The organism is Parapedobacter sp., assembly GCF_035556095.1.
GTDB lineage: Bacteria > Bacteroidota > Bacteroidia > Sphingobacteriales > Sphingobacteriaceae > Parapedobacter.
Map to the genome: position 1 here is coordinate 1 of NZ_DATMFT010000005.1, position 115,343 is coordinate 115,343.

89 protein-coding genes and 1 pseudogene (1 of these 90 running past the window's edge) are annotated in these 115,343 nt (G+C 47.7%); 53 read left to right on the top strand and 37 right to left on the bottom strand.

What is annotated here, in order from left to right; translation table 11 throughout:
- From VNQ80_RS02040 to VNQ80_RS02050, 3 genes are all read left to right on the top strand, one after another.
- On the top strand, window positions 1-2,445 hold a 2,445-nt coding region (locus VNQ80_RS02040; RefSeq protein WP_325635782.1), incomplete at its 5' end, for a DUF7507 domain-containing protein.
- Window positions 2,446-2,469: 24 nt separating this feature from the next.
- Window positions 2,470-3,477, top strand: a complete 1,008-nt coding sequence (locus VNQ80_RS02045; protein ID WP_325635783.1) for a type IX secretion system membrane protein PorP/SprF — start codon at window positions 2,470-2,472, stop codon at window positions 3,475-3,477.
- 28 nt (window positions 3,478-3,505) lie between these two features.
- Window positions 3,506-5,455 carry an OmpA family protein gene (locus VNQ80_RS02050; RefSeq protein ID WP_325635784.1) on the top strand — a complete coding sequence of 650 codons (1,950 nt, stop codon included), beginning with the start codon at window positions 3,506-3,508 and terminating at the stop codon, window positions 5,453-5,455.
- Between the two features lie 52 nt (window positions 5,456-5,507).
- Here the strand turns inward: VNQ80_RS02050 and VNQ80_RS02055 are convergent, their stop codons facing one another.
- Window positions 5,508-6,347, bottom strand: coding sequence for a prephenate dehydrogenase (locus tag VNQ80_RS02055; protein WP_325635785.1), 840 nt, complete (start codon window positions 6,345-6,347; stop codon window positions 5,508-5,510).
- Between the two features lie 18 nt (window positions 6,348-6,365).
- Window positions 6,366-7,547, bottom strand: a complete 1,182-nt coding sequence (locus tag VNQ80_RS02060) for a pyridoxal phosphate-dependent aminotransferase (RefSeq protein ID WP_325635786.1) — start codon at window positions 7,545-7,547, stop codon at window positions 6,366-6,368.
- 108 nt (window positions 7,548-7,655) lie between these two features.
- Between VNQ80_RS02060 and VNQ80_RS02065 the strand changes: the two genes are divergently transcribed.
- From VNQ80_RS02065 to VNQ80_RS02085, 5 genes are read left to right on the top strand one after another with little or no spacing between them, the layout of a single operon-like run.
- The gene (locus VNQ80_RS02065) at window positions 7,656-9,473 is read left to right on the top strand and encodes an ABC transporter ATP-binding protein (RefSeq protein WP_325635787.1); all 1,818 of its coding nucleotides are present in this window, start codon (window positions 7,656-7,658) and stop codon (window positions 9,471-9,473) included.
- A 59-nt stretch (window positions 9,474-9,532) separates the two neighbouring features.
- The gene (gene mqnE / locus VNQ80_RS02070; RefSeq protein ID WP_325635788.1) at window positions 9,533-10,741 is read left to right on the top strand and encodes an aminofutalosine synthase MqnE; all 1,209 of its coding nucleotides are present in this window, start codon (window positions 9,533-9,535) and stop codon (window positions 10,739-10,741) included.
- 10 nt (window positions 10,742-10,751) lie between these two features.
- The gene (locus VNQ80_RS02075) at window positions 10,752-11,372 is read left to right on the top strand and encodes a histidine phosphatase family protein (protein WP_325635789.1); all 621 of its coding nucleotides are present in this window, start codon (window positions 10,752-10,754) and stop codon (window positions 11,370-11,372) included.
- Window positions 11,373-11,379: 7 nt separating this feature from the next.
- Window positions 11,380-12,144 (top strand): menaquinone biosynthesis protein, encoded by a 765-nt coding sequence (locus tag VNQ80_RS02080; RefSeq protein WP_325635790.1) that lies wholly within the window; start codon window positions 11,380-11,382, stop codon window positions 12,142-12,144.
- Window positions 12,141-12,596, top strand: a complete 456-nt coding sequence (locus tag VNQ80_RS02085; RefSeq protein ID WP_325635791.1) for a MarR family winged helix-turn-helix transcriptional regulator — start codon at window positions 12,141-12,143, stop codon at window positions 12,594-12,596. The genes VNQ80_RS02080 and VNQ80_RS02085 overlap by 4 nt, the downstream gene beginning before the upstream one ends.
- Before the next feature lie 25 nt (window positions 12,597-12,621).
- Here the strand turns inward: VNQ80_RS02085 and VNQ80_RS02090 are convergent, their stop codons facing one another.
- Complete coding sequence (locus VNQ80_RS02090; RefSeq protein ID WP_325635792.1) at window positions 12,622-13,365, bottom strand: ZIP family metal transporter; 744 nt, start codon at window positions 13,363-13,365, stop codon at window positions 12,622-12,624.
- Window positions 13,362-13,946: a phosphatase PAP2 family protein gene (locus tag VNQ80_RS02095; protein ID WP_325635793.1), complete on the bottom strand. Its 585-nt coding sequence runs from the start codon at window positions 13,944-13,946 to the stop codon at window positions 13,362-13,364. Before VNQ80_RS02095 ends, VNQ80_RS02090 begins: the two co-directional genes overlap by 4 nt.
- A 118-nt stretch (window positions 13,947-14,064) precedes the next feature.
- Here VNQ80_RS02095 and glmM point away from each other — a divergent pair, with 118 nt between their 5' ends.
- Entirely contained in the window at window positions 14,065-15,453 is a 1,389-nt protein-coding gene (gene glmM, locus VNQ80_RS02100; RefSeq protein ID WP_325635794.1) for a phosphoglucosamine mutase, read from the top strand.
- On the opposite strand, the gene VNQ80_RS02105 is transcribed toward glmM, so the two are convergent.
- Window positions 15,450-16,088, bottom strand: coding sequence for a DUF6266 family protein (locus tag VNQ80_RS02105; protein ID WP_325635795.1), 639 nt, complete (start codon window positions 16,086-16,088; stop codon window positions 15,450-15,452). The genes glmM and VNQ80_RS02105 overlap by 4 nt on opposite strands.
- Window positions 16,089-16,338: 250 nt before the next feature.
- On the opposite strand from VNQ80_RS02105, the gene VNQ80_RS02110 reads away from it, so the two are divergent.
- From VNQ80_RS02110 to VNQ80_RS02120, 3 genes are all read left to right on the top strand, one after another.
- Complete coding sequence (locus tag VNQ80_RS02110; RefSeq protein WP_325635796.1) at window positions 16,339-17,778, top strand: arginine deiminase family protein; 1,440 nt, start codon at window positions 16,339-16,341, stop codon at window positions 17,776-17,778.
- Window positions 17,779-17,792: 14 nt separating this feature from the next.
- A complete protein-coding gene (gene ctlX, locus VNQ80_RS02115) occupies window positions 17,793-18,725 on the top strand; it encodes a citrulline utilization hydrolase CtlX (RefSeq protein WP_325635797.1) in 933 nt (310 codons plus the stop codon).
- A gap of 230 nt (window positions 18,726-18,955) precedes the next feature.
- Entirely contained in the window at window positions 18,956-19,519 is a 564-nt protein-coding gene (locus VNQ80_RS02120) for a DUF1543 domain-containing protein (RefSeq protein WP_325635798.1), read from the top strand.
- A 28-nt stretch (window positions 19,520-19,547) separates the two neighbouring features.
- Here VNQ80_RS02120 and VNQ80_RS02125 read toward each other — a convergent pair whose 3' ends face one another.
- Entirely contained in the window at window positions 19,548-20,543 is a 996-nt protein-coding gene (locus VNQ80_RS02125) for an acyl-ACP desaturase (RefSeq protein ID WP_325635799.1), read from the bottom strand.
- 137 nt (window positions 20,544-20,680) lie between these two features.
- Between VNQ80_RS02125 and VNQ80_RS02130 the strand changes: the two genes are divergently transcribed.
- Entirely contained in the window at window positions 20,681-21,148 is a 468-nt protein-coding gene (locus tag VNQ80_RS02130; protein ID WP_325635800.1) for an NUDIX domain-containing protein, read from the top strand.
- 73 nt (window positions 21,149-21,221) lie between these two features.
- Window positions 21,222-22,400, top strand: coding sequence for a glycosyltransferase family 2 protein (locus VNQ80_RS02135; RefSeq protein ID WP_325635801.1), 1,179 nt, complete (start codon window positions 21,222-21,224; stop codon window positions 22,398-22,400).
- A gap of 7 nt (window positions 22,401-22,407) precedes the next feature.
- Here VNQ80_RS02135 and VNQ80_RS02140 read toward each other — a convergent pair whose 3' ends face one another.
- Window positions 22,408-23,166, bottom strand: coding sequence for a 4'-phosphopantetheinyl transferase family protein (locus VNQ80_RS02140; RefSeq protein ID WP_325635802.1), 759 nt, complete (start codon window positions 23,164-23,166; stop codon window positions 22,408-22,410).
- Window positions 23,167-23,176: 10 nt separating this feature from the next.
- Window positions 23,177-24,430: an ROK family transcriptional regulator gene (locus VNQ80_RS02145; protein WP_325635803.1), complete on the bottom strand. Its 1,254-nt coding sequence runs from the start codon at window positions 24,428-24,430 to the stop codon at window positions 23,177-23,179.
- Window positions 24,431-24,602: 172 nt separating this feature from the next.
- Between VNQ80_RS02145 and VNQ80_RS02150 the strand changes: the two genes are divergently transcribed.
- The 19 genes from VNQ80_RS02150 to VNQ80_RS02240 all read left to right on the top strand — a co-directional run bounded on the left by VNQ80_RS02150 (window position 24,603) and on the right by VNQ80_RS02240 (window position 50,802).
- On the top strand, window positions 24,603-25,874 hold the full coding sequence (locus tag VNQ80_RS02150; protein ID WP_325635804.1) for a Gfo/Idh/MocA family oxidoreductase: 1,272 nt from the start codon (window positions 24,603-24,605) through the stop codon (window positions 25,872-25,874).
- Window positions 25,875-25,894: 20 nt separating this feature from the next.
- Window positions 25,895-29,302 (top strand): DUF1080 domain-containing protein, encoded by a 3,408-nt coding sequence (locus VNQ80_RS02155; protein WP_325635805.1) that lies wholly within the window; start codon window positions 25,895-25,897, stop codon window positions 29,300-29,302.
- Window positions 29,303-29,544: 242 nt separating this feature from the next.
- A complete protein-coding gene (locus VNQ80_RS02160) occupies window positions 29,545-31,371 on the top strand; it encodes an ABC transporter ATP-binding protein (protein WP_325635806.1) in 1,827 nt (608 codons plus the stop codon).
- Window positions 31,340-32,539 carry a glycosyltransferase family 4 protein gene (locus VNQ80_RS02165; RefSeq protein WP_325635807.1) on the top strand — a complete coding sequence of 400 codons (1,200 nt, stop codon included), beginning with the start codon at window positions 31,340-31,342 and terminating at the stop codon, window positions 32,537-32,539. The genes VNQ80_RS02160 and VNQ80_RS02165 overlap by 32 nt, the downstream gene beginning before the upstream one ends.
- Window positions 32,539-33,519, top strand: a complete 981-nt coding sequence (locus tag VNQ80_RS02170) for a glycosyltransferase family 2 protein (RefSeq protein WP_325636049.1) — start codon at window positions 32,539-32,541, stop codon at window positions 33,517-33,519. Before VNQ80_RS02165 ends, VNQ80_RS02170 begins: the two co-directional genes overlap by 1 nt.
- Window positions 33,516-34,580, top strand: coding sequence for a hypothetical protein (locus VNQ80_RS02175; protein ID WP_325635808.1), 1,065 nt, complete (start codon window positions 33,516-33,518; stop codon window positions 34,578-34,580). The genes VNQ80_RS02170 and VNQ80_RS02175 overlap by 4 nt, the downstream gene beginning before the upstream one ends.
- Window positions 34,555-35,565, top strand: coding sequence for a UbiA family prenyltransferase (locus VNQ80_RS02180; protein ID WP_325635809.1), 1,011 nt, complete (start codon window positions 34,555-34,557; stop codon window positions 35,563-35,565). Before VNQ80_RS02175 ends, VNQ80_RS02180 begins: the two co-directional genes overlap by 26 nt.
- A 150-nt stretch (window positions 35,566-35,715) precedes the next feature.
- Window positions 35,716-36,105 (top strand): response regulator, encoded by a 390-nt coding sequence (locus VNQ80_RS02185; RefSeq protein WP_325635810.1) that lies wholly within the window; start codon window positions 35,716-35,718, stop codon window positions 36,103-36,105.
- Window positions 36,089-37,171 (top strand): sugar transferase, encoded by a 1,083-nt coding sequence (locus VNQ80_RS02190; RefSeq protein WP_325635811.1) that lies wholly within the window; start codon window positions 36,089-36,091, stop codon window positions 37,169-37,171. The genes VNQ80_RS02185 and VNQ80_RS02190 overlap by 17 nt, the downstream gene beginning before the upstream one ends.
- 231 nt (window positions 37,172-37,402) lie before the next feature.
- The gene (locus VNQ80_RS02195; RefSeq protein WP_325635812.1) at window positions 37,403-38,164 is read left to right on the top strand and encodes a TolC family protein; all 762 of its coding nucleotides are present in this window, start codon (window positions 37,403-37,405) and stop codon (window positions 38,162-38,164) included.
- A gap of 9 nt (window positions 38,165-38,173) precedes the next feature.
- Entirely contained in the window at window positions 38,174-40,291 is a 2,118-nt protein-coding gene (locus VNQ80_RS02200; protein WP_325635813.1) for an exopolysaccharide transport family protein, read from the top strand.
- Window positions 40,284-41,768, top strand: a complete 1,485-nt coding sequence (locus tag VNQ80_RS02205) for an O-antigen ligase family protein (RefSeq protein WP_325635814.1) — start codon at window positions 40,284-40,286, stop codon at window positions 41,766-41,768. The genes VNQ80_RS02200 and VNQ80_RS02205 overlap by 8 nt, the downstream gene beginning before the upstream one ends.
- Window positions 41,769-41,863: 95 nt before the next feature.
- A complete protein-coding gene (locus VNQ80_RS02210) occupies window positions 41,864-42,466 on the top strand; it encodes an acyltransferase (RefSeq protein WP_325635815.1) in 603 nt (200 codons plus the stop codon).
- A 5-nt stretch (window positions 42,467-42,471) separates the two neighbouring features.
- Entirely contained in the window at window positions 42,472-43,671 is a 1,200-nt protein-coding gene (locus VNQ80_RS02215; protein ID WP_325635816.1) for a glycosyltransferase, read from the top strand.
- Between the two features lie 20 nt (window positions 43,672-43,691).
- On the top strand, window positions 43,692-45,497 hold the full coding sequence (locus VNQ80_RS02220) for an ABC transporter ATP-binding protein (protein ID WP_325635817.1): 1,806 nt from the start codon (window positions 43,692-43,694) through the stop codon (window positions 45,495-45,497).
- Complete coding sequence (locus tag VNQ80_RS02225) at window positions 45,494-46,690, top strand: glycosyltransferase family 1 protein (RefSeq protein ID WP_325635818.1); 1,197 nt, start codon at window positions 45,494-45,496, stop codon at window positions 46,688-46,690. Before VNQ80_RS02220 ends, VNQ80_RS02225 begins: the two co-directional genes overlap by 4 nt.
- A 258-nt stretch (window positions 46,691-46,948) precedes the next feature.
- On the top strand, window positions 46,949-48,496 hold the full coding sequence (locus tag VNQ80_RS02230) for a hypothetical protein (RefSeq protein WP_325635819.1): 1,548 nt from the start codon (window positions 46,949-46,951) through the stop codon (window positions 48,494-48,496).
- 104 nt (window positions 48,497-48,600) lie between these two features.
- Window positions 48,601-49,728, top strand: coding sequence for a hypothetical protein (locus VNQ80_RS02235; protein ID WP_325635820.1), 1,128 nt, complete (start codon window positions 48,601-48,603; stop codon window positions 49,726-49,728).
- 105 nt (window positions 49,729-49,833) lie between these two features.
- Window positions 49,834-50,802, top strand: coding sequence for a hypothetical protein (locus VNQ80_RS02240; protein WP_325635821.1), 969 nt, complete (start codon window positions 49,834-49,836; stop codon window positions 50,800-50,802).
- Between the two features lie 38 nt (window positions 50,803-50,840).
- Here the strand turns inward: VNQ80_RS02240 and VNQ80_RS02245 are convergent, their stop codons facing one another.
- The 6 genes from VNQ80_RS02245 to VNQ80_RS02270 all read right to left on the bottom strand — a co-directional run bounded on the left by VNQ80_RS02245 (window position 50,841) and on the right by VNQ80_RS02270 (window position 67,140).
- Window positions 50,841-51,518, bottom strand: coding sequence for a glycosyltransferase family 2 protein (locus tag VNQ80_RS02245; RefSeq protein ID WP_325635822.1), 678 nt, complete (start codon window positions 51,516-51,518; stop codon window positions 50,841-50,843).
- Between the two features lie 134 nt (window positions 51,519-51,652).
- The gene (locus VNQ80_RS02250; RefSeq protein ID WP_325635823.1) at window positions 51,653-52,777 is read right to left on the bottom strand and encodes a glycosyltransferase; all 1,125 of its coding nucleotides are present in this window, start codon (window positions 52,775-52,777) and stop codon (window positions 51,653-51,655) included.
- An 83-nt stretch (window positions 52,778-52,860) separates the two neighbouring features.
- A complete protein-coding gene (locus tag VNQ80_RS02255; protein WP_325635824.1) occupies window positions 52,861-53,856 on the bottom strand; it encodes a glycosyltransferase in 996 nt (331 codons plus the stop codon).
- A 5-nt stretch (window positions 53,857-53,861) separates the two neighbouring features.
- Complete coding sequence (locus VNQ80_RS02260; RefSeq protein WP_325635825.1) at window positions 53,862-59,117, bottom strand: non-ribosomal peptide synthetase; 5,256 nt, start codon at window positions 59,115-59,117, stop codon at window positions 53,862-53,864.
- A gap of 15 nt (window positions 59,118-59,132) precedes the next feature.
- On the bottom strand, window positions 59,133-65,687 hold the full coding sequence (locus VNQ80_RS02265; RefSeq protein ID WP_325635826.1) for a polyketide synthase: 6,555 nt from the start codon (window positions 65,685-65,687) through the stop codon (window positions 59,133-59,135).
- A 601-nt stretch (window positions 65,688-66,288) separates the two neighbouring features.
- Window positions 66,289-67,140, bottom strand: coding sequence for a glycosyltransferase family A protein (locus VNQ80_RS02270; RefSeq protein WP_325635827.1), 852 nt, complete (start codon window positions 67,138-67,140; stop codon window positions 66,289-66,291).
- Between the two features lie 181 nt (window positions 67,141-67,321).
- Here VNQ80_RS02270 and VNQ80_RS02275 point away from each other — a divergent pair, with 181 nt between their 5' ends.
- Window positions 67,322-68,242: a glycosyltransferase family 2 protein gene (locus tag VNQ80_RS02275; RefSeq protein ID WP_325635828.1), complete on the top strand. Its 921-nt coding sequence runs from the start codon at window positions 67,322-67,324 to the stop codon at window positions 68,240-68,242.
- A gap of 8 nt (window positions 68,243-68,250) precedes the next feature.
- Here the strand turns inward: VNQ80_RS02275 and dapA are convergent, their stop codons facing one another.
- The 5 genes from dapA to VNQ80_RS02300 all read right to left on the bottom strand — a co-directional run bounded on the left by dapA (window position 68,251) and on the right by VNQ80_RS02300 (window position 74,018).
- Window positions 68,251-69,135 carry a 4-hydroxy-tetrahydrodipicolinate synthase gene (gene dapA / locus VNQ80_RS02280; RefSeq protein ID WP_325635829.1) on the bottom strand — a complete coding sequence of 295 codons (885 nt, stop codon included), beginning with the start codon at window positions 69,133-69,135 and terminating at the stop codon, window positions 68,251-68,253.
- A gap of 126 nt (window positions 69,136-69,261) precedes the next feature.
- Window positions 69,262-71,283: an NAD-dependent DNA ligase LigA gene (gene ligA / locus VNQ80_RS02285; RefSeq protein ID WP_325635830.1), complete on the bottom strand. Its 2,022-nt coding sequence runs from the start codon at window positions 71,281-71,283 to the stop codon at window positions 69,262-69,264.
- A 21-nt stretch (window positions 71,284-71,304) separates the two neighbouring features.
- Entirely contained in the window at window positions 71,305-72,036 is a 732-nt protein-coding gene (locus VNQ80_RS02290) for a hypothetical protein (RefSeq protein WP_325635831.1), read from the bottom strand.
- Window positions 72,037-72,123: 87 nt separating this feature from the next.
- A complete protein-coding gene (locus tag VNQ80_RS02295) occupies window positions 72,124-73,158 on the bottom strand; it encodes a glycosyltransferase family 2 protein (protein WP_325635832.1) in 1,035 nt (344 codons plus the stop codon).
- Window positions 73,155-74,018, bottom strand: a complete 864-nt coding sequence (locus VNQ80_RS02300; protein ID WP_325635833.1) for a lysophospholipid acyltransferase family protein — start codon at window positions 74,016-74,018, stop codon at window positions 73,155-73,157. Before VNQ80_RS02300 ends, VNQ80_RS02295 begins: the two co-directional genes overlap by 4 nt.
- Before the next feature lie 243 nt (window positions 74,019-74,261).
- On the opposite strand from VNQ80_RS02300, the gene VNQ80_RS02305 reads away from it, so the two are divergent.
- Both VNQ80_RS02305 and VNQ80_RS02310 read left to right on the top strand, forming a co-directional pair.
- Entirely contained in the window at window positions 74,262-74,873 is a 612-nt protein-coding gene (locus tag VNQ80_RS02305; RefSeq protein WP_325635834.1) for a WbqC family protein, read from the top strand.
- A 107-nt stretch (window positions 74,874-74,980) separates the two neighbouring features.
- The gene (locus VNQ80_RS02310; protein ID WP_325635835.1) at window positions 74,981-75,580 is read left to right on the top strand and encodes a hypothetical protein; all 600 of its coding nucleotides are present in this window, start codon (window positions 74,981-74,983) and stop codon (window positions 75,578-75,580) included.
- A gap of 3 nt (window positions 75,581-75,583) precedes the next feature.
- On the opposite strand, the gene VNQ80_RS02315 is transcribed toward VNQ80_RS02310, so the two are convergent.
- Window positions 75,584-76,231: a hypothetical protein gene (locus VNQ80_RS02315; RefSeq protein ID WP_325635836.1), complete on the bottom strand. Its 648-nt coding sequence runs from the start codon at window positions 76,229-76,231 to the stop codon at window positions 75,584-75,586.
- A gap of 81 nt (window positions 76,232-76,312) precedes the next feature.
- Window positions 76,313-76,939 carry a C40 family peptidase gene (locus VNQ80_RS02320; protein ID WP_325635837.1) on the bottom strand — a complete coding sequence of 209 codons (627 nt, stop codon included), beginning with the start codon at window positions 76,937-76,939 and terminating at the stop codon, window positions 76,313-76,315.
- 131 nt (window positions 76,940-77,070) lie between these two features.
- On the opposite strand from VNQ80_RS02320, the gene yihA reads away from it, so the two are divergent.
- The 5 genes from yihA (at window position 77,071) to cmk (ending at window position 82,275) form a co-directional block, all read left to right on the top strand.
- Window positions 77,071-77,691, top strand: a complete 621-nt coding sequence (yihA, locus tag VNQ80_RS02325) for a ribosome biogenesis GTP-binding protein YihA/YsxC (RefSeq protein ID WP_325635838.1) — start codon at window positions 77,071-77,073, stop codon at window positions 77,689-77,691.
- A gap of 106 nt (window positions 77,692-77,797) precedes the next feature.
- Window positions 77,798-78,646, top strand: coding sequence for a UbiA-like polyprenyltransferase (locus VNQ80_RS02330; RefSeq protein ID WP_325635839.1), 849 nt, complete (start codon window positions 77,798-77,800; stop codon window positions 78,644-78,646).
- Window positions 78,647-78,813: 167 nt separating this feature from the next.
- Window positions 78,814-81,144 (top strand): type I DNA topoisomerase, encoded by a 2,331-nt coding sequence (topA, locus tag VNQ80_RS02335; RefSeq protein WP_325635840.1) that lies wholly within the window; start codon window positions 78,814-78,816, stop codon window positions 81,142-81,144.
- A gap of 50 nt (window positions 81,145-81,194) precedes the next feature.
- On the top strand, window positions 81,195-81,608 hold the full coding sequence (locus tag VNQ80_RS02340; RefSeq protein WP_325635841.1) for a hypothetical protein: 414 nt from the start codon (window positions 81,195-81,197) through the stop codon (window positions 81,606-81,608).
- Window positions 81,609-81,612: 4 nt separating this feature from the next.
- The gene (cmk, locus tag VNQ80_RS02345) at window positions 81,613-82,275 is read left to right on the top strand and encodes a (d)CMP kinase (protein WP_325635842.1); all 663 of its coding nucleotides are present in this window, start codon (window positions 81,613-81,615) and stop codon (window positions 82,273-82,275) included.
- Window positions 82,276-82,286: 11 nt separating this feature from the next.
- Here the strand turns inward: cmk and VNQ80_RS02350 are convergent, their stop codons facing one another.
- The 3 genes from VNQ80_RS02350 to VNQ80_RS02360 form a co-directional block, all read right to left on the bottom strand.
- Window positions 82,287-83,483, bottom strand: coding sequence for a pyridoxal phosphate-dependent aminotransferase (locus VNQ80_RS02350; protein ID WP_325635843.1), 1,197 nt, complete (start codon window positions 83,481-83,483; stop codon window positions 82,287-82,289).
- A 252-nt stretch (window positions 83,484-83,735) separates the two neighbouring features.
- The gene (locus tag VNQ80_RS02355; protein WP_325636050.1) at window positions 83,736-84,119 is read right to left on the bottom strand and encodes a DUF1573 domain-containing protein; all 384 of its coding nucleotides are present in this window, start codon (window positions 84,117-84,119) and stop codon (window positions 83,736-83,738) included.
- Window positions 84,120-84,301: 182 nt separating this feature from the next.
- The gene (locus tag VNQ80_RS02360) at window positions 84,302-84,925 is read right to left on the bottom strand and encodes a 7-carboxy-7-deazaguanine synthase QueE (protein WP_325635844.1); all 624 of its coding nucleotides are present in this window, start codon (window positions 84,923-84,925) and stop codon (window positions 84,302-84,304) included.
- 117 nt (window positions 84,926-85,042) lie between these two features.
- On the opposite strand from VNQ80_RS02360, the gene VNQ80_RS02365 reads away from it, so the two are divergent.
- From VNQ80_RS02365 to rplT, 6 genes are all read left to right on the top strand, one after another.
- The gene (locus tag VNQ80_RS02365) at window positions 85,043-86,290 is read left to right on the top strand and encodes a hypothetical protein (protein WP_325635845.1); all 1,248 of its coding nucleotides are present in this window, start codon (window positions 85,043-85,045) and stop codon (window positions 86,288-86,290) included.
- A gap of 7 nt (window positions 86,291-86,297) precedes the next feature.
- Entirely contained in the window at window positions 86,298-86,855 is a 558-nt protein-coding gene (locus VNQ80_RS02370) for a hypothetical protein (RefSeq protein WP_325635846.1), read from the top strand.
- A gap of 90 nt (window positions 86,856-86,945) precedes the next feature.
- Window positions 86,946-88,871: a threonine--tRNA ligase gene (thrS, locus tag VNQ80_RS02375; protein WP_325635847.1), complete on the top strand. Its 1,926-nt coding sequence runs from the start codon at window positions 86,946-86,948 to the stop codon at window positions 88,869-88,871.
- Window positions 88,872-88,884: 13 nt separating this feature from the next.
- Window positions 88,885-89,454: a translation initiation factor IF-3 gene (gene infC / locus VNQ80_RS02380; protein WP_325635848.1), complete on the top strand. Its 570-nt coding sequence runs from the start codon at window positions 88,885-88,887 to the stop codon at window positions 89,452-89,454.
- Between the two features lie 32 nt (window positions 89,455-89,486).
- The gene (gene rpmI, locus VNQ80_RS02385) at window positions 89,487-89,687 is read left to right on the top strand and encodes a 50S ribosomal protein L35 (RefSeq protein WP_262249005.1); all 201 of its coding nucleotides are present in this window, start codon (window positions 89,487-89,489) and stop codon (window positions 89,685-89,687) included.
- 133 nt (window positions 89,688-89,820) lie between these two features.
- A complete protein-coding gene (gene rplT, locus VNQ80_RS02390) occupies window positions 89,821-90,165 on the top strand; it encodes a 50S ribosomal protein L20 (protein ID WP_325635849.1) in 345 nt (114 codons plus the stop codon).
- A 79-nt stretch (window positions 90,166-90,244) separates the two neighbouring features.
- Here the strand turns inward: rplT and gap are convergent, their stop codons facing one another.
- Entirely contained in the window at window positions 90,245-91,252 is a 1,008-nt protein-coding gene (gene gap / locus VNQ80_RS02395) for a type I glyceraldehyde-3-phosphate dehydrogenase (protein WP_325635850.1), read from the bottom strand.
- A gap of 94 nt (window positions 91,253-91,346) precedes the next feature.
- Between gap and VNQ80_RS02400 the strand changes: the two genes are divergently transcribed.
- Window positions 91,347-91,526: a hypothetical protein gene (locus tag VNQ80_RS02400; protein WP_325635851.1), complete on the top strand. Its 180-nt coding sequence runs from the start codon at window positions 91,347-91,349 to the stop codon at window positions 91,524-91,526.
- Window positions 91,527-91,555: 29 nt separating this feature from the next.
- Here the strand turns inward: VNQ80_RS02400 and VNQ80_RS02405 are convergent, their stop codons facing one another.
- The 5 genes from VNQ80_RS02405 to VNQ80_RS02425 are packed head-to-tail and all read right to left on the bottom strand — an operon-like array spanning window position 91,556 to window position 95,447.
- Window positions 91,556-92,161 carry a peroxiredoxin family protein gene (locus VNQ80_RS02405; protein ID WP_325635852.1) on the bottom strand — a complete coding sequence of 202 codons (606 nt, stop codon included), beginning with the start codon at window positions 92,159-92,161 and terminating at the stop codon, window positions 91,556-91,558.
- A gap of 24 nt (window positions 92,162-92,185) precedes the next feature.
- A complete protein-coding gene (locus tag VNQ80_RS02410; protein WP_325635853.1) occupies window positions 92,186-93,448 on the bottom strand; it encodes an aspartate kinase in 1,263 nt (420 codons plus the stop codon).
- Complete coding sequence (locus VNQ80_RS02415) at window positions 93,448-94,260, bottom strand: DUF3298 and DUF4163 domain-containing protein (protein WP_325635854.1); 813 nt, start codon at window positions 94,258-94,260, stop codon at window positions 93,448-93,450. The genes VNQ80_RS02410 and VNQ80_RS02415 overlap by 1 nt, the downstream gene beginning before the upstream one ends.
- Before the next feature lie 12 nt (window positions 94,261-94,272).
- Window positions 94,273-94,740, bottom strand: coding sequence for a GNAT family N-acetyltransferase (locus tag VNQ80_RS02420; RefSeq protein WP_325635855.1), 468 nt, complete (start codon window positions 94,738-94,740; stop codon window positions 94,273-94,275).
- Between the two features lie 41 nt (window positions 94,741-94,781).
- On the bottom strand, window positions 94,782-95,447 hold the full coding sequence (locus VNQ80_RS02425; RefSeq protein WP_325636051.1) for a YggS family pyridoxal phosphate-dependent enzyme: 666 nt from the start codon (window positions 95,445-95,447) through the stop codon (window positions 94,782-94,784).
- A 306-nt stretch (window positions 95,448-95,753) separates the two neighbouring features.
- Between VNQ80_RS02425 and VNQ80_RS02430 the strand changes: the two genes are divergently transcribed.
- The 3 genes from VNQ80_RS02430 to VNQ80_RS02440 are packed head-to-tail and all read left to right on the top strand — an operon-like array spanning window position 95,754 to window position 99,447.
- Window positions 95,754-96,395, top strand: coding sequence for a DUF4296 domain-containing protein (locus tag VNQ80_RS02430; protein WP_325635856.1), 642 nt, complete (start codon window positions 95,754-95,756; stop codon window positions 96,393-96,395).
- Window positions 96,392-98,767: an endonuclease MutS2 gene (locus tag VNQ80_RS02435; RefSeq protein ID WP_325635857.1), complete on the top strand. Its 2,376-nt coding sequence runs from the start codon at window positions 96,392-96,394 to the stop codon at window positions 98,765-98,767. The genes VNQ80_RS02430 and VNQ80_RS02435 overlap by 4 nt, the downstream gene beginning before the upstream one ends.
- Window positions 98,768-98,802: 35 nt before the next feature.
- A complete protein-coding gene (locus VNQ80_RS02440) occupies window positions 98,803-99,447 on the top strand; it encodes an MgtC/SapB family protein (protein ID WP_325635858.1) in 645 nt (214 codons plus the stop codon).
- Window positions 99,448-99,507: 60 nt separating this feature from the next.
- Here VNQ80_RS02440 and VNQ80_RS02445 read toward each other — a convergent pair whose 3' ends face one another.
- Window positions 99,508-102,144: a TonB-dependent receptor gene (locus tag VNQ80_RS02445; RefSeq protein ID WP_325635859.1), complete on the bottom strand. Its 2,637-nt coding sequence runs from the start codon at window positions 102,142-102,144 to the stop codon at window positions 99,508-99,510.
- A gap of 274 nt (window positions 102,145-102,418) precedes the next feature.
- On the opposite strand from VNQ80_RS02445, the gene VNQ80_RS02450 reads away from it, so the two are divergent.
- On the top strand, window positions 102,419-103,807 hold the full coding sequence (locus VNQ80_RS02450) for a DNA/RNA non-specific endonuclease (protein ID WP_325635860.1): 1,389 nt from the start codon (window positions 102,419-102,421) through the stop codon (window positions 103,805-103,807).
- 76 nt (window positions 103,808-103,883) lie between these two features.
- Here the strand turns inward: VNQ80_RS02450 and VNQ80_RS02455 are convergent, their stop codons facing one another.
- Both VNQ80_RS02455 and VNQ80_RS02460 read right to left on the bottom strand, forming a co-directional pair.
- Entirely contained in the window at window positions 103,884-105,377 is a 1,494-nt protein-coding gene (locus VNQ80_RS02455) for an amino acid permease (RefSeq protein WP_325635861.1), read from the bottom strand.
- A 216-nt stretch (window positions 105,378-105,593) separates the two neighbouring features.
- Window positions 105,594-107,837 (bottom strand): sodium-translocating pyrophosphatase, encoded by a 2,244-nt coding sequence (locus VNQ80_RS02460; protein ID WP_325635862.1) that lies wholly within the window; start codon window positions 107,835-107,837, stop codon window positions 105,594-105,596.
- Between the two features lie 163 nt (window positions 107,838-108,000).
- Between VNQ80_RS02460 and VNQ80_RS02465 the strand changes: the two genes are divergently transcribed.
- Window positions 108,001-109,437, top strand: a complete 1,437-nt coding sequence (locus VNQ80_RS02465; RefSeq protein ID WP_325635863.1) for an APC family permease — start codon at window positions 108,001-108,003, stop codon at window positions 109,435-109,437.
- Window positions 109,438-109,575: 138 nt separating this feature from the next.
- Here the strand turns inward: VNQ80_RS02465 and VNQ80_RS02475 are convergent.
- The 4 genes and pseudogenes from VNQ80_RS02475 to VNQ80_RS02490 form a co-directional block, all read right to left on the bottom strand.
- Window positions 109,576-111,935 (bottom strand): annotated as a pseudogene (locus VNQ80_RS02475) (DPP IV N-terminal domain-containing protein); the annotation flags it as partial.
- Window positions 111,936-112,079: 144 nt separating this feature from the next.
- The gene (locus VNQ80_RS02480; protein ID WP_325635864.1) at window positions 112,080-112,607 is read right to left on the bottom strand and encodes a class I SAM-dependent methyltransferase; all 528 of its coding nucleotides are present in this window, start codon (window positions 112,605-112,607) and stop codon (window positions 112,080-112,082) included.
- 172 nt (window positions 112,608-112,779) lie between these two features.
- On the bottom strand, window positions 112,780-114,108 hold the full coding sequence (locus tag VNQ80_RS02485; protein ID WP_325635865.1) for an APC family permease: 1,329 nt from the start codon (window positions 114,106-114,108) through the stop codon (window positions 112,780-112,782).
- Between the two features lie 160 nt (window positions 114,109-114,268).
- Window positions 114,269-115,343, bottom strand: partial view of an ATP-dependent DNA helicase gene (locus VNQ80_RS02490; RefSeq protein WP_325635866.1) — the 3' portion only. 326 nt of this gene lie beyond the right edge of the window; 1,075 of the gene's 1,401 nt are visible here — the last part of the coding sequence; its start codon lies beyond the right edge, outside the window — the gene reads right to left on this strand; the stop codon is at window positions 114,269-114,271.

Here is a 115,343-nt window from a genome sequence, read left to right on the forward strand (position 1 = left end):
ACCAACACGGGCAACGTTACTGTCCGGGATCTTGTGATCAATGACGGCAAGCTGGGCATTGTTGACCTTGCGGTCACGCCATCCACGCTGGCACCGGGTGCCACGGGCACAGCCACGGCCACATACAGCATCACCGCGCCCGACATCGAGGCCGGTGTGGTAACGAACACGGCCATTGCCACGGGCACGAGCCCTGTGGGTCCTGTGCGTGATATCTCCGGTACTTCCGTCGACAACGACACGGAAACCGAGACGGAACTTCCGCAGGACGCAGACATAGAAATTAGCAAGAAAGCCGACAAGGAAACGGTCAGCACGGCGGGCGAAGTGATTACCTACACGATCACGGTGACCAACACGGGCAACGTGACGCTGGAGAACTACACGGTCACCGACATACTGTTCCCGGATTGGAATGCAAGCATCGATAAGCTGGCACCAACTGACACGCGCAGCTTCGAGCTGGAGTATACGGTTACCCAAACCGACATCGACAACGGCGGTGTGGTGAACGTGGCCAGCGCTACGGGCGAGAATCCAGGTGATCCGGAGGACGAGGACGAGGTGGAAGTGCCGAGCGACAAGCAACCAGGCATCGAGGTCAGCAAGAAAGCCGACAAGGCAACGGTCAGCACGGTGGGCGAAGTGATTACCTACACGATCACGGTGACCAACACGGGTAACGTGACGCTGGAGAACTACACGGTCACCGACATACTTTTCCCGGATTGGAATGCAAGCATCGATAAGCTGGCACCAACTGACACGCGCAGCTTCGAGCTGGAGTATACGGTTACCCAAACCGACATCGACAACGGCGGTGTGGTGAACGTGGCCAGCGCTAGGGGTAATGATCCCGATGATCCGGAGGACGAGGACGAGGTGGAAGTGCCGAGCGACAAGCAACCAGGCATCGAGGTCAGCAAGAAAGCCGACAAGGCAACGGTCAGCACGGTGGGCGAAGTGATTACCTACACGATCACGGTGACCAACACGGGCAACGTGACGCTGGAGAACTATACGGTTACCGATATACTTTTCCGGGATTGGAATGCAAGCATCGATAAGCTGGCACCAACTGCCACGCGCAGCTTCGAGCTGGAGTATACGGTTACCCAAACTGACATCGACAACGGCGGTGTGGTGAACGTGGCCAGCGCTAGGGGTAATGATCCCGATGATCCGGAGGACGAGGACGAGGTGGAAGTGCCCGTAGGTAAGGATGTAGGTATCAATATCACAAAAGTGGCCGACCGCCAATCATTCAGCAATGTCGGTGATGTTATCACGTATACGATTACGGTGACCAACACAGGTAACGTGACACTCTCCGACGTGTTGGTTACCGACGTGCTGTTCCCGGAATGGAAAGAAGAAATCACCACATTGGCACCGAAAACTGACCAGTCGTTCGAACTCAAGTATACCATTACGGAAGCCGATGTGGATGAAGGTACGGTAGTTAACGTTGCAAAAGTAATTGCCAAAGATCCCGACGGTGGAACACCTGGCGATGAAACCGAGGTCAAAGTGCCCGGCGTATTTGGTCCAGTGGCCAACGACGACGCCGTGAGCACCAACCAGGGCAGTCCGGTCACCATAAATGTGGTAGGTAACGATGAGGCGGGAAGTAAACCGATTGTGGGTGGTACCGTACGGCTGGTTGAACCCGATAGCGGCGAAGCCGTGACCACCGTAACCATCGAAGGGGAAGGTACTTATACCGTAGGTGCTGATGGCACAGTGACCTTTACGCCCGATGCAGCGTACGTGGGCATCAGCACTGTTACCTATACGGTGAAGGATGAAAACGGACTGGAATCCAATGTCGCTACCATCACGGTGACGGTGGAAGGTGTTGCTGCGGAAATTGCTCCGACAGCTAATGACGATCAGGCGACCACACCATATGGCCAATCAGTAACGATTACGGCACTGGCAAATGACCAGCCTGGCAGTAGCCCGATTGTCCCCTCAACGGTTAGGCTCATCGATGGGTCTGGAAATGGTGCAACTGCGGTTACGGTTCCGGGTGAAGGCCGGTACACTGTAAACGCGCAGGGCGTGGTGACGTTTGAACCGGCCGACGGGTTTACGGGTACCAGTACTGTCCGTTACGAAGTGACAGACGAGAACGGACTGGTGTCTAACATCGCTACAATCCTCGTGACCGTCGAATCCCGGCCATTCAAGATCCCGAATGTGTTTACCCCCAACGGGGATGGCAAGAACGACGTTTTTGAAATCGTCGGTCTTGAAAGCTTCGACCGCGTGGAGATCACCGTGGTGAACCGGTGGGGCAATGAGGTGTATCGCCACAATAACTACAAGAACGATTGGGGTGGCCAGGGATTGAACGAAGGCACCTATTATTATGTGATTATTACTCATGATGGTAGCCGCCAAGAACGGTACGCAGGTTGGGTACTTATAAAAAAGCAGTAAGGTAAAAGCAACGAAACAATGGCTATGAAGCGCATTATAACATTAGCGGTATTCGTGATCGGTCTGGCGGTATCTGAAAGCCGGGCCCAGCAGAACATCCAGTTCACGCAGTACATATTCAATTCGATGAGTGTTAACCCGGGATACACGGGTTACAAGGAAGAGTGGTTCGGTCAGCTGGGGCTGCGCAGCCAGTGGGTCGGTCTTGATGGCGCACCGCAGACGGGTCTGCTGTCCATCGACGGCGTTGCCGACCCGGTGAACAGGCGGCACGGGCTGGGGCTGCAGGTGATCGCCGACAAACTCGGTCCGCAGTCGGCCACCTCGGCCTATGCCAACTACGCCTTCCGGCTCCGGCTGAACGAGGAGGACACGCAGCGGCTGAGCTTCGGCATCGGCGCGGGTGTGACGCAGTACAGCCTTGACGGAGCGGTGCTGGACCCTATCGAGGGGGGAGACCAGGTGATCCCTGCGGGCAGGATCAGCAACTGGGTTCCGGATGTGCGCTTCGGGGTGTACTACTACAACCCGGGGTGGTACGCAGGGGTGTCGGTGATGGACCTGCTTTCGGGCGACCAGAGCAACAACATCTTCCGGTGGGACAACACGACCACGGACAACATCCGGCGCAGGCGGCACCTGTACTTCATCGGGGGTGCGCTGTTCGGCCTGGGCACTGGGCTGGACTTCCGTCCGAGCCTGCTGGTGAAGGAGGATTTCAGGGGCCCGACGAGCGTTGACGTGAACGCGATGTTCATTTTCGGCCGTCGTTTCTGGCTGGGTGCGGGCTGGCGCACGGGGGTGACGGTGTTCAGGCGGGAGTACAGCCGGGTTAGCGGCAACAGCCTGAGCGGCCGCAACTCGTTTTCTGCGGTCACGCAGATCTATGTTACGGAAGCGCTCCGTGTGGGCTACTCGTACGACCACATCGTGAGCCGGCTGAGCAGCGTTCAGAACGGTTCGCACGAGATCACGCTGGGGATCACCTTCGGCCGCAGGGAGCAGCGGTTGCTGAGCCCACGGTTTTTTTAGGGGGGACATCAGATAACAGACTAATACTATGAGATACGGGTTACAACAATTTTTTCTGATCGCGGTGCTGTCGTGCATGGGCGGGGCCGCCTTTCCACAGGAACAGCCGGGCCTTCGCGAGCGTGCCGAGGAGCTGTACAGGCGTTATGAATACGCGAATGCCGCCAAGCTGTACACCAAGCTGGTGGATACGCGCAGGCCCCGCCTGCAGGACCTGGAGCGGCTAGCGGAGAGCTACTGGCGGATGAACGATTACGAGTCTGCCGAGAACTGGTATGCGCGGGTGGTCCGGCACGAAGGGGCACCTGCCGGTAGCCTGCTCATGTACGGTCAGGTGCTCAAGGTGAACGGGAAGTACGCCGAGGCGAAGCGCCAGCTAGAGGCCTACGCCGGAAAGACCGGCAGCGATTCCACCGTGGCGGCCCAGATCGCGGGCTGCGATTCGGCGCTGCGCTGGATGGCCTCGCCGACCCTGCACCGGCTTCGCAACGAAACGGCGGTGAACACGGCCAACTCCGAGTTTTCGGTTTTCCCGTCGGGTGGCGGGGTGTACTATGCGGGCGAGCCGGCAAGCGCATCCCCGGCGAATACGTACGGCTGGACGGGCAAGGCCTTCCTGCGGGTATACACCGCGCCGCTGTCGGCGGCCGGGACACTTGGCGGGCCCACGCTGGCATCCGCGGGGATCGATGATGCGAAATACCACGCCGGGCCGTTGGCGGCCGGGAAAGACGGCAGCACGCTGTACGTCACGCGTACGCACACGGGCAGGGACGTGGCATCGCGGAAAGAAGCGGGGAAGCGCTACCGGACCCACACGCTGGAACTGTACATCTACCGGCAGGAGGATGGGGCCTGGGTGGCCGAACCCTTCGCTTACAACGATGTGAAGGCCTATTCGGTGGGGCATGCGGCGCTGTCGCCCGATGAAAGCGTGCTGTATTTCGTGAGCGACATGCCCGGGGGGCAGGGCGGCACGGATATCTGGTACAGCGAGCGGCAGGCGGACGGTTCATGGGGCAGCCCGGTGAATGCCGGGCCTGCGATAAATACCGCAGGGGATGAGCTGTTCCCCGGCATCGCGCCCGACGGGACGCTTTATTATTCCACGGATGGGCTGGCCGGCATGGGCGGGCTGGACGTGTTCAAATCCAGGGGCAGCAAAGACCGGTGGGGCACGCCGGAGAACCTGCGTTATCCGGTGAACAGCGCTGCCGATGACTTTGGCTACCTGGTTTACGAGGAAGACGGGAGCGGTTACCGGGGATTCCTGTCGTCGGACCGCCGCGGCGGCATGGGCGGTGATGACATCTATTCGTTTTCCTACGAGAAGCCGAAGATCATCATCATCCTGAAAGGGACCACCTCGGACAAGGCGACGGGAGAACGGTTGCCGGCGGCCGCTGTCACGTTATACGACGGCCAGCGCGAGATCGTTGCCAGGAAGAGCAGCAGCGGGGCGGGCACGTTCGAGTTCGTGCTTGACCGCAACCAAGCTTACACAGTATTGGGCCAGAAAGAAGGTTACCATGCCGATTCGGCCCGGGTAAGCACGCATGGCATCACGCGGTCCGACACGCTGGAGGTTGCGTTGCTTCTGGAACCGGTCTTCCGGGTGGGGCAGACGTTCGAGCTGGAGAACATCTACTACGATTTCGACAAGCACAACATCCGTGCGGACGCGGCGGCGATACTTGACGAACTGGTTCGTACGCTCCGCGACAACCCGACACTGAGGATCGAGCTTTCGAGCCATACGGACAGCCGTGGCAGCCACGCCTACAACGAGTCCCTGTCGCAGCGGCGTGCGCAATCGGCGGTGGATTACCTCGTGTCAAGGGGCATCGCGCGTGACCGGATGGTGGCCAAGGGCTACGGGGAGACCAAACTGGTCAACCGGTGTGCCGACGGGGTACCGTGCTCGCGTGACGAGCATCAGGCCAACCGAAGGACCGAGGTTACCGTGCTGGCATATTAAAGGAGTTCAATCAACCTGAAATCCATAGGGGCAGCTTTATCGGCTGCCCTTTTTATTTTAGAATGCGTCGGATTTTATTCGATTTTTTAATCAGCTTGTGGAAAGCCTCGTAGTCTTCGTCGCGAATGACGTCGTATATATGCTGTAGTTGCTTGATGTGCTCTTGCAATACCTCCAATACGTTGTCGCGGTTCTGCATTACAATGGGTGTCCACATATCGGGAGAGCTCTTGGCTAATCGCACCGTGGATTCGAAGCCCGACCCGGCCAACTCGAAAATTCGCCCCTGTGCTTTTTCCTTTTCCAGCACCGTGAGCGCCAAGGCAAACGAGGTAATATGTGAAATGTGTGATACATAGGCTGTGTGAACATCGTGTTCGTGTGCGTTCATGAAGGTTGCCTGCATATCCAGCTGGTCCACGATCATTTCGGTGGTATCGAAGGCATCCTCGTCGCTGTTCATAACATCCACGTATGCCATTACCTTGCCAGCAAATAGGTTGGGGATGGCCGCTTCCGGTCCGGAGTATTCGGTGCCAGTCATGGGGTGTGCCGCTACGACACGACCACGCTTCGGGTGGTCTGCAATGGCTTGGAGTATGCGTTCTTTGGTAGACCCCATATCAATAACCACTTGGTTGGTCACTTGATCGAGCAAACCGGGAAGCAACTTAAGGATAGCATCTACCGGAACGGTAAGCACGATCACTTCACACGCTTTTACGGCATCGTCCAGCGTCATCCCTTCGTCAATCAGTCCCAATTGGAGGGCTTTTTTAAGATTGGCCTCGCTTTTGTCGACACCGATCACGCGTGTGGCAATTTTTTTTTCTTTCAGGGTGATGGCGATGGATCCTCCGATGAGCCCTACGCCAACAATGGCTATATTCATTGTTATTTTGTGCTTCGTTTATAGATGATTAACCGCTTTTACCTGCGCACGTATTATACGGTCGTACGCTTCGTCCAGTGCTTCAGGCGTGGCACACAGGCTCACTCGAATGTAGTTGTTTCCGCCATCCCCAAAAATACCGCCAGGGGTGATGAAGACCCGCGACTGCTGTAAAATCACATCACTCAACGCGTATCCATCGGAATGGGAAACGGGGATTTTTGCCCATACAAACAACCCGACCTGCTGACGGCTATACGTACATTCCAGTGCGTCCAAAAGACGGTATACCTTTTCCCGCCTGTTTCGGTAGTTGGTGTTTAGCTCGTCGTACCAATCACGTCCGAGCGATAGCGCTTTGGCTGCTGCCATTTGTACGGGAAGGAACATCCCCGAATCCATGTTACTCTTAAACCGGATAATCTCTTGGATACGGGCCTCGGCACCCACCAGCATGCCTACGCGCCAGCCGGCCATGTTAGACGACTTGCTCAACGAATTGAGTTCGATGGCTACATCCATCGCACCCTCGGTAGCGAGCAGGCTTTGCGGATGTTCATTCAGGATGAAGCTGTACGGATTGTCATGGCATAGCAGGATATGGTGCTCCTTCGCAAAGGCAACTACTTCGTCGAAAAATGCCGCCGTTGCAGGCGCCCCTGTTGGCATATGGGGATAATTCAACCACATTATTTTCACCCTACTAAGATCACGTTTCGCCAGCTCACCCAGATTAGGCAACCATCCCTGCTTTTCCTCCAACGTGTACGGTACGCCGGTGGCGCCGCTCAGGCGGACCGCAGCCGCATAAGCCGGATACCCCGGATTGGGAAATAGTGCTTCATCGCCTTCCTGTAGGTAGGTCATGCACACATGCACAATACCCTCTTTCGAACCGATTAAGGGGAGCACGTGGGCATTGGGATCCAAGGAGACGCCGTACCAATTGCTATACCAGTCGGCAATAGCCTGCCGGAGCGGCAATATGCCTTTGTAATTTTGGTAAGCATGGGTGTCCGGTTGTGTAGCATACGTGCAAAGGGTCTCTACAACCGCCGGATGGGGTGGCAAGTCGGGACTGCCGATGCCCAAATTGATTACTTTTTCACCCGTCTGATTTAATGCTTCAATTTCACGTAGTTTTCTTGAAAAATAGTATTCTTCGGTATGTTGAAGCCGTTGGGCAACCTGTATCTGCATTTTTTTACGTTTAGGCGACTAAATTAAGTAAAACCATTCACATTATTGGATTCGTATTTTTCGGCTACCCTTTCTTTTTTGGTAGCTTTGCACCTTGTTCAATTCTTAATGAAGACATACTTCCGATTACTATCATATGCCAAACCCCTTGGGAAATTTGCCATTCCCTATGCGGCCACGACGTTGTTGAGCGTGCTCTTCGCTACGCTGAATTTAGCGCTTATCATCCCGCTGTTACATACATTGTTTAACGGAAATGAGGGAGGTGATGTTGCCCAGCCTGATAGTTGGTTTGATATCGTAGCTTATTTCAAGTATTATGCAACGGAGGCTATTGCTGTTTACGGACCCTATGGCGCCTTGCAACGGGTATGTGTCGTCATTATCGGATCAGTATTCCTAGCGAACCTGTTTCGCTATCTGTCGCAGCGGATCATGGAAAACCTGCGTATCCACACGTTGCTCAATTTAAGAAGAACCGTGTTCGATAACGTGATGGATTTGCATGTCGGCTATTTTAACAGTCAACGTAAAGGGGATATCATTTCCAAGATTGCTTCAGACGTGCAAGTAGTACAGTTTTCTGTAACAGCTACTTTACAGGTGGTGTTCAAAGAACCGCTTACGCTCCTATTTTATATCATTGCGCTATTTTTGATTTCTGCCAAACTAACCTTATTTTCGGTACTGGTTATTCCACTTTCTGCCTTTATCATTTCGCGTATCGTCAAGCGGCTCAAAGCGCAGGCCACCCAGGCACAGCAGGTCTACGGCAACATGATAAGCTACCTCGACGAGGCGCTATCCGGCGTGAAAATCATTAAAGCGTTCAATGCAACGCAATTTATCAAAGACCGCTTCAATAACGAGAATATTCGGTTTTCGAAAATAAGTCGGCGGATGGTCCGGAGGCAACAGCTGGGCTCACCGGTTTCGGAACTATTGGGGGTAACCATGGTCGCCATTGTGTTGCTTTATGGCGGTAACCTTGTCCTGACGGGATCTGGTGAGCTGCCTGCCGAAGCCTTTATCACCTATATCGCTATTTTTTCGCAGGTGATGCGCCCGGCCAAAGCCCTTACGGATGCATTCAGTAACATCAATTCGGGAATAGCAGCCGGGGAGCGTGTGTTGGATTTAATAGATCAAGAGAATTTACTTTCCGAAAAGCCAGACGCACAATCCATAAAAAAATTCAACGGAAGTATCCAGTTGCGCGACGTATGTTTTTCCTATGGGGAGCGCGAGGTGCTTAAAGGTATCAACCTCGAAATCCCCAAGGGACAGACCGTTGCGCTGGTCGGTCCATCGGGTGGTGGGAAATCCACATTGATGGACCTGATCCCCCGTTTCATGGACGTGGATAATGGTGAAGTGCTGATTGATGGTTTGAACGTGAAAAATCTGATAACAAATGATTTAAGATCATTGATTGGATTGGTCAATCAGGATTCCTTTTTGTTCAATGATACCATATTTAACAACATCGCCTTTTCCTCGGCCGACGTAACCAAGGAAGATGTGGTCGCTGCAGCGAAGATCGCCAATGCGCATCAATTCATCCTGGAAACGGAACATGGATATGAGACATCCATTGGCGACCGTGGCGTGCGGTTGTCGGGTGGCCAACGCCAGCGAATTTGCATTGCTCGTGCAGTCTTGAAGAACCCACCAATCTTACTGCTCGACGAGGCGACCTCTGCATTGGATACCGAATCGGAGAAGCTGGTCCAAGAAGCCCTGGCCAAACTGATGCAGAACCGTACCACGTTGGTCATTGCCCACCGGCTGAGCACCATTCAAAATGCGGATAAGATTATTGTGCTGGAAGCCGGCCACATCGTGGAAGAAGGAAACCACCAGCAATTGCTGGCCAACAACGGCCTTTACAAAAGATTGATAGAAATGCAGCAGTTTGGAGAATAGGCGCTGCCATTGCATATAAGAGCAAAATTAGCTAAATTTGCTCTCAAAGATATCAAGGTATGGACGCCGAGAAAAAGCTCACATTTCTTCTTGAAGACAAACACCTGGACGATGATTTGAAAGCCATTGCCGCCAAGGTGCGTGATGGTAAGCGGATCGATCAAGCGGAAGGCGTGTTGCTTTATGAGCGCGGTGAATTGGGCTATTTGGGGGTGTTGGCAAACGCCATACGCGAACGTCGCCACGGCGATATCACCTATTTTAACCGGAACTTCCACATCGAACCCACCAACCTTTGTGTTTATGATTGTAAATTCTGCTCGTATTCGCGGTTAATCAAAGAACGGGCAGATGGCTGGGAGGCCACGATGGAAGAAATGCTGGACGTCGTGAAATCATACGACAATGAGCCGGTTACGGAAGTCCACATCGTAGGGGGAGTGTTGCCGCAATATAACATGGCATTTTACATGGACCTGTTTACGGCAATAAAAAAACATCGCCCCAACCTCCATGTGAAAGCGCTTACCCCAGTAGAATACCACTATATTTTCAAAAAGGCCAAGGTCGATTATGCAACGGGCATGGCCATGATGAAGGAGGCCGGCTTGGAGTCGATGCCAGGGGGCGGGGCCGAGATTTTCCATCCGGAGATAAGAGACCAGATCGCGAAGGATAAATGCAATGCCGAACAATGGCTGCAAATACACGAAGAGTGGCATAAACTGGGCATGCATTCGAACGCAACCATGTTGTATGGTCATATCGAGGCGTTTTGGCACCGGGTAGACCACATGGAACGGTTGCGGCAGTTGCAAGACCGAACTAACGGCTTTCAAACCTTCATTCCTTTGAAATTCCGGAACAAGGACAATCAGATGGCCCATGTGCCGGAATCGACGGTGGTGGAAGACCTCCGCAATTACGCCATCAGCCGTATTTATTTAGACAATTTTCCACATATTAAAGCGTATTGGGCGATGATAAGTAGAGAGACCGCCCAATTGTCCCTAAGCTTTGGGGTGGACGATATCGACGGTACGTTAGATGACACCACCAAAATCTATTCTATGGCGGGCGCGGAGGAACAGCATCCAGCAATGACGACGCGGGAGCTGGTCGAGTTAATCAAACAAGTGGGTAAGCATCCCATCGAACGGGATACACTCTATAATGTCATTACGGATTACAACGAGGTGGTCTTTAACGACGACGCACCTGACAAACAAGCACGGTATTATCAATTACCTGTATTGAACGATAAATAGCAATATATTTTTGGAAAAAACACTTTACATTATTCGCCACGGCCAAACGGACCTTAATTTGAAAGGGATCGTTCAGGGTAGGGGGATCGACTCGCCGTTGAACGAGACCGGTAAAAAGCAAGCTGAAGCATTTTACGCCCGCTATCGCAACGTAGATTTCGATAAAATATATACATCGACCTTATTGCGTACCCATCAGACCGTCGCGCCGTTCACCGGTTTACCGACGGAACAATTGGCTGGGCTCGATGAGATCGGATGGGGCATTTATGAAGGGAAGGAACAAACTCCTGAGATCATGGAAGGCTTTGCGGATTTGACCGAACGTTGGCGAATGGGCGAGTTGGACCGTTCAGTGGAAGGAGGTGAAACGCCCAATCAATTGGTAACCCGGCAACGCGAGGCACTTGCCCGTATCCTGTCCCGCCGAGATGAAAAAACCGTATTAATATGCATGCACGGGCGGGCTATGCGCGTATTCCTTTGTTTGCTCATTGATCGCAACATCGCTGCGATGGATGACTTTCCCCATACCAACACAGCGTTGTACAAAGTGCATTACAACGGCAGGGCATTTTCGATTGTAGACGCCTATAATATTGAACATTTGGCGGGCCTGTTGGCCGAATAAGATGATTATGGAAAAAGTGAATATTTCTGCCGTATCCTATACGAACACACTGCCATTTTTGTATGGGCTCCAACACTCTCCGTTGATCGATGAGATTTCATTGAGTCTGGATGTTCCAAGTGCGTGTGCACATAAGTTGATCAACGGCTACGCAGATTTGGGTATTGTGCCCGTTGCTGCGCTACCCGATATCCCCCATGCGCAGATCGTTTCCAATTATTGCCTGGGTGCAAACGGAGCAGTAAATTCCGTTTTTATTTATAGCGAAAAACCGATAGAATCGATCGAATCGCTCCGTTTGGATAGCCAATCGAGAACATCTAACACGTTGGCGCGAATCCTGTTGCGCCATTATTGGAAGAACGAGACGGTCATCACGGTAGAAGGGGAAGCCGATGCGTATGTGGAGATAGGCGACCGCACTTTCGGAAAACAACATGCCCATCCTTATGTGTACGATTTGTCGTGGCATTGGCGGGAATTCACAGGGTTGCCGTTTACCTTTGCGGTATGGGTAGCCAATAAACCGCTTACCCCGTCATTTATCCAAGCATTCAATGACGCCCTGGCTTACGGACTAAGTCAACGAGAGGTACTGATTGGCGAATTGCCCGCCCGGATCGATTTCGATTATCGGCAATATTTAATGGAGAATATCGACTATCTGTATACCGATGAAAAAAAGGCAGCAGTGACAACCTTTCTGAAATTGAAGGAGTCGTTGGAGCTCGTTTCCGATGAGTCGCCCACCAAGAAAGATTTACCCGGATGAAGATCGAAGACGAAATTCAAACGCGCAAATTCCACAGTGAGCGGCATAAGGCGACGATCAACATCGTGTTCACTAGTAATTGGGTAACCGATATATTGGAAAAACGTGCCAGTACGAGCAAGATTACGCTCCAACAATTCAATATACTCCGTATTTTACGTGGGCAGTATCCGGCACCGGCCACCAATTACCTGCTCAAAGAGCGCATGTTGGATAAGACTCCAGATGTCTCGCGCATCGTCGACCGACTGGTGTCCAAGGGGTTGGTCGCTAAAAGCCGATGTGCCTCAGACCGTCGCGCCGTCGACATCACAATCACCACGAAGGGATTGGATACACTGGAGGACCTGGATGAACGGATGCTGATGATGGATGTTCTCCAAGAAAATATAACGGAAGCAGAATGCCAAACCCTCAATAACCTCCTTGATAAATTACGAGGACACGAGTGACATACCGATTGGTCATTGCTGTATCCTAGTGCACGTGGGGATGAAACAAGAAATTCAATAGTGAGGCAGCAATACCCAATGTAACGGCGATCATTTTCTTCTTATTGAATTTGTGATGATCGGCCGATCCAGATTCGAACAAGATTGTTGTGGAGATATGGAGGAAAATACCGATGACAACGGCCATAATCCGATCAAAATACTGTTCGATATGCCCCATGCCGCCTGAGCTTATTGCCTTGCTAAAGAGGTAGCCTAATGGCGTCATGATGGCGAATATAGCCAATAACAGGGTGATTTTGTTTCTGGAAAGCGACGTGTTGAGCAGCAAACTGCCGAGAGCAAAAGCCGCAGGGACGTGATGCAATGCAATCCCAAAAGTCAATGCGCCTTGGTGGCCAGCAGCCAATGGCATGCCCTCCAATACGGCATGTAAACACAGACTGATCATTATTCCTAAGGGGAATATATTACTGCCTTTTTCGGAGTGGTGGATGTGGCCGTGTTCTACGCCATGTGAAAACTGTTCTAAACCGAGCTGCAAAAGGAATCCCAATAGGACAAATAATCCGATCGTATGGTCGTGCGCACTGTGCGTATGGTAGACCTCTGGAATCAAATGAAGCACGGTAATGGAAAACAGGTAGGCTCCGCTGAACGAAAGGATAAGTTTCAGTAAGTGGGTGTTGTCGCGTTTTACGAAAAACACGGCTATACCACTTGCAAATGCCGAGATAAATAGAATGGCAATAACGGCTAACGGACTCATGCTTCGTTTTTGACAGGGGTTAGATTAGGAACTAAATACCTGAACCCTAAGCCGGTAAGATACCCGATTGTGCTGCCAAGCAATGCTCCGCCGATGATATCGAGGGGATAGTGTACCCCCACATAGACCTGCGCAAAACTGATGATTGCAGCCCAGGAAAGCCCGAGCCAAAGGATGTGTTTCCACCTTCGGTAAAAGACCATAATGAGTGCCACGCCTATTGCGAAATGATTGGCTGCGTGGGATGATGTGAAACTATAGCCACCACTGCACCTCACCAATACATTCACCTGGTCTTTGAATTCGACATCCCGGCAGGGCCGTACCCGCTCTACGGATTTCTTAATGATGGAAGAAGATACATGGTCCGTAATACCAAAGGTTATCAATAGAAAAGCAATGATATATAACCCGTTCTTCTTGTAGTTCCTGATACAGAAAATAATAATGAAAAGGTAGAGCGGAGCCCAGGTATACCTATTTCGTAAAATAGGCATCAGCCAATCAAAAAAAGCATTGCTCAACCCCTGGTTGATCGCCAAGAAAGCTTCCTGGTCGAACGAAATAAGTTGGTCGATCATATAAATTAAACAAAGTTGCAACAAAAGTAAAAATAAATTTCAAAATCCTATGAAATTGGTGAAATTTAGAAAGCCGAACAATATTCCTATTTTTGCGGTCTCAAAAGCAAAATCGTACATGACTTTAATCAAATCCATTTCAGGTATACGGGGAACCATTGGGGGGAAGCCGGGCGAGGCGTTGACACCGATTGACATCGTGAAATTTACGGCTGCATTCGGTCATTTTATCCAGCAGCAATCGGGATCCAAAAAAATGGTTGTTGGCCGTGATGCCCGGGTATCTGGCGAGATGGTGCGGAACCTCGTGGTGGGAACACTACAGAGCATCGGAATGGATGTTATAGATCTCGGTCTTTCTACTACACCCACCGTAGAAATTGCTGTACCGGGCGAGCAGGCAGCAGGGGGTATTATCCTTACGGCCAGTCATAATCCCGGTCAATGGAATGCACTGAAATTGCTTAACACTAAAGGCGAATTCATCGACGACGCAGCGGGCACCGAAGTGCTCGAAATTGCAGAGAACCTGGATTTTGATTTTTCGGACGTTGATAATTTAGGGAAAGTTACGGCTGACGATAGTTACTTGCAGAAACACATCGACCAGGTTTTAGCGCTACCTTTGGTGGATAAAGATGCCATACGGCAGGCGGGGTTTACCATTGCTGTAGATGCCGTTAATTCGACAGGTGGGGTTTTTGTGCCCGCTTTATTGGCGGCGCTCGGTGTTGAAACGATTTACAAGGTCCATTGCGAACCCAATGGGCTGTTTCCGCACAACCCCGAGCCACTCGCCGAGAACCTGACGGATTTGTCTGCGTTAGTCGTCGGAAAAAAGGTCGACTTAGGCATCGCTGTAGACCCGGACGTGGACCGACTTTGTTTTGTGATGGAAGACGGCAAGATGTTTGGTGAAGAATATACTTTGGTGGCTGTGAGCGACTATGTGCTGCAACATACGCCGGGCAACACCGTCTCCAACCTCTCGTCTACGCGGGCATTACGCGATGTAACCATCAGCAGGGGTGCGGAATACCACGCTGCCGCCGTAGGCGAAGTGAATGTGGTCACAAAAATGAAGGAAGTGGGCGCGGTAATTGGTGGTGAAGGCAATGGTGGTGTCATCTACCCGGAGGTACACTATGGCCGGGATGCGCTGGTTGGTATTGCTCTTTTCCTCACCCATCTGGCCAAAAGCGGCAAGCGCATTTCCGAAATGCGGGCGGGCTACCCGCAGTACTACATGTCTAAGAACAAAATAACCCTTACTCCGGGGTTAGACATCGATGGCCTGCTGAGCGCAATGCAGCAGAAATATAGGGACGTAACCCACAGTACCATTGATGGATTGAAAATTGATTTCGAGGAGGAGTGGGTCCATCTACGGAAATCGAATACCGAACCCATCATCCGGGTTTATTCCGAGGGGCCGACCCCTGAACGAGCGGAGGCCATTGCACGTCAGATCATGGACGAGATTGCGGCTATTGTTGGCGCCGACTAGGTGAGCGACCCAATATAAGTGCTGGGGGAGATATCGCTCCCATTGTACCGGACAAATGACGTATAGATGTGTACGGGCTTTCCGAGATAGTACGGTCTGACCGTTATAATTGCCTCGCCCTTATCCCGTGAAGCCCCGTTGAAGCATGCTTCGCATGTTTCATATTCCGGGTAAAACAACAGTACCCATAGGTTGTCCACGCGGTCGGCGCCGTCTTTGCCTGTGTCGTTAGACCATTCCAACTTCAAGCCGGCATCTGTCCACACCGCTGTACCGTCTTTCATGGCAGGTACACCGCCCATGCTCACCAACGCCTTACTGTAATCGAACACCAAATTTGGATACTCGCCCGTAATAGCCTGTTTCTTATTGTACGACATCGCAACATTGAAAGCGCTCATCACCCGTTGCTCAGCCTCGTGTTTGAACCCATCACGGATAAAAGTGATACACGATTTGAGGAACTGTTGGGTGAGCTTCATTTTCAGCTGGTTTGCCAACTGTGCTGGGCTACGTTTTTTGGACGTGAAACGCGGCAACCCACGTATCACATCCTTGCCACGCCATTGGTAGCCGACCACGCTGCCGACTCGACCGCTGAATCCACCGTTGGGGCCATTTTTGAGTATTGCCATGGTTTTCTCAATTAGTTGGTTCCAAAGTAATAAAAAGTTATTGCCAATTCCTAAAGTTATTGTGATTTAATAGATAGATAAGTAATAGGTAATAGGGATTTTTCCCTATAATCTCCCTAGAAAGTCCCTAGTATGTCCCTAATATTTCCTTCAAATATGAGGAGCTGGTTATGGGTTGGTAGCTGGTTGGGGATATTAGGGAGAAAGAATGGGATTTCGTATCTTGCGTTTTTAGTAAAACCATTATTTTATGCGTACCGATACCCTGAATGTCTCTTCTGAAACCGGCCGATTAAGAAAAGTGCTGGTGCATAGCCCGGACAGTGGCCTCGGCAAGGTTGTGCCTTCCAAAGCACAGGACTGGCTGTTTGAAGACATTGTACACTTGGATACCATCCGTCGGAATGAGTATGATTATTACATCAAATTACTGTTGTATTTCATGGATGAAGGCAAAATCAGGGGGCGATTGGCAGAAATCAATGCACCCGGGTACCATCGTAATTTCTTCAAACCCGATCATCCTGATTTTTACAACTCCCAGCACGTGATTGAATTGCAGGTTTTGCTGGCCGATATATTGGCTGAAACATCCATCAAAAGCCAGTTAGTCGCTTCAGTCTGTGCTATTGAAGCCTGTAGCTATGATGTGCAACGGGAACTCATGGCGTATGCGCCCGCCACACTGGCACGGATATTCTTCAGCGGCACGCCCGACGAACGCGAGATGATCTTTCCGCCGATTCCGAATTTCATTTTTACCCGGGATATCGGCATTGTGATCAATGACCACATCTTGCTCAACAAGCCGATGAAAGAGGCCCGGAAACGCGAAGCGTTGATTGCCAAGTATATTTTTTACCACCATCCCATTTTTGCCGCCTATCACGATAAGGTGATCGAGCTTACGGATACTCAACATCACTTCCTGCTGCCCAACGATGCCGATGTTGAGCGGGTGACACTGGAGGGAGGTGATGTGATGGTGGTGGGCCCCAGTCATGTGCTGATTGGGGTAAGTGAGCGCACCACCCGCGAAGCGGCAGCCCAAGCGGTGCGGCGTTTGTTCGAAAAGGATGTGGTACGCAAGGCGACCATCATTAGAATCCCCCATAGACGCGACTATATGCATATTGATACTGTATTTACGCAGGTGAAGCGAAATGTGTGGGTGATGTTAGGCGATTTTTCCAGCCAACGTATCACCGGCCCGAAGGCAGATGCGGTGCACCGCGCATTGGGTATCCAGCCGCACCGGGCGGATGATTTGGAAATATTGCAATTTAAAAAGGGCGACTTATCCAACCCGCGGCGTTTTCAGTCGCTGGAAGCGTTGTTGACGGACATCAGCGTAACCGATCTCGGTGCTGCTCCTGCAGCTGTCAGGATTGTCATGTCTGGAAATAACGAATTTCCGTATGACGCCCGCGAGCAGTGGACCGATAGCTGCAATGTCCTCGCCATCCGGGATGGCGTGGTGTTGGGTTACGATCGGAATGACAAAACCACAGCTGCATTTCGGGCAATTGGATTCAACGTAGTAAACGTCTCCGACCTGTTGATCGACTTGGAATCGGGTAAAGTGAATGCGGATGACTTAACCGACACCTTGGTACTGATGCCTTCGGCGGAACTGTCGCGGGCAAGGGGGGGCTTTCACTGCATGAGTATGCCATTAATGAGGGATTGATATGCTGCACGGAGATGACGAAAAATGAAACTACAACCATATTGATGATCCGGCCGGCACGGTTTGGCTACAACGAACAAACCGCCGACAATAATGCATTCCAGAGGCGCTCAGTGGAAAGCAACGATACGATACGTTTTCGAGCTGTTCAAGAGTTCGATGCATTTGTAGAAAAGTTGCGTAGGCACGGTATTGATGTATTGGTGGTGCAGGATAGCCCCGAGCCGCATACACCGGATAGCATTTTTCCAAATAACTGGGTGTCTTTCCATCGTGACGGTTCGGTGGTGCTATACCCCATGTTTGCGGAGAACCGACGGTTGGAGCGTAAGCAAGAGGTGCTCGCCGTTATAAAAAGCCGGTTTCTAGTACGGCGGGAAATTGATTTCAGTGTACATGAGGCCAACGGGAGGTTTTTGGAAGGGACGGGAAGTTTTGTGTTAGATCGGGAAAACCGGCTGGCCTATGCCTGTCGCTCTCCCCGTACGGATGAGCAGTTGTTTCGGGATTTTTGTGAACAATTGGATTATCGCGCGATTATTTTCGATGCTGTTGATCGGAACGGTATAGCCATCTATCACACCAATGTAATGATGTGCATTGCCGATCGCTATGTAGTTATCAATTTGGAAGCTATTGTCTCCGCTGATTTGATTTCGGTCACCGAATCGCTGCAAAGGTCGGGTAAAATTATTGTATCCATCAATCACGAACAGATGGCCGCTTTTGCGGGCAACATGCTGCAGGTTAAAAACAAACATGGCGTGCATTACCTCGTGATGTCGTCGCAGGCATTCGGTTCGCTCCAACCACAACAGATGAATTTGCTGGAATCGTTCAATCCTATCCTCCATTCACCATTGCACACCATCGAGCAAATTGGCGGAGGTAGCGCCCGTTGCATGATGGCGGAAGTATATCTACCCTTGCTTGCTGATCATTGCTGATATGGAACATCACCGTCCCTGTAGAATTCCAGTAGACCGTGGAACCCGAATATCGTGACCGGTGCGGATGGTACGGCGACGTTCAGCTTCTACACCTCGGATACGGCGAGCGGATACACGATTACGGTCCAGGGCATTAACGCGTACACGCTGGCTCCGGTATCCGGTGAGGGAGGATTCAAGGTCATCCCGGAATAAAAATCAAATTTAAAGCACTTCTAATATTAACCATGATGGATTTGAAACTGTATATGTTATTGCTTGGCTGTAAACCGCAGGGCAGGCATACCGAACAACACGATGTTTTCTTCGGGATTGGGGCGTCACTGAAAGACTTGGTGCCGGATATTGTCGGTTTTTGGCCGGAGGCGGACGGTAAAATCCATATCGATGCTTGGCGTGAAGTTACGGTGGTGGATGGGTATGCCATCGACATTGGATTAAGAAGCCGTGTGCTGGAACGCAACGACCATCGGAAGCTGTTTTTCGTTAACCTTGGTGGTTATAAAGAAAATGATTTTGAGGAATACCATTATAAATGCCTTTCGGTAGGGACAACGGTCGCCGATGCAATCAGGCAAACGAAGGAACAAACTTTCTGGAAACATAATATTTCATCCCATATTGATGATAAATATGGAATTGATGTGGACGACGTTTACGAAATAGAAGAAGTACTTGCGCCGCGTTTGAAAGAGAAATACACGGTTATCATTGGGGATCGCGATACAGCCCGGCCTGATGATGAATTACACCCCGGCTATCTCAAACTGAACAAATTGGCCGACCGCTAGGGCTGGAAGGAATCTTCAAATCAACACATCATCTCGCGTGTATCCACTTGAAGCTGTAGCTTTTATCAGGAACTTTCATCCGGTCGGCCAAACGCAGTAAGCGGTCGGGTAGGCGGACCAGGTAATCCCGTGCACGTTCACCGGCCTCATTTAATTCCTTGACGGACTCGACCTTCCATTCACGCAGCAGTTCTTTCAGGATATCTACATAGTCTATCGCAGTATACACACCCAGTCGTTGCGCTGCATCCGAGAAGTGTGAGAATGCTTCTCCTTGTGGCTCGCCCGACTCCCTAAGTAACAGCGCAGGCATCACGATTTTCTTATGCATCATGTCTTCAAATGCCAGCATCACTTCGCTGGGATCAACTTCCATTGCTTTGGAAATGAAAGACATATAAGCTTTCGCATGGCGCGCTTCATCAGCGGCGATTACGCCGCACATTTTTGCCAACAGCCTGTCGCCTTCCTTTTTTGAGAAAGCGGCTACCCGCCTGTGCGACACGTTGGTGGCCAACTCCTGAAAAGAGGTATAAATGAAATTCCGGTAGGGGTCATTACCCGTTCCGATATCGATACCGTCTTGCAGCAAGTATTGTGTGGAAATTTCCATTTCCCGCATATTCACGCGGCCGGAGAGGTATAAGTATTTATTGAGTAAATCGCCATGCCGATTTTCTTCTGCCGTCCAAGCACGTACCCATTTCATCCACCCCCCTTGCTCGTTTTTGTTGACGTCCTCTACCATGGTAAGCCACGACTCGTAGGTAGGTAAGGCTTCTTCCGTAATGGTATCGCCGATCAGTACAGCAACCAAATCATAAGACAGCTCCCTGGCGCTTTCCTGTAAATCCCGTACTTCCTCGAAAAAGGTGTCCCTTGACGAATCGGGGAGTAGGTCTGCGGGTTGCCACATCTCTTCCACGGGCTTCAGGTACTCGCTCATTTCATTGAGCATGAATGGCTCCAAGTAAGCCATCACTTCTTTTCGTGATCCTTCAGGTATTTGTTGTGTCAATTGCATAGTCTATGCAAAGATAATCAAATGGGTTGATAATCTTTTTTTAACCGTTGGATTATATTTAAAATATGACAAGAATCACAATTTAACCGTAGTTTTGAGCCACTTTACTTTTCAATGAAGCGAAAAAAGCCCTTACGATGAGTGGTTATTTTAACATACGTGTTTACGGCATATTGATTAACGAGAATCAGGAAGTACTGATCAGCGATGAACGGGAATATGGCATGGAATTCAGTAAATTCCCGGGCGGTGGCTTGGAATACGGCGAGGGGCTGTCGGCCGGACTCATTCGGGAATTTAAAGAGGAATGTGATGTCGAGATTGAGATTTTGCGGCATGTGCATACCACCGATGTGTTTATAAAGTCAGCATTCAACGACAGCCAGGTCCTCGCGGTATACTACCTCGTGAGAAATAGAACACCGTTGCGATGCCGTTTCAGTACTGAGGTTTTCGATTTCGAAGCGGATAGGGCAATTGACCAAGTGTTTCGTTGGATACCCGTCGGCAAATTGAAGGAATCAGACCTTACTTTCGAGATGGACCGCATCGCCTGGCGTGCATTCGTGTCGGAAAAAAGCCACGGTTTTCATTTTTTACCCTAACCATTGCGGGTATTTTGCCTGTCGCATCGGATAATTCGATACTTTCGTGCCATTATTTGAAGAAGCCGTCGCCATGGAAACTGTTTTTTGGATTAGCCTGTTCATTATTGGGTATACCTATGTCGGCTACGGCGTCGTGCTGTACCTTTTCGTCCGGTTGAAACGGCTGTTGTGCTCGCGTAGGCGAGCACAAGGGCAGGACGTAGTGGCGGAACTGCCATCGTGTACCGTCATCGTGGCCGCCTACAATGAAGCATCCGTTATCGAAGAAAAAATCCACAATACGTTGGCATTGCAATATCCGGAGGGAAAACTAAGCTATTGCTTCATAACTGACGGGTCCACGGATGCTACACCTGAGTTTGTCCGGAAATTCCCGGAGATCAATTTGCTGCATACCGATGTCCGCGGTGGAAAGATTTCGGCGGTACATCGTGCCATGCAATACGTGGCAACCGATGTTGTTGTTTTTACGGACGCAAACACGTGGCTGAACCCTACCGCCATATTGGAAATTTGCAGCCACTATGCAGATCCCAGGGTTGGCGCTGTGGCCGGCGAGAAAAGGGTGCATGCAGAGGCAGTGGCTGACGCAAGCGCCGCGGGGGAAGGTTTTTATTGGAAGTACGAGTCGGCTTTGAAACGTTGGGACTCGGCCCTGCACACGGTGGTGGGCAGCGCTGGTGAGCTCTTCAGCATCCGTAGAACGCTGTATGAGCCCGTCCCTTTAGATACCGTCCTGGATGATTTCATGATTTCGATGCGGATTGCCGAACGTGGGTATCGGGTGGTCTATGAGCCGAATGCATACGCAACCGAGATGGCCTCAGAAAACGTGGAAGAGGAGCTGAAGCGGAAAATCCGCATTGCAGCGGGCGGTATTCAATCCATTACGCGGTTAAAGCGAGCACTCAACCCGTTTGCCGATCCGATGCTGGCCTTTCAATATATCAGCCATCGGGTACTCCGATGGACGGTTACACCGCTGCTGCTCGTGGTGGTTTTTGTAATCAATGCTATTTTACATAGCCGTGGGGTGGGAATGATTTACACGCTGTTGTTTTGTGGCCAAATGGCATTTTATCTATGCGCGCTAATTGGTTTTCTACTTGAGCGAAAGGCACTCCGTGTGAAGGCCCTGTTTGTTCCCTATTACTTTTGCGTGATGAACTATGCGGTCATAGCGGGCATCATAAGGTATTTCCGTGGTGGTCAGAGCGCTATTTGGGAGCGTTCTAGCCGCAAACAGTAGCCCGTGGCTATAACTCGTAGATGGGTAGGTGGTTTATTGGTTCGGATGTAGCGTAACACCCCACATAGCCTGTATGAAGGTGGAACGAATATAGATAGACCCGGTCGGGCGGGTTACCTCCTATAATCCTCTTTTCAGCAACACAGGCGCCGTCCAACACTTCGAAAAAGGGTAGATGTTCGCCAATGCCTTCGCCGGTCAATTTTAGAATGGCTTCCTTCCTTGTCCATAATGTGAAAAACCGACTGTGAACGCCGTCTTGTTGGGACGTGATGTAATTGATTTCGTTGGTTGAGAAACAGACCGCTAGCATATCCTCGACTATAATCGGCCGATGTGACCATTCAATATCGATACCGATGGCAGCGCCGTCCGCAATCCCTATCATCGACTTTCCTTCGGTATATGAAAGATTGAAGGCAATGGAACGGTGGTCAGAAGATAGCCGTGGTTTGTTATGCCGCTCACCCACAAACTGAAGGGTTGCGGGGTTTGACTGGGAAGTGCCGGCCAGCAAGATTCGCAGCATGGTGTGCGTGGTCTTGTAACGGGCGGCATGCGCGGGTTGGTGGAAGCGTGATGAGCGGGTCAACTCAGCTTCACTCAAGAGTTGGCTGTAACGATTGCTAAGTATAGCATGGGCGCGATCTATATCGATCAACCACAAGCTAGGCCGCGGAACTTGATCGGGGCTGCCCAATATGGACCAGCCGTCTACCAAGTGCGGCTCTTTGATCCAAGTGGATATAATTGTCGTGCTGTCCATCAACTAACCCTTATTTGACTTGGGTGTGTGCGATAAGTTGGTCAAAATAACGTTCGAAAGTGATATGAGCGATGCCTTTTGCTCCGGCATCTGCTCCCAACTGCGAACGTTCTACCGAGACGATATCCTTTAGTTGAGTCATGCAGTACGTGTTGATAGCCTGTTGAATCGGGATAGTGATGTAGTCATTTGCTGCGGCAATTTTACCACCTAGGATAATTAATTCCGGATTGAAAAGCTGAACCAGCGTAGCAATCCCTTTCCCGAGTTTTTCTCCGGTATGGGCGAGGATACTAATTGCGTACTGGTCGCCGTTATTTGCAGCGTCGATAACCAACTGCGGTTCGATATTTTCGATTTCACGTTCTGAAAGACTATTGAGTAGGGAATCCTCGCCGGATTGGATACCCTCTTTAGCCATCTTTGCTAACGCGATGCCCGAGGCTACGGTTTCAAGACAACCTTTTTTTCCGCAATAGCATAAGGCCCCATCTTCGACGAATGGCATGTGACCCATTTCTCCGGAGAATCCCGCAGCCCCATTCCGCAGTTGACCGTCCATGATAATCCCTAAACCGATGCCCCAATCCATCAAAATGACCAACACATCGTTGCGTCCTTTGGCAAGGCCGAATTTCAATTCGGCGATAGCCGCACTTTTGACGTCGTTAATAATGAACACTGGTTTGTCAAAAGCTGCCGCCATGTATTCCTGTAGCGGCTGTTCCCGCCGATTGTTGGACATATAGGTGTGGTTGCGGCCGTCTGTTTTGTTTATCAGTCCGGGCATACTGATGCCTATGGCCAAAATGGAGTTCCACGTGATACCAGCATTGGCTATAAAATCAGCAATTAATTGTTGCAGTTGGCTGGCCGATGACCAGTCTTTGGTTAACAGGAACGACGAAGAAGTGGTACGGGTAAATGCATTCGTATTATCGACAATGGTCATTTTAACCTTGAATAATTCTACTTCTACACACAGAACGAAAAATGTGTCGCTTTTTAGCTTGTTCAAGATCGGTTTCCGGCCCCCGATGGAACTTCCTTTTTCATTTTGTTCCAATATCCCCGCTTCGGCCAAGCTATTAATTAACTCAAGGGTCTTGGGCGCACTAAGGTTGAGGTGTTTGCAAATAGCCGCATTGGTCATGCCGTTCACTGCAATTAAGGCCTTAACCAATTTCAGCCTGAAGCTGTGGTTTTTGCGCTCAATACGTGATTTACGGGCTACATTATTGCTTAGTGATAGGACCGGAGACATGACGTTTTAATTAGCATTCAAAAATAGGGATTAATTGGCGAATTTCGATATAGTTTTGTTACATATTTGCAAATATAATCCATCTTCTTAAAAAAAATTCAAAAAGTTTTGGTGTTGATTAAGGAAATAATAAATTTGTGACTTCGGAACCGATTTGGAAATCAGAATAATCATGAAGGAAAAAAACACGTCCCGTCGGGAATTTATCAAGAAATCATTAGTGGGGGCAGCGGCATTCAGCATTGTGCCCCGTTTTGTTTTGGGTGGGCAGGGCTATTTAGCACCAAGCGACCACCTTACCAAAGGCGTTATCGGCGTTGGTGGTATGGGGCGTGGGCATTTCGGCTATGCAGGCACCAAAACGGTGGCCATCTGCGATGTGGATAGCCGCCATTTGGCCTTGGCTATGAAGCAATTGGGCGACAGCGGGGTGAAGCAATTGGCGGACTTCCGCGAACTGATTCAACTGCCGGAAGTTGACATCGTACACATCGCGACACCTCCGCATTGGCACGGCATCATGGCGGCGGAAGCGGCCCGTATGGGCAAAGACATCTGGTGCGAAAAGCCGATGACACGCACGATCGGTGAGGGGAAAAAAGTCGTGGAAGCGGTCAGGCAACACGGCAACATCTTCCGGTTGAACACGTGGTTTCGGTTTGATTCCACATTTTACGGAATGAATGTGCCGGTAAAACGCATTAAGAAACTGGTCGATTCGGGCATGCTGGGATGGCCATTGAAGGTAACCATTAGCAAGCATACCGGGTTTGATTGGAAGTTTTTCTGGGTGGGCCAGGAGAACCTTCCGGTACAAGAGGTTCCAAAAGAGCTGGATTACGATATGTGGTTGGGGCCGGCACCCTACAAACCCTATAGCGAACACCGTGTGCACATGACATTCAGGGGCTATTGGGACTACGATGGTGGTGGACTGGGCGATATGGGGCAACACTACATCGACCCGGTTCAATATTTCCTGAACAAGGACGGGGAGAGCCCGATTTCTGTTGAAGTGGATGCCCCGCAGCAGCACAGCGATGCCGTAGGTACTTGGCGAAGGATTACCTATACGTTTGCCGATGGCTGCCAGATTGTGCTCGATGGCGAAGGCAAAGATGTGGGCGTGCCCTATATCGAAGGACCCAATGGGAAGTTGTACCGGGGGTTCAAGTCTGATATCCCCGATATGGAGCGGAAGCTCGCGTCGTTTCCCGACCCTGAACCACAGATGACCGATTTTGTGGAGGCGGTGAAGACGCGCCAGAAGTTTGCGTTGAATGAGGAGAATGGATTCCGTTCATGTACGATTGTGAATATGGGATTGACCGCACTGCGCCTCGGACGCTCATTGAAGTTCGATTCCGAGCAGCAAGTGTTTATCGACGACGAAGCAGCGAATAGATTAATAGACCAACCCATGCGGGGTCCTTGGTCGATATAAAACGAAAAAAAGACAGATCCATGATAAGGTCCATAGTTGCGCTTTTAGCGCTAATCATCTTACAGGCACCAATATATGCTCAGCAGGGAGACACCCGAACGACCACGACCAAGATTGCCGATGTATTGGCACTACAGCCATCGGAAACTACCCAACGACTCAACGACGCCATGGGGCAGCTCGAACGGTTCACGGCCGCGGATATTGCAGCGCTGCTATCCCAGTTGACGCCCCCCGGACAAGGCGATAATGCCGGGATCGAATACGCTACAAACAGTTACAGCTACCATGTGTTGTCTGCGGGCAAAGACCGGCAACGGGCAGCATTTATCCAAGGAGCGGTAGCTGCCTTGGCGGCGGTTGATGACAAAGACAATAAAGGCTTCGTTATCCAGTTGTTGCAAAATGCGGGAGACGACACGGCGGTGGAGGCCCTTAGTGGCTACCTTACCGATGCCTACCTGGGTGAGAAAGCATCGCGGGCACTTGCCCGCATTGGTACCGATGCCGCTGGCGGTGCGTTGCTGGCGGCACTGCTCCAAGCCAACGGCGTTGCGGAGATGAATATCGTCAACGCGCTTGGTTTCATTGGGTATGCGCCAGCGGAGCAGGCTATCCTCGCCAAAGCCGGGGCTAGCGATGCGAACTTGCAGAAGGCGGTATTGTATGCCCTTTCGCGCATCGGCGGAACAGCCTCCGGATCAACATTGGGGGCAGCGGCCCGTGCGGCGGACTACGCATACGATCCGACGGACGCGACGGCGGCCTATGTCAATTATCTACACCGGCTCATCGAATTGGGTGAGACAAAAGCCGCAGGCAAGCTGGCATCACGGCTATTCAAGGATACCCGCGGAGACAACCAGGTACATACCCATTTCGCGGCATTGGAGTTGCTGACGGACATCAACGGCGCAAAGCAGGTCAGCAAGCTGCTGAAGGAAACCAGAGATGATAATCCGGTATACCGGAATGCTACACTGGGCTTGCTGGTACCTTACCTCAATGAGCGGACGTCTGCTAAATTGGTCGGCAACGCTGCCAAGGGCGACGAACAGGCACAGGCAGATATCCTGCGCTATTTGGGTAACCAGCGGCAGGCCTCCGCGCTACCTATCGTGCGAAAGGCGCTGCATGCCACCTCGCCGGCGGTGCGCGTAACTGCGGTAAAAGCATTTCACCAATTAAATGGTGATGCAGAGGCGGAAGAGTTGATTCCCCTATTAGCCGATGCCGACGACCAGACGCGGGCTGCCATCAAAGACGTGCTGCTCATTTCGAAGAGCAAACAGCTTACGCAAACGGCGGCAGCAGCACTGGCAGCAACAAAGAGCGACGAGGTACGCGTGTTGTTGATTGAGGTGCTAGCCCATCGCGGTGCAGGCGAAAGTATGCCGGTGATTCTCGACGTTATAAAAAGCGACGCGTCGGATGCCGCCAAAGCGGCTGCCTATGCCGCCCTACCGAAAGTTGCCCGTCCGGATGACCTGAACAGTTTATCTGGGCTGCTGGTATCGGCCGATGGCCGGTATATCAAGCACGTGCAAAATGCCGTGGTTGTAGCGGTAGATCGAGGTGCTGACAGAGCGGGCCAAGTGCAACAGGTTATTTCCGGCCTGCAGGGCGCAGGTGCCAATGCACAACCCCACTATTTCCCCATCCTGGCAGGAATAGGTGGGCAGCATGCCTTGACCATTGTGTCGGACTATGCCGATGGTGAAAACCCCGCTTTACGGCGCGCTGCGACGTCGGCGTTGGCCAGTTGGACTGACGCGGAGGCGTTACCTAAATTGGTGGAGCTAAGCCGCAAGAAGGTAATGGATGCCAGCCAATTGGGTGAAGTAATCAACGGCTTGGTTCGCGTTATTGGCATTGCCGACCTACCCGCCGACCAGAAGGTGCTTTATTTGCGAGACGCTTTTGAGGTTGCGCAGACCGCAGATCAGCGCAAGTCGATATTGCAGACACTGCAAGGCCAAGCGACTTATCAGGCGTTGTGCTTTGCGGGCCAATTTATGGACGATAATGAATTGGGTAGCACCGCGATGAATACGGTGATAAACATTGCGCTAGAGAATAACCAGTTTTATGGCGCAGATGTGACCCGGCTATTGACTAAAGCCATCGGGATGCTGTCCGGCAGCGAAAGCAGCTACCTACGCGAGGCGATTCAGAAGCATATCGATGGCCTCCCTAAAGGTCCGGGATACGTATCCCTGTTCAACGGCCGGAATTTGGATGGATGGAAAGGGCTTGTTGCCAATCCGATTGCACGAAATGCAATGGATACCAAGACACTTGCTGCTGAGCAGGCAAAAGCGGATGAAGTAATGCGCCAGGGTTGGTACGCAGAAGAGGGTGTATTGCATTTCAATGGCCATGGCGATAATATTGTTGCGACGAAGGAATATGGTGATTTTGAGATGCTTGTTGACTGGAAGTTAGACAAGGAAGGAAAAGAGGGCGATGCGGGTATCTACCTACGTGGTACGCCACAGGTACAGATATGGGACACATCGCGGGTGAATGTAGGGGCACAGGTAGGATCCGGTGGACTGTATAACAACCAAAAGCACGAGAGCATCCCCCTTAAGGTGGCCGACAATGCATTGGGAGAATGGAATACATTTCGTATTGCCATGGTTGGCGACAAGGTAACCGTGTACCTCAACGGAGAGTTGGTAACCGATAACGTGGTGCTCGAGAACTTTTGGGACCGAAATCTGCCGATATTCCCGACGGAACAGCTCGAATTGCAAGCGCACGGCACGCACGTGATGTACCGCGATATCTATGTACGGGAGCTGCCACGCCGCGAAACGTTTACGCTTAGCACGGAAGAACAGGCGGAAGGTTTCCAAGTGCTGTTTGACGGGAGCAATTTGGACGCATGGACAGGCAATACCACGGCTTACCATGTGAGTGATGAAGGCACATTAGCCATCTATCCGACAGAAGGGTCGGGGGGGAACCTCTATACGAAGGAGGAGTTTGCCGATTTCATTTACCGGTTTGACTTCCGGTTGACCCCCGGTGCAAACAATGGAATTGGCATCCGTGCACCGATGGAAGGCGACGCCGCTTACGGTGGTATGGAGATACAGGTGCTTGACGATGGTGCCGATATGTATAAGAACCTGGAGGAATATCAGTATCACGGTTCGGTATATGGCGTTATTCCAGCGAAGCGCGGCTACTTGAAGCCCGTGGGTGAATGGAATACCGAGGAAATTCGTGTACAGGGTAACAAGATTAAGGTAACGCTGAACGGAACGGTGATTGTGGATGGGGACTTGGCCGAAGCGTCTAAGAACGGCACGTTGGACAAGAAGGATCACCCAGGATTGAAACGCGCGACAGGCCATATCGCGTTCCTCGGGCATGGATCGGAGGTTCACTTTCGGAATATAAGGGTGAAGCGGTTGTAATATTTTCAGCTCTTTTTTAGAGAAATCCTACATGGTGGATAACATCATGTAGGATTTTTTTTACAAGATAAAAATATGTGATTAGGAAAACACTTTTGTGGTTGACTTATTTGCTATCATTGCGCAGTATATTCTGGTTACTTATGACTATCTATGATTATAATGAATTTACTCGGCCTAACCGATTTTATCGTTTTGTTAGTTGTCGGCACCCGGAGCGTACGAAAGCGTAAGAAAAGCAAATGATAAAATCGATTTCTATTCGGTTCCAGCAGATTTTGTCTAACTTGGATGTTAGGAAGCCTATCGCATTGGTTTGGTCATTGGCTGGTGGGATGACGCTCTTGGTTATCTTGATGATCGTTGTCGAAACAGCACTGTTTTTCGGGTCATTATATGCGCTCAAAGGGCTTTTAGATATTGTCGCCCAACAGGATTTTGGTAATCCGGATTTCGCTGACCAGATAATCCGTCAGGTAGCTTTTGCCGGAATACTAGCTGGATTATACAATGTCGCCAAAGCCATATCGGCCTATACCACCGAAATACAGGCCGCAAAAGTGTCTGAGCACATCAATAACAAAATACACGAAAAAGCGGTAAGTTTGGAATTGGCTTATTACGAAAGCCCGGCATATTTCGATATCCTGCAGCGTGCGCGGGAGGCAGGTTCTGAGCGTCCCAACGCCGTGATTATCGCATTATTGGATACGGTAAAAAATCTGTTGAGTATGTTGGCCATTGCGTCTATCATTATATCGATAGACTGGCTGTTGTTACCCATATTGGTGCTTTTTGTTTTACCTACACTATTTGTAAGAATCCATTATTCGGGAAAGTTAAATGAGCTGCGTATAAAAAATACGCCATTGGAACGTAAAACGACGTACCTCAGTAACCTGATCACCACAGAGGTATCGGCCAAAGAAGTACGGGCCTATAATTTGGGGCATCATTTCAAAAAGCAGTATTTCGGCATCCGGCTGCAATTGATGGCTGAGCGGCTTAAAATAAGCCTCCAACGCACCAAAGGCGAGGTACTCACAACCTCTTTGGCGAGTTTAGGTTTTTTTGCCTGTATTTTCTATATTGCAATGGGTGCGATCAACGGGACCGTCAGCGCGGGAGACATTACTATTTTCCTTGTCATCTTTCCTCAGATTTTCAATCTAATGCAAGGGGTAACCGCGGCGATTTCGGTTGTTTATCAAAATAATATTTTTGTCAATAGTATTTTCGAACTTTTTGAGATGGAAAGTGATTTTGACAAAACGCACAATCCGGCACCTATACCGGGTGGACCCGATATGTGCATTGAAATGAAACATGTTTCGTTTACCTATCCACATCTGCACACCCCCACCTTGGAAGACATTAGTATCGATATACCGGTTGGCAAAATTGTGGGATTGGTAGGGTTGAACGGCGCTGGCAAAAGTACGTTGATCAAGCTGATAACCCGTCTTTACGACCCCACCGAGGGCCGGATTGAATTGGGCGGTATGGATATCAGACGGTTTTCACTTTCGGATTACCGAAAGCAAATAGGCGTAGTGTTTCAAGATTTTACCCGGTTCAACATGAGTGTTGCGGAAAATATTTCCCTTGGGGATATCTCCCGCGGCGAACATAGTAAGGATGACATCTCAAACGCGGCCAAGCTGTCGGGTGCCCATGAATTTATCCGGCAATTTGATAAGGGTTATGATACGATGATGGGTAGGATTTTCGAAGATGGGCAGGAGGTAAGTATCGGCCAATGGCAAAAGCTTGCCACTGCGAGGGCGTTGTACAGTAGCGGGCATTTTTTGATTTTGGACGAGGCAACAAGTGCATTGGATACAACAGCGGAATATACATTGTTCGATAAACTGAGATCACATGTTGGAAATAGGGGCACCTTGGTGATTAGCCATCGCTATTCGACCGTTAAGAATGCCGACTATGTTTATGTTCTGGATAGGGGGAGAATAGTCGAAGAAGGATCTCCTCTCTTACTCGCCCGATCAAATGGTACTTACGCTACCCTGTTTAACAATGAAATACTGGATGAGGAATCTTTACGCTAAGACAAAGCCATCAGACATCTCGTCAAAAAAATGCGTCCTCATTGTTTCGGCGATTTTAGATGCATGGGGAGGGAGTGAGGAGCTCTGGTCTGCTTGTGTTCCTATCCTACAAAAACGGAATTTCCATGTGGTTGTAGCAAAGTCTGTTGTTCATCCGGAGCATCCGAAAATTGCGCTTCACCAAAAAAATGGGGTCCAGTTTTTAGAGACGAATCCGAAAAGACATGTCGTTGCTCGAATATGGGGTCGGCTTCAAAAGAAATGGAAAAGAAATCTACCCGGATTCGTGCAAACCGATCCGATTCGGAATTTTAAGATGCATCTGGTTAAACAAAAACCGTCATTGGTTATCTTATCACAAGGTATAAATTTCGATGGGGTGGGGTATATGTATGCCTGTATGGAAATGGGGATTCCTTATGTCATTATCTCCCACAAGGCGGCGGAATCTTTTTGGCCCTGGCCCGCTGACAGGACATGTATACAGCAGATCTTTTTAAACGCCAAGGCTTGCTTTTTTGTTTCTCGGCATAACCAGCAATTGACCCAGGAACAGTTTGGCTTGTCCTTGCCCCATAGTAGGATTATTTTTAACCCGGTGAGGGTGACGCGAACGGTACCTTTCCCAACGGTTATGTCAACCTTCCATATATGCTGTATCGGCCGATTGTTTATCGTTGATAAAGGGCAGGATATCTTGCTGCGGATTTTGAGTAGGCCGGTCTGGAAAACCCGGAATATCCATTTGACAATTTTTGGTTCGGGCCCCGATGAGGTCGGGTTGAAGGCGCTCGTTAACTACCTTGAAATTGATCAGGTGACGTTTGCCGGTTTTACCAATGACTTTGAAGAAATATGGAAAAATCAACATGCATTGGTGGCTCCATCACGCTGTGAAGGGCTACCTCTCACGATTGTCGAGGCTATGAAAACCGGTCGACCGGTCATTACCACTAACGCCGGTGGGAGTGCGGAGTTTATTGAAGATAATGTTACGGGATTTGTGAGCCATTGTAGCCAGGAATCTTTTGAAGATGCCATGGAACGGGCATGGGCACGCAGATACGAATGGAAAGAAATCGGTGAGGAAGCGCGGAAAGCCATTGATCATATTTTACCGGCCCACCCTGAACAGGATTTTATTGACATGCTTACTGACTTTTTATGATGAGTTACCCATTAGTTTCGGTTATTATACCCACTTACAACAGGGCGTTTATCGTTATGAAAGCGATTGAAAGCGCGTTGCAGCAGACCTATCCCAATGTGGAAGTGCTGGTTATAGACGATGGCTCGGAAGACCATACCGAACAATTGGTTTCCGTAGAAAAAAGGGTAAAATACATTAAAATTCCACATGGCGGGCAATCAACCGCACGCAATGTAGGCTTGGAATTATCTCAAGGAACATTTATTGCCCCATTGGACTCCGATGATGTATGGACACCGGATTTCCTGATGAAATGTGTACATGCGATTGAGCATTTCCGGTTGGATTTCGTGTTCGCAAACTGGCTTCAAGAAAACAAAATCGGGGGGCCTCACGATTTTTTATGCCGAGATCCATTTTTACGACCTTATATAGGGAAAGATCAGGTAGGCGACTGGATGTTATTGTCAAGCGATGACTTACGAAAGCTCTATTTGTCTGCTTGCCCGTCCCCTTCGTCGTCTACCGTTATCCGTAAATCATCTATCGCTGGAAGATATAATAAATTACTGCGGATAGGAGAGGACTGGAGCCTATACTTGGATATGATTCTTAATAAACCGTGCAGGGCTGCCTTCACCTTGGAAAAATTATGGTATAAGCAGGTGCACGACCATAACATATACGACGGTCGCGTAAGGAACCAAGTGTTGGAAATCATGAATGTAGATGATCAGGAAATTCTGAATCTGTACCAGCATTTGTTGCGCGACGATGAAATAGCAGTTTTTACAAAGAAACGTGTTTCAGTAATGATGGAGCTAGCGAAACACAAGTTGATACGCGAAAGGCGTTTTTCCGAATCGTGGAAACTATACAAAGAAGCTTTCATGTTACAACCTTTGCGAGCGGTTATGGAAATTCCTAGTCTCATGTCTCAGGCTTTCCGAAATCGTTTGATGAAGTTGTCGCTTTTTTTTAATCTTATGGATTCGTGATGATAGCCGATTTTAAGAAATTGACGACCGCCATTAACAAGGGCGTCGATTTCCTATATGAACACCAATATCCCAGTGGGGAGTTTTGTTGCTATATCGCGTCCGATGATGATATGCAAAATGATATTACGACGGATTCATGCGTTTTTCCAACCGCTGTGATTGGACTGTGTCTACAGACATTGCCAAAGACCATCCAAACAGCGCGGATATTGGAAAAGATATGTATTTTTTTACAGTATCAAATGATGAGAGGAGGGGTGTGGAATTTTTTTACGGTCCGGAATCCGTTATTTAAGGTGAATCCTCCGGATCTCGACACTACCGTGATGGCTTCTAAAGTTTTAATCGGATGTGGTGTGGAATTTCCCGATAATGAAAGAATTTTTCTTTATAACAGAAGCAGGAACGGATTGTTTTATACGTGGATCACGACCCGACTCAAAAATAAGTTAGATCCTATTTATCTGAAGTTAATTCTCCGGGAGTTCAAATATCCGATCAGAAATATCTTATATTGGACTAGAAACGAAAGCGGCAAATATGATATTGATGGTGTCGTAAATGCTAACGTTCTCTACGCGCTTGGATTGAATGAAGATACACGGGGAATCATCCCTTTTCTCAAAAGTATATTGTATACGAATGCCGAAGATGATTGCGACAAGTGGTATCGAAATCCCTTTACGTACTACTATTTCCTTTCGCGAAACTTTAATCGTGGTATAGATGAACTGGTTCCGGAAGAAACTGTCATCATTGAGAAAGTTTTAGCCCGTGCTTCGGTTACAGGCCTTTTGGGTGATTCTCTGTTGGATACGGCACTTGGGGCCACTGCGTTAATCAATGCGGGTTACCGAGGTGATCGGTTAGATAAAGCCATTCATTTATTATTGGAAAGTCAAAACGTTAGAGGCTATTGGCCGCGGAGATCGTTTTATTACTCGGGGCCCAGCAAAGCAATGGGATGGGGGTCGGAGGAGCTCACTACAGCATATTGTCTAGAGGCCATTATGGCTTATATTAGATTGCGTTATGGCGTTTCGGATAAAAGTAGTTAAGGCGATTCGGGCGGCTGAATGGTGGGAATACAAATTGCCTCCCATTCTGGCAATAGCATACGCAACAAGCGAGTTTTCTGATATGCCGCTATATAAAGTAGCGCCATACTGCTTATTCTATCTTGTATCCTTAGTCATTGGTGCCATTTACGTAAGTATTATCAATGACATCACCGATATTGATGCCGACCGAGCTGCTGGGAAGCGGAACCGATTGGTGGGGATTCCAGCCAAATGGAGGTGGTTGTTCCCTATTGGATGCGTGGTCATTGGGATGGTATTTGGTTATTTGATGTGGCCGGATATATTGACCGTCACTTTCTATTCCTTGGCGTGGATAGCGTTCAGTCTATATTCCATCCCACCATTCAGGTTCAAAAACAGGGGGGCATTGGGCCCTTTATGTGATGCATGCGGGGCACATTTGTTCCCTACATTGACAATGTTATCGGGGATCAGCTCCATATCTGGTCAATCCGTTGATTTTTACTGGCTTATAATCGTTGGTATTTGGGCTTTTTCGTTTGGGCTTCGAGGAATTTTGTGGCATCAGTATCTGGATAGGGAAAACGATTTCAAAGCAGGTATAAGGACGTTTGCTACACAGATGAATCTTTCAGTATTTAAGCCCATTGCAATCACTATTTTCAGTATTGAATTAGCGGCTTTTGTTGGAATATTGGGATACATAGATGAGAAGCTATTAGTGATATTACTATTGGTATATTTCGTCCTCGTTGTCATTCGCCTGAAGCGCTATGGCCATAAACCAATTATTCTGATGACACCGAAAAACCAACCGTTCCAAGTATGGATGCTTGATTTTTATCAGGTTCTTTTTCCCGTGGGGCTATTGTTGATAGCTTGTTTCCATGACCCTCGATCGGCAATTGTGTTGATTGTTCATTGTGTATTATTCCCGATGAAAATGATTGCGATTATTAGGGATTTTGCGGTAACCATCCTCAAATTTATCATCAGATAGCCATTGGGCATCGGGCTCGGCTTTTCTGCAGGATCGATTGTAGTGCTTTGGCTACAAATGTAGTTTATTCGATGGTTTTCTTATTCTATTCGCTGAAAAAACATGCAGATTTGTGCGTGTTACAGGTTTTCTCAATAAGAAGATGAATATATGAAGAAAAAAATACTTCTGGTAGAAGACGAGCCCACGATCCGAAGATTATTACTGTTTATCCTGTCTAAGGAGTTTGACGTGCAAGCCATGGCCAACGGATACGAAGCATTTCTTTATTTGGAGAAAAATAACATTCCCGACTTAATCATCATGGATTGGGTTATGCCTCAGATGGATGGAAACGCATTTCTTAAATGCCTTAAGGTAAGTGGGCTATATTGTGAAATACCAGTAATCGTGCTTTCCGCTTCAAAGGGTATAGTGGAGGAGCTAGATAGTCTTCCATATTCAATCAGTTATTGCCTCCGTAAACCTTTCGATCCACTCAAATTAAAACAAACCATTGAAAACATATTTAATACATCACCCTATGGATTTGTTAACTGATATTAAAAAAGAGCAGCATTTTCTCACCATATCCATAGCGTACTTAGGTACGAAGTTCAGGGATGAATTGGAAGAGGGCATGTTTGATAACGTCGATATCGCTAAATTCGATGAAATAGAAGATTTGGAACATTATATTCAGAATTGCCACCTATTACAAATCCCGGAAATCTTATTGTTGGAGATTGGTGATGAGGTTCTGGATACAAAACGGTTGATCAACAATATAAGAAAAAACCCCCTAACTCAGGGAATCAGTGTTATACTGCTTAGCTTTAAAGGTGACAGAAAAACCGTAGTGGAGACATTTCGGCCTTTTGTGAGGGACATCTACTTTTACCCGTTCAATGTGGCTGATTTACGGGAACGTATTAAACTGATTCTAAGATTCAGATATATCCAGAATGACCGGCAAACCTGTCCGGCCACCCCTCCAAAATCGTACGTTATACCGCCTACCAAGCGATTGTTTGACGTGGTGGTAGCAGGGTTGCTGTTATTGCTTTTGTCGCCGCTTATGCTATTGATTGCATTATTAATCAAACTTGATTCGAAGGGACCTATTGTCTACAAAAGTAAGCGGGCAGGAACAGGCTATAAAGTCTTTGATTTCTATAAGTTCCGTTCCATGAGGGTTAATGCGGAAAAAGAATTGGATGAGTTGGCAACTTTGAATCAATACGCTGCTAATAATGGGGTGTCTGCTTTTGTAAAAATAAAGAATGACCCGAGGATTACGAAGCTCGGTTCTCTTTTGCGAAATACAAGTTTAGATGAACTACCCCAGCTTTTCAATGTACTGAGAGGGGATATGTCGTTGGTCGGCAACAGACCCCTACCATTATATGAGGCGCAAGAACTCACATCGGATGAGTGGGCTATGCGGTTTTTAGGGCCAGCGGGGATAACGGGGTTATGGCAGGTAACCAAACGCGGGGGCAGTGAGATGTCCGACGAAGAGCGGCGTCGACTCGATAACGATTACGCGAGTGACTTTTCATTTTGGATGGATTTGAAGATTTTACTGAAGACGGTTCCGGCGTTGTTTCAGCGTGAATCCGTTTAAGGTCATAAATGCCTCTCACTGGCGTTTTTACTTTTACGGGCTTTTGATGTACACGGAAGTGGAGCCTAAGTCTGTACTTCTCCTGGCCATACGACTATCTCGTTGGAGGTATAGAAATCGATTGCTTGAATAATGAAGCTGCGTTGTTTGCCAATAAGGCTAATCATGTAGCATGTTTACTACATTTCCTCGGAAAGCAGCATGTAAACCGGTGATTTAAAAAAAAAATACATGAATTTTGCTGCGAGATATGAAAAACAAAAGAATCATCAACAATGGAAAAGCATGATGTTTACCACGCAAATTTGTTATAAAGCAATGAAGATATTACTTATAATTTCAATGATTTTTGGAGTGGCTTCAAAAGCGATTTCGCAAGAGTCGATTATGGCCGACATCAAGTTGGAAAAATTGGATCGCTTGATTGAATTGGCAATTGAAAACTACCCACAAAGAAAAATCATGGACAGCAGGGAGTCCTTAGCGAAAAGCACGTTAAACGGCGCGCGCGTATCCTATTTTGACGCGCTTAATGCATCGTACTTTTATCGCCCAGAAAGTAAGACAGCTATTGATCCGGCAAACCCTTACGTAGTGAATGGTTGGCAATTGGGCGTGACGCTCAATCCCGGCACATTGCTGCAAAAGCCATTTCAGGTTAAACAGGCAAAAAAGGCGTATGAGATAGCTAAGCTTGAAACGCAGGAATATCGATTGCAATTGACAAATGAGGTTAAAAGCAGATACTATGATTATGTACTTTCTTTGAGTGAATTAAAATCACAGACCCAGGCAGCGCAAGATGCTGAAGCTTTATTTGAAGATGCTCGGTTGAAGTATGAGCGAAACGAGATAGAACGCAGCGAATATTCAAGTGCTAGAGAAGCGTATTACTTAACGAATAGTGAATTTAGATTGGCCGAAATTGCTTTCTTGAAAACGAAAGACCTTCTAGAGCAATTGATCGGTGTTAAAGTTGCTGACATAGAATAATTTCGATTTATGATTGATTTCAAGGCGCTATTGAAGTATTTGGTAAGGCATGCTTGGCTTTTACTGGTTGTGCCGTTAGTAACCGGCGTGCTGACATACTTCCTTACCGAGGACATGCCGGATAATTATACGTCTGAAGCAAGGATTTTGGCTATTTCGAGTGTTTCCGTTGGAGAGGTCTCTAATGCCCGCCAGTTCAATTATTTTACAGAAATGATCCGGTCAAAGTCGATGATTAATGTGCTTTCATATCGACTGATTATTCACGACTTGGAAAATCAGGAGTCGCCGTTTAAAGAGTTGAGTGATCCGTTAAAGGCGCTTTCTCCTGCCCAACGCCAAGAGGTTTTACAGGCTTATCGGAAAAAGCTCCGTGAGCGTTCGATTATTTCTCCTGCGGATAATGAAGGAGCCTTAAAGCTTTATGATTACATCAAATCTATGGGGTATTATGAGGCTAATCTCCAAGAGTCTATTTCCGTCTCCCAGAATGATATTACCGGATTTATAGATGTTGCGTTCACATCGAATGAGCAGGGTTTATCCGTTTATGCGGTAAATGCGTTGGTGGAAGATTTTGTTGATTATTATAATATACATCTTTCGTCTAGCAGCGACAGTAGGCGGGCTTCGCTCGATTCTACAATTACAGACAAACGGTTACGGGTAAGCGAAGCGGAGACTCAGCTGAATGCGTACAAGTTGAGCCGTGGCGTTACCGGAGTTGGAGACCAGTCGAGTGCGTTATACGAGCGCGTGGCAACTTATGAACAGAACCTAGCAGATAATAGGCGGCAGATTTCGGCAACCAAGGGGGCTATTCGCGCTATAAATCAGAAAATTCAGGAACAGACAACAGAAACAGGGCAATCAAATAGCAGTGAGATTGTGATGTTGGACCAAGCGCTAAAATTAGCTAACCAGCGCTATGTAGACGGTGGATTCAAGTCGGCCGACAAGCAGATCGTCGATTCCCTCCAATTAGTACGGAAAGCCAAACTCGCTGGGTCTACGACGAGTAATGGTGAAGTCTCTAGAGTTGCTAAAGCTGAATTGTTGAGTCAACGAAGAACGCTTGAAACCGAGTTGGCGATGCTCGAAAATAGCACTGCTGCACTAGAATCAGAGCATCGATCATTAAAATCGCGTTTAGACCGCATTATGCCGGCAGACGCCGAGCTACAACGCCTCCAACAGGAGTTGGATTTGGCTTTGGAAGGTTATACGGAATCTGTTGGCCGATTGAATACGATTGGAGAAGAAGGGTTGTCGGCTTGGAGGTTGAGTATTGTGATGCGCGGGCTCCCCGGAGAAGCTCAGGCGTCAAAGCGAATACTCTATGTGGCTGGCGCCGGAGTGGCAGGTGGCTCGGTTTGCTTAGCCCTTCTATTCATCCTCTTCTTGTCAGATAGATCCGTTAAAACCGTGGATGAACTCGCCAAGTACACCAACGGGATGCCAATAATTGGTGAAATAGTGAACTGTCCGCTGCCCGAGCGTGATTTCGAAGAGGTATGGGAGAATACAGAAGGCAATAAAAGATACGGAGCACTGAAGAACCAATTGCGTGTTATTCGATTTGAAATCAAGAAGTATTTAATGGAAAGCAATGGCAAGATACTGGTAGTTAGTGGCTTGAATAAAGGTGATGGGAAATCGTTTATTGCTTCCTCGTTGGCTTACTCTTTCGCCATAAGCGGAGTTAAGGTACTGCTCATTGGTGATGATGATCAAGCGATAAAAAAAGACATTGAATTGGCAAAGGAGTCGCCAGTTGCGAATAATTTCAATCACTTTCTGGCCGAACGAAAAATCAAAGCAACTGAGCTGATTACGTTTCTAAAAATAAATAACACCAAAAGATCGCTTATGGAATTGGACGGTATTGATGGGCTGCATTCCAGTTTTGACGTGTTAAAGAGGGAATTTGATTTAATCATAATCGATGGCGGTGATCTCGGTAAAACAAACGAAATAAAAGAATGGCTGTATTTTGCCGACGGTTGCCTTGCTGTCTGTAGCTCGGGTACGGTAATCGACGAAGAGGCCAAGCGGAGAATATCATTGATTGGAAACCAAGAGCATTTTCTTGGATGGGTGTTCAATAAGTCATTAAAAGTTGGGTAACGTATCGAGACCATTTGCGGGCCTATTTAATGTAGCAGGTAACACACATGTTTACGTTGTCATAGGTATGCTCCTATTAGCTCCTTGCTTGATCGGAGCAATGACCATACTCGGCGGGATCGTTGTTCCATTGGTGTTGATTGGGCTTTCGTTGGGTACCATTTACCTGATTTTGGTTTTCAAACAACCGTTTTTAGGTGTTGTATCCATTCTATTTATCGGCTTTTTTGAGTGGGCTTTCACGCGGGAGTTGGTTGAGGTTCCGATGTATGTAATTGACGCGATGACGGTTGCGACTTGGGCTGCCGCTCTGGGGGTCTCGAAATCAACACCTTTTACCTTTAGGGGCAATGACTTATTAATCGTCTTGCTGATATGGACTTGCTGGAGCGTATTAATGGTCTTATCGCCCAGCGCCAGCATCGCCGGCTGGATTCGCGAACTTCGGGTCGGGGTTTTATTGCCTTTTTTGGTGGTTTCATTGGGTTTTGCGGTTATAGAAACTCATCGTCAGTTAGACTGTTTCTTGGCATTGAGCATCCTGTTTTCGCTCATCGGTGCTCTAAACGGTATCAAACAACTGCATATTGGACTATCTCCTGGTGAACAGGCTTTCTTGGATGACGGGGGAGAAATAACCCATGTGCTTTTTGGCCAACTACGGGTTTTTTCCTTTTACAGTGATGCTGGGCAATTCGGTGCTTCGCAAGCCCAATTTGCATTGATGTGTTTCGTGCTTTTCTTCGGTAAATTTACGTGGTGGAAGCGGATGCTCCTGCTTGTGTTTGCAGGAGTGTTGTTTTATGGTATGCTTATATCAGGTACCCGCGGTGCGCTTTTCGCGCTGCTGGCTGGAGGAGTGGTGGCGATTTTTCTCTCAAAGAAATTGATTTATATGTTAAGCGGTGCGTTTGTGCTGCTACTTTTTGTTGGGTTTCTGAAATTCACCTACATCGGTAATACAAATTATTCAATTTATCGGTTGAGAACCGCCCTTGACTTTGAAGATGCATCCTTAAATGTACGCTTAGTGAACCAGGAACGGCTGCATGCGTATTTAAATACGCGGCCGTTTGGCGATGGCTTGGGCACCATTGGTTATAACGGTGTAAAATACAACCCCGGCACATATTTAGCCTCTGTTGCCCCCGATAGTTACTGGGTTAAGGTATGGGCCATGTATGGTATTGTTGGATTTACGGTTTGGTTTAGCATGATGATGTATATTTTGGGAAGAGGGTGTGGTATCGTATGGGCAATCCGACATGCCGGGTTGCGTATAAAATTGCTGGCATTAACCGCGGGCTACGCTGGAATTTTTGTTTGTAGTTACGGTAATGAGGTGATGAATTATCCTCCCTCATCATACGTCATGTATCTGTCTTGGGTTTTTATCTTTTTAGGACCGCGATTTGATCAGTATCTTTCTGAAAAAGAGCAAGGTGAAAAAGTAAAAGTAAGAAACTATGCCGTTTGAGTGGTTCGTTATTCCGGGGATAATTTGTTTTGCTTGGGGTTTTTTCAAAGGTTTGTCGAAATTGAAATAAATTGGTTGCATCGATTATAAAACAGGTGAAAGCAAATCCGAAGTTAAAAAGGCTGGCGCTTCGGATGATGATGCCCAAAAACCAGGCAAGACCTCGTTATTGGGTGCGGTTATTGCTTAACCCGTTTTTCCATGATCGCAGCCGCGGTAGCGTCATCAGGCTCAGAACAAGAATGGATGTGTTTCCGTTTAACGCTTTCTCTTTGGGAAAAGATTCTATAATTGAAGACTTTGTAACGATCAATAACGGTGCTGGTGATGTACAGATCGGCGAGCGGAGTATTATTGGCATCTCGTCTGTATTGATTGGCCCGGTCAAGATCGGAGACGATGTAATGTTAGCTCAACATATCGTGATATCGGGATTAAACCATAGTTATGAAGATGTTTCGTTGCCGCCAAGCAGGCAAAAAGAACGATGCGAGGCAATTATTATTGACAATGGAGTTTGGATTGGCGCCAATGCTGTTATTACGGCGGGTGTGAGGATCGGTAAGCATAGTGTGGTGGGCGCTGGCAGTGTGGTAACGAAAGACATTCCTCCTTATACAGTAGTTGTTGGAAATCCGGCTAGGCCGATTAAGTTTTTTGATGTGAAAACTAACGATTGGAAAAGAACTAAGTGCTGATGACTATGGATATTACGCAGGTATTTTGGCTTGTCATTCAATTGTTCTTTTACCAAGGGCTCTTGATGCCAGCGGTACTCCGATTGGTGGGATTTTTGAGGAATACTAGCAAGGTAGGGAGCGATAAAATGCCGGAGGATATGGGTGAGCATGATTATGCCATCATTGTTACCGCATATGGTCAAAGTAGCCAAGTTCCGGCAGTAGTTAACTCATTGTTGGGTTTAGATTACGGTACGTTTGATATTTACGTCGTTGCTGACAATTGTGACACCAGTGGATTGAAGTTTGACGCTGAAAAAGTGCATTTACTTACGCCCCCCGTCGAATTGGCCAATAATGTGAAGTCTCATGCCTATGCTGTTTCGAATTTCGTTCGCAATCACCAGCGTTTGGCAATCATCGATGCGGACAATTTGGTTGATAGCGGCTTTTTACATGAAATGGATAGATTGTTTGAGCGTGGTTATCGTGCCGTTCAAGGAGTTAGGCGGGCAAAAAATCTAAACACTACCTACGCTTGTTTAGATGAAGCTGGAGATATCTTTTATCGATATATCGATCGGAAATTATTATTTGAGGCTGGTTCTTCTGCCGCATTATGTGGGTCCGGAATGGCGTTCGAGTCGGATCTATATCGCTCTTTTATGAATGATTATAAATTGAGTGGGGCAGGCTTCGATAAGTTATTGCAATATGATATCGTTAAGCAAGGTCTTCGTATAGGGTTTGCGGAAAAGGCGGTCGTTTTCGATGAGAAAACAGCGGCAACGGATCAATTGGTCAAACAGCGCGCCCGATGGATAAATACGTGGTTTAGATTTTGGGGACTAGGTTTAAAATTGTCATTATATTCCGTTAAAGGTAGGCGTTCTAATCTGTTTTTTTTCAGCATGATGTTACTTCGGCCGCCACTGTTCCTCTTGATTGGCTTTCTTGGCTTGGCGTTGATCGTAAATATTTTATTTTATCCGTGGTTTCTACTCCTTTGGGGGCTAGCTATATCGGTATTCATAGGCACATTTCTGATAGCTTTAAACTATTTTAATGCTGACCGTGCAGTCGTTAATGCCTTGTTTAAGGTTCCGCAATTTGTTTTTTATCAGATAAAGGCGCTTTTCAAATCACGGAGAGCAAATAAATTGTCGGTGGCTACAGCGCATTATTACGACGCAAAAACTTCCGATATCGAACATGATTCTTGACGTAAAGATTATTTAAACTAATGGAACTGATTAAGCGAATAGTAAGGCGATATTTAAGCACGTTGGCTTACTTCTATTCTTACCTTAGGTATCGCGTGTTTATTCGTATGGGACTAAGCATTCTAATGGGGTTATTAGACGGATTCGGCTTGGCTATGTTTATCCCGCTGTTTCAAATGATTGATGGTGAGGGGGGAAGTGGGCAGGATGAGAATTCGGGTGTTGGCTTTTTGGTGAACGCTATTCAGGGGATAGGAATTGAGTTGACTTTGACGAATACGCTGTCTTTGCTGATTGTATTTTTTGTTTTAAAGGGTGTGGTAGCTTATATAAACCACAACTATGAAGTAATTTTGAAGGAAGCATTCATCAAACAGATTCGATATGATATCGTTGAGGGGCTTACCCGGATGCAATTTAAGTCGTTTGTTTCCGCTGATGTTGGTAGAATCCAGAATACCGCAACTGGTGAAGTAAATAAGCTCTCGGATGCTTACGCCACCTATTTTGACACGATCCAACAGGGTGTGCTTATCACGGTTTACATGACTTTTGCATTTACCATTGACGCTTCTTTTGCGGTATTGATTACAATCGGAGGGGTTCTGACTAATTTTCTGTTTACCAGGATATTCAACGTTACGAAACGGTTTTCCGCTATTGTTACAGGTGTAGCGCATCGTTATCAGGGGCTGGTAATACAATTCGTGGCGAGTTTTAAGTACCTTAAGTCTACAGGATCTGTGTCAAAAATGGAAAATATTGTTAAAGACACAGTGGTCGACCTACAGGTTAATAATCGTCGGATGGGACGCATGTATGCACTCTCAACGGCTGTTAGGGAGCCTTTGCTAATTGTCATCGTTGCCGTTGTGATTTACTTGCAAATTAACTTTTTCGGGGGAAATCTAGGGGGGGTGATTGTAAGCTTATTGTTTTTCTATCGGGCTCTCGCTGCAGTGATATTGATGCAGTCTTCTTACAACCATTTCCTTGCGGTATCCGGTTCGCTAGACAATATGGTGGCGTTTGACAATGAGCTAAAGCGTAACTGCGAGGATGACGGCGATGTTTTGCTTGAAAAAGTTCATGGACAGATTATAATGGATGATGTTTCGTTCGGCTATGGGAATAAGACAATACTGCGCAACATCGACCTTACCGTGAACGCTAACGAAACCCTAGCGGTTGTTGGCGAAAGTGGTAGTGGAAAAACCACGCTAATAAATGTGTTGATAGGTCTACTGCCCTCAAACAGTGGCCGTATAACGGTTGGGGGAATTGATTTAGCTCGTTTAAATAAAGCGACATTCAGAAATCGAATAGGTTATATCGCGCAAGAGCCAGTGGTATTTAATGATACGATTTTTAATAATGTAACGCTTTGGGATCTGCCTAATGAAGGAAACCGGACGCGTTTTTTTCATGCGCTCGAACAAGCCTCGTTAGATGAATTTGTTTTGGGATTGCCGGACAAAGAAGAAACGCTTTTGGGGAACAACGGAATTAATATAAGTGGGGGACAAAAACAGCGTATCTCAATAGCCCGAGAATTGTATAAAGATATTGATATACTGATACTCGATGAAGCGACATCTGCGTTGGATTCCGAAACGGAGCAGAATATTCAACATTATATCAATAAGCTAAAAGGACAATTTACGATACTTATTATCGCGCATCGTTTGTCGACGATACGAAACGCCGATCGAATCGCGGTGTTAAGTCACGGCGAAATTATCGCTATTGATTCGTTCGATAACCTAAAAGGAAATTCACAGCATTTTAAAAAGATGCTCGATTTTCAAGATTTTGCTTCGCAATGAACCAGTCTATTCCCACGGTTGTTATTTTAGGTGCCGTAAGGTACGCGAAAGACTTTCATTCTACAAGCCTGAATACGGCCATTTATCTTTCCCAAAGGACACATGTTTTATATATCGAAAATCCATTTACAGTTAAAGATCAATTGCGGTTTTCGGTTAAGAAAGCCCCATCAAATCAGAAGGGGCGAAAATCAATTTGTGGCGTGGACCAATGTATAAGCTCGGACTTGGAGATTATTACACCTCCTGTTGTTTTATCAACACATTTTCTTCCCGAAGGATGGTTATATAGGCGTTTGCAAGATATCAATGAATGGCGGTTGGTCTCTTTTATTCGGTTGCAATTGAGAAGACGTGGAATAACGGAATTCGTATTTATCAATTCGTTCAATTTCCATTATCCAGGTGTCGGTCGGAAACTCAAGCCGTTGTCAAACATCTATCAATGTGTAGACCCACTTGTAATGGATTTTGACAGCAAGCATGGTGTCGTTTCCGAAAAGATATTGCTGAATGAATGCGATGCTGTTTTCTGTACAAGTAGCGCATTGTTTGAAGAAAAACGTGCGGTTAATGCTAATACCCATTTTATACCGAATGCTGCTGATGCTGCGCATTTCCGTAAGGCAACGGAAACGGAGACGCCAATTCATGAGTGTTTGCAACATATCGATCGTCCCATTGTGGGTTATATTGGTACGGTGGAGCGTAGATTGGATTACGTTTTTTTGAAAGAGCTGTTTGCCAGCAATCTAGATAAGCGGTTTGTTTTTGTGGGACCGGTAAGTCCGGAATTTGTGCCGGATTGGTTTTATACACAACCCAACGTGGAGCTCATTTCATCGAAAAAGTACGTAGAACTCCCATCTATTATCAAAGGGTTTGACGCGTGTTTGATTCCTTTCAAGGTTGATTCTGTAAGCCGAACTATTTTTCCATTGAAGTTGTTTGAGTTTCTGGGATCGGGAAAACCTGTTTTGGCAACGAATTTCAACCCAGATTTGAAAGCATATACAGGTAGTGCCGTGGATTATTGTGGTACTGTAGGCGAGATGAACCTTGCGCTGGACCGAGCATTAAACAATCCAACAGCTGGATTAGCCACTCGATTGGAAATAGCGAATCAAAACACTTGGGAACAACGGATTGAGCAAATTATTCACCTTATATCTAAATCTTTTCGAGAAAAATAGTTTAATGATAAGGAAATTTTTTTCATATTTCCGTATTAAAAAATGGTATGTTTGTTGTTAGTATAAATATTTACGATAAAAAATTTAATCTAATGTGGTTTGGTTTGTGCTGAATTTAAGTGCTTCCATTTGTTTTTTTATTGAAAGGATATTTGATTTCTTTTGTTGCAGCGGGTTTTTGGGTGAAATTCTTATGAACTGCGTTAGTGACTCATATGATTGTTTATTAGGTGTGGATCAATTAAATAATGTAATTTTATGAATCCGATGAAAATGTATGGACATCTTGTAGCGGTGTTGGTGCTGGTCGTTTTGTTTTTTTCTGTTCAATCATGTGCGAAAGACCGTGCCGCCAGCGAGGACCAAGTAGTTGACCCGTTGCCTGATTCTATAGTAAATACGGTTTTATCGCCTATCCCCATGGATAAATTTATCGGAGCGAATGGAATCCACGAAGATGATTTGGACTGGATGGAGCCGATTGGAACGTTGAGGGCTTACTGCAATTGGGATTGGTTTCAAGGAGACAGTCCGGAGAATGAACTCATTTTCCAAAACTCGAGGAGCGGTTGGTATTTTGATGATGTGTTCAAACGTATCAAATCGAAAGGCATCTCTATTGTCATGTGTTTTCAGGGTGCGCCAAAGGGACTCCAAGGTGGCGACGACTTTAAATTCAGTGATAAGCCTATTGATGCGCCCGGACTTAGTACTACAGATCCTCATTCGTATCGCAAAGTTTCTGAAATGTTGTACCAAATAGCGGCGAGGTACGGCAAAGCCAAGGTTGATGTTGATGCGCTAACCTCGGATGATAAACTTTCCGGGCTTGGTTTAATCGATTATATCGAGGTTGGAAACGAGCCAGATAAGGATTGGGAGGGTGAAGACGCGGAGTTTTCCCCCGAAGAGTACGCCGCCATGCTTTCGATATGTTATGACCGTATAAAGGAAGCAGACCCTGAGATGAAGGTCGCAATGGCCGGATTAGCAACCTTAAGTACTGAATATGTTGAGCGTATGAGGGACTGGTTCGTTGAGAATCGTCCAGATAAGAAGTTTGCCGCGGATGCGGTAAATGTGCATATTTATGCTTTCAATAATAAAATTGTGTGGGGGAAAACGTGGCCTTTATTCGGGCCGTCTGAAACGCCGGAGGATGCTCTTTTCAAAAAAAAATCTGCTGAGCTAGTTAATTTTTGTAGAACGCATATTCCAAATAGTGAAGTCTGGATTTCTGAATTTGGATGGGACACGAATGCAGAGTCTGTTTTAAGCCCTAAGCCAATCAGCGGAATATCTCTCGAAGAAACACAAGCCCGTTGGCTTATTAGGGGCTATCTCGAGTTTGCGGCCGCGGGAATTTCACAGGCCCATATGTTTATGCTGGTGGATCCGAGCCAAAATTATATTTCCACTCAATTCGGTACCAGCGGATTGTTGGACCGCACGTTAGCATTTTCGAAGAAAACATCTTGGTATTACGTACACCAATTCAGGGATGCACTGACGGGTCTTTATTTTGTTGGTGAGGAGAAAAGCGACAATCCTGATTTGCGCATATATAAATTTATAGATCCGGAAACGAAAATAGGATGCTACGCGGTATGGATGGCAACATCTACAAATGCTACCGAAAAAGCTTTCGTTTTACCTTTAGATGCCGGTGCTACTGAGGCTACCCTAATCCAACTTCGGTCTGATGATAAATCGCCTAGTGCTGATAAACTGTCTATAAATAACAATTCGGTTACTGTTGATGTGTCGGAAAAGCCGATTTTTATCTCCGTAAACAAAATTGATTAATCGAAATGTCAGCTAAAATTATCGCTAAGCACCTGAATATTGTACATTTGCTCGTCTTAATCAGCTGCTTATTACCTTTTTCTTTAGCGTCTTGTGCTGGGCGTATGGACGATAATATCACACCGATTGTCGACAGAGACAGCACGCCTACAAATCCTCCCTCCGAAGGAGAAGGAGAAGGAGAAGGACACGACGACGACTCTAAGCTGATGCGATTTGAAATAGAATTCGCTGCAGACGCGGCCAATGCCACTATACAACCCGCTATGCTGAAGTTCAATAAGCGTGGGTGGGTAAGCATTGAGTGGGACGATAATTCATTGGAAGCACTTAAAGCCTTGCCGTATTTAGATGAAAGGTACTACACGGATGGTTGTGGAAATAGAATTAATTATAGCGCGGCAGTGGCCGTGAATGGGAGAAATCAGTACCACAATGAAGAGGCTGGTTTGATGAGCACGAATGTTACCTATGCGCAAATGAAGATGCTTATCGCGAAAGGCTGGGATATGGAAAATCATAGCTATTACCATGAGCCAACCGGGAATTACAACTACGGAAATGACCGCGCAAGAAATGTCAGCGAGTTAGACGAGTTGATTTATGATCGTATTGGTTACAGAATGAATGGATTGGTCGTTCCAACTAACTATGATGGATTTCCTAGTGCGGCCAAAGACTTTGGGTATCTTTTTTCCACTTCGCAGGGCACCTTCGATGATCTGCCTCCTGCAGGAAACCCCACATATAAAGACGTACAAGATTTCGATTTGGCACCGAAAGATTTTTCCTCGTTCAATCGGATGTTTTATGACGATTGGAATGAAATGAACAAAGCAGTTACGGCAGCTTTCGCAGAGATCATTACGAAGAAAAATCATTATTTTCGTATAGCATCGCATCGTGTTGACGAGCAGATTTTTGGTGGGTTAATGGAACTCTTTGAGAAATCTGGAAAGGATAATATCTTGATTATCCCGACTCGCGAAGCCATGGAGTATCGAATCATGGCTGACCTGCCAATAAGCTATGTTTTCCAAGAGAATAAGCTTTTGGTGGAAATAGATGCTTCTACACTTCCCGACCGGTTTCGTTGGCGGGATTTGAGTTTTTTGGTAAAACCCGTGGGAATAATTACGGGCGTGAAAACAGTCTCAAATATTGATAGGATAAGTTTCAATGCTGAAACGGGTCTGGTGAACATTTTCAAACAGGTAACGGCTTGGGAATAGCCTTTTAAATTGTTCCTGAATTTGTCAATCTTTAAACTTTTAACCCGCTTTTTTTGTGAAGTTGGGGCTCGTGGGCAACATCTAAATAAACAACATTAAATCGCTATGGGGAAACAGAATCGTGGTCTCTTTTTAGCCCTCGTAAAGAAGCTAGCTAGTCTTTATACTAAAGTGAGGTACAGAAATGTTCCGTATAAGTATCTCTATTTTTTCAGGGATACGGTGGCGTGCAAATTATACCAAACAAAGTATTTTTTTGGCGACTACGGTATAAAAAAGCCTTATAAAGTAGTAGACTTCTCTGGGGAATTTGGAGCTGAGTTACAATTTGCTCTCCCGTTTGCGTACTGGCATTACCTTAACGGTACATTAAAGGAGACGGTGTCTACACCGAACACGAAAGAGCTGTATTATTTTTCGCCTAAACACACAGAGACCAACCAACGTCGTACAAATGAAGGTAACTATAACTATGAAATTCCTCGAATTATACATAGCCAAGATTACAACATGAAGAAATGGGCTCAGGTTCCATTAAAATCAATTTATCGGAACGATATTTTGGTGTTTAAAAAGCCGATGCTCATTATCGCTAATAAGTATAATACCGAATGGGATGGCCCACCGGTAAGTTATTTTTCGATAACGGTACTTGATTTTTTTATAAGTCAACTTAAACGCAAATATCAAGTCATCTATAATCGCCCCTCTGGCAGCCATATTGTTAATGACAATAGTGATATTCGAGATTTAAACGAGCATGAATGGCTACGACAACAGCATCCCGAAGTCATTTTGGTCGATGATCTTTACGCCAAGAATGTCATTAAGGCTAATAATTTCAATCACTTCCAACTGTGTTTATATGCGAATTGTGAGAACTTCATATCTGTTCACGGTGGTACTTCTGTATTGGCTAGCTATTTTGGTGGAAAGAATTTGATTTACTCGAGGGCGGGAGGGGAACACTATTTCAATTGCTTTTTTGATTTATATCCTAAGCTTGCGAATACCGAGATTATGCTCGCCCAAAAAGAAGAAGAGTTATTTCCGTTGGTAGATAAATTCTTATAACTAAACGGAAGTGGACACCATCAGTGGCAATATCAGCGCTAAAAGCTTCGACGGAATTTTTTTATTATCCGGTTCAAAAGACTTCCATCCGTGATAAACTTTCTACTGGAGGTCCAAGCCAGTGATTTCGGTTGTTTGATTTGTTGCAGTTTACCAAATCTGTTTCGCAATTTTAACCCTAGATAGCCGTCTTCATTAGCGCCGGGCGGGTGTTCATAACGGTCAACAGCAATCCCCTGCGTTTTCCTGTAGGCAGACGAGCAACCGTAGATATACATCGCTTTGTCTTTCAGATTTCCCTGTACGCGTTTGAAAATATCACCTATGGTTTCATAGAAGAAAAAGCTAAGTCTAGTATAGCCAGGTTCGGGTATAAAGGCGAACTTTCCATAAGCTACGGCAATCGTTTCGTCGTTAACGAGCGGTTTAATCAGCGAATTGATCCAATAAGGTGAATATATCGTGTCGGCGTCTCCGTTGATAATATATCGTCCTCTAGCATAATCTAAACCACAGTTTCTCGCATTCTTCACTCCCTGTTTTTCCTCGAACAAGTAAATCGCACCGGCTTGCAAAATCAGGTTTTTTGTTTCATCAGACGAGTTGTTGTCTACAACGATGATTTCGGTCGGAAAGTCTGTTGCCGTGTCCGACAATGAAGACAGTGTCTTCAAAATACCTTTCTCTTCGTTATAAGCCGGGATAACAACAGACACCAACGGTACTGTTTGTTTTTGGAGCCCGTGGATTTTCTTTTTTATTGTTGATATATTTGATAACAACACATCATTTGGCCTATTATGTTTGGAAATATAAGATGGAATCCGAATGGGGCGCATAGGTGTTAATATTAATGTTTTGCATTTACGGTTGAATAAACCGATTCAATCTTATTTACCATTTTCTGTATATTATAGTTAGTACTGATGGTATTTAACGCTTCCTTTCCTAGCATTTCCCTTTCGATTTTTTTTTCCGTCAATTTTTGGATGGCGTTGGCCAACTGATCTGACCTTTTCGTTGCTATTAAAAGGCCGTTGTGTTGGTGCGTGATAATTTCTTTTGTTCCGTCTACAGCGGTCGCAATCACAGCTTTCCCCATGGCCATAGCTTCTAGTACAGCAATTGGCAGTCCTTCCCACAAAGAAGGAAGGCAGAAAATATCAATTGCGTTGAGAAGATCCGGTACATCTTGCCTAAAATCTTGAAACACAATTTTTTCTGATACATTTAGAGATGTAGCCATATCGACTATTGTTTTCTTCATGTCGCCATTGCCCACGATCAAAAAGCGTATATTTGCGTCGTTCGGCAGCAATGCGATAGCCTTGATTAAGGTCCCGGGATCTTTTTGTTCGGTTATTCTGCCAATGAATCCAACAAGCGTAACACTTCGATCAATTCCCAATTCTGTCCTTATGTCTTTAAACTGTCTATTAAGGCTGAACTTATGCTGGTCGACACCGTTTTTGATTACACATGTCCTTTCCATCGCAAATTTAGCTTTCCCTTCTTTCATGTTATTTTCCGACACGCAGAGGGTTATGTCTGATTTACGCACCAAAAACTGTTCGCTTTTAATTCTGATAAATTTTATCAAGAAGTTTTGGTTTTTGTGAAAAGACCAACCATGAACCGTGTAAATTGTAGTTAACCCGAGTCTTTTGGCGCTAAGTATTGTGTTGGAAGCTGCACGTGTTCCGTGAGCATGCAAAATGTCAATTTTTTCGGTAGCTAGTATTTTTTTTACTTTTGGCCAAATCCTGAAATCGAATGGGCGAGTGGTTTCAATCACGTAAACTTTAAAACCTTTCTGAGTTAGCAAACTAACCATCGGTCCATATGTAAACGCCAATATCACAGACTCAAAGTGGATGCTATTGAGGTGGGTTACCAGATCGAGGACGTGCGACTCGCCGCCGCCAATCTTTCCCTGCCTTATGGTATGCAGTATTTTTAGTTTTCTACGAGTCATGTTTTTATTTTTGGTTTGCCACGTCCTTGCGCTGAATCCCTTGTATTCAGAAGTGCTGTTGTAGCTTCGGACAGCGATCTGGATTATAAGCGTTCCTTGATTTTTTTGTAATAAAAGTAGATACCCGATGGCAAGTATATTAGTAGCAGTATCCCTAGATAGCTCAATTGGATGTACGCTTTATTTCGAAACGTTTCGCCTGGATATTTTTTGAAGAACCGCATGACTTCGTTGTAGAATTGCTCAACTGCTGATTTTTCCACTTTTACCATTTTGCTGATCATTTGTATTGCGTAAAACATTTTCTGTCGTCTAGCCAATGGTGCTAAGTTTGGGTAACGATCAGATGTTATGTTTTCGATTTTATTTACGCGATACAAAACCCCCTCCAAATATTTATTGAGATGGTGTTTCGCAAAAAGCCTGGAGGTTGAGGTTTCCCGGTGGTGATATGTATAAAGCGGATTGTCTATAAACACACTTTTTTGTGCGAAGGAAAAGGCTTCAAAGTTGAATAGAAAATCTTCCTCACTTTTGCCTTCCTCGAAACGGATATTTTCGGCTTCCAAAAGACTTTTTTTGTAAATCTTTGTCCAAACGAAATGGTCTAGTACTTCGGCAGACAAGAACGCTGTCATCCCTTTTTCATTGTCAAACAAAAATTCTCTTTCCGAGTGTGTACGGGGATACTTATTTCCTGCCTCATCTACCTGTTGGAATGAGCACGCGGAAATATCGGCACTATTTTTTTCGATATTTTTAACCAGCGTGGCAAACAATGTGGGATCTACGATATCGTCATTGTCGATGAAGCCGATATACTTCCCGGTGCTGACCTCAATACCTCGGTTTCTGGCGGTTGACTGTCCGCCATTGGGTTTATGGATAACCTTTATCCGAGCATCTGATCGAGCGCGCTCGTCGCATATATCGCCAGAACGGTCGGATGAACCATCGTTTACCAATATAAGCTCAAAATCAGTAAACGTTTGTTTTATCACAGAGTCAATGCAGGCGTTGAGGTATGCTTCGGCCTGGTAAACCGGAATTATGATGCTCAGTTGTTGTTTATACATCATTTGTGCTATTGGAAGTTAACAGTTTGGTTGTTTGCCGCTTGATTCAATGAATATTGGAGTGCCTTGGCAAAATAACGATCGTTAGGAGGATCTAGAAAATTATGGTGGTCACCTGGGATTTCATAGACATTTACTCCTTTTAGGGCGGCGTTGGACCAACCCAGATATTTCGGTTCTTCAAGAAAATAGATTCTTTCCTTTGCCTTGAATAAATTCACCTTTATGTCTAAAGGTACAATTCGGTACATTTGCTCTGCCACGTTATAATTTTGGTAAATTTCAAAGTGTTTTGCAAAATCTGCTACCGATTCGGCATTTTCATAACCCAATCCGGCACGCATTCCATCGACTAAACGCTTATATTGGTATCGGATGGTATCTATCGGACGGTGAAAAAACGAACTTGTAAAGAAGGCGAGTTTTTTTAATTGCCGTATTGCAAACCGCCCAGCAGTACGACTGGAAGGATCCGTTTCAAACTTATTATTAATATAGGTGTCAATAATGCCTAGCAATAATATTTTCTTTCCCTTTGCTTTTAGCTGTTTGGCCATCTCGAACGCGATTAATCCGCCAAATGAATAACCGGCAATGGCATAAGGGCCATCCGGATTATTGTCCAAAAGCTCTTCAATATACCGTCTACTTATCTCTTCAATACTGTCGAAAGCCTGCTTTTCGCCACTAAGCCCAAGGGCCTGAAACGCATATACTGGCTGCTCTGGATCCATATATTCTACCATGGTGCGATATACGAGTACGTTTAGTCCGCCGCCGTGAATGAGATAAATTGGAGGTTTAGTGCCAGTGGGTTTGATGGGAACCAGGGCCTTCCAGCTTATTTCCGCCTGTTTGCCTAGTACAAGTTGTAAGAAGTCGCCAAACTTGGATTTGTCGAAAAGGGTGGTCAATGGCAGTCTTATGTTAATTGCTCTTTCAATTTTTGTCATCAGTTCGACGGCCAGGAGGGAATGCCCACCGAGTTCGAAGAAATCGTCGGTAGGCTGGATTTTTTCGATATTAAGTATACTTGACCAGATTTGGGTAATGGTTTTTTCGATATCCGGCTGTGATTCGGAGGCAGTTTTTTGTTCCTGCTTATGGTGTTGTTGCTTTGTCGGTTTAGGCAGAGCTTTCCGGTCAATCTTATTATTGCTGGTCAGTGGCAATTGTTCGAGTGCAACCCAATCGTTCGGAATCATGTAGTCGGGTAACGAGCTACGAAGACTGGTTTTCCACCGCAATAATTGGTCTTTTCCAATTATCGGTATGGTTTCGCCCGGTATCCGGATAAATTCACGGATGGCAATCTGATTGTCAATAGAGACCGGGGGTGGAGGGAGTAGTTGCGGATTTTGTTGATTTATGAACACGGCTTCACAGATGCCGTCGGTACCATCGGTAGACCAACGCACGTGGGCATTGTAACCGTATTTGATGGCAGCGTCCCAGAGTGTATTCAGGTCAATACCATCATGATCGTGTGTCATGGAAGCCTCCACACGGTTTCTTAGTGTGCTAATGGCTTGGTTGTCGTTTAATGATTCCAGGTGGCTGGTGATTGCCAGATCACGCGTGGTACGATGGTTCGGAATGTCTCGGACAGCTACAGTTTTGCCATGGTATTGTGCCAACAACTCTTCGGTACGCTTTAAGGATTGCCACGACTCGGTATGTGTTGGTTGAACACAAGTATGGCCACTGTTGACGTAAAGCCATACGTCATAATGGTATTTAGTGATCTCATTGAGGAATTTTCCACGACGTAGCTGGACATCAACCCCCGTAATTTGCGGGACGAGTTCTCGAATGCGATAGAAAAAAGCCGGATCCATGGTCAACTCATCTTCGAGTCGCAACCTATTGGCGACGATTTTCCTGAAAGCCCCTACGGTTGTATTGTCTTTCGTATGGCTTAGTTGGTCGGCTGTGTGGTGAATAGGCAAGGTATTTTTGCCTTGGATGTCACCTAAGAAAATACAGCCTTGATCCATGTGGTTTGCTGCCTCGGTAACTACCTTGACGAGGTAATCCATATCCGGGAAATACTGAACCACACTATGTACAAGTACCAGGTCGGGCTTCACGCCGTTGAGGCAACTGAAATCGTCTGCAGGAGCTACATAAGCTCTTGCATGGCCCAGTGTGTCAGGCGAGACCGCAATTTTTTCTTGTAGTTTTTTGATTGCTGATTCCGCGTAATCCGTAGCGATATATTGGTCTACTTCAGCAGCTAACTCAAACATTAACTGTCCCGCGCCACTACCCACTTCGAAAATACGGCGGGGAGCCAGCTGTTTTATTCGTTGCGTTGAACTATCTAGCCATTCTATGGTTTGATCCTTTAAATCATCTGCCTGGTTTCCTAATTGTTTTACGATTGCCACGTCTAGGTTTTGGTCCGCAAGGTCAAGGTCTGCCTCTGACCGAATTCCTTGATGGTAGATGTTGTCCCATTTGTCTTTCCAGGTAATCGATTGTTCGGCCCGGTCGCCCGCGCTGGTAGGAACAACGTACGCTACTAGGCGCTGGTCGCCGGGTGTATCCTCCCGGGCAACGACTACAGCTTCTTTGATGTCTGATTGCTTGGTCAGTTGGTGCTCGATTTCTTCCAACTCGATTCGGTAGCCTCTGATTTTGACTTGGTGGTCCAACCGGCCGAGACAAACGATTTCGCCGCGCTCTGTCTCCTTGCCTAAGTCGCCTGTGGCGTAGATCCGCCTTTTAGGGTCAATCGGATCAGATAGAAAGCGCTCTTGGGTCATTTTTGGTTTACCGTGATAACCACGCGCCACGCCCTCGCCGCCGATAAATAGTTGCCCGGTTTCACCGCGTGGAACCGGATTCAATCTTTCGTCGAGTATATGTATTGTTGTATTGGCAATGGGCAGGCCAACTGTTACTGAAGGAAGCTCGTTAGCTCGAATTTGTTTTACGGTCGACCAGATAGTGGTTTCAGTGGGTCCGTACATATTCCATACCTCGCTGCCGAGTTCCAAAAGTCTTTTTGCCAAATCAGGAGGTAGCGGCTCGCCACCACAAAGTATTTTCGTTGTTTTCTTTGTTTCCCAACCGGCATAGGTTAACATTCGCCAAGTAGCTGGAGTGGCCTGCATAATGGTGGTCTTTGTATCATCCATCAACCGGAGCAATTCTCGCGCGTCTTTAATCGATTCTTTGTCGGCGAGTATCAATTCCGCGCCACTCGTTAACGGTAGGTATAGCTCCAAGCCGGCGATATCGAATGATATCGTGGTAACAGCCAGTAAACGATCGGCTGATGTTATGCCTGGTTCACGCTGCATGCTTAGCAGGAAATTAGTGAGGCTATGGTGTTCTATTTCCACACCTTTGGGTGTCCCAGTAGAACCGGACGTGTAGAGAATGTAAGCCAAATCATGACCTTTGGTTTTGTTTTCGGGTGCGTGACGAGGTAATAGCATGCTCTCGTGCTCCAGTGTTTCAAGCGCAACCTCTTCGCCATGGCTGGTTAATGTTCCTATATATTGGCGATTAGTAATCAGTAGTTTAGCCCCCGAGTCGTTTAGCATATAGCGAATACGATCGCTAGGGTAGGTTGGATCGATGGGAAGGTATGCAGCTCCCGACTTGGCTATTCCCAGCAGGGCAATCACCATGCTTATGGTTCTGTCTACTGCGAGTCCGACAATATCGCCTTTTTCGATACCTTTTCCTTGCAGGTAGTGAGCGATTTGGTTAGCGCGGAAGTCGAGATCACCATAAGATAGCCGCGTTGACCCGAATTGGATTGCCATTTTTTCTGGCATACGTAAGGCTGCCTCACTAATTAGCTCGAAAAACGGCTTGTCTTTAGGGTAGTCCTGTTCCTTTGAAGACCCTATTTTAGCTGTACCTTTTCTGTCCGACTGGCTTGAAATGTTCAGTGATCCAATGAGCGTGGAGGGTTCTTGAACGACAGTGTTGAGCATTGCTTCGAAGTCAGTCATCATCTTCTCGATGGTATTTGCATTGAAAAGGCCGGTGTTGTACGACCATTCTAATACAAAAGTATCGTGTGATCCAGTCAAGTTTAGGAAAATTTCAAAGTTTTCAAAGGCACGTGGATTGGAGATAAGCGTATGATTAATGTTGGGAAACGAAACATTCGTATCCATACCCATATCGATGTTGAATACAACAGGAACCAACGGAACGCGCGAATTGTCACGCTTCATTTTTATTGATTTTAGCAGCGTTCCCAATGTAAACAATTGGTGGTCGTAGTCATCGAGTAACTCTGATTTTCGTGTTTTTAGATGTTGATCGAACGGTATGGATGATTGTACAGACCCTCGGATGGGAAGTAAGTTTACACAATGTCCTACGAGGTTGAAATAGCCCGTGGCTGATTGGCCGGCAGCGGGTAATCCTATTACAATATCGGTTTGGCCGGTCAATTTACTCAGATAAACTTCGAAAGCAATCAGGAGCGTATTAACAATACTGAGTCCGTGGGTGGCCCCCAAGCGCTTGATACCGTGTGCCAAGGTGGGGTCTATGGCAAAATCATCCCTTCGGCTTTTGTAGGTACGCTGATCGGGTCGGGGCCGGTCGGTGGGGAGCGACAACGGTTCCGGAATGGTGTTAAACTTTTCAAGCCAATACCGCCGCGTCTCCAAGTAGTTTTCCCTAGAAACCGATGCTTCCATCTCTCGACTATACCTTGCCATAGGAATGGCTTCGGATAATGCCGGTTCTCTTTCAGACACCAACGCTCCATAGATCTCGGAAAGCTCTTCCAACAGGATTCCGAACGACCATCCGTCACAAATGATGTGGTGAGCGGTCAGTCTGAGCATATGGCTGTCATTCGCCAATTTGAACAAGAAGCTTCGGAAAAGTGGTCCGGCTTGCAAATCGAACGGTTCTCTTGCATCCCGGTTCCCAAATTCCGTTAAGTCATGCTCCTGATCCGCTTCGCTTTTAACAGAAATGTCCTCAAACTGAATCGTTTTCAAATATTGGTCGGCTACATAAATTTGCCGACCGTCGGCACTAAAGGTGTAGCGTAGTGCTTCGTGGCGTTGGATAATCTTGCCTAACGCCTTTTCGAGCATCTTGATGTTCAAGTACCCCTCCAAACGTAGGGAAATGGACTCATTGTAGGCACAGCTTGCCTCATGACCTCCGAGGGTACACGACAGCCAGATTTCTAGTTGCGTTTCGGCTGTTGGAACAATCCGTTCAATTTCACCGTTAAAAAAGGGATTGTAATCAACGGGTATTAGATCGTATGTCATTGTATATATGTCGGGTTACGGTGTTACTATTTGTAAAAATTTTCCCGGCTTTTTTTCATCCGCAACAAACCACGCTGCATTTCCATCCTGATTTCTGCCTAAACGAGCGTGAGCGATAGGAGGGATTGCTGTGGGATCAGTCGTCGGGATAAATCCTGCTTTTACAAGTTCGTGTACACTTCCTTCGAAGGCGTGCACGATATGACGGATGTCTTCATCAGTTTGAGCAATCGTGAGGAAACAGGGGAATCCATCTTGAATATGGATGCCCCGTAGCCGCATCGCAGCAAAAAGGAGCTCGCTGTAGGGGAATTCCTCGTGGTATTTTACTTTCCAAAGAGAACCGTAGTGCGCAATGAATAAAGGAGTTTGATATTTTTTGCAAATCTTATTGAGTGTGTCGGCTAGCTCGGCTGTCCGTGCGCTAAGCCGCTCCTGCAGTTGCGGCCCTTGCTCCTTAAGGTATTCCAAAGACGCTTTTGCACTTGCCAATGCTAATGGGTGGCGAACGAAGGTGCCTGCAAAATATGTGACGCCCGTTTCTGGAACAGAATCGTCACCATATTGCCAATAGCCTCCGTCCAATGCATCCATAAAGGTACGTTTACCAGCGATTACCCCTACTGAAATGCCTCCACCAACGATTTTTCCATAGGTGGCTAAGTCTGCTTGGATGCCCCAAATATGTTGCATGCCGTGCAAATGCATACGGAAACCAGTAATTACTTCGTCAAAAATAAGCACAGTACCAGATTGACTTGTGATATCGCGCAACTCACGTACAAATTCGATGGGTTGGAATTCTGGTCTCCTGCTTTGGATAGGCTCCACGAGTACGGCAGCAATGTCGTTTGCTCGTTCGCGGATGATTTCCAAGGCTTTTGGCGACCCGTAATCGAGGATTAACATGTTCTGTACGGCTTCCGGCAAAATACCGGATGCAGCCGGAAATGTCTTCAACTTCTTTGTGCCTCTGACGATGACCTCATCTACAATACCGTGATAGGAATTGGAAAACGCAACAATGGTGTTGCGCCCTGTTACGGTACGGGCAATGCGCATAGCGCCCAGTACCGCTTCCGAACCTGTGTTGCACAATGCCGCCCGCTCCGATCGGGTTAGCTCACACAATAGCCGACATACGTCGCCAGCTTTTTCGTGTTGTGGTCCGACTTCGTAGCCTTCGTCTATTTGCCGGTGTAGCGCTTCTGTGATAAAGTCGGGCTGGTAACCCAACATATTGGAGCCAAATCCGTTTAGAGCATCGATATATTCGTTACCGTCGATGTCCCATAGTCGTGCACCTTTGGAACGGTTTACCACGACGGAATATACTAGCTCCTTGGTGGTGGGCCGGAAACCCGAGACAACACGTGGGTCTGCCATGTGCCGGCGGTGTTCTTGTGTATATGCTTTACTTTTGGCGGTTTTTGCAACATAGCGTTCAATGAAATCAGCCAAAAATTGACTTTGCTGGTCAGTGAGTGCTGTTGATTGCCGCTCGATACGTGCAGTAGCACCGAAAGGTTTCCGGATTTCCGCGGCCTCTTCAGGTGCTAATTGTGATACGTCAGTGGTAGCTGGGTCTATAACAGGCTGTTGTCGTGGAGCTGCAACGGTAGGTTGCATGTTGGCGATTGGTATCGGTGCGGCACCTTGCAGCAGCGCGATTTGCTGCGAAATGAGACTAATTTGTTGTGAAATCAAACTGATGGCATCTACTCCATGGGATTGCGGTGGTGTAAAAGTGGGCGACATAACAGTTGGTTGTGTCGGCGCGACTGATGTAGGAGCAAGTTGGGGGACATCAGCGGGCAGTTGTGCGTCGAGATACGAACCAAGTAGGTCCAATGTATGACATTCTTCGTTGAGCATACGAAAAGTAATCGGTATGTTAAACGCTTTCTTTAAGCTTTGGGAAACTTGAGTCAATAAGAGTGAATCTAAACCTAATTCGATAAAACTCGCATCTACTGGAGCCGTCGAAATGTCGATGCCGGAAGCATTTTCCAGAATGATTTTTACTTGATCGATTAAATCATCTTTTCTCATGGTATGATTAATTGATTGTTTTTCAATAACTATATTATTGCCCGTAGGTACGTTGTTGCCGATGGACTGGATGGCGTCGATCCAATATAATTTCCTATCGTAGCTATATGTGGGCACTGCCTGCAATATGCTGGGGTGTCTAGCGTATACGCTGTCCCACTGGGGCGTTTGCCCATGTAGCCACAGCTGACCGAGCGCGGTACGCATGGAAAGACCTTCATTAGCTTGGGGTTGGTAAATCGAAGCAAAGGTTCGCATAGCAAGATTGGCACCGTGCTGTTTCGTTAAGGTGGAAGTTACCTGTCCTGCTCCTGTTTCCAAATAAACGGGACCGTCTAGTTCACGCTCGGCAAAAGTAATCGCATCCGAAAAACGAACAGTGGAGACGATGTGGTTGGCCCAATAAGCCGGGGAAACAGCCTCTTCATCAGTTAACCACTTGCCTGTAACCGTAGAAACAATCGGTGTTCGGGGCGTGTTAAGTTTGATAGATGCGATCGTTTCTTCGAATGTATCGACAATCGGCCGCATCATCTCTGAATGGAAAGCATGGCTCGTATGTAGCAGTTTAGCAGCAATTCCGTCAGCGTCTAACATATGTGCGAAAGCTGCCACCTGATCTGTAGGGCCAGCGACCACGCATAGGTTCGGAGCATTGTTGGCCGCTAGAGACAAACCGGTCGGTAGCAGTGCCGTTAAACGGTCGGCAGCGGCGCGTACAGAGAGCATACTTCCAGGAGAAACTGAGACAGAAAGCTTCCCTCTTGTAGCAATGACTTTAAGGGCCTCGGCCAGCGAAAATACCCCGGCAAGATGGGCCGCTGCGAATTCACCGATGCTATGTCCGATTAGTGCCGTGGGGTAAACGCCCCAACTCATCCAAAGTTTGGCCAATGCGTAGGCCGTAATAAAGAGCGCAGGCTGTGTATAATAGGTGTTTCGGAGCATCTCGGCAGATTGCTCTGGCGACTGGCTTAACGTCGGATACATAAGTTGGCGGATGTCTTCACCGATCTCCTGTTGTAAAATAGCCGCACATTCATCCACGGCTTCGCGGTATACAGGCTCATTGCGGTAAAGTTGGTGCCCCATGCCGGAATATTGTGCTCCTTGTCCAGGAAAAAGAAAGACAACATGTTCCGATGGTATCCTCAATTCATGGTGCTTCCACTGTTTTGTACGTAATTGTTCAATCAATTGTGCGGGGCTATCTGTAGCGATGGCGTAGCGAAAATTCAAGGGTTCGCGTGTGCGCTGTAACGTATACGCTACGGATTCCAAAGATTCATCAGAATGTCTTTCTAAGTAATCGGCAAGTTTTGCAGCGTAGTTTTCTCCGGCAGCAGCCGTTTCTGCAGACCAGTTGATAATTAGTGGCTTTCGCTCCTCCACAGTTTGGGTGGATGGCAGGGAAGGAGCCGCGTACGTACTTATTACCACATGGGCATTAGTGCCGCCGACACCAAACGAACTAACGCCTGCGTGGAACGGTTGTTCGCGATTAATAGTGTACGCACGATTATTTACCACAAAGGGGCTGTCAGCGAAATCGATATGGGGGTTAGGACTCCTGAAATTAATCGATGGCGGAATAATACCATGATATAATGACAATGCAGTTTTTATTAACCCAGCGACTCCTGCCGCATGGGTAAGATGCCCTATATTACTCTTAATGGAGCCAATTTGGCAGTATTGTTTCGCTTCAGTTTCTCCAAAGGCGAGTTTTAATCCTTCTATTTCAATAGGATCTCCCAGTGGAGTTGCGGTACCGTGAGCTTCAACGTAACCCATATCACTAGCTTGTACACCAGCATCTTCCATGGCCATACGGATTGCGAGTGCTTGGCCCGTTGATGACGGCGCCATGAAACTACCTTTTCCATGCCCGTCATTACTAATTCCTATACCATTTATCACTGCATATATGGTATCGTCATCGGCTTGGGCCGTTTCTAGGTCTTTCAGTAACACAACACCACCACCATCGCTAAAAACTGTTCCAGTAGCATCTTTGTCGAATGTACGAGTATGTCCATCTTTGCTGAACATAGCCCCCTCTTCGAAGCGTTGCCCTCTTTTAATAGGTACGGTAATCGATATACCACCGGCAATTGCCATATCGCATTGCCCATTTCGGATGGCATCGACTGCCTGCGCAACTGCTACAAGTGAAGTACTGCATGCGGTATTGATGGCCACTGCAGGGCCTTTTAGGTCGAGATGGTAGGCGATGCGTGTGGCTATATAATCTTTTTCGTTCGCCAGTGTCGTTTGGAATTCACCGATTTTAGCAATTTCTTCTGGATGATGTTGCACATTATTTAGATAATAGGTGCCACTACCAGAACCGGCATAAACGCCTATGGTATAAGCGTGCTTTTTTGTAAGATAACCGGTTTTTTCCAGTACATCTCGGCAAATTTCAAGGAATATTCGTTGCTGGGGATCCATGAGTCGGGCCATTACGGGAGTAATGCCAAACACAGCTTCATCGAACCAGCCGGTTTGATCGACAATGCCGCGGGCTTTAATGTACTCAGGCGCGGTGCGTAGCTCAAGGGGGATGGTTGTATCCAGCTCATGGTCTTCAAAAAACGATATCGTTTCCTTCGCCTCACATAATGCTTCCCAAAGCTCTTCCACACTATTAGCACCTGGGAAACAACCCGCCATACCGATAATCGCCACTGACCGGTTTCTGTTATTTCGTTGTCGCGTCTTTACACTGATTGCCGTACTTTGCCCTGGTTGGAGATAGTTGGCTAATCCGCTTAATGTAGGGTACTGATAGAGCTTGACGATTGGTAAATGATGTCCAGTTAACATTTTGAAATGGGATACGAATTTCATTGCCAATAGCGAATTTCCACCTAGCTCAAAGAAATTGTCGGCACCACTAATCTCTTCTAGTCCTAGAATTGCCTCCCAAGAACTTCGTATCGTATTTTCCGTTTCATTTTGAGGAACACCCGCACTAGCAGGTGCTTTTTTAGATTGCCGGCTCGGGACAGGCAACGCCTTCCGGTCCAACTTTCCGTTGGCCGAAAGCGGAAGCGCATCCAGATGGATGTACCGATCAGGTATCATGTAGTCTGGCAATTGCTTCCGTAACTGCGTCGAAATTAGTTTTTCATTTACTGTCTGATCGTTGCCTGTCCAATAAGCGACCAATTGTTTCCCGAGGTACGCATCGTCCCAGACGCTTGCACAGCATTGTCTTACACCCGGAACGGACACTAATACATGTTCGATTTCACCAAGTTCAATGCGGAAGCCGCGAATTTTTACCTGATTGTCGATCCGTCCCAAATATTCTATTTCAGAAGACGGAAGTCGTCTCGCGAGGTCGCCTGTTCGGTAGATGCGCCCTGCGGCAAATGGATTTTCAATAAATCGTTCGGCGGTCATTTCCGGTCGGTTTAGGTAGCCCCGCGCGACTTGAATTCCACCGATACACAACTCCCCAACTTCTCCATCGGGAAGGAGGTTGAGTTGTTCATCAACGATATAGATGCTGGTATTTTCGATTGGCGTACCAATGGTTACGGTTTCGAATGTTTCAGGTACGTGCCAACAGGTTACATCAATTGCGGCTTCAGTGGGGCCGTAGAGATTAAATAACGCAACGTGCGGGAGCTTCTTCCGAAACAATGAAATTTGATGTGCGCTTAGTGATTCTCCACTGCACAACACACGTTTCAGAACATGGCTTGCGTCTGCATCGAAATCGAGTAGAAACATTTCGAGCATGGAGGGGACGAAGTGGACAGTCGTGATTTTATAATTGCAGATTGTACGCTTTAGGTAGTCGCTGTCTTTATGGCCACCAGGTGACGCAAAGACAATCCGTGAGCCGACCAATATCGGCCATAGTAATTCCCAAACAGATACATCAAAACAATAGGTTGTTTTTTGCAGTACGGAATCATTATCTGTAAGGTCGAAATAGTTTTGAGCCCACTCTAGCCGGTTAAATAATCCGATATGTTCATTTATGACCCCTTTTGGTTTGCCGGTGGAGCCGGAAGTATAGATAACATAAGCCGCATCATTAGGCTCAGGAAAATCGGGAAGATTATGGGTTGAATATGATAGCCAGTCGGCCATCATATCATCCCATACTATATCTTGATAACAGGCTTCTGCGTCAATAACTTGCGAAAGCTTAGTGTGTATTGAGGGCGTTGTCAAAACCATCGGCATCGCAGTATCTGCCAAAATGTACTCGATGCGGTCGATGGGATATTCAGGGTCTATGGGTACATAAGCGCAACGGGCCTTCATGATAGCAAGGATGCTTATGAGCATTTCGAATGACCTTTCTAAGCAGATTCCTACCATCGTGCCCGGTTTCAATTCGCGTTCGATTAAATAACGGGCCAACTGGTTTGACTTTTCGTTTAGTTCACGATAAGTCAATACTCGTCCGTCAAAAAGCGCTGCGGGTGCATCAGGAGATTTCCGCGCTTGGTTGTCGAATACGTGAATAATCGTAGAATTTCCCTTGCTTTTCATTTGCTAGATATGAATGCTATTGTCAGCAGTTCCCAAAAGTATTACGAATATCGCTTACCTGTTGCATTCGAGATATTCCATTTTTGTATTTGTAGTGGTTATGCTACATATTCTTCCGTTTTCAGTTACAAGAAAATGTTTTTGATTCCTTTCTTTCGATCTGTTTACGTTATTTTGATTTCGGATAGGCTGACGTTACTTACGGGCACATATTATCTAACCACGTTCTTCGGAACAGTTCGGCTTCGCCGACAGGAATAATCTCGGCACCCAACATGCCACCCGCGATTACCTGCTGCTTCTGATAGCAACACTGAAATTACGAAGGCTTCATACCGACACTGTGTGATGAATTGTAATTATCACGATATCGACTTGCTTTCTCTACTTATCCTGTACGACGAAAACAAAGCAAGAATTCAATATACTGGCTACACTCAGATGAATTAACTCGCCGGCCGTAACAAGGGGGGCATGATGAAAATTGACATCGGTCAATATTCAAGCGTGCTGGTTTTTATTATCTTTTTTGCCGTTCCATTCCTCAAGGCTAAGTAATGTATTACGTGCGAACGTAGTGTTACATGGCATATGTGGCATACTAATAAATGATATTTGTGCTGTCTATTTTTCCTTTTTTCACGAAATTCATTAAAATCTTGGGGCAATAGATCCGCAAAAATAGCTTTAACCATAACCACTTATTGTGTCTCATCAAAAGAGTAAGGTGATTGTTTAGGTGGTCATCACTCAGGTATGTGTGGTGCTTTTCTTTGATGTAGTCCTGCATCCGTTTGTATTTTTCACCGGTAAATTGCCTTACCATTGAATTTGGCGTAATCCTATACGAAAAATGAGATTTTTGCAAGTAATAGAATTTGCCCCCCGAAAATGCAATTGATAACCACAAATCCCAGTCTTCAAATCCGAGATGGTTGAGATTGATGTCATAACCACCAACATGCTCCCATGCTGATTTGCGATACACGGCCATAGCGTGCATATAGTTCCAAAGCATCAACCGCTGAAGATTGAATTCGCCTATTATCCATGGTCCTTCTTTTGCATCGAAATATTCTCCATCGCTATAGACCACGGTATATAGCGGATGATTATCTAAAATGTTGATGGCTTCGTATATGAAGTCAACAGAGACTTTATCATCACTGTCTAACGGAAGAATGTACTCACCTCTTGAAAATTGTATTCCTGTATTTCGCGCACTACTTAGTCCTCGATTTTCTTGGTGAATGACATGGTAACCTGCTTTTTCCAATTGAAATAAATACGACAGTGTCTGTTTATCCGTGGAACCGTCGTTGACGATGATAATTTCATACCTGCTTTGCTTTTCGTAATCTGGAAAGCAAGCCAATGCCTCCTTTAAATATTGCCCATGATTATAGCATGGAATGACAACTGAAAGTCGTATCTGTTCTTTGTAGTACTGCATCTGAAAGGTAGTAAGCAAAATAAAATCAGCACAAATTTATCGGATAGGACTATATAATTGGGTAGGAACAACTGCTATTTTTCACTAATGTAGGTGTAAATCTACATACGATCATATCCAAATGGCAGCGTTTGGTTTATTTCACTTATTTTTGTTAGGCATTTAGCGATGTTGATCATTTATGAGCTTAATATCCATTATTACTGTAAACTATCGCCAAGCGGCACTTACGGCCGACTTCCTCCGTTCCCTAACACAGCATGCCGAAGGGGAAAACATCGAAGTCATCGTCGTCGACAACGGCGCCACGGAAGATAGTGAAGGGTATTTCAAAGAAATATTCCCATCCATTGTCTACGTCCGTTCCGAAAAAAACCTCGGCTTCGCCGGCGGCAATAACCTCGGTATTCAACATGCCCGAGGAGATTACTTACTCTTTCTGAACAACGATACGGAAATCACGGCAGGATTTATTGAAACACTCCGCGAAGAGCTGGATCGCCATCCGGATATCGGTCTGCTTTCGCCACTCATCTTGTACGATGAAGACAGGCGTAAGATCCAATATGCTGGCTATACCTCCATGAACTATTTCACCGGTAGAAATGAGGGTATCGGTACCATGGATGATGACGAAGGGCAATACGACCGTATTACAGTTGAAACGGGCTATTGCCACGGTGCGGCGATGATCTGCCGTAAACTTGATTTGGATCGGGTAGGATTGATGGAGGAGCATTTCTTCCTTTACTACGAAGAGCTGGATTGGTGTGAGCAATTCAAACGGGCCGGCTTAAAGATTGGATTTACGGGAAAAGCGAAGATTTACCACAAAGAGTCGATGAGTGTCGGTAAGGAAAGTCCGTTGAAGACGTATTTTATGGTGCGTAACCGGTGGCTCTTTATCCGGCGGAATGCAAACTGGCCGTCAGTAGTTGTTTTTAGCTCTTATTACCTGTTTGTCGCCATACCGTTTTTGTTGGCCAAGTATACTATCAAGGGCCGGTTCGATCTTATCAGTGCCGCCATTCGTGGCTTAGCCTGGCACGCGACCCACTCAACTAGCAGTCGCCAACTGGGAATTACGCTTCCTACAGGCTGAAACGATGTCTAAACTACGGCCATCGCCTGCAATTCAGTTTGGACGATCTCCGACAGCCACTCACTCGCCGCCACCAATGGCAATCTCACCGTGGCGCCGCAAATACCCAATTGATTTAGTATTTCTTTTACGCCGGCAGGGTTTCCTTCCACAAAACAAAGCTCGGTTATCCGTATCAGCTTGCTATGGATTTTGCGGGCTTCCTCGTAATTGTTTTCCAGACAATGTTTCGCCAATTGCGCCACGTCTGAAGGAAATGCATTGCCTACCACAGAAATAGTCCCTGCCGCCCCCAATGCCATCATAGGCAGCGTAGCGGGGTCGTCGCCCGAAATCAGCAGGAAATCTTCGGGTTTGTCTCGCATGATTTTACTGAATTGGTCGAAACTACCTGAAGCTTCTTTCGTAGCCACGATGTTGTCGACCTCATGGGCAAGCCGTGCCGTTGTCTCCGGACTGACATTGCTGCCGGTACGGCCCGGTACATTATATAAAACAACGGGCAGGGGAGAGGCTGCCGCCACCGCTTTATAATGCCGGTAGATGCCCTCTTGTGTCGGTTTGTTATAATATGGGCTTACCGATAAGACGGCAATGTAATCTTGGCGATCAAATGTTTGGAGTTGGTCCACCACTTCTGCGGTATTGTTGCCACCGATGCCGGCTATCAATGGCACCCGGCCTGCTACGGTCTCAGCGGTAAATTTCCATACGGCTTTCCGTTCATTCGCGGTGAGTGTTGCAGTTTCTCCTGTCGTACCCAAGGAAACCAGGTAATCCATACCACCCTTAATCTGATGCTCGATAACCCGCCCCAAACCATCAAAGTCGATACTTCCATCTGAATGAAATGGAGTAACTAGGGCCACCCCCGCGCCGTATAGCTCGTTCATGCTACTATATTAACTGTTGTTTTTTATGTTTTTGCCAGCCGCTTTGCCAATGGCTGCTAAGCGGCCAAAATTAGTAGAAATAAATGATTTTACCGCATCCTCTTTCCGAACAAATCTGGTTTCTTTTCATTCGTCGATCAATTGAAGTAATTCCGTTTCCGAAATGATGGGAATCTTCAGCTTTTCGGCTTTGGCCAGTTTGGAGGGGCCCATTTTATCGCCCGCAACCAGGTAATCAAGCTTGCCTGAAATGCTGCTCAATAATTTGCCGCCGTGTTTTTCGATGAGGGCAGTCAGTTCCTCGCGGCTGAATTGTTCAAACACACCTGAGATGACAAATGTTTTACCCGACAGTGAGTCTCCCAAACGTTCCACAACCTTCTCCTTCATTGTGAGTTGAAGGCCATGTTGTTTCAATCGTTCAATTTGTGCCCGGTGAATATCGTTTGCAAAATATTCCGTTACACTCTCTGCAATCCGTTCACCGATTTCATAAACCGATGCGATATCTTCTTTGGTGGCAATGGCTAGGTTATCGATTGTTTTGAAATGTACGGCTAATTTTTTGGCAATGGTTTCGCCCACATATCGGATGCCCAATGCGAATAGCACTTTTTCAAAAGGCTTTTCTTTGGACTTCTCAATGCCAGCAATCATATTGTCGATGGATTTCTGTCCGAACCGTTCCAGTTGTTTGAGCGTATCTTGCTTATCTTTGAGCAAGTAAATATCTGTGATGTCATGGAGCAGACCCTGCCGGAAAAAGGTATCGACGGTTTCATCGCCCATGCCTTCAATATCCATCGCTTTCCGCCCGATAAAATGTTGCATGCGACCAACGATTTGAGGTGGGCATCCTTCGTCGTTCGGGCAATAGTGCACAGCTTCGCCCACTTTACGAATCAATGCTTTGCCACACTCGGGGCACTCACTGGGATACACAATAGGCTGCGCGTCTGCGGACCGTTTCAGCATATTAACGCCCATTACTTTGGGAATAATCTCACCACCCTTTTCTACAAATACGGTATCGCCGATCCGTAGGTCCAATCGTTCGATTTCATTGGCGTTGTGCAGGCTTGCCCGCTTTACCGTTGTACCGGCTAACGGTACCGGTTTCAGGTTGGCCACGGGTGTTACCGCACCGGTACGACCAACTTGATAGCTTACCGACAGGAATACGGTTTCCACCTGTTCGGCTTTGTATTTATAAGAAATTGCCCAGCGGGGTGATTTGGCGGTAAAGCCCAGCTCTTCCTGTTGGCCGTAATCGTTTACCTTGATTACGATGCCGTCAATGTCATAGCTGAGGTTGTGGCGTTCCTTATCCCATTTGGCAATAAAGGCTAATACATCATCGATGTTGGTGCATAAGGCAGTGTGCTCGCACACATGAAAGCCCCAGGATGTTACAGCTTCCAAGCTGCCCCAATGGGTACTGAAGAGTCGGTTTCGGTCGTCACAGTAAAGGAAGTAGAGGAAACAGTCTAGTGGGCGACGGGCCACTTCTGCCGAGTCCTGTAGTTTAATAGTTCCCGCAGCGAAATTGCGGGGATTAGCATAGGCCATCTCGCCATTTTCAATCCGCTCGTTATTGAGCCGTTGGAATGCCGGACGGTGCATAAAAATTTCACCCCTTATTTCAAATACATCGGGATAGCCATTGGTCCGGAGCTTGTTTGGGATTTTCTTGATCGTTCGTACATTAGCCGTCACTTCGTCGCCCTGCACGCCGTCACCCCGGGTGACGGCCCGTTTGAGTATGCCGCCCTCGTAGGTAAGGCTAATGGACAGGCCGTCAAACTTAAGCTCGCATACGTATTGAAAGTCGTTGCCGATAGCCTTGCGTACCCGTTCGTCGAAATCACGTAATTCCTGTTCGCTGTACGTATTGCTCAACGACAGCATCGGCCACCGGTGGCGGACGGTTTGGAAGCGTTGCGTAATGTCTCCACCCACTTTCTGGGTAGGTGAATCGGGATCTAGTAATTGGGGGTACAGCCGCTCCAACCCTTCAAGCTCCTTGAGCCGTTGATCGAAGTCGTAGTCTGAAATCGATGGATTGGCCAGTACGTAATACTGGTAATTGTATTCGTTGAGTTCCCTCGTGAGCTCCTCAACACGGATGGCTGCTTCTGCTGGTGACATGGCAGCGAAAATACGATTTTTTTATTCCTCTAACCTGTCCCATATCTCATAAATCGGATTCCCGGTGGAACTCAATCCGCTGTGGTGCCAGGATCCATTCTTGATTTCGCCATCGAAGGAAAGCGAAGCGCCGACACGGTCGTTATCGCGTGAGAAAAACTCGATATTTTCCGTGTACTTTCCATTTTCAAAGGTGTACGAGCCACCTCCGGTACCGGAAAACTCGCCGGTTTTGATGTTAATGGCTACCCACTGGAAGCGAGTGCCGCTTAATATTTTCAGGGTCCTTCGATCCTGGAGTGTTATCTGGCCAATGTCGTCACCTTGTTTCCGGCCGGTGATGCGCCATACACCCGCCATTGCACCTTCATTGGCATCTATTCGTTTCCACGATGCGTTGCTGCCCGATAGGTTGGCTGTCAGCGCCCCGTTAGCAACATTGATGTCGAAGGAACTGTTCGTGCCCACCCATGTGTCGTTAGACCGGTCATCTGCCGCCTTTTCCGTATCGTATTGCCACGTTACCGTCAATTTACCGTTTTCTGCCGTATATGTACCGCCTCTTGTAGAAATGAACTTTTTATTCTTCAAGTCAAATACGCTGTGCGACAAGTAACCATCTACAAAAACCGCTGTTTGTTGGATGTCTCCCTGCTGGAAGCGCCATGCCCCAGCCAAGGCATCTGATTGCTGTGCTTTGCTGATCAGGCCAGTCGAGCCCGCGATAAGTAGGGAAATGATGATATGTTTCATGTTTCACTATTTTGGTTTACAATGTATTTGCTTTAACACCCTAAGGTAACAACTATTGTTTCAAAAAGTTGATGTGTAGCCGGTATTTTACAGAAACCACCTTGGGTCGAGCTTGCTGAACGTCGTTTTCCCGTAGACATAAAACGCCCAAATGAAACTACCACGATAAAAACCATGCAGTTTGACCGTTCCACCATTCCGGCTCCGTTTTCTGGCAGTCTTGAATACGTCGAGGAAAAATCGTTGATGGGCGCGACTGATTGCCCACGCATCGCGGAACTTGCCCAAGACTAAAAAGTGTATGAGGGCCGCCAAGTCAAACCACATGCGGGCAAAAATCACCCACCACGCACGTAAGAACGGTAGGTTCTTTTGCAACATAACCAAGTTGTTGCGGAAATTGAGGTATGTTTTCCGCGGATTGCTAGTTGCTAATGTGCCTCCGCCCACATGGTAAACCACTGATTGGGGGCAGTACCCAATGCGGTAACCGGCCCGTTGTAAGCGCCAGCAAAGGTCTACTTCCTCCATGTGTGCAAAGAAGTCTGCGTCGAATCCACCAGACAGTTCCCAATGCCGTTTTTTTATGAAAAATGCGGCGCCGCTGGCCCAGAAAATATCGGAAGGCTCGTCATATTGACCACGGTCTTTTTCCAAGACGTGCAACATACGGCCCCGGCAAAAAGGAAAGCCGTAACTATCGATGAATCCGCCCGCTGCGCCGGCATATTCAAAGTAATCACGTTGGTAGTTTGAACAAATTTTCGGTTGGGCTACGGCCATGTCGGGATTGTTTTCCAGCAATTCGATTACCGGCGCTATCCAATCGGGCGGCACCTCCACATCTGAGTTAAGCAATACGAAGTAGTCAGCTTCCACGGCCTTCAACACTTCGTTGTACCCGCCGGCGAATCCGAGGTTACGGTCGTTTTGTACAACACGGATAGCAGGGTAGACGGTGCGTACGAATTCAACCGAGTCGTCGGTAGAACCGTTATCGCCGATAACAAATTCGATGTTTGGATAGTCACTATTATACACCGATGGTAGGAATTTTTCGAGGAAAAACCTACCGTTCCAGTTCAAAATGACTACGGCTACTTTCGGGTAATGGTTCATCATGTGGCTTTGGTTTTCCAACGGCGGTGCGACCATAACCACAGCTCCGGCTTGCGGCGAATGATGTCTTCCGTGAATTTATTATGGATATCGGTGATCCCATGCACTGGGACAGTGGCAGGCTCTTCGACCAATGTAGTGAACTTGCAGCAATAGTGCCCCCTTTTTACGCGGTCAATATGACAAAAAACTACGGGGAATCCAGTTGCCCTTGCAATCTTTTCGACGCCTGTGTACACGGGGGTTTTCTGATTTAGAAAGTTGATAAAATAGTGTGAATCACTACGTCCGGGGGTCTGGTCGGCAACAAATACGCTGATATGGGGCTGATGCCTGTATGCGATAATTTTCCTTAAGGTCAGCTTCATGGGCACCATAATGGCACCAAAGCGACTCCTGATGCCGTTGTAGACCGTGTCGAAGCTTTTGTTGTTCAGTGGTTTGTAAATAATCAGCGCCGGATGCTCAGTGAATAAGCTTATACGGTGTATACCCAGTTCCCAATTTCCATAATGCGCGGTAACAGCAATGACACCTTTGCCCGCCCGAAAATGACGTTCCAATTCCTCAGTTTGATACATCATCATCCGTTTTTCCACTTGGTCCGCCGAAATGCTGCGCATCTTAATGGCTTCCACCAATAGGTCGGGGAGAAAGCGGTAAAACCTTCGTGCAATCTGTCGCCGCTCATCCTCGCTTTTCTCAGGGAATGCATTCCGAAGGTTCTTGAAAACCACAGCTTTCCGGTATCCGATGATGTGGTATAGTAATACATAACCCAAATCAGATAAAGCATAGAGCACCCGGAATGGCAGCAGGGAAAGCAGGTAAATAAAGAAGGACAAGATGGAAACGTTTCGCATGTTGGCCATTTATGGTGCACGAAGCCGCAAACTTAGATAAAGTTACGTTTATATGCAATAAGATTAATAGCTTGTGTAACCTGAGGTTTTCGGCCTCCACGCAGCTACTGCACGTTATTTAAAAGCGGAATCTGCCAGATCGGTATCAAGCAGAAGAAAGACAATCGCGTCAAAAATCATGGTTTGTATTTCGAAGCAACTTTATCTAAGTTTACAGCACAAAACTTCTATTTTTTGCGATACATGGACGATACCCTTATTTTACCCATTTGTTATTTGCCTCCGGTTTCCTATTTCAGTGTGCTAAATGGCTCCTCGGGAACTATACAACTTGAACGGCATGAGCACTATCCGAAACAAACTTATCGGAACCGCACATCCATTTATTCTGCCAACGGTAAGCTCGACCTGATCATACCGATACAACATGGTAGTAAAAACCGTACAGCCATGAAAGAGGTCCGGATCAGCTATGGGGGTGATTGGCAGCGCCTGCATTGGACAAGCATACAGACTGCTTATCGAAGTTCAGCTTATTTCGAATATTATGAAGATGATTTTGCCCCGTTTTATCAGCGCCGATTTGAGTGGTTGTTTGACTTCAATGAAGCCCAACTGGCTTTGGTGCTCCGATTGCTCAAGATAGCGAAGGAGGTAGGCCATACGCTGGATTATCGTGATGATTATCCGTCAGGCACGGATTTCAGACAGCTTCTCCACCCGAAAAGGAACTCGCCGTTAACCCATTGTAAAATGTACCATCAGGTGTTTGCGTCCAAGCATGGCTTCATCGCGGACTTGAGTATTGTCGATTTGCTTTTCAACCACGGGCCGCAAAGTAGGGGGTATCTCTGAACATGGAAAACCTTTTGCTGCAGCTCCTGTTTTAGTGTCAGGTTTAACTAAAAACGATGCGGAAACAATATTTGCTTTTTTTATCTATTTGGTTCATCGGCAATGCCATGGCTCAATCAGAAATGGACTCGATACACCACCGTAAAGTATTTGTAACTAGCGGGATGGGGTGGGGGTTTGCGCTGGGCGAAACCAGCGATTTGTTGCAAGCTAAATTTTCCAATAGCCTCGGTTTGGATATCTCGTTGGCCGATAGGTGTTATTTTGTATATCCTTCTATCGATTTCCTGACATTTCGTTACAATCAGCAAGTGCACGACCCCGATTATCCATATGATTTGGATCGCGGCCGCAGTAACTTCTATATCCTAAACCTAGCTGGGGGCATCCGCAAACAGTTGGATAAGCTTAATATATATGCTTTTGGCGGACCGGGTGTCGGCGTTGTTGTAGAGCCACGGGCAGCCGTTTCAGCGGCTGCCAGCAAAGTGACTATTGAGACGTCAGTACACATAACGCCCACGCTACGTGGTGGCGTGGGCGCTGACTATAAAATCGGTGGCTTTTTCCTGTTTGTCGAAATGGGCTGGCTGCACAATTTCCGGCATATCCAGCAACGGCCAGTCAACGTATTGTCTACCTATGGCGGATTGAAAACAGATGTAACCAAACTGAAGGACAATGTGGCGCGAGTGATGGGATTATAGTGATTATTTTGCGGAAACAGTCAACTCCACCACTTCTACATCAATCGAGTTAAAGAGCTTGTGTGAGGATTTTAACTCCTTCTCGGGTTTTATTTCGTCCAATGTCCGGACATCAACGCCCCGTTGTTTCACAATATCCAGCTTACCGCCAATACATGGGTAGTTGGTTTCGATATCGCCACCACCGAAACCGAGGATGTTCGCAAACCCGTCCACGCTGTTATAAAAGTTAGTCATTGTTACGGGCATGAAATTATTAAGCTCTTTTACTTCATTCAATGTAGATCCCACACGTAAGCCCTCGGCGGTTTGGTAGGGACCGAAGTTATTCGCTATGGCAATTTTGGTTATGGTGGTGTAAGGCTCCTTGGTTTCCGCCCAATAAACGGTGATTTCTTCTGCCTCGTTGGGGAATACCTTGGTAATGTGCACCGTTCGACCTTCCACCTCTGCCGTTCCATTTTCCAGGTTGTCTGCGCCGATAGCACTGTCGAGTGCAGCATGGGAATAAGCTAGTTTCACTGGTCCAATGCCTTCGCACGAAATTGCGTTGGGGTCAATTTGGGGTACTTCAGCTTCTTCTTTTTTTTGGGTCTGTTGGCAGGCCGTAGCAATTAAAGCGACCAATGTAATGCTTAATAGTTTATTCATGATTTCGTAGTTAATGTTTACTTGCGTTGGCTAAACTAATGAAAGCGTCGAAGCTTTCAAAATGGAATGACCCTAGTTTTCTTATTGAAGGGTTCCGGCTCTGGTGAAATATTTATAATACCACGGATCACGAAGGTCGCTGATGATTACACCCTTGCTAGTAGATACATGCACAAATTTGTTGTTGTGTAGGTAAATACCCACATGGTCAATGGTTCTTCGGCCGAATGAGAAGAAAACGAGATCGCCCTCCCGTAACTGCCGTTCATACTTCCGTTTGACGTGTTCAGCCATATCCCTCGATGCCCTCGGTACATCCTTGTCATACACCGTTCGCATCACTAAGCCCACAAAAGCCGAACAGTCCAACCCGCGCTGGTCGGTTCCACCCGTACGATGCGGTACTCCCATCCAATTGTCGATAAAGCCATATAACTCCGGGCGTTGCAATTCGTTGGAAGGTACGCCAATTACCTTTGCATAGCTTTCGAGCAGCTGTTTCCCCGCGCGTACATCTTTTGGTGCCGACGATGCATCCGTAAGGATCGATCCCTTTGCATGTTTGCGCGGCATGGACGTCACGGTTTTGTCGGGTGGCAATGCGTTTTTCCGGGTGAGGCACCCACTGAGGGAGAGTGCTGCTGCCAATAGACAGCATATGAGACGAGTACTGCTATTTCGATTTCGCCCAATTCGGTGACCACTCATTGAAATTCCTGTTGCATATTAAGGATTTGCTAATGTACATATTTTGAGGGATTGGTCAATACATGAAATCGACCGGATGTCTGACTGACTTCCACTATTGACTAATCGCGGAATTTGCCTAAGTTTGCACCATGGTGGTAAAAACAGCGATATTTGTGTGCAGCAATACCCGTGTGGATCAGTTACCACCGGCGGATCTGCCGGAATACGCATTTATCGGCCGCTCTAATGTGGGCAAGTCGTCACTTATCAACGCACTTACGGGTAACCGCCAGTTGGCTAAGACCTCGCAGACGCCGGGAAAAACCCAGCTAATCAATCATTTTCTAATAAATGATGCCTGGTATTTGGTGGATTTGCCGGGTTATGGTTTTGCCAAAACCTCTAAAACCAACCGTGTCGCTTGGGAAAAGTTCATCCGGCGATACCTTGCGGTGCGCGAAAACCTGCAATGTGTTTTTGTACTGATTGATAGTCGCCACGAGCCGCAAAAGAATGATCTGGAGTTTTGCCGCTGGCTTGGCGAAAATGGGATCCCATTTCTGTTGGTTTTTACCAAGGCCGACAAACTCTCGCTCGGCAAGGCTAACGCAAATGTGGAACGATTCCACCGCGCGCTGCTCCAATGGTTTGAGGAAACGCCCCCTCATTTCCTTACTTCTTCAGCGAATCGTACGGGATGTGAGGAAATCTTGACTGCCATCGATGAAATCAACGCAAATTTTCAACCGCTTGATGCACCAGACCGTTGAACGCACCTTATAAAGTACGTATGAAACCATCATGATTTATTCAGTCACATAGGGGAATGAATAAATCTGATAGCTTCATCACGATTAAAAAACAAATTATACACAGATGAAAAAATACTTTTCACTTGTCCTTTTTGCCCATAGTATTTTTGCCCTTCCTTTTGCTGTCATCGGTTTTTTTCTTGCTATCCACACCACGCCCGCCGATTTCAATTGGTTAAAGTTGTTGTTAATGCTGGCCTGTATGGTGTTTGCTCGCAATGCGGCTATGGCTTTTAATCGCTATCTGGACCGCGACATCGATGCGGCTAATCCCCGCACGGCCATGCGCGACATCCCGGCAGGCCGAATCACGGCCGGCCAAGCATTGGGTTTTACTTTGGTTAACGTTGTATTGTTCATGACGGCCACGTGGTTTATCAACCCGATTTGCTTCTATTTATCCCCCGTGGCGTTGGCCGTCGTGTTGGGCTACAGCTATACGAAGCGTTTTACGCCGCTTTGCCACCTCATACTGGGGTTGGGGCTGGGGCTCGCACCCCTTGGTGCTTATTTGGTGGTTACCGGTATGTTTCATATCGTGCCCATATTTTATGCATGTGCAGTTTTGTTTTGGGTGGCCGGGTTCGATATCATCTATGCACTGCAAGACGAATCGTTCGACCGAACTCACCGCCTCAATTCCATCCCGGTTTGGCTCGGTAAACGCACTGCGCTGCGCGTTTCGAGTGTGTTCCATGTATTGTCAGCCGTTTTTGTAATCTTGCCGATGTACGTTATTTCACTGAGTTGGTTTTACATTGCTGGTGTAGTTTTTTACTGTGGATTGCTTGTTTACCAGCACTGGATTGTCAGCCCGACGGACCTGAGTAGAGTAGACCGCGCGTTCATGACGACCAACGGTATGGCATCTGTCGTGTTTGCCTGCTTTTTCCTTCTGGACATATTTTTTTGATTGCTTTCCCCGAAATATATCTCATTTATTCCTGTTTATTATTTTCGTTATGCGTCTCTGCATAACGCTTATGAAGCGTATTCGCGTGAAGAATTTGCGCTACATGCAACCCAATTTATTGCATATAAAACAAATTTATCTAAGTTTGCAGAAATCCAAAAAAATCAATGGCAAAGAATTTACTGATTGTAGAGTCACCGGCGAAAGCAAAAACAATAGAAGGATACCTTGGCAAAGATTTCATGGTGAAATCGAGCTACGGACATATTCGCGACCTGGTAAAAACGGACGACGCAATCGACACATCAAATAATTTTACGCAGCGTTATGAGGTTCCCGCGGAAAAAAAGGCGGTAGTGAGCGAGTTAAAGAAATTGGCAAAAGCAGCCGATACCGTATGGCTGGCATCTGACGAGGACCGCGAGGGAGAGGCCATTTCTTGGCACCTTTATGAAACCTTGGGTCTGGATGATGAAAAGACCAAGCGTATCGTATTTCACGAAATCACCAAACCTGCCATCCTTCGGGCCATAGAAACCCCGCGGGGAATCGACTTCAACCTAGTCAATGCACAGCAAGCGCGGCGGGTACTTGACCGCTTGGTGGGTTTTGAGCTTTCACCAGTATTATGGAAGAAAGTGAAGCCATCCCTATCAGCCGGGCGTGTACAATCCGTTGCGGTTAGGCTGATTGTCGACCGGGAGCGGGAAATCAACCGGTTCACGGCTGAGGCAGCATTCAAAATCGTCGCTATTTTTCATACCGGTAACGCGAAGGAACTATTTAAAGCGGAATTGCCAAAGCGGTTTGTCGAAGCGGCGGAGGCGGAACGCTTCCTTGCCGACTGTATTCCAGCAGATTTTGTCATCAATAGCCTGGAGACCAAACCTTCGAAACGCAGTCCGGCAGCACCATTCACCACCTCTACATTGCAGCAGGAAGCCAGTCGAAAACTTGGATTTTCCGTAGCGCGTACGATGGCCGTTGCCCAGCGGCTCTATGAGGCCGGACACATCTCCTATATGCGTACCGATTCGGTAAATCTTAGTGATACGGCCCTTCAAGGTGCCGAACAAGAGATCCGGTCCGCCTATGGCGATACGTATCACAAGCGCCGCCAGTACCGAACCAAGTCCGCCGGGGCTCAAGAAGCACACGAGGCAATCAGACCGACCTATTTCGACCAGCACACGCTTGGAGGCGACAATGCTGAGCGTCGGTTATACGAACTAATCTGGAAGCGTGCCATCGCATCGCAGATGAGTGAGGCCGAATTCGAGAAAACGACGGCGAAAATTGGCGTATCCACCCGTCAGGAAGAATTGGTAGCCAATGGCGAAGTGATGCGGTTCGATGGCTTTCTGAAAGTCTACTTTGAGTCTACTGATGATGAACATGAACCCAATCTCGATAACGATACCGACAACGCGCTGTTGCCGCCGTTAACGGCGGGGCAGCAGGTGCACCTGAATCGGATGTCGGCAACGGAACGTTTTTCGCGTCCGCCAGCCCGCTATACCGAAGCAAGCTTGGTTAAAAAACTGGAGGAATTGGGAATCGGACGTCCGTCGACATACGCACCTACGATCTCTACAATCCAAAACCGGGGCTATGTGGTCAAAGAGAGCCGCGATGGTAAACCCCGCGATTATCGGGTATTGGAGCTGGTGGGTGGCACCATATCGTCGCAAACCAAAACGGAAACCACGGGCGCAGAGAAAGCGAAATTATTCCCTACTGACATCGGCGTGGTGGTAAATGATTTTTTGGTTGAGCATTTTAACGGGATAGTAGACTTCAACTTCACGGCCAAAGTGGAGAAAGAATTTGACGAGATTGCCCAGGGCATGAAGGAATGGACAGCGATGTTGCACAGTTTCTATGGCCCTTTCCATCAAGAGGTTGAAACGACAACGAAACATGCTGACCGCGCGACGAACGAGCGGGAACTTGGGGAGGAGCCCGGTACCGGAAAGCGGGTCAGCGTACGTATTGGCCGTTTTGGCCCCATGGTACAGATCGGTTCGCCGGACGACGAGGAAAAGCCCCGGTACGCGAGTTTACGACCCGGGCAGATGATTGAAACCATCACGTTTGAAGAAGCGCTTGATCTGTTTAAGCTGCCCAAGAAAGTGGGTGAGTTCGAGGGCAAAGAAATGACGGTTGCTGTGGGACGTTTTGGCCCATATATACGGCATAACAATGCATTTTATTCCCTGCCGAAAGAGCTGGATCCACTGGATGTCACTACGGATTCAGCAATTGAGATTATCAAAGATAAACGGCAGAAAGATAAGGAGAAAATCATCAGAGTTTTCGAAGAAAATACTGATGCGCGCATCGAGAATGGCCGGTGGGGTCCGTTCATACGTTTCGGCAAGCAGAACGTCAAGATTCCCAAAGGGACTTCCGTGGACAATATTACGTATGAAGATGTTGTTAAGTGGGCTGCGGAAGACGAGAAAAAGCCAAAGAAGAAAGCTCGTGGAAAGAAGTAGAATACCGACAGCCGAAGGCGAATAACTGGTAGCTGAAAAAGCTGGATTAAATGAAAAAGGATTTACCCCTGAATATCGTCGAGGATATTTCCATTGCCGTGGTGCTGGAGGGCGAGACGCCTTCAGGCAAAACATGGAATGTATATCTCATAAATGAAAAAAACGAACCGATTAACAATGTGATGGTGAGTTCAAAAGGCTATGGAGTCAAGGATGAAAAGGAGGTAAAAACGTCTGTTTTACGGCATTTTATCGGCGATATCGATCCGCATGACTATGCCAAGATTGAGGCCATCGATGAGCAGGTGTTTGGACTTACCAATGAATATTGGCTCAGTTATTACATTAACGGTACCATCTACGACAAAAAATACATCTTTCTTCCGGAAAGCATCATTGATGATAACTTGATCAAAATTCCCGTACTGAACAAGCCGGGTGTGCTTATCGGTGGACAAAATTAATTCCATGGCCTCGACGAATAAGATCATAGCTATTGATGGCTATTCCTCCTGTGGGAAAAGTACACTTGCAAAGGCGCTGGCCGAGCGGCTACATTACCTGTATATCGATAGTGGAGCCATGTACCGGGCGGTTACGCTGTATTTCATCCGCCATGCCGTTCCCCTTACGCAAGCTGAAAAAGTAGCTGCGGCGTTGGGCCAAATCCATATCGATTTCCACATCGAACCCGGTAGGACCCGTATTTCGCTGAATGGCGAAGACGTGTCTGATGAAATCAGGCAGATGTATATTTCCGACTACGTGAGTGAGGTCAGTGCGGTCAAGGCTGTCCGTGAGGCGATGGTGGCCCAGCAACAGCGGATGGGAAAAAATAAAAATATTGTGATGGACGGGCGCGACATTGGTACGACTGTTTTCCCGGATGCACACCTCAAGATTTTCATGACCGCCGACCCCAAGGTACGCGCCGAGCGCCGATACCTCGAATTGAAAGGTAAGGGCAACGACATCACATTGGAGGAAGTGTTTGAGAACCTTGCACACCGTGATTACATCGATACCACCCGAGCCGAAAGTCCGCTAGTGCGTTCGGAAGATGCCATTATCTTGGATAATACCGAGCTTAATGAAGCGGAGCAACTACAGTTCGTGTTAGACCGGCTTTAGCGGTCAAAGCATTAACGCCGGCCCGGATAGACTGCCAGCCCCCGCTCGATGCAAGCTAACGATTTTTTCAAATCATCTGTATTCAGCACATAAGCTAACCTGACCTGGTCTTTCCCTGCATGTGCCGCACTATAAAATCCACTGGCCGGTGCCATCATCACTGTTTGGTTTTCGTAATCAAAATGTTCCAGCATCCACTGGCAGAACCGGTCCGCATCATCTACCGGGAGGCGGGCCAACACGTAGAAAGCACCGCCGGGCTTGGGACAATATACGCCTTCAATGTTGTTCAGGCCGTCAACCAATGTGTCTCTTCTTGCTTCATATTCCCCTTTGACCCTGTCAAAATAGCTTTGCGGTGTGTCCACCGCCGCCGTCGCAGCGATTTGGGCCACCGCCGGCGGGCTGAGGCGAGCCTGTGCAAATTTCAGGGCTACCTGCCACAGTTCTTTGTTTTTGGTAATTATGCAGCCGAGCCGGGCACCGCAAGCACTGTACCGTTTACTTACGGTATCTAAGATCACTGCATGTTGTTCCAAGCCCGCTAAATGCATGGGCGATATAAATTCGCGCCCGTCGTAACAGAATTCGCGGTACGCCTCATCAGCCAGCAGGAAGAGGTCATGTTTGATGCATAAATCGCGCAACGCTTGCATTTCTTCGCTCGAGTAAAGGTAGCCTGTTGGGTTGTTCGGACTACAGATAGCAATGGCGCGGGTTTTTTCAGTGATGGCCTCTTCAAACGCCGCGATAGAAGGAAGTGCAAACCCGTCGTCGATATAAGAGAGGATGGGCGTTATCCGGATACCCGCTGAACACGCAAATCCGTTGTAGTTGGCATAAAAAGGCTCCGGGATAATGATTTCCTCGCCTGGGCCTACACACGCCTGCATGGCGATGGTAATGGCCTCCGATCCGCCGTTGGTCACCAAGATATCGGTGGGTGTAATGTTATAGCCTAATTTATTGTAATAGCCACTCAGCTTATCCCGGTAAGCCGCTGTCCCCTCCGAAGGTGTATATGCCCAGATCTTGAAATCGATACTACGTACAGCATCCAACATTCCCTGCGGCGTTTCGATATCCGGTTGCCCGATATTCAAGTGATATACCTGCTTTCCTAGCGCCTTCGCCTGATCGGCATAAGGAGTTAGTTTGCGGATGGGTGAGGCCGGCATCTCGCGGCCCTTGGTGGATATTGATGGCATATTGGTGCTATTTCGGCTGCAATATTACGGATAGCTTTTGATTTAACAAGAGGGGGGCGTTTAAAATTTATCCTTTGATCTGAAATGCCCAGCCTTTGGCCTATTTTCAGGAATTGGTGCCGCTAACGCTCGTTGAGCGGGCTCCGGTTAGACAGATGCATCAAGTGAGCTATCAATAACAATGTTTAAGATCAGCGTAATAAAAAAGCCGCTTCTAACAGCGGCTTTTTTATTACGAAAACGTACTGTTTATTAGTCTGTTACTTCCCCTTTGATATACAGGGTTTTTACCGGGGTTTTCGTGTTAGACCGTACGGTAAAGTTTTTGGTAAAGGGTTGTTTTGCCGCAGCGTTGTAGGTTACGGATATCTTACCGTTCTCGCCGGGCTTTACTGGTGTTTTGGTAAATTCGGCTACAGAGCAACCGCACGATGGCTTCACCTCGCTGATGATGATGGGCTCAGTGCCCACATTTTCAAATGTAAATACATGCGTTACCGGCTTCCCTTGTGGGATTTTGCCGAAATCATGGGTTTCTTTGTCAAATTTGAATTCCGCTTTACTGTTTTGTTGTGCGAAAGCAGTGGTGCAAACGAAAGCAACCAAAGCAACACATATTGTAGCAATTTTTTTCATCATTGTTTTCCTTTTAGTTTTTGTTCTAGTATGGGTTACTGCTGTAACTGTGATAAGCAAATTTACTATTTTAAGATGAAACAGTCAAAAAATGTTCCAAAAACCGTCATGTCCACTGGATTTGGAGCATGACAAGCCAAGGTGGTGTCATTTTTTTGTCGGCTAGTTAATTTACCTGAAACTCACGGAATATTCAGGTATTTGTGCGTCTGCAGGGAGATTTCCCACTTGGGGTTTTGCATTACGTAGTTAACAATGAGCGGTGTCATTTCCTGCGCTTTCGACCATTCGGGTTGCAGGTAAAGTTTGCACTTGGGAGACACGAGGGCGGCATGTTGCTCGGCCCAGGCGAAATCGCTCTTGTTGAACACGATGACTTTCAACTCGCCGGCAGCCGCAATCACATCGGGCAGGGGTGATTTGAACTTTTTAGGTGAGAGACAAATCCAGTCCCAATAACCACTGAGTGGGTAAGCTCCGGAGGTTTCGATAAACGTCTGGATGCCGGCAGCCTGCAAACCGCTGGTCAGGTAATCGAGGTTATACAGCAACGGTTCACCACCTGTTACCACCACCGCCTTTGAAGGGTGCTGCTTGGCATGTTCGACGATAGCATCTGCCGAGGTAAGCGGATGGAGCTCAGCATCCCAGCTTTCCTTTACATCGCACCAATGGCAGCCCACGTCGCATCCGCCGAGACGGATGAAATAAGCTGCTTTGCCCGTATGATAACCCTCACCTTGGATGGTGTAAAACTCCTCCATCAATGGAAGTAATGTGCCGTCTTCGGGAACCTGGTGTGCCATGTTGCTTTTTGGAAATGCAAAGGTAGCAAAATTTATAGTGGGTTTGGTTGTAGCGTTTCGCAGGTGAAGCTCGTTCTCAACACAAATGCCATTAGGTTCCTAAAAACTTAACTTGATATGGAAAGAAAATCAGACCTTCGTCGTTTATCCAATAGTTGGATCGGCGTACTACTGGCCGTTGCGGCGGTCTTTGCTTCCTGCAACGACCAGGTAGAACACACGGTTACTTATAAAACGCAGGTACCGGTTTATTGGGAGGTAAATGCGTTCCGTAGTATGGACGTCGGTGTCAAGCCGCCGAAAGGTGTCACCGAAACCGGAAAAATCTATGTGTATGACGATTACCTGTTTATCAACGAACCCCAGAAAGGTATCCACATCGTCGACAACCGCAATCCGTCAGACCCCAAGAACATCAATTTCATCAGTGTGCCGGGCAACGTGGATATGGCGGTGAACAGCAACATTCTGTATGCCGATAGCTACATCGACCTTCTCGCCTTTGATATCAGCAATATCCAAGATATAAAGCTGGTGGAGCGGGTAGAAGATGTATTTCCGAATATGTTCGTCAACGCCGAGCGGTCGAAGTTCATGACCTATAAAGATACCGTAATTACCACCGTCACCACCGAAGACGGCAGGGGCTGGGGTGGGCCGTGGTTTGAATTTGCCAATGGATCGGGCGATTTCTCGGCGCCGAACTACGGGCAGGGTGGTTCCATGGCGCGTTTTACGCTAATGGGGGGGCACCTGTATGCGGTAGACGATCACTCGCTACGTCTGTTTGACGTGCACCAAGCGGACAAACCGCAATTTGTTAAGGATATCATGTTGGGTTGGGGTATCGAAACTATATTTCCTTACAAAGAGCGGCTTTTTATCGGCTCAATGACCGGTATGCACATCTACGACGCCAGTACACCGTCGGCGCCCGAGCCTATGGCGGTATACCAACATATCATGGCTTGCGATCCGGTGGTGGTGAATGACAACTACGCCTTTGTAACGCTGCGGTCGGGCACGATGTGCCGCTTAGGCGAAAATGCGTTGCACGTACTGGACATCAAAGACCTCTATCATCCCAAATTGCTCAAATCTTACCCCATGGAGAATCCCCACGGACTGGGTATACGGGGCAGCAACTTGTATATCTGCGAAGGGGATTTCGGGTTGAAAAGTTTCAACGTTGCCGATGTACTGCGTATCGGCGAAAACCTGCTTGAACACCACAAAGACAGAAGTGCGATTGACGTCATTCCAGCACCTAAGTCGTTGATCGTAACCGGTCCGGATGGCGTATGCCAATACGACTACAGTAATCCGGCCAAGCTTCGCCTGCTTAGCATTATCCGAACGAAATAGCCGCACTATGGGATGGAAATGCAACATGCTTGCGGCCGCTATGGTAGGTATGGCGGCCGTGGGGAGCCCCTTGCTTGGGCAGACGATTAACTATACAAACGAAACGGAAATAGGTGTGATGTGGTCGGAGGCGAATTTCTTCTCGCCAGTGGCCGCCACGGTGCAAACCTTCCATGGCGTACAGTTTGGTAGGGTATTGAGCATGGGACTTACCGCAGGCATCGACGAGTACTTCGGCCTACACGTGGTACCGATTGCGGTAGGCAGCCGCGCCGCGCTGCCCCGCAAGCGGGTATCGCCCTACCTCGGGGTGGAAGTGGGATATGGGTTTACCTGGCTTGAAAAAAAGACATCCGGCGAATGGTACGATGGTGGCACGGTGTTCAATCCGACCATCGGCTTACGTTGGAAGGTCAGCGACAAAGACCGCTACCTGATCAACATCGGTTATAAAAGACAGGCCGTAGCCAAACATACGGCTGACACCGTGTGGGGGCCCGGCTCCTTCCAGACCGCAGCATATACCCTCAACCGGATGACCGTAAGGTTTGGGATGATATTCTAGATTTCTTTCTTACCTTTGCACCCGAACTGGCAATCACATTTGTATTGTGGTTTATTGGATTTTTTAATTAACGTAAAATCATACTTGTAAATGATGAACATTACCCTACCGGACGGCTCCGTGCGGCAATATGCGCATGGGACGTCAGCAATGGAAATCGCCGAATCCATTTCAGCCGGCCTGGCCCGCAATGTACTGGCTGCCGAAGTAAACGGCGAGGTTTGGGATGCGTCGCGCCCTATTGAAGACGATGCTATGGTGCGCCTACTCACTTGGAACGACAAGGAAGGCAAATCCACGTTCTGGCACTCGTCGGCCCACTTGATGGCTGAGGCGCTGGAAGCATTGTATCCCGGCATCAAATTTGGCATTGGCCCAGCCATCGAAACGGGTTTTTATTACGATGTTGATTTTGGTGATCGCGAATTCTCGTCCGATGATTTCAAGCAAATTGAAGATAAGATCGTAGAACTGGCCCGTACGAAGGCTCCCTACGTACGCAAACCCGTCAGTAAAGCCGAGGCCGTAGCATATTTCACGGATAAAGGCGACGAATATAAACTGGACCTCATCAAGGACCTGCCCGACGGTAGCATCACGTTCTATACACAGGGCAATTTTACTGACCTGTGCCGCGGCCCGCACATTCCGAATACGGGCTTTATAAAAGCGGTGAAGCTCACCAATGTAGCGGGAGCTTATTGGCGTGGTGATGAAAGCCGCAAACAGCTCACCCGTATATACGGTGTAACCTTTCCCAAGGCAGGTGAGCTGGCGGACTACCTGCACATGATCGAGGAAGCGAAGAAAAGAGACCATCGCAAGTTGGGGAGGGAACTGGAATTATTTGCTTTTTCGGAAAAGGTGGGGCTGGGGCTACCCTTATGGTTGCCTAAAGGCGCGCGCTTGCGGCAGAAGTTGATTGATTTCCTGCAACGGGCGCAGGTTAAAGCTGGATACGAGCCGGTGGTGACCCCACATATCGGCCATAAAAATCTATATGTAACTTCGGGGCACTACGAGAAGTATGGAGCGGATTCTTTCCAGCCCATCCATACCCCGCAGGAAGGGGAGGAGTTCTTGCTGAAGCCTATGAACTGTCCACACCATTGCGAGATCTATAAAACGAAACCCCGCTCGTATAAAGACCTGCCGATTCGTTATGCGGAATTCGGTACCGTGTACCGGTATGAACAGAGTGGTGAGCTGCATGGTTTGACACGTGTTCGTGGCTTTACGCAAGACGATGCCCACTTGTTCTGCCGCCCTGATCAAGTAAAGGATGAGTTTAAGAAGGTTATCGACTTGGTTCTCTATGTTTTCGGGGCGCTGGGTTTTGAAGATTATACCGCACAGATTTCCCTTCGGGATCCCGACAATAAGGGCAAATACATCGGAACGGATGAAAACTGGGATCGTGCCGAGCAGGATATCATCGAAGCAGCCAACGAAAAGGGCTTGAATACTATCGTGGAATACGGTGAGGCTGCCTTTTATGGTCCGAAGCTCGACTTCATGGTGAAGGATGCATTGGGGCGGAAGTGGCAGTTGGGTACCATCCAGGTGGATTACAACCTGCCCGAGCGGTTCGAGCTGGAGTATACCGGTAGTGACAATGTGAAGCACCGCCCGGTAATGATACACCGTGCGCCGTTTGGTTCGCTGGAACGCTTTGTCGCCGTGTTGATTGAACATTGTGCCGGCCAGTTTCCATTATGGCTGTCCCCGGAGCAATTTATCATTCTTCCGGTATCGGAGAAATACGAAGAATATGCGAAAAAACTTTTAGAATCACTCAATAATTCCGATATTCGCGGCCTACTGGACTTGCGCGACGAAAAGGTCGGACGCAAAATCAGGGATGCAGAATTGAAGAAAATACCCTACATGCTGATCGTAGGTGAGAAAGAAGAGGCGGATGGTACGGTTTCTGTGCGGAAACACGGTGCCGGAGATTTAGGAGCGATGAGCGTAGACGCATTTAGTGAGCAGTTAATAAAAGAGATAACCGTTTAAATTAGTTGAACATTTGGCATTAAAAAGACCAGGATTCAGAGGCCCGAGGCCACCATTTAGAAAGAAGGAACCGGAGCACCGTATCAATGAACATATCAGGGTACCCGAGGTACGATTGGTAGGCGACAATATCGAGCAAGGGATATACCCCACACGTAAGGCATTGGAGCTTGCTGATGAATTAGAGCTGGATTTGGTGGAAATATCGCCAAAAGCGGTTCCTCCCGTTTGCCGAATCATCGACTACAGCAAGTTTATTTACGAGCAGAAGAAGAAGCAGAAGGAGATTAAGTCCAATGCTAAGCAAACGGTTATTAAAGAAATCCGCTTTGGCCCCAACACCAATGACCATGACTTTGAGTTTAAACTCAAGCATGCCATTAAGTTTTTGGAGTCTGGGGAGAAGGTCCGCGCTTACGTCCATTTCAAGGGCCGTGCCATCGTTTATAAGGAGCAAGGTGAAATCCTGTTGTTGCGTTTTGCACAGGCACTGGAGGAGTATGGCAAAGTGGAGTTGCTGCCCAAATTGGAAGGCAAACGGATGTTCCTTACCGTAGCGCCGAAGACGGCAGCTAAAAAGTAAATACTAACAAGTCGATATAAAAATTAGTAATCATGCCAAAAGTAAAAACCAATTCCAGTGCGAAAAAGCGTTTCAAGCTTACTGGAACAGGTAAGATTGCCCGGAAGCATGCCTTTAAGAGTCACATCCTGACAAAAAAGAGCACCAAGCAGAAACGCAATCTGACGCAGACCGGTTTAGTGTCTGAAGCCGATATGGGCAACGTAAAACGTATGCTTGTTATTGGGAAATAAGTCGTAAGTCTTATGTCTTTAGTCGTAAGTCTTACGTCTTAGTAAAAGTAGTAATTATTCATATTAATTAACCGGGTATTGGGTTGTAAGACCGTTGCGAAACACGGCGCCTGCTACCAAAAAAGTAAAGTTTATGCCACGTTCGGTTAACGCAGTAGCGTCTAGAAGACGACGTAAGAAGATCCTCAAGATGGCCAAAGGCTATTATGGGTCGCGCAGCAAGGTTTATACCGTTGCTAAAAACACAGTAGAAAAGGGGTTGTTGTACGCTTATCGCGATCGCAAGACCAAAAAACGGGAATTTAGGGCGTTGTGGATACAACGTATCAACGCCGGTGCCCGCGAGCATGGGGTTTCCTACTCGCAATTGATGGGTAAGTTGAACGCCAAAAATATCGGGTTGAACCGCAAGGTACTCGCTGACTTGGCGATGAACAATCCGGAGGCTTTCAAAGCCGTTGTTGATGCAGTGAAATAACGTTTTTAAAAACCGATATCGATTTTGTTAGTGAAAAAGGGAGTCCCCAATCGGTGGATTCCCTTTTTTGATAGTGGACCTATCCATTTGCTGCCAATCTGACCAATAAATCCACTAAACGGTTGGAGTAGCCATATTCGTTGTCATACCAACCAACAACCTTAACCAGTCCTCCCACAACCGACGTCAGTTGTGCGTCAAACACGCATGAATAGGGGCTGTTGATAATATCCACCGACACAATGGGGTCTTCGGTATATTGCAATACATGCTTTAGGCTGCCCGTGGCAGCGTCCTTAAACGCCGCATTGATTTCTGCCACCGTCGGCTGTTGCCGCAGATTGCACGTGAAATCGGTGAGCGATCCGTTTAACACGGGCACGCGGATGCCTGCACCGCCGAGTTTACCTTCGAGGTGCGGAAATACGTTGGTGATGGCTTTGGCAGCACCGGTGGTAGTGGGAATGATTGATGCCGATGCTGCACGCGCCCGCCGCAAATCCCGGTGGGGGCGGTCGTGCAGGCTTTGGTCGCCCGTCATGCTGTGTACTGTGGTGATATAACCGTCTACGATTCCCCAATGGTCGTCCAATACCTTTACCAAAGGCGCCAAATTGTTGGTGGTACAAGAAGCGTTGGACAGTATAGGCGTGCGTATGTCGATGTCGTCGTCGTTTATGCCAAGTACGACAGTAGGGATTTCCTTATCTGGTGAGGGGGCGGAAATGATGACCTGCTTGGCGCCGGCTTCAAGATGTTGAACCGCCTGGTGTTTTGCCGTGAATTTCCCAGTTGACTCGATGACGACGTCGATGTCTAGGGATGCCCACGGCAATTTGACCGGATCTTGTTCACGTACGATAGGGATGGGGGGATGCCCGCCGACGACCAGCCGATCGTTGTCGATGCCTACTTCCCCCGGATAAGGACCGTGTACTGAGTCGTATTTAAAAAGGTGGGCCAGTGTGGGTGTATCTGTAAGGTCATTGATCGCGGCGATGGTAATTCCATCCAGCTTGCGAAGCAGAATGTTTCTCAAGGTATTGCGGCCAATACGGCCAAATCCATTAATGGCGACGTTAAGCATGTTCAATTGTATTATTACGGTCTTGTTGCAAACAAAGTTACATATTTCGTTCGTGTGCGAGGAAACAAATTAGTGGTCTCCGGGTTTTGATAGTATGGAAAAAGAAGAAAAATTCGAGCCCAAAGATTCAACCCGTGACGTCAAACAGCAGGAGCGGGCGGTTACCCGAAAAGCCAGCCAAGGACATGTTCAAAAAGGTGAAAAAATGGCGAATCCGGCATTGAAGCGGAAGTTCAGCGAGCAACCTCCGACGAAGCACAATTCGAAAACGTAGCATGCGAAAATCGCATAGCCGAAGAGGTACTATTTATTGATGGCAGCGATAATATCGTTGACAGGGCGTTCGCCATTCCAGTATGTTTTCAATTCACCGTCGGTACCGTAAACGTACGTAGCGGGATATTGCGATGGAAGGTGGAACTTGTTGATAAAGTCTGCGCCTCGATCATAGAGCACTTCCACGTTTTCTTTGCCTACCAATGGTTGTGCCCAGGTATCGAGGAACGACGCCATCAAGGCTGGATCGTTCATAGATACAAAGTAAAAGTTGGCATTTTTTACCTCGCTATAATGTTTGCCGATGTCACTGGCCTCATGTTGGCAATGGCTGCATGTGGGATCAAATAAAATGAAAACGATATTTCCCGTTTTGGCCAAGTCTTCTTTCGTGAAGCGGATGCCACTTTTCAGGATATAGAATGTAAAGTCGGGTATGGACGATGCCGGTTCAGCAGCGGTGGCGGGCTGTGGTGGTTGGCTGGCGGGGGCAGCGGTATGCGCCTGTTCAGATGCAGCGACCGGAGGCACTTGGTCGGCTGAATGTGTTGTTGTTCCACTGTTACTACACGCCGCAGTAACGGAAATGGCGGCGGCAACAAGCTTTGAAAAGAGATTTACTCGAATTGTCATGTATGCAAAGGTAAGGGTTTATGATTATAGTTTACGTACCAAAAGCTGACATGTATAACTGTCTTTGAGTTCCATGATGATTTCCTTTTCGATCAGTACGCGGTCGATGGTTTGCTGGTTATAGTAGCGGATGGTAATCAATTCCAATCCGTTTTGGAACTGTACATCGTAGCGTCCTTGCAGGTCGTGAAGCAAAGCGGATACATTACTGCCCGTATCGTCGATGCTCACCGAAAAGTTGACGGCACTGTTGTGCATCATGTTCACTTTGATTTTATGTGCATGGAAACGGCTGAAGATATCGCTGAGGTTGTCTTCAACGATAAAGGAGAAATCTTTAGGCAGGATGGACACCAGTACCTGATTTACCTTGAAAATGAACGAAGGTACGGGAAGCGATTCATTGGTGCTTTTGATCTGCGTGCCACCATTCTCAATATCGATAAATGATTTCACGAAAAGGGGGATGTTCTGATTCTGCAACGGCTTGATTGTTTTCGGATGGATAACCGTTGCACCGTAATACGTGAGTTCAATGGCGTCTAAATATGATAATTCGGGAATAAGCTCCGTTTGGTCGAACCATTTCGGGTCAGCGTTTAGCACTCCCGGTACATCTTTCCAGATGGTGAGGCTTTCGGCACCCAGGCACGCAGCGAAAATAGCCGCGGAATAGTCCGATCCCTCGCGGCCCAATGTGGTGGTGAAATTTTCTGAGGTGGAACCGATGAAGCCCTGTGTTACCAAGAATTGGCTTTCGAGTAATCCGGGCAATCGCTCCTGTATGCGTGCAGCCGTAACTTTCCAATCTACGCGGCCCTCGCGGTGTGTATTGTCGGTAAGGATATAATCACGGGCATCTATCCAGCGGCTATTCAATCCGATTGCATTCAGGTAGTGGCTTACAATGGTCGTAGAAACGAGTTCACCTACAGCGACAATCTGGTCGTATAGGTAGTCGTATGGGTCCATGGGCGGTTCATCCAATATCCACTCGATTTCAACAAATCGGTTGGCAACCTCGTTGTGCACTGGATGGTCATGGTCTGGAAAGAGCTGCTGTGCAATGGCTAAGTGATACCTTTTGGTCTCTTCGAGGAGGTCGGCCGCGGAATCGGTGCCGTTAACATGGTGTTGAACCAACTGTTCCAGGAGATTGGTGGTTTTGCCCATGGCCGAAACCACGATCAGCAGCATACTGTCGCGATGTGCCCCGACAATACGACCCAGGTTTAATACGCCTTCAGCGTCCTTGACGGATGCACCGCCAAATTTGAATACTTGCATTAAGGTTTAACTTGTGTGTTTAGTTCGGCAATAATCCTTTTCGCCCGGTCTGACAATAACCGCTCAATGTCGGTATGCGGAATGCGGAGTTCGGTCTGTCCGTTTACGTAAGGTTTTATCTCGTAGATATTGTAAAGGAATAGCATGCTGTCAGGCTCGATTGCGAAATTATCCGGCAGGCTGAACTGGCCACCGTCGAAAAAATAGGCATCTTCTAGCGACTGGTCGACTCCCAGATTTTCCTGCTGGCGGAAATAGCGCTCGGCCACAGCGGCCAATTCATTCTGGAAGGACGGGATCACCATGTCGTTTAGCGTAAGCCATTCGTTGGCCTGCAAATCGTAGTGCTTGAAGATGGTTGCATAGTTGCCGTGGGCGCCCCCTGTATAGGACGATGCGTGGATAGCCAGCCCCAAATATGTGGGCGTAATGCTGTACACCTTAGCGTGCGATTCAGAAGTCCATATCCGCGGATACGAGTCGGAAGCATAGAAGCGATCAAACTCACCGATAAATGTACTTGCTGCCTCTTCCACCGTGGTGCTATCATCGCCCAATAAGGCCGTTTGGACAAACCGGTTGGCTGTCGAGTCGTCAAATACGGGATATGATGCGGAAAAAAAGGCCGTATCGGTGGTCTCACTTGTCTTGATCAGGTTTTCGCTGTATTTGATATAATCTTTGTACGTGTAAACCAACGTATCGGTTGCCGTGTTCCGCGCGGTTTCTTGTTGTTTGCCCGTATTCGGTTGGCACGCTGCCAGCGCCAAGCCAAAAGAAATACAATATGCGGTTACCCTCGTTATCTCCATTGCTTACTCTTTTTATTTACTTATCGCTTCTGAACTGGCGATGGCTACATTTACCCATTCACCGTCAAAAGTCGCTCCATATTTTTCATAGAATTGGATAGCGGGCTCATTCCATTCCAATACTTGCCAAACCATCCCGCTATAGCCCTTGGATTGGCATTCTTTCCAGGTTTCGTCAAAAAGCAGCCTGCCCACACCTTTGCCGCGCATGTGCTCGGTAACGATAATATCTTCAAGATAGAGGCGCCGGCCTTTCCATGTGGAGTACCGGATATAAAAGAGTGACATGCCGACAATGTGGCCATCTACCTCGGCTACAAACGCTTCCCAAACGGGATGGTCGCCAAAGCCGGCATCGATGAATTCGTCCAGGCTGACGGTCACTTCATCAGGAGCACGTTCATACCTCGCCAGTTCTCTAACCAGCTCCAATAGCTGCTTACAGTCCGTTGCGGTGGCTTTGCGTATGGTGGGATTCATTGTCTTTGTTGTTGTTACATCTTTAGCCTCAGCTGCCCGTTTTATCGGTTTCCGAAAAGCGTACTGCCCAACCGCACCATCGTGCAACCCTGCTCAATGGCAATCTTGTAGTCTGCCGACATGCCCATGGAGAGGATGTCGAAATAATCGGTATGCCTAAAAAAACTAACTTTGACGCCATCGAATAATGATTTCAATTCGCCGAATTCCGCCTTCACTTCCCGTTCATTAGGGGTGTTGGTGGCGATACCCATTAATCCGCGGATACGAATGTGCTTCATCTCGGTAAATTCTTCAGACCGCAATAGCGCTATCAATTCCACATGGTCGAGCCCGAATTTGGTTTCCTCCTCGGCGATGTGGATTTGTAGTAGACAGTCAACGATACGGTCATTTTTTTTCGCTTGCTTGTCTATTTCTTCCAGTAGTTTTAAGCTGTCTACCGAATGGATAAGCGTAATGAACGGTGCGATGTATTTCACCTTGTTGCGCTGTAGGTGGCCGATGAGGTGCCATTGGATATCTTTGGGCAGGGCCTCGTATTTGCCCACCAGTTCCTGGACGATGTTCTCCCCAAAAATCCGTTGACCGGCATCGTACGCTTCCTGAATCACTTCCAGTGGTTTGGTTTTTGATACGGCAACCAAGGTAACGTTTAGACGGTTTAATTCGTCGTTAGTGGTTTTGATTTGACTGGCTATATCCATAAATAGGGAGCTATTTCCGTAAGTTTCATCTGTCATACTTTTCTTTTAAAGGCAGATAAGAAACTGATATTTTGCAATTAAATAGCAATTTGTCTAAGTTTCATCTTTCCCAACTTTCTCTCAGTGGCAGATGAGAGATCGACAAATTGCATTTAAATAGCAATTTGTCTAAGTTTGCACAAAACTACGAAACCTGCGGGTATCCATCAAGCGTAGGATATGGGAATTGGCGGATAGGCGATAAAGGTGTAGCGATAGATGTGGTAATGTAAATACATGCGGCTAATAACCATCATATTAACGATTTTGATTTTTAGTTATGCTTGTGGGCGAAAGGTGCCTGAAGGTATCGTGCCACAGCGACAGATGGGTGCTATGCTGTTGGATATGCACTTGGCCGATGGCCAATTAGCGTCCATGATGATCGATTCTGCCCGGCTGTACCGGGATGCCTATTACGACGCAATTTTCAATCGATACGGAATTGATTCCGTCACATTTGAACGGAGTATTGACTTTTACGCCACGCGGCCGGCCATGATGAAGAGAATGTACCTCGATATCGAAAAGCGACTAGAGGCGTATAATACGGCTGAGCAGAAAGCCATCGACGAAAAGTACAGTGCACAGCGCAGGGCCGACTCCATCGTAAGTGCGCGGCACACGGATAGCTTACTGAAGGTGAATCGCGACTCGTTGGATTTTAAACGCAAACGTTACCTCCTGTATCTCAACGGCCCCGACACCCTCCTGTATAGCCAGCCGATACCGGTAACCTATACGTTGTTGCGGGAACGTATGATGGAAGCAATTAGACTAAGCGACGGCGCACGGGAACAGCCTGGCACATTGCGCGCGAAGCCTACGGCCCCACCTGTGGTACCACCAAAAGCGGAAGCGCATCCGGAACCGGTACTGAAGCCCATTAAGAAAATCAATTCACGATGACTTTTCCCGAGAACGCCATAGAGAAGCTAGGCTTTACCGATATAAGGGCGTTGATTGCTGCTAAATGCCTCAGTGATGTGGGAAAGGACCTTGTAGACCGGATCCAACCGCAGACGCGCTTTGACCAGATTAACCTGTTCCTTCGGCAAACGGTTGAATTCAAAGACGTGTTGACGAACGATGCCCCGTTACCGGTGGACCATCTTTACCCAATACGGCCGCTGGCAGAAAAAGCCCGGGTAGAGGGTGCTTTCCTCGGTGAGGAGGATTTTTTTCAGCTGATGCTTTCGCTGCGTACCGTATTTGCGATTATCCGGTATTTTAACGAACGGAATGGCCAGTACCCCAATCTGGAGGTGTTATTTGAAAACCTGCCGATAGAAAAGGATATCCTGGTTGCCATCGAACGAGTGATTGATGCCAAGGGAAAGGTAAAACCTAATGCGTCGCCGGTGCTGGCTGATATTTTAGCCAATATCGCCAAAGCAGAACAGGAAGCCCGAAAGCGGATCGACCAGGTATTCCGGACAGCCCAACAGCAGGGGTGGACAGCTGATGGCAACCTGACTGTGCGCGATGGCCGGTTGTGTATTCCCGTGCTGGCCGAAAACAAACGCAAGGTGAAGGGTTGGATACATGACGAATCGGCCACGGGACAAACAGCTTATATTGAGCCCGAAGAGGTGTTTCACCTAAATAATAAGGTGCGCGACCTGGAGTTTGATATGCGGCGAGAGATTGTTCGCATCCTTACGGCACTCACCGACGAACTCCGGCCACATGTACCGTTGTTGGTTGACTATCACAGGCTTCTCGGTAAGGTCGATTTCGTGCGGGCAAAGGCCCTTTTTGCAATCGATATCGACGCCCATATGCCAGAATTAGTTGCTGACGCATCCATATCGCTCATTGAAGCACGACACCCGTTGCTGTTGCTCAATTTCAGGAGTACGCAGCAAACGGTTGTTCCATTGAATGTCACGATCGACAAAGATCAACGTATTGTGGTGGTTTCGGGGCCGAATGCGGGGGGCAAATCGGTATGCATGAAGACCATTGGGCTTCTGCAACTGATGGTTCAAGCAGGCTTGCTTATTCCGGCCGACCCAACGTCGCGCATTGGTGTATTCCGGCAGGTATTCGCGGATATCGGCGATGACCAGTCCATTGAGAGTGATCTCAGTACCTACAGCGCGCACCTCACGAAAATGAAGCATTTTTCGGATCACGCCGATGCCAAAACCCTGGTGCTCATTGACGAATTCGGCACCGGCACCGATCCACTTTTTGGTGGCCCGATTGCCGAAGCCGTATTGGAAGTCCTTAACAAAAAGCAGGTACGAGGCGTGGTAACCACCCATTATTCCAATTTGAAGGTTTTCGCGAGCAATACTGATGGTGTCGAAAACGCTTCAATGCTGTTTGACAACGCGGCCATGCGTCCGTTGTATATCTTGCAAACGGGTAAGCCGGGTAGTTCGTACGCATTTGAGATTGCCGAAAAGATCGGCTTGGGCAAGGACATCCTGTACGCAGCTAGGCAAAAGATCGGTGCACAGCAGAAACGGGTAGACACTTTATTGGTCGATTTGGAACGCGACAAAAAAGAAGTACACGATGCAAAAATATCCCTGATCCAGAAAGAGAAGCAGCTTGCGCGACTGAAGGCCGAAAACGATACCCTGCAGACTTACCTAGCAGAAAATAAGAAGAGCATCATCAGCAAAGCCCGCGAAGAGGCCAGGACGATTATCAGCAATGCAAATAAGGTGGTCGAAAACACCATCGCTGGTATTCGGGAAAGCCAGGCTGATAAGGCAAGAACCAAGGCGCTCCGTAATCAGCTTGATCGGGAATTGGATAAACACAAGCCAGCGAAAGAGAAAGCGGCACCCGCGAAACAAAAAACTTCGGAAACGGTTGCTATACAAGTGGGCGATTGGGTAAAAATACTAGGTACCGGCAGTGAGGCCGAAGTGATAAGCACGGCTAAGAACAACCTGGTATTGGCCATGGGAGAACTCCGGACTGTTCAAAAACGGAGTAACGTGGTCCTTATCGATAGGAAAAAGTCAAAAGTGAGTGGTGGCCGCTCGCACCAAACGCAGCTAGCCGACAGCACGGCGAGCTTCGGTCCGGAAGTGGATGTGCGAGGTTTGCGTACCGAGGCTGCCCTTGCCGAAATTGAGAAATACCTAGACAAGGCACTAATGATGGGGTTTCCGAGCTTGAAAATTGTTCATGGAAAAGGTGACGGGATTTTACGTAAGTTTATCCGTGAGTATCTGCGTAAATATGGTGAAGTAACACGTATGGAAGACGAACACCCCGATCGTGGCGGTGAAGGGATTACGTATGCCTATTTGGATTAATTGATTTTGATAACAAAAAGCACAACCGCGATAAAATGGAAATTTTACCCGAAAATAACGATTTGGCAGCCATCGGTGTTTCCCTGTTGGCGGGTAGTCTGGTAGGGCTTGAGCGTGAGTATAAAAATAAGTCGGCAGGCTTTCGAACGATCGTGTTGATTTGTCTTGGAGCGACCGCATTTACGATTGCCTCTCGTTTTGGTGCCGGTAGCGATGACCGGATAGCGGCGAATATCATTACCGGTATCGGTTTTATCGGCGCGGGGGTTATTTTCAAGGATAAGTTTTCGGTAATGGGACTCACTACCGCTGCTGTCATCTGGGTGGTGGCCGGTATCGGGATGGCGGCTGGAATGGGCTACCATAGCTTGGCGCTCTCGCTTTCCGTGGTTACCGTTGTTATCCTTTCCGTGTTCAATAAGGTAGAGAATGCGATGGAACGGCTGTTCCTTACACGCACGATTTATGTGGGGTTTGGTGATATGGATATCAACAACCTGGAAAAGCTAAAAGACGTGATGGACAAGCATCGAATCAAATATACCCGTAAGACGGTGTCCAAACGCGAGGGAAAATTGTCGGTGGTTTTTGAACTGTTAGCGGACCGCAAGTACCTGCAACAATTTAATAATACCATGATGGAACTCACCTATGTGGAGGAGTTTTATTATAACGCATAAAAAGGCCGTCTTCCCACTCGGGTAAGACGGCCTCGCTCATTCTGTATTGTTCGTTTTTTTCTAGAAGCTGTATGTAAGCGCAGCGTTCCAAGTAGTACCCAAACCGTAGAAGTAGCCAAATCCATCCTTACGGCCGAAATACTCCTTGTTGAATATGTTATAAACATTGCCCCGGAATTTCAGCCGTTGTGCGTTCAACCGGAAGGTATACGAGAGGCCGGCATCCACTATGCCGAAGCCATCTAGTTTTTCAGTTGCATAAACTTCACCCGCTAGCACAGCTCCAACCACATCTTCAGGATCGACCTGCCCGTACAGGTTATCATAGAAGTTGAAGTCTACATCGACCGATAGATCGGAGAGAATATTGTATTTAGTGCCTAAGCCAAATGATGTTTGCGGCGCGTTACCTACTTTAACGCCCGACAAATCCAAATTACCGGTACCGATGATTTCTGAATTCACTTCTTCGCGGAAACGGAACGGTGTCTCACCATCGTATTGCCAGTCGCCTACCGACGCATATCCACGTAACATCCATTCCGGTGTGATATGGGTCTGGAAGTCGAGTTCCAAACCTTTATGCAATTGGGTGATGCCGGTAATCAGGTAAGCACCTTCGGTATTTTCGTCGCCATACCGTCCGCTTTGCAATAAGAAGCGATTTGCCCATGAGGTATAGTATCCGTTTAGGTTGACGGTAAAGTTGGAGGAGGTGAAGCGGTAACCGGCTTCAAGTCCCAGAATTTCCTCATTGTCTACTACAGGGTCGGTGAAGTCTACGGTGTTTTGGACGAATACATTATCGAGGAACGGTTGGCGGGAATAGAAACCAGCATTTGCGAAGAGGGTATGGTTTTCTTCAAAATTGAATGACAATCCGGCTTTCGCGTTGTAGCCCAATTTATTTTCAACAGGTGATTCAGCTTGTCCGCCTGCATAATTCCACCGGTCAAATTTCTGGTACGACTGATTTGAAATTGCACCTTGGACAAAAGCCGAAATAATCCCATTGCTAAATTCGGCTTGCCCAAACACGCCTTGGTAGTTGATTTGTTCGGAGTTATCGTAGCCGACCCGATATTCCTCTCCGGCAGGATTGAACAGGGCAGTCCATGGACTGGCTTTAAATGTTTTGGTTACGAGATAATCGCCACCACCACGATTTTCGTTTGGCGCATTCCATGCCTCCAGTCCCAGCTTGTCCACCAGTTGCTGGAAGTGGTCGCCGCGATAGAAGCGTATGTCCGCACCCACATTAAAAGTGAAATAACGTTGGGTGTCGAAATTGTAATTCGTTACCAAACCGTACCAGGCATGGTTGTTGGCTGAAGCACGCAGCATTGACCCAGTACGGTCGGCGCCGATACCGTTATCGATGGTAGCGTTGTAGTCAACCACGCCCTGCCAGTTAATTGAGCCGTTAGGTAGGTAGCCACCGCCATATTGCTGATCGATGAAACCCAGGCCATTGCCAAGAGGACCTACGCCGCCGCCACGGCCCAAAGAAGCATAAAGTACCGTAGATAATGATGATTTCTCATTAATTTCAAAGTCCCAGTTGAAGTTGGCGACCGGTTTGTGGTAATAGTTTTTTCGGACGGCCAATCCTTCGCCATTCAGGTACCCGTAATTGGAATTCCCCTTGATACCGGTAATGTCGTAGCCCGGCGTGTTGATGGTGCCGTTTGTGTTGTAGCGGGTCTCCAGCGCTTTTGAATAATTCTGGTCGTGCCATTGTGGTGCTCCGAACACCATGAAGTTGAAATTATGACGTTCATCGGGCTTATACCCCACGGAGAAAAAATAGCTTTGTCCTTCGCCAGCTGTACCTTTGGCATATTTCCCGTCCCCGCGCCAATAGTCAAGCATAAATGAAAATCCCCATTTTCCACGGAGCCCCGTATTATATGCCACGGTACCTTTAGCGTAGCCATAATTACCGGTTAAGAAACGTATTGAACCGCCCTCCTGCATATCCGTTGCTTTCGTAACGATATTTACCGTGCCGCCTACAGACGAGATGGCCAATTTGGATGAGCCCAGACCCCGTTGTACCTGCACCGCATTGGCGATGTCGGCAATTGAGCTCCAGTTTGACCAATACATGTTGCCGTCTTCCATGCCATTGATAGGCTGACCGTTCAACAGATAGGCGGTGTTCGACTGGTCGAAGCCGCGGAGGAAATTCTGGCTGTCGCCGAACCCTCCGGCTTGGTTGGTGATGAATACCGAGGGGATATTTTTCATGATTTCGGGAAACTCTACGTTACCAACGCCCTTTTCAAGTATTTCGGCGCGGGAAACGGTAGATACCGCAATAGGTGTTTCTCGGTCTTCCGCAATGTCGATGATGCCACGACCAATCACTACAACTTCGTCAAGCGACTGTGAGTCTGATGTGGTGAGGGTGATGGTACCCAAGTTCGTTTGTGACGAAAAGGGTATCGATTTGCTGTAGAAACCGAGAATACGTATAACGATCTCGCCGGATTGCAGGTCGGTAGATAGATTGAAGTTGCCGTCACCGTCGGTTGCTGTTGCACTGGAAGTGCCTTTAACCAACACGGTTGCCCCGGCTACGGGACCTTCGCGATCGGTAACTTTTCCCGTGAGCACGCGTTGTGCCCATGAATAGTTGCTACACAGGAGTAGCATAGCAACCAGTGCGAAACATTTAGTAGTTTTTGCGCTCATACGTACAAGAATTAATATTGAAGGTGAATGTAAACAAAGCCGGGTTTCCGCCTTTTTTGAAAAAGGACTGTGTGTCGTGTGCCGTGAAAAATAGTGCATTCATGGGATGAATGATAATTTTACGCTGCAAAGGTAACTTTTTGTGTGTGAAGCTGATGTTAATATACTATTATCTAACACATTTTTTATCAACAAACCGGTGACTATATTGATTTTACCCGTCCGGTGTCCCACAGGATTTGCAGGAGACCTGGCGTATGCCTAAGTTTGGGGTATGAAACCAGCCATGCTTGCCATTTGTTTGCTTTTAGCACTGAGTTGCGGTGTTAAGCGCAAGGACCCAAGACCGGAACAACGAACTTACCGAATTACCGAAGACTTTGAAGGCGCTCGGAAAGACGCTTACGCCGCGACTAATTTCCAGCTGCGTACCGGCATATGGGAATTCGACGATGCCCTCATTTGGGGTGGGGCATACCAAGCTGATGCAAAAGTTGGTGAGCGTGCCGTGCGCATCCGCGATGTTGGAAGCATTAGTACAACGTTTGAGGTATCCAACTTAGACATGGTTTACATCAAACATGGACTTTTTGGCAACGATGCCCCCGCAACATGGCGTTTGTATATCGCATCAGACGAGCAGGGCTTCCAACCGGTAGGTGAGGAGATGACCACGGTTTCACATACGCTGAAATTGGATTCGTTCGCGATTATAGGCACCGGAAAAGTACGGCTTCAAGTTAAAAAGACCGGTGGGGGCCGCCTGAATTTAGACGACATCGTGTTTAAAGGCAGCGGTGAGGCCGGCATTGTGCCGGGTGAGCCGGGCGAAGGACCAATTGGAGCAGCCCCGGAACCGTTTCCACCGCGCGGTGTCGACCGTGGTGATGATGCGCCAGCCGCTTTTGGAGATGATAGCAACTTGCTGTTCGGTAATCCATCTGGAGCCACACCTGATGTGATGAATTATTCAAATTATCTGATTGATCACCATTACTTTGTATTATCCTATAATCGCGACCGGGGTACACCTAACTGGGTAAGCTGGCATCTAGATACGGCCGACATTTCGGAAGCCGTAAGCCGCCAGAATAATTTTGCCGCGTATATTGGCATACCGGAGCGTTGGCATGCCGTTTCGCACGCAAGTTACACTGGGTCGGGTTTCGACCGGGGACACAACTGCCCGTCAGCCGATCGGACAAGCTCGTTCGCGGCCAATGCAGCTACTTTTTTGATGACCAATATGATTCCGCAGGCCCCGGAAAACAACAGCGGGCCTTGGGCAGATCTAGAAAGCCACATTAGAGAACAAGTACGCAACGGATACGAGGCATACATCATCATGGGTTCTTATGGTATTGGTGGGGTGGGTAACCATGGCAGCGCGAACGCACTGGCCGGAGGCAAGGTTACGGTGCCATCCCACATTTGGAAAGTGGCTTTGCTGTTGCCTAACGGTGATGACGACTTTGACCGCGTGACAGGCCGCACATCGGTAATTGCCGTAGACATGCCGAACACGAATGTCATCGATCGGGACTGGAAAACATACCGGGTAAGCGTTGACGACATTGAAGAGCGGACCGGCTACGACCTGTTTGCTGAGCTTCCTGAGGGTATTCAGCAGGCCCTTGAAACGGCTATTGTCGTCGGTTTTTAGTATAACAAATCCTATTAATAAAAAACTGCCTTGCACACACGTGGAAGGCAGTTTGAAAATCAAGTTTCTTGATACGCTAAACCGTAGGGCCTTGTGGCTTCCCGGCTTCCACCGCAGCACGTATTTTACTATGGCGTTTGCCGTATATGAAATAGAAGACAATTCCGATAAGCATCCAAATGGCCAACCGTTCCCAGCTTTCGATGGGGAGGGATGCCATCATCGCGATACATACCACGATACCTAATATCGGTATTAGCGGCACCAGCGGTGTACGGAAAGGCCGCGGTGTGTCGGGATTCGTTTTGCGGAGTACCATGACGCCGATACATACCAGTGTGAAGGCAAACAAGGTGCCGATGCTTACCATGTGTCCGAGGTCTGCAACAGGCACAAAACCGGCAAAAATACTGACAAAGATCATAAATACCAGATTGGTTTTCCATGGTGTTTGCCTTTTTGATAAATCCGAAAAAAATCGGGGTAATAGGCCATCTTTACTCATGGTGTAAAATACCCGGCTTTGACCAAGCAGCATCACCAGCATCACGGAAGTATATCCCGTAAGGATGGCTACAATCAACGCCGTATTTAAGAACGTATATCCCGTTTTCGCAAATGCAGTAGCTACGGGCTTTGCATCACCGGCAAATAACTGGTAATTTTCTAGTCCTGTCATCACAAATGAGAACAATACATACAGTAGTGTACACACAACCAACGAACCGATGATTCCGATAGGCATACCTTTTTGTGGATTCTTGGCCTCTTGCGCCGCCGTACTCACCGCATCGAACCCGATGAACGCGAAAAAGACCACACCCGCACCCCGCATAATGCCGCTGATACCGAATTGACCGAAGTAATCACTCTTAAAAAAATCAAAGAAGCCTAATTCACCAGACCTCAACATTTGCTCACCTTCGTTTGCAGGAATGAAGGGCACATGGTTTGCCGGATTGATAAAACTCCAGCCCAACGCAATAAAAATCAATACGACGCTTACCTTGACAACGACCAAAATGTTATTGACCAAAGACGACTCATGCGTTCCTCGCATGAGGAGCAACGATAGTAGACAAACGATAACAATGGCGGGGATATTGACAATGCCTCCTTCCCACGGCCCGTGGAGAAAACTGTGAGGGATGTGTATACCGAATTCGAGCAAAAACTGCTCAAAATATTGCGACCAACTTGATGCCACGGTTGCAGCACCCAATGCGTATTCAAGCACCAGGTCCCATCCGATAATCCAAGCCACAAATTCGCCCATGGTTGCATAAGAATACGTATACGCGCTTCCGGCTACCGGGATCATGGCCGCGAACTCCGCATAGCATAGTCCTGCAAATGCGCAGCCTGTAGCAGCAATGATGAATGAGATCGTTACGGCAGGTCCTGCATTTTCGGCAGCAGCTATACCGGTAAGTGAAAAAAGGCCCGCACCGATAATGGCGCCGACACCCAATGCTACCAATCCACTGCTCGTTAATGTCCGTTTTAATGTGCCTTCGCCACTCTCTGCGGCCTCGGTGATTAAGGCTGGAATCGTTTTTTTAAATAACATACTATTCTCCTTTACAATTCAGGCGTTTCGTTAGTAATCGGTCAAACCTACAAATTTTTATCAGTATGAACGCAATTTTTTTCACACACAATCAACCCCGTGGGCTCGGCAATGCCTTTTCTATAAACCACTTTTATAATAAAAAAGGACACCAGATTATATCCGGTATCCTCTTTTGTATGCTGCTGAACCCGTAAAGGATTCTGCTTGTAAGCTCTAAAACAAGGAAACGTCGTTGTTCTCTCCCGGTTGGTCAGCTTCGTACACAATCACTTTTTCTTGACCATCGGTGTTACGCTCTACGGCGTGGCTATGTGCACCGCCGACGCTAATATGTGGGGCAATAATCAGTGAAACGATAGACATCAGCTTGATGAGGATATTCATCGATGGGCCGGAGGTGTCTTTGAACGGATCGCCCACGGTATCTCCCGTTACAGAAGCCTTATGGGCGTCGGAACCTTTATATTCCATTTGGCCATTGATTTCAACCCCGGCTTCAAACGATTTCTTCGCGTTATCCCATGCACCCCCAGCATTGTTCTGGAACATGCCCAATAATACACCTGATACGGTAACACCAGCTAAAAGACCACCCAGGATCTCGGCCGAAGAAGTGTCTTCAAACACATCTTTGAATCCGAAACCTACCAAGATGGGAACAACCAACGCAATAGCACCTGGAAAAATCATTTCCCGGATAGACGCTTTCGTCGAAATAGCCACGCATTTGTCGTATTCGGGCTTTGCTCTATACTCCATAATGCCCGGAATCTCGCGGAACTGGCGCCGGACTTCTTCCACCATAGCCATGGCGGCACGACCTACTGCTGCAATGGCAAGTGAGGAGAAGATGAACGGGATCATTGCGCCGATGAAAAGCGCCCCTAGGACGGGAGCCTTATACAAGTCGATCGAATCAATCCCCGCAATCCCTACGAAAGCGGCAAATAAAGCGAGCGCGGTAAGCGCTGCCGAAGCAATGGCAAACCCTTTTCCCGTCGCCGCGGTGGTATTTCCCACAGCGTCGAGTTTATCCGTGCGCTCACGTACTTCTTTAGGTAGTCCACTCATTTCAGCAATTCCGCCGGCATTGTCGGCTATGGGGCCGAAGGCGTCAATCGCCAATTGCATGGCTGTGGTAGCCATCATCCCCGCGGCGGCAATAGCTACGCCGTAAAGGCCGGCGAATGCGTACGAGCTGATGATACCCGCGGCAAGTATGATGGTAGGTACAGCGGTTGATTCCATACCGATAGAAATGCCTCCGATGATGTTGGTGGCATGGCCGGTAGACGATTGCTTCACGATGGAATTGACGGGACGCTTACCCATGGCGGTATAATACTCGGTGACGATGCTCATAAGAGCACCTACAACGAGGCCGACAATGATGGCGAAGAACACATCCATTGATGTAAACGATACACCACGGAGCTCCAGCTGATCCGGCAACAACCAGCCGACTACAAAATACGAAGCAATGGCCGTGAAGATAATCGATGACCAATTGCCGAGGTTGAGTGCCTGTTGCACATCCCCTTGGTCGTTTTTCACTTTGACCAACGAAGCACCGACAATCGAAAAAATCAAGCCCAGCCCGGCAATCAATATCGGCAAAAGGATCGGGGCAATGCCGCCGAAGTTATCTGCCGACACAATTTCGCGACCCAACACCATCGTGGCCAATATGGTGGCAACATACGAGCCAAACAGGTCGGCACCCATACCGGCTACGTCGCCAACGTTATCACCTACGTTGTCTGCAATCGTCGCGGGGTTGCGTACATCATCCTCCGGAATACCGGCTTCTACTTTACCCACCAAATCGGCTCCCACATCCGCAGCTTTGGTGTAAATACCGCCTCCTACGCGAGCAAAAAGCGCGATAGATTCGGCACCCAGCGAGAAACCAGCCAGCACTTCCAGCGCCGTTTCCATTTCAATGCCGTTTACGCTGCCTCCGGTGCTCACTACAAAGACCTGGTAAAATACGATAAATAAAGCGCCCATGCCTAATACGGCTAACCCAGCCACGCCGAGCCCCATCACGGTACCACCTGTAAAAGATACCTTCAACGCGTTGGTAAGGCTGGTACGGGCGGCCTGTGTGGTCCGAACGTTTGCTTTGGTAGCTACGTTCATACCAATGTAGCCTGCAAATGCCGACGTGACAGCACCAAGGATAAACGAAATGGCAATGACCCAACTGGAGGTTTCAACCAACGTGCCGGACCAAGCCAATAGGAGCGCCGCAATGACGACGAAATACGACAACACTTTCCATTCAGCTCTTAAAAACGCCATAGCGCCTTCAGCAATGTGGCCGGCTAATGAACGCATGTTGTCGTCGCCGGCATCCTGCTTACTCACCCATGCCGATTTGCCGATCATGACAAGGATACCCACCAAACCCAATACGGGTATGAAATAAATCAAATTTTCTTGTAAAAATTCCATTATAACCAATTCAACTGTTTACAAAATCCTTCATTGTCAAAATAGGTCTTAACAAAGAGTCGCCAAAAATAAGATGCTTATTGCAATAAACAAATTTATTTGCATGATTTCATATTATTTACCTACTTTCGATGCTACTAATTATAAATTTTAAGATGCCCTTATGCAAACAACTCCTGAACAGCATGACGACATGAAGCGCGAGCTTGGCTTGCTCGATGCCACCATGCTGGTGGCCGGATCGATGATCGGTTCCGGAATTTTTATTGTGAGCTCTGACATCGTACGCAATGTGGGCAGCGCTGGCTGGCTTATTTCCATTTGGGTAGTCACCGGTGTAATCACGATTATCGCAGCACTGAGCTACGGAGAGTTATCGGCTATGTTTCCGAAAGCCGGTGGGCAATACGTTTATCTCCGTGAAGCCTATAACCGACTGGTAGCCTTTCTCTACGGGTGGTCGTTGTTTATGGTTATCCAAGCGGGTACCATTGCCGCGGTAGGGGTGGCGTTCGCCAAATTTGCGGCGTATATCTTTCCCGCACTAAGTGACGAAAATGTGTTGTGGAATTTAGGCATACTGAAAATCAATGCGGCCCAACTAGTATCCATCAGTACCATTGTAATCCTTACCTGGTTTAATGCCAGGGGTATAAAAAACGGTAAGATTATCCAGACGGTTTTTACCATCATCAAGATCCTGTCGTTGGGAGGATTAATCGTTATGGGGCTGTTCGGGGCGTTTAATGCGGATGTTTGGAGTGCTAACTGGGCGACTGCTTGGGAATCGGTGCGTTGGGATGCAAACAGTGGTACCGTTGTTTCGATCGGCGGCGCAGCATTATTTGCCGGTATTGTTTCGGCGATGGTGGGTTCACTTTTTTCGAGTGATGCATGGAATAACGTTACTTTCATTGCTGGCGAGATACGCAACCCGCGTAAGAACATCGGTCTGAGCCTTTTCCTTGGTACACTGATTGTTACCATTGTATATGTTTCGGCCAATCTCATGTATGTGGCTACGCTTTCTATGGAAGCAATCGCTTATGCGCCGGCAGACCGAGTGGCTGTGGTGGCGGCACAAGCCATTTTCGGTCAAGTGGGTACATTAGTCATCGCGGTGATGATCATGATTTCCACCTTTGGCTGTAATAACGGGTTGATCCTGGCAGGAGCAAGGGTGTATTACACCATGTCGCAAGATGGGCTATTTTTCAAAAAAGCAGGTGAGTTGAACCGGTTCGAAGTGCCCGGCTGGGGTCTTTGGGCGCAGTGTGTTTGGACGTCGGTATTGTGTCTTACAGGGCGGTACGGTGATTTGCTCAACTACGTTATTTTTGTGGTGTTGATTTTTTATGCCCTTACCATCATTGGGATATTTATCCTACGGCGTAAGCGGCCCGACGCCGAACGGCCTTACAGGGCTGTTGGCTACCCAATATTGCCGGCATTGTATGTGCTAGCCGCATTTACCATATGCATAGGCCTTTTGATTTATCAGCCCACATTTACTTGGCCGGGGCTCATTATTGTACTGCTGGGTATCCCTGTGTTTTTTGTGTGGAATAGGCGCAGAGCCGACCATGGAACAGCGAACTAACGAAAAAGGCTACCGTGTGCGCGGCACCTCCTTATTGATTTCTGTCATGTCGATGCCGTCGTTGTGGTCGCCCAATAAGTGTTCACAGAAATAATCGCCCATTTTCCAGAAAAAATACTCGGTCATGTTACCGAACCCGTGGCGCTGTCCGGGCAATAGCAGGAAATCGAACCGCTTGTTGGCTTTGATAAGTGCCTCGGCCATCCGGATGGTATTTGCGGGATGCACATTGTTGTCGATATCTCCCGTAGCCAATAGCAGGTGTCCTTTGAGATGCTGCGCCAATTCCGTATTTTTTTCAATGGCGTAGGAGAACGTCGTGTCGCCCTTGGCCGATACTTTTTCGGTAACGCCGTGGTGGCGCTCGCTCCACCAGCGGTTGTAGATGTTGTTTTCGTGGTTACCCGCGCCCGATACGGCCACCTTGAAGAAATCGGGATATACCAGCATGGCAGCGGTAGACATGAAGCCCCACCGGAATGCCCGGTGATACCCACGCGGTTGATGTCGATGAATGGGTAGCGGTCTGCCAGCTGCTCGGCCGCAGCTTTCTTATCGGCGAGACCATAGTCGCGCAAGTTGCCATACCCATAGGTGTGGTACCATTTGGATCGGGCGGGGTGGCCGCCGCGGTTGCCTACAGTCACCACAATAAAGCCAAACTGGGCTAAACGGTCGATGCGGTCCATGCTACGCCCGAACGTTTTATTTACTGCTTCGGTTTGCGGACCTGGATATACATATTCGATAAGCGGATATGTGCGGGTGGAATCGAAGTCGAATGGTTTGTACATCACGCCATATAAGTTGGTGATGCCATCGTCGGCTTTTACGTGGAAGGGCTCGGGGAATTGGTAGCCCGCGGCAAACAGCTGGGTTAGGTCGGCCGTTTCCAGTTGCAGAATTAGCTGCCCGGTGTTGTTAAACAATGCTGATTCGGGAACGGTATTCACGCGTGACGAGTTATTAACAAAGAACCGTTCATGGTCGTCCATTTCCGACTGGTGGTCGAAATTGCCCGGATTGAGCAATTTCATGCCGCTACCGTCGAGGTTTATCCGGTACAGGTGTTGGTAGTAGGGGTCCTCGTTTTCCTCACGGCCATTGGCTTGAAAGTAAAGGGTACGTGTCTTTTCATCGAGGCCAACGATATCCGAGCAATAAAACTCGCCCGAGGTTACCTGATTCTTCAGGCTGCCGTCGCCATCATAGTGGTAATAATGGCCCCAGCCATCACGTTCCGACCAGAACACGAACTCTTGCCCACTATTGATCAATGCCGGTTGCTGGATGTCGAGGTAGGTGTTCGAGCGTTCTTCCACGAGTGTATTTACGTCACCGTTGACCCCTACCGTAATGAGGTCTACGCGCTTGAGATCCCGGCTGCTCCGTGCCATAAAAAAGCGTTCATTGGAACCGAGCCAGGTATCTATGTGGATGTCGCCGGGTTGGGTATTACGCGGCCTCGGTGCCGTCCATATGGAAAGTGTTTGGTTCTTGAATGCAGCCACGGGGATTTGGGTTGCCTCTTTAGTGGGAAAATCAAAGAGGTGGAGTTCCTGCTCCGTGCTGTCGACTTCGCCCGGCATCTGGTATTTGTAGGTTTCCAACGTAGGGCGCTTACCACCCACGTTGTTGATGACCCACAGCGCGTCGAGATGCCGATTATCTTTACGGACGACCACAAAATGGCGACCATCGGGCGACCAGGTAATGCGGGCCCGCTTGCGTTTGTCCTTTTCCTCTTCATCTTTCTTTTCATCGCCGGTGGTGGTGGTACGCTCGTCGCCGCCCCATGCGTAATGCTGCACGCCGTCGGTGGTAAACTGATGCTCTACAATGGTACTGTCCTTTTCATCTTTCTGGGCTTTCTTGTAGTTTTCACGGTCCATCCAATACAGGTTGAAGTTCTTGGCAAAAATCACCGTATTGGTATCGGGTGAGAAGGAGGCCCATGAAAGGTGGGGCTTAGGTTTGAGTGAGTCTGCCAGTTCCATCACTTGGCGTGTTTGCAAGTCGTATTCAAGGTAAAATACTTTTTTCTTCAGGGAATCGGCTTTGTTCTTACTTTTCTCGCGCTCCTCTTCACTTTTGAGTGTGTCTTTTGTACTGGTCACCTCAAAGCGGATGTGCTTTTCATCATCCGTAAACCGCAGGTTGCGGATGTCGATATGCTGGGCATCGAAAGGGTCTTTTACAATCCGTGTGAGCTGGGCTGCCAAGTGTGCGTTGTCAAAAAGCGCATCCTTGCGGCGTGCTTGGGGATCGACAAGATACCAATTCTTACCTTCGGATGTTTCATATACATACCAAAATCGACTGGAATTTCTCAGCCAATTTGGATTTACCGAGGTAGAGAAAATCAGGCGTTTTAGTTTTTCGGGTGAAAATCGGGCGGCCAACTGGTAATTTGCCCTGGTTTTCGTATTGTTTTCTTGTGCAATCCCCGTGGTAAATAACCCAAACACGAGGAATATCAGCATGTAATTTTTTTGCATGGCGGCTTAATGGTGTATATTGGTGCTGTTTTACCATGCAAAGGAACAGTTTTTGGTTGAAAATACCGGGTTTACGATTGTAATAATCGCGTGATGTTGAAAAGACCGGCATCCGGTGATGGCGAACGCCGGTCTATGCATTTCCTATTGGATCGTCCATAGATAAATGGTGTCATGCGTACCCACCCGTATGGTTTTTTCCGGTTCCCAATCGCCCATATGGAAATCATGAGATACGATGCGGCTTCCGGGTTTCAATTCTTTTTGGAGTTTGGGCCGCAGCTCTAGGTTCACCGATGGCAGCAAATACATAGTGACTACATTGGCTTCGCTGAAGTCGAATTCAAACAGGTCTCCCAGTACAAACTTCACCTTGTCCGTTACACCCGCTGCTGCTGCGTTGGCTTGGGCTTCTTTGATGCGTTCGGGATTAAGGTCCACGCCAACACCTGTGGCACCGAATTTTTCGGCGGCCGTAATAACAATCCGGCCATCGCCGCACCCGAGGTCGTACACCACATCGCCAGGTTTCACACCGGCAAGCTTCAGCATTTCCTCAACCGTCTCTTGGCTGGTGGGCACATATGGGACATCCAACTGGGTTTTTTGGGCGTATGCAACCGAACACACACCGATAAACAGGGCAATCAGCCAATTTTTAATTGTGTTCATCGTCTTCGTTTTTTAATGTTATCTTATTGATTTATAAATAGTGTTTCCAGTTTTACTCGCGTGGTAAATCAACAAGGTTAACATCCAATAGTCAACATTGTTTCATTGCCGTTTGTATCATATTGGTCACATGATCCACACGTTGCGATTTTCTCCTTCATCGTTTCGGGGTTCATCGTATGATAAAGAAAAACAAAGTTCCAAAAAGTAATACAGCCACACCTACGAGCGCCCCGACGCCGGTATACATCAAACTCGAATACAGTAAATAGGTGCACGATCCGCAAAATATGATCGGTGTAACCGGATATAGCGGCACCTTAAATGGTCGCGGTGCATGTGGTTTTTTTCTACGCAGCACAATCAATGAAATGCCGATGGCGAGGAAAAAGAACCAGAATACGGGCGCGGTAAAATCGACCATCGATTGGAAGCCGTCGCGTGTCATCGCCCCTAAGCCGATGAGCGCCAAGGCGACTACTCCCTGTGCGAGCAGCGCATGGATGGGTGACGACGTCTTGTCGTACCATTTCCCCAGCCAAGCGAAGGCCTTGAAGTCGCGACCAAGGGCATAATTGGTCCGCGCTCCGGTGAAAATTGTGGCGTTTACCGAAGTAAGTGCAGCAAGTGCCACCAATAGACCGATCAAGAAAACACCTGGTTCGCCGAGCGTCACCCGCATTAAGTCTACGCCCACCGCGTCTGATGCCGCCATCCGGTCCATGCCCAGCACCCGAAGGAAGGCCCCGTTTATTAAGAGGTATATTGCGGTGATCACGAATATACTGATCACGAGCACCCGAACCATTTTCCGGCTGCCAGCCCGTAACTCGGCCGATATGTAGCCAGCTTCGTTCCAGCCACCAAAGGTGAGCAGTACAAATACCATGGCGAGGCCAAGCGCGTTGTTCATACCATCACTGGCCGTAGGTAGCTCGGCCAATGCGGTAGGATTGGGGGTTACCAAGAAGCCGACGACGACCACCAGCAGCAATCCGGTAAATTGGATAGCTAGGAGAACTTTTTGTGCGCCGGTACCGAATTTAGCACCGACGATATTCACCCCAGTGAGGATAACCACTACCAGCGCGGCGTATATGGCAGAAGAATAGGTGCCGAGTTGGTACAGCGGGGTGATGTAATCACCCACAATGTAGGCAAGCAGCGCAATCGATCCTGTCTGGATTACGCTCACTCGCGCCCACGCAAATAAAAATGCAAACCTCCTTCCAAAAGCCTGCATGAGGAAGTGATAGTCGCCACCGGTATTTGGAAAGGTAGTGGTTAGTTCTGCGTAGCACAACGCACCGATTAATGAAACCAAGCCGCCCAGCAACCATGCCGTGAGAAATAGTTCCCAGCTCCCTGTACTGGCGGCTACCAGAGACGGCGTACGGAAGATGCCGGCTCCAACGACGACACCCACAATGATAACTACGGCATCCACCATACGGAGCACGGGCCTTGGACTATGCTTACTAGTCCCCATTCCTTCCTTCATACGATTATTTTTACGATTGGTGTATGGTGTACAGACAAAAACCGTTTAAGTTTGTTTAATGCGGATTGTAATTTTTTAGTGATAAGTCTTTTATTTGTAAGTTTTTTGGTCGTAAGCCGTAAGGTAATGACCAGTTGGACTTACGACTTACAACTTATGACTAAACAAAAAACTTTTGGTGGAAGTTGACCAGGAACAATTCGTCGATAGCACGCGTACAGGCAGTGTAAAGCCATCGTAGGAACTCCACATCGAGCAACTCGTCGGTAAGATAGCCTTGGTCTACAAATACCGCCCGCCATTGCCCGCCCTGTGCTTTGTGGCAGGTTATAGCCATGGCAAATTTGATTTGTAACGCGTTGTAATAAGGATCGGCCTTGAGAGCCGCCAAGCGCTCGTTTTTGTCGGCAATGTCTGCGTAATCAGCCATTATCGCCTCAAAGAGGCGCTGCTGATCGCCCTGCGGTAGGTTTGCCGAATCGCTATGAAGGGTATCCAGTAGCACCCGGCAATCGACGGGTTCTGGTTCATCCGAATCCATGAATTCGAGACTCACATCTGCAAACCGGAATCCATACTGTTCATGCACGTTGCGCACTCGCCGCACTTGGGCCATGTCGCCGTTGGCGATAAAGCCTGTTCGTTCCGATTCTGCGGCAAGCCAAAAATAATTGTTGCGCACTACCATGATGTAGTCGCCGCCCGTCAATTCTTCTTCGCGGAACAGTATCCGGTTGCGGATGTGTTGGTTATACAGGTTGGCATTCTTATTTGAGCGGCAGATGACAATGGTGTTTTCCATGCCGTATTTGTCATATGCATAGTGTAGTCCCTCAATGAGGTGTTCGCCGGTCATCCGGTATATATCCGGATAGCCCTTTACCGTGAACTTCGGGAAGGGTAGCGGCTCATGCTCATCGTTCCTTTCGAGTGCTGTTTGGATTTGGTGACGTATAGCCGTTGCGTTGAGAAGAATTCCAGCGTCTTGTTCCTGCCGTACCACATCGGTAAGTTCGTAGACTGCGCTATGCAGGCCGAAGCGCCGCGATAACCCCGGTGCATCCAACGCCGGGCTCTGCAGTAGTCCCACGGGAGGAAGTTGCGCGGTATCGCCGACAAACAGCAACCGACAGCGTTCGCCGTGGGCGACGTACTGTATGAGGTCCTCCAAGAGGCTCCGCCCGTTGAATGTATGCCGCTCGTTGGAAATCATCGAAGCCTCATCGACGATAAAC

Coding starts and splice junctions, on each gene's coding strand:
- VNQ80_RS02045 (WP_325635783.1), top strand. CDS start 2,470: ATGAAGCGCATTATAACATTAGCGGTATTCGTGATCGGTCTGGCGGTA.
- VNQ80_RS02050 (WP_325635784.1), top strand. CDS start 3,506: ATGAGATACGGGTTACAACAATTTTTTCTGATCGCGGTGCTGTCGTGC.
- VNQ80_RS02055 (WP_325635785.1), bottom strand. CDS start 6,347: ATGAATATAGCCATTGTTGGCGTAGGGCTCATCGGAGGATCCATCGCC.
- VNQ80_RS02060 (WP_325635786.1), bottom strand. CDS start 7,547: ATGCAGATACAGGTTGCCCAACGGCTTCAACATACCGAAGAATACTAT.
- VNQ80_RS02065 (WP_325635787.1), top strand. CDS start 7,656: ATGAAGACATACTTCCGATTACTATCATATGCCAAACCCCTTGGGAAA.
- mqnE (WP_325635788.1), top strand. CDS start 9,533: ATGGACGCCGAGAAAAAGCTCACATTTCTTCTTGAAGACAAACACCTG.
- VNQ80_RS02080 (WP_325635790.1), top strand. CDS start 11,380: ATGGAAAAAGTGAATATTTCTGCCGTATCCTATACGAACACACTGCCA.
- VNQ80_RS02085 (WP_325635791.1), top strand. CDS start 12,141: ATGAAGATCGAAGACGAAATTCAAACGCGCAAATTCCACAGTGAGCGG.
- VNQ80_RS02090 (WP_325635792.1), bottom strand. CDS start 13,365: ATGAGTCCGTTAGCCGTTATTGCCATTCTATTTATCTCGGCATTTGCA.
- VNQ80_RS02095 (WP_325635793.1), bottom strand. CDS start 13,946: ATGATCGACCAACTTATTTCGTTCGACCAGGAAGCTTTCTTGGCGATC.
- glmM (WP_325635794.1), top strand. CDS start 14,065: ATGACTTTAATCAAATCCATTTCAGGTATACGGGGAACCATTGGGGGG.
- VNQ80_RS02105 (WP_325635795.1), bottom strand. CDS start 16,088: ATGGCAATACTCAAAAATGGCCCCAACGGTGGATTCAGCGGTCGAGTC.
- VNQ80_RS02110 (WP_325635796.1), top strand. CDS start 16,339: ATGCGTACCGATACCCTGAATGTCTCTTCTGAAACCGGCCGATTAAGA.
- ctlX (WP_325635797.1), top strand. CDS start 17,793: ATGACGAAAAATGAAACTACAACCATATTGATGATCCGGCCGGCACGG.
- VNQ80_RS02120 (WP_325635798.1), top strand. CDS start 18,956: ATGATGGATTTGAAACTGTATATGTTATTGCTTGGCTGTAAACCGCAG.
- VNQ80_RS02125 (WP_325635799.1), bottom strand. CDS start 20,543: ATGCAATTGACACAACAAATACCTGAAGGATCACGAAAAGAAGTGATG.
- VNQ80_RS02130 (WP_325635800.1), top strand. CDS start 20,681: ATGAGTGGTTATTTTAACATACGTGTTTACGGCATATTGATTAACGAG.
- VNQ80_RS02135 (WP_325635801.1), top strand. CDS start 21,222: ATGGAAACTGTTTTTTGGATTAGCCTGTTCATTATTGGGTATACCTAT.
- VNQ80_RS02140 (WP_325635802.1), bottom strand. CDS start 23,166: ATGGACAGCACGACAATTATATCCACTTGGATCAAAGAGCCGCACTTG.
- VNQ80_RS02145 (WP_325635803.1), bottom strand. CDS start 24,430: ATGTCTCCGGTCCTATCACTAAGCAATAATGTAGCCCGTAAATCACGT.
- VNQ80_RS02150 (WP_325635804.1), top strand. CDS start 24,603: ATGAAGGAAAAAAACACGTCCCGTCGGGAATTTATCAAGAAATCATTA.
- VNQ80_RS02155 (WP_325635805.1), top strand. CDS start 25,895: ATGATAAGGTCCATAGTTGCGCTTTTAGCGCTAATCATCTTACAGGCA.
- VNQ80_RS02160 (WP_325635806.1), top strand. CDS start 29,545: ATGATAAAATCGATTTCTATTCGGTTCCAGCAGATTTTGTCTAACTTG.
- VNQ80_RS02165 (WP_325635807.1), top strand. CDS start 31,340: ATGAAATACTGGATGAGGAATCTTTACGCTAAGACAAAGCCATCAGAC.
- VNQ80_RS02170 (WP_325636049.1), top strand. CDS start 32,539: ATGAGTTACCCATTAGTTTCGGTTATTATACCCACTTACAACAGGGCG.
- VNQ80_RS02180 (WP_325635809.1), top strand. CDS start 34,555: ATGGCGTTTCGGATAAAAGTAGTTAAGGCGATTCGGGCGGCTGAATGG.
- VNQ80_RS02185 (WP_325635810.1), top strand. CDS start 35,716: ATGAAGAAAAAAATACTTCTGGTAGAAGACGAGCCCACGATCCGAAGA.
- VNQ80_RS02190 (WP_325635811.1), top strand. CDS start 36,089: ATGGATTTGTTAACTGATATTAAAAAAGAGCAGCATTTTCTCACCATA.
- VNQ80_RS02195 (WP_325635812.1), top strand. CDS start 37,403: ATGAATTTTGCTGCGAGATATGAAAAACAAAAGAATCATCAACAATGG.
- VNQ80_RS02200 (WP_325635813.1), top strand. CDS start 38,174: ATGATTGATTTCAAGGCGCTATTGAAGTATTTGGTAAGGCATGCTTGG.
- VNQ80_RS02215 (WP_325635816.1), top strand. CDS start 42,472: ATGGATATTACGCAGGTATTTTGGCTTGTCATTCAATTGTTCTTTTAC.
- VNQ80_RS02220 (WP_325635817.1), top strand. CDS start 43,692: ATGGAACTGATTAAGCGAATAGTAAGGCGATATTTAAGCACGTTGGCT.
- VNQ80_RS02225 (WP_325635818.1), top strand. CDS start 45,494: ATGAACCAGTCTATTCCCACGGTTGTTATTTTAGGTGCCGTAAGGTAC.
- VNQ80_RS02230 (WP_325635819.1), top strand. CDS start 46,949: ATGAATCCGATGAAAATGTATGGACATCTTGTAGCGGTGTTGGTGCTG.
- VNQ80_RS02235 (WP_325635820.1), top strand. CDS start 48,601: ATGGACGATAATATCACACCGATTGTCGACAGAGACAGCACGCCTACA.
- VNQ80_RS02240 (WP_325635821.1), top strand. CDS start 49,834: ATGGGGAAACAGAATCGTGGTCTCTTTTTAGCCCTCGTAAAGAAGCTA.
- VNQ80_RS02250 (WP_325635823.1), bottom strand. CDS start 52,777: ATGACTCGTAGAAAACTAAAAATACTGCATACCATAAGGCAGGGAAAG.
- VNQ80_RS02255 (WP_325635824.1), bottom strand. CDS start 53,856: ATGATGTATAAACAACAACTGAGCATCATAATTCCGGTTTACCAGGCC.
- VNQ80_RS02260 (WP_325635825.1), bottom strand. CDS start 59,117: ATGACATACGATCTAATACCCGTTGATTACAATCCCTTTTTTAACGGT.
- VNQ80_RS02265 (WP_325635826.1), bottom strand. CDS start 65,687: ATGAAAAGCAAGGGAAATTCTACGATTATTCACGTATTCGACAACCAA.
- VNQ80_RS02270 (WP_325635827.1), bottom strand. CDS start 67,140: ATGCAGTACTACAAAGAACAGATACGACTTTCAGTTGTCATTCCATGC.
- VNQ80_RS02275 (WP_325635828.1), top strand. CDS start 67,322: ATGAGCTTAATATCCATTATTACTGTAAACTATCGCCAAGCGGCACTT.
- dapA (WP_325635829.1), bottom strand. CDS start 69,135: ATGAACGAGCTATACGGCGCGGGGGTGGCCCTAGTTACTCCATTTCAT.
- ligA (WP_325635830.1), bottom strand. CDS start 71,283: ATGTCACCAGCAGAAGCAGCCATCCGTGTTGAGGAGCTCACGAGGGAA.
- VNQ80_RS02290 (WP_325635831.1), bottom strand. CDS start 72,036: ATGAAACATATCATCATTTCCCTACTTATCGCGGGCTCGACTGGCCTG.
- VNQ80_RS02295 (WP_325635832.1), bottom strand. CDS start 73,158: ATGATGAACCATTACCCGAAAGTAGCCGTAGTCATTTTGAACTGGAAC.
- VNQ80_RS02300 (WP_325635833.1), bottom strand. CDS start 74,018: ATGCGAAACGTTTCCATCTTGTCCTTCTTTATTTACCTGCTTTCCCTG.
- VNQ80_RS02305 (WP_325635834.1), top strand. CDS start 74,262: ATGGACGATACCCTTATTTTACCCATTTGTTATTTGCCTCCGGTTTCC.
- VNQ80_RS02310 (WP_325635835.1), top strand. CDS start 74,981: ATGGCTCAATCAGAAATGGACTCGATACACCACCGTAAAGTATTTGTA.
- VNQ80_RS02315 (WP_325635836.1), bottom strand. CDS start 76,231: ATGAATAAACTATTAAGCATTACATTGGTCGCTTTAATTGCTACGGCC.
- VNQ80_RS02320 (WP_325635837.1), bottom strand. CDS start 76,939: ATGAGTGGTCACCGAATTGGGCGAAATCGAAATAGCAGTACTCGTCTC.
- yihA (WP_325635838.1), top strand. CDS start 77,071: ATGGTGGTAAAAACAGCGATATTTGTGTGCAGCAATACCCGTGTGGAT.
- VNQ80_RS02330 (WP_325635839.1), top strand. CDS start 77,798: ATGAAAAAATACTTTTCACTTGTCCTTTTTGCCCATAGTATTTTTGCC.
- topA (WP_325635840.1), top strand. CDS start 78,814: ATGGCAAAGAATTTACTGATTGTAGAGTCACCGGCGAAAGCAAAAACA.
- VNQ80_RS02340 (WP_325635841.1), top strand. CDS start 81,195: ATGAAAAAGGATTTACCCCTGAATATCGTCGAGGATATTTCCATTGCC.
- cmk (WP_325635842.1), top strand. CDS start 81,613: ATGGCCTCGACGAATAAGATCATAGCTATTGATGGCTATTCCTCCTGT.
- VNQ80_RS02350 (WP_325635843.1), bottom strand. CDS start 83,483: ATGCCATCAATATCCACCAAGGGCCGCGAGATGCCGGCCTCACCCATC.
- VNQ80_RS02355 (WP_325636050.1), bottom strand. CDS start 84,119: ATGAAAAAAATTGCTACAATATGTGTTGCTTTGGTTGCTTTCGTTTGC.
- VNQ80_RS02360 (WP_325635844.1), bottom strand. CDS start 84,925: ATGGCACACCAGGTTCCCGAAGACGGCACATTACTTCCATTGATGGAG.
- VNQ80_RS02365 (WP_325635845.1), top strand. CDS start 85,043: ATGGAAAGAAAATCAGACCTTCGTCGTTTATCCAATAGTTGGATCGGC.
- VNQ80_RS02370 (WP_325635846.1), top strand. CDS start 86,298: ATGGGATGGAAATGCAACATGCTTGCGGCCGCTATGGTAGGTATGGCG.
- thrS (WP_325635847.1), top strand. CDS start 86,946: ATGATGAACATTACCCTACCGGACGGCTCCGTGCGGCAATATGCGCAT.
- rpmI (WP_262249005.1), top strand. CDS start 89,487: ATGCCAAAAGTAAAAACCAATTCCAGTGCGAAAAAGCGTTTCAAGCTT.
- rplT (WP_325635849.1), top strand. CDS start 89,821: ATGCCACGTTCGGTTAACGCAGTAGCGTCTAGAAGACGACGTAAGAAG.
- gap (WP_325635850.1), bottom strand. CDS start 91,252: ATGCTTAACGTCGCCATTAATGGATTTGGCCGTATTGGCCGCAATACC.
- VNQ80_RS02400 (WP_325635851.1), top strand. CDS start 91,347: ATGGAAAAAGAAGAAAAATTCGAGCCCAAAGATTCAACCCGTGACGTC.
- VNQ80_RS02405 (WP_325635852.1), bottom strand. CDS start 92,161: ATGACAATTCGAGTAAATCTCTTTTCAAAGCTTGTTGCCGCCGCCATT.
- VNQ80_RS02410 (WP_325635853.1), bottom strand. CDS start 93,448: ATGCAAGTATTCAAATTTGGCGGTGCATCCGTCAAGGACGCTGAAGGC.
- VNQ80_RS02415 (WP_325635854.1), bottom strand. CDS start 94,260: ATGGAGATAACGAGGGTAACCGCATATTGTATTTCTTTTGGCTTGGCG.
- VNQ80_RS02420 (WP_325635855.1), bottom strand. CDS start 94,740: ATGAATCCCACCATACGCAAAGCCACCGCAACGGACTGTAAGCAGCTA.
- VNQ80_RS02425 (WP_325636051.1), bottom strand. CDS start 95,447: ATGGATATAGCCAGTCAAATCAAAACCACTAACGACGAATTAAACCGT.
- VNQ80_RS02435 (WP_325635857.1), top strand. CDS start 96,392: ATGACTTTTCCCGAGAACGCCATAGAGAAGCTAGGCTTTACCGATATA.
- VNQ80_RS02440 (WP_325635858.1), top strand. CDS start 98,803: ATGGAAATTTTACCCGAAAATAACGATTTGGCAGCCATCGGTGTTTCC.
- VNQ80_RS02445 (WP_325635859.1), bottom strand. CDS start 102,144: ATGAGCGCAAAAACTACTAAATGTTTCGCACTGGTTGCTATGCTACTC.
- VNQ80_RS02450 (WP_325635860.1), top strand. CDS start 102,419: ATGAAACCAGCCATGCTTGCCATTTGTTTGCTTTTAGCACTGAGTTGC.
- VNQ80_RS02455 (WP_325635861.1), bottom strand. CDS start 105,377: ATGTTATTTAAAAAAACGATTCCAGCCTTAATCACCGAGGCCGCAGAG.
- VNQ80_RS02460 (WP_325635862.1), bottom strand. CDS start 107,837: ATGGAATTTTTACAAGAAAATTTGATTTATTTCATACCCGTATTGGGT.
- VNQ80_RS02465 (WP_325635863.1), top strand. CDS start 108,001: ATGCAAACAACTCCTGAACAGCATGACGACATGAAGCGCGAGCTTGGC.
- VNQ80_RS02480 (WP_325635864.1), bottom strand. CDS start 112,607: ATGAACACAATTAAAAATTGGCTGATTGCCCTGTTTATCGGTGTGTGT.
- VNQ80_RS02485 (WP_325635865.1), bottom strand. CDS start 114,108: ATGAAGGAAGGAATGGGGACTAGTAAGCATAGTCCAAGGCCCGTGCTC.